This is a genomic window from Enterobacter sp. R-25, from assembly GCF_049913205.1.
Taxonomy (GTDB): domain Bacteria; phylum Pseudomonadota; class Gammaproteobacteria; order Enterobacterales; family Enterobacteriaceae; genus Enterobacter; species Enterobacter ludwigii.
The window spans coordinates 3,844,542-3,958,416 of record NZ_CP183982.1 but is presented as its reverse complement, the minus strand read 5'-3'; the positions used below and the strand labels follow the sequence as shown (position 1 = coordinate 3,958,416).

Annotated in this window: 115 protein-coding genes, 1 tRNA gene and 1 other RNA gene (2 of these 117 only partly in view); 68 read left to right on the top strand and 49 right to left on the bottom strand. The window is 54.8% G+C overall.

The features are described from left to right. Positions 1-143 carry the final stretch of a DUF2884 domain-containing protein gene (locus ACN9MQ_RS18840; protein WP_020883689.1) on the top strand. The gene continues 574 nt to the left of window position 1, outside the view, so 143 of the gene's 717 nt are visible here — the last part of the coding sequence; its start codon lies beyond the left edge, outside the window; its stop codon occupies positions 141-143. Between the two features lie 61 nt (positions 144-204). Here ACN9MQ_RS18840 and ACN9MQ_RS18835 read toward each other — a convergent pair whose 3' ends face one another. The 6 genes from ACN9MQ_RS18835 to ACN9MQ_RS18810 form a co-directional block, all read right to left on the bottom strand. Continuing rightward, entirely contained in the window at positions 205-567 is a 363-nt protein-coding gene (locus ACN9MQ_RS18835; protein WP_032678948.1) for a DUF559 domain-containing protein, read from the bottom strand. 63 nt (positions 568-630) lie between these two features. Beyond that, positions 631-1,773: a radical SAM family heme chaperone HemW gene (gene hemW / locus ACN9MQ_RS18830; protein ID WP_014171573.1), complete on the bottom strand. Its 1,143-nt coding sequence runs from the start codon at positions 1,771-1,773 to the stop codon at positions 631-633. Beyond that, positions 1,766-2,359, bottom strand: a complete 594-nt coding sequence (locus ACN9MQ_RS18825; protein ID WP_138614615.1) for an XTP/dITP diphosphatase — start codon at positions 2,357-2,359, stop codon at positions 1,766-1,768. Before ACN9MQ_RS18825 ends, hemW begins: the two co-directional genes overlap by 8 nt. 3 nt (positions 2,360-2,362) lie before the next feature. Beyond that, the gene (gene yggU / locus ACN9MQ_RS18820; protein ID WP_014885193.1) at positions 2,363-2,659 is read right to left on the bottom strand and encodes a DUF167 family protein YggU; all 297 of its coding nucleotides are present in this window, start codon (positions 2,657-2,659) and stop codon (positions 2,363-2,365) included. Further along, positions 2,656-3,222, bottom strand: a complete 567-nt coding sequence (locus tag ACN9MQ_RS18815) for a YggT family protein (RefSeq protein WP_014171570.1) — start codon at positions 3,220-3,222, stop codon at positions 2,656-2,658. The genes yggU and ACN9MQ_RS18815 overlap by 4 nt, the downstream gene beginning before the upstream one ends. A gap of 21 nt (positions 3,223-3,243) precedes the next feature. Further along, positions 3,244-3,945, bottom strand: a complete 702-nt coding sequence (locus ACN9MQ_RS18810) for a YggS family pyridoxal phosphate-dependent enzyme (RefSeq protein WP_040018849.1) — start codon at positions 3,943-3,945, stop codon at positions 3,244-3,246. Positions 3,946-3,962: 17 nt separating this feature from the next. On the opposite strand from ACN9MQ_RS18810, the gene ACN9MQ_RS18805 reads away from it, so the two are divergent. Then, a complete protein-coding gene (locus ACN9MQ_RS18805; RefSeq protein ID WP_044865461.1) occupies positions 3,963-4,988 on the top strand; it encodes a type IV pilus twitching motility protein PilT in 1,026 nt (341 codons plus the stop codon). Here ACN9MQ_RS18805 and ruvX read toward each other — a convergent pair. The 9 genes from ruvX to ACN9MQ_RS18760 all read right to left on the bottom strand — a co-directional run bounded on the left by ruvX (position 4,954) and on the right by ACN9MQ_RS18760 (position 12,395). Then, the gene (ruvX, locus tag ACN9MQ_RS18800) at positions 4,954-5,370 is read right to left on the bottom strand and encodes a Holliday junction resolvase RuvX (protein WP_014171567.1); all 417 of its coding nucleotides are present in this window, start codon (positions 5,368-5,370) and stop codon (positions 4,954-4,956) included. The two genes, ACN9MQ_RS18805 and ruvX, sit on opposite strands and share 35 nt — an antisense overlap. Further along, the gene (locus tag ACN9MQ_RS18795; protein WP_020883695.1) at positions 5,370-5,930 is read right to left on the bottom strand and encodes a YqgE/AlgH family protein; all 561 of its coding nucleotides are present in this window, start codon (positions 5,928-5,930) and stop codon (positions 5,370-5,372) included. The genes ruvX and ACN9MQ_RS18795 overlap by 1 nt, the downstream gene beginning before the upstream one ends. 86 nt (positions 5,931-6,016) lie before the next feature. Further along, the gene (gshB, locus tag ACN9MQ_RS18790; RefSeq protein ID WP_410395118.1) at positions 6,017-6,964 is read right to left on the bottom strand and encodes a glutathione synthase; all 948 of its coding nucleotides are present in this window, start codon (positions 6,962-6,964) and stop codon (positions 6,017-6,019) included. A gap of 39 nt (positions 6,965-7,003) precedes the next feature. Then, entirely contained in the window at positions 7,004-7,735 is a 732-nt protein-coding gene (gene rsmE, locus ACN9MQ_RS18785) for a 16S rRNA (uracil(1498)-N(3))-methyltransferase (RefSeq protein ID WP_426021159.1), read from the bottom strand. Between the two features lie 52 nt (positions 7,736-7,787). Then, positions 7,788-8,495: a deoxyribonuclease I gene (endA, locus tag ACN9MQ_RS18780; protein ID WP_020883698.1), complete on the bottom strand. Its 708-nt coding sequence runs from the start codon at positions 8,493-8,495 to the stop codon at positions 7,788-7,790. A gap of 94 nt (positions 8,496-8,589) precedes the next feature. Continuing rightward, positions 8,590-9,087: a SprT family zinc-dependent metalloprotease gene (locus tag ACN9MQ_RS18775; RefSeq protein WP_032670169.1), complete on the bottom strand. Its 498-nt coding sequence runs from the start codon at positions 9,085-9,087 to the stop codon at positions 8,590-8,592. A gap of 58 nt (positions 9,088-9,145) precedes the next feature. Continuing rightward, the gene (gene galP, locus ACN9MQ_RS18770) at positions 9,146-10,543 is read right to left on the bottom strand and encodes a galactose/proton symporter (protein ID WP_014171560.1); all 1,398 of its coding nucleotides are present in this window, start codon (positions 10,541-10,543) and stop codon (positions 9,146-9,148) included. A 367-nt stretch (positions 10,544-10,910) separates the two neighbouring features. Next, positions 10,911-12,065 carry a methionine adenosyltransferase gene (metK, locus tag ACN9MQ_RS18765; RefSeq protein WP_014171559.1) on the bottom strand — a complete coding sequence of 385 codons (1,155 nt, stop codon included), beginning with the start codon at positions 12,063-12,065 and terminating at the stop codon, positions 10,911-10,913. A gap of 147 nt (positions 12,066-12,212) precedes the next feature. Further along, a complete protein-coding gene (locus ACN9MQ_RS18760; protein WP_025203262.1) occupies positions 12,213-12,395 on the bottom strand; it encodes a hypothetical protein in 183 nt (60 codons plus the stop codon). A gap of 94 nt (positions 12,396-12,489) precedes the next feature. On the opposite strand from ACN9MQ_RS18760, the gene ACN9MQ_RS18755 reads away from it, so the two are divergent. From ACN9MQ_RS18755 to speB, 4 genes are all read left to right on the top strand, one after another. Continuing rightward, positions 12,490-12,633 (top strand): hypothetical protein, encoded by a 144-nt coding sequence (locus ACN9MQ_RS18755; RefSeq protein WP_419763464.1) that lies wholly within the window; start codon positions 12,490-12,492, stop codon positions 12,631-12,633. 94 nt (positions 12,634-12,727) lie between these two features. Then, a complete protein-coding gene (yqgB, locus tag ACN9MQ_RS18750) occupies positions 12,728-12,859 on the top strand; it encodes an acid stress response protein YqgB (RefSeq protein ID WP_071605459.1) in 132 nt (43 codons plus the stop codon). Between the two features lie 8 nt (positions 12,860-12,867). After that, positions 12,868-14,844, top strand: coding sequence for a biosynthetic arginine decarboxylase (speA, locus tag ACN9MQ_RS18745; protein ID WP_020883700.1), 1,977 nt, complete (start codon positions 12,868-12,870; stop codon positions 14,842-14,844). A 209-nt stretch (positions 14,845-15,053) separates the two neighbouring features. Beyond that, on the top strand, positions 15,054-15,974 hold the full coding sequence (gene speB, locus ACN9MQ_RS18740; RefSeq protein ID WP_014071686.1) for an agmatinase: 921 nt from the start codon (positions 15,054-15,056) through the stop codon (positions 15,972-15,974). 3 nt (positions 15,975-15,977) lie between these two features. On the opposite strand, the gene ACN9MQ_RS18735 is transcribed toward speB, so the two are convergent. Then, positions 15,978-17,189, bottom strand: a complete 1,212-nt coding sequence (locus ACN9MQ_RS18735; protein WP_032678945.1) for an MFS transporter — start codon at positions 17,187-17,189, stop codon at positions 15,978-15,980. Positions 17,190-17,606: 417 nt separating this feature from the next. Between ACN9MQ_RS18735 and ACN9MQ_RS18730 the strand changes: the two genes are divergently transcribed. From ACN9MQ_RS18730 to ACN9MQ_RS18665, 14 genes are all read left to right on the top strand, one after another. Further along, a complete protein-coding gene (locus ACN9MQ_RS18730; RefSeq protein WP_013098654.1) occupies positions 17,607-17,930 on the top strand; it encodes a Rieske (2Fe-2S) protein in 324 nt (107 codons plus the stop codon). Beyond that, positions 17,927-18,235, top strand: coding sequence for a recombinase-like helix-turn-helix domain-containing protein (locus ACN9MQ_RS18725; RefSeq protein ID WP_014171555.1), 309 nt, complete (start codon positions 17,927-17,929; stop codon positions 18,233-18,235). Before ACN9MQ_RS18730 ends, ACN9MQ_RS18725 begins: the two co-directional genes overlap by 4 nt. 10 nt (positions 18,236-18,245) lie before the next feature. Next, complete coding sequence (locus tag ACN9MQ_RS18720; protein ID WP_020883703.1) at positions 18,246-19,268, top strand: aromatic ring-hydroxylating oxygenase subunit alpha; 1,023 nt, start codon at positions 18,246-18,248, stop codon at positions 19,266-19,268. Continuing rightward, positions 19,268-20,017, top strand: coding sequence for an SDR family oxidoreductase (locus ACN9MQ_RS18715; RefSeq protein WP_049023388.1), 750 nt, complete (start codon positions 19,268-19,270; stop codon positions 20,015-20,017). Before ACN9MQ_RS18720 ends, ACN9MQ_RS18715 begins: the two co-directional genes overlap by 1 nt. Before the next feature lie 12 nt (positions 20,018-20,029). Further along, positions 20,030-20,818 (top strand): IclR family transcriptional regulator, encoded by a 789-nt coding sequence (locus ACN9MQ_RS18710; protein ID WP_020883705.1) that lies wholly within the window; start codon positions 20,030-20,032, stop codon positions 20,816-20,818. 78 nt (positions 20,819-20,896) lie between these two features. After that, complete coding sequence (locus ACN9MQ_RS18705; protein WP_251884629.1) at positions 20,897-21,823, top strand: VOC family protein; 927 nt, start codon at positions 20,897-20,899, stop codon at positions 21,821-21,823. Then, positions 21,820-23,007, top strand: a complete 1,188-nt coding sequence (locus tag ACN9MQ_RS18700; RefSeq protein ID WP_251884628.1) for an NAD(P)/FAD-dependent oxidoreductase — start codon at positions 21,820-21,822, stop codon at positions 23,005-23,007. The genes ACN9MQ_RS18705 and ACN9MQ_RS18700 overlap by 4 nt, the downstream gene beginning before the upstream one ends. Before the next feature lie 25 nt (positions 23,008-23,032). Beyond that, on the top strand, positions 23,033-24,289 hold the full coding sequence (locus ACN9MQ_RS18695) for an MFS transporter (protein ID WP_251884627.1): 1,257 nt from the start codon (positions 23,033-23,035) through the stop codon (positions 24,287-24,289). Between the two features lie 10 nt (positions 24,290-24,299). Continuing rightward, on the top strand, positions 24,300-24,830 hold the full coding sequence (locus tag ACN9MQ_RS18690) for a cupin domain-containing protein (protein WP_014171547.1): 531 nt from the start codon (positions 24,300-24,302) through the stop codon (positions 24,828-24,830). Positions 24,831-24,839: 9 nt separating this feature from the next. After that, positions 24,840-25,610, top strand: a complete 771-nt coding sequence (locus ACN9MQ_RS18685; protein WP_025203266.1) for an alpha/beta fold hydrolase — start codon at positions 24,840-24,842, stop codon at positions 25,608-25,610. Next, positions 25,594-26,388, top strand: a complete 795-nt coding sequence (locus tag ACN9MQ_RS18680) for an SDR family oxidoreductase (RefSeq protein WP_032678938.1) — start codon at positions 25,594-25,596, stop codon at positions 26,386-26,388. The genes ACN9MQ_RS18685 and ACN9MQ_RS18680 overlap by 17 nt, the downstream gene beginning before the upstream one ends. Before the next feature lie 9 nt (positions 26,389-26,397). Further along, positions 26,398-27,168: an aspartate dehydrogenase gene (locus tag ACN9MQ_RS18675; RefSeq protein ID WP_020883712.1), complete on the top strand. Its 771-nt coding sequence runs from the start codon at positions 26,398-26,400 to the stop codon at positions 27,166-27,168. A gap of 9 nt (positions 27,169-27,177) precedes the next feature. Continuing rightward, positions 27,178-28,647 carry an aldehyde dehydrogenase gene (locus ACN9MQ_RS18670; RefSeq protein WP_251884626.1) on the top strand — a complete coding sequence of 490 codons (1,470 nt, stop codon included), beginning with the start codon at positions 27,178-27,180 and terminating at the stop codon, positions 28,645-28,647. A 13-nt stretch (positions 28,648-28,660) separates the two neighbouring features. Further along, positions 28,661-30,301: a thiamine pyrophosphate-binding protein gene (locus tag ACN9MQ_RS18665; RefSeq protein ID WP_148576683.1), complete on the top strand. Its 1,641-nt coding sequence runs from the start codon at positions 28,661-28,663 to the stop codon at positions 30,299-30,301. 59 nt (positions 30,302-30,360) lie between these two features. Here ACN9MQ_RS18665 and ACN9MQ_RS18660 read toward each other — a convergent pair whose 3' ends face one another. Together ACN9MQ_RS18660 and ACN9MQ_RS18655 are read right to left on the bottom strand one after the other, a co-directional pair. Then, positions 30,361-31,629, bottom strand: coding sequence for an OprD family outer membrane porin (locus tag ACN9MQ_RS18660; RefSeq protein WP_020883713.1), 1,269 nt, complete (start codon positions 31,627-31,629; stop codon positions 30,361-30,363). Between the two features lie 220 nt (positions 31,630-31,849). Further along, entirely contained in the window at positions 31,850-32,608 is a 759-nt protein-coding gene (locus tag ACN9MQ_RS18655; RefSeq protein WP_020883714.1) for a M48 family metallopeptidase, read from the bottom strand. A 272-nt stretch (positions 32,609-32,880) separates the two neighbouring features. Between ACN9MQ_RS18655 and tkt the strand changes: the two genes are divergently transcribed. The 7 genes from tkt (at position 32,881) to ACN9MQ_RS18620 (ending at position 41,314) form a co-directional block, all read left to right on the top strand. After that, entirely contained in the window at positions 32,881-34,872 is a 1,992-nt protein-coding gene (gene tkt, locus ACN9MQ_RS18650) for a transketolase (protein WP_020883715.1), read from the top strand. Positions 34,873-35,254: 382 nt separating this feature from the next. Further along, a complete protein-coding gene (epd, locus tag ACN9MQ_RS18645; RefSeq protein WP_014171537.1) occupies positions 35,255-36,274 on the top strand; it encodes an erythrose-4-phosphate dehydrogenase in 1,020 nt (339 codons plus the stop codon). 49 nt (positions 36,275-36,323) lie between these two features. Continuing rightward, complete coding sequence (pgk, locus tag ACN9MQ_RS18640) at positions 36,324-37,487, top strand: phosphoglycerate kinase (protein WP_020883716.1); 1,164 nt, start codon at positions 36,324-36,326, stop codon at positions 37,485-37,487. 91 nt (positions 37,488-37,578) lie between these two features. Then, a complete protein-coding gene (fbaA, locus tag ACN9MQ_RS18635) occupies positions 37,579-38,658 on the top strand; it encodes a class II fructose-bisphosphate aldolase (protein WP_014171535.1) in 1,080 nt (359 codons plus the stop codon). Between the two features lie 187 nt (positions 38,659-38,845). After that, entirely contained in the window at positions 38,846-39,700 is an 855-nt protein-coding gene (mscS, locus tag ACN9MQ_RS18630) for a small-conductance mechanosensitive channel MscS (RefSeq protein WP_014171534.1), read from the top strand. A gap of 146 nt (positions 39,701-39,846) precedes the next feature. Beyond that, positions 39,847-40,482 (top strand): arginine exporter ArgO, encoded by a 636-nt coding sequence (gene argO / locus ACN9MQ_RS18625; RefSeq protein ID WP_014171533.1) that lies wholly within the window; start codon positions 39,847-39,849, stop codon positions 40,480-40,482. Between the two features lie 91 nt (positions 40,483-40,573). Then, positions 40,574-41,314 (top strand): oxidative stress defense protein, encoded by a 741-nt coding sequence (locus tag ACN9MQ_RS18620; RefSeq protein WP_025203272.1) that lies wholly within the window; start codon positions 40,574-40,576, stop codon positions 41,312-41,314. 47 nt (positions 41,315-41,361) lie between these two features. Here the strand turns inward: ACN9MQ_RS18620 and argP are convergent, their stop codons facing one another. Next, positions 41,362-42,255 carry a DNA-binding transcriptional regulator ArgP gene (gene argP / locus ACN9MQ_RS18615; RefSeq protein WP_008499727.1) on the bottom strand — a complete coding sequence of 298 codons (894 nt, stop codon included), beginning with the start codon at positions 42,253-42,255 and terminating at the stop codon, positions 41,362-41,364. 127 nt (positions 42,256-42,382) lie between these two features. Between argP and rpiA the strand changes: the two genes are divergently transcribed. Further along, positions 42,383-43,042, top strand: a complete 660-nt coding sequence (rpiA, locus tag ACN9MQ_RS18610; RefSeq protein WP_014171530.1) for a ribose-5-phosphate isomerase RpiA — start codon at positions 42,383-42,385, stop codon at positions 43,040-43,042. 272 nt (positions 43,043-43,314) lie between these two features. Further along, complete coding sequence (gene serA / locus ACN9MQ_RS18605) at positions 43,315-44,547, top strand: phosphoglycerate dehydrogenase (RefSeq protein WP_014171529.1); 1,233 nt, start codon at positions 43,315-43,317, stop codon at positions 44,545-44,547. A 45-nt stretch (positions 44,548-44,592) separates the two neighbouring features. Here serA and ACN9MQ_RS18600 read toward each other — a convergent pair whose 3' ends face one another. The 3 genes from ACN9MQ_RS18600 to zapA form a co-directional block, all read right to left on the bottom strand. Further along, the gene (locus ACN9MQ_RS18600) at positions 44,593-45,189 is read right to left on the bottom strand and encodes a 5-formyltetrahydrofolate cyclo-ligase (RefSeq protein ID WP_047356720.1); all 597 of its coding nucleotides are present in this window, start codon (positions 45,187-45,189) and stop codon (positions 44,593-44,595) included. A gap of 25 nt (positions 45,190-45,214) precedes the next feature. After that, positions 45,215-45,398, bottom strand: a non-coding RNA gene (gene ssrS / locus ACN9MQ_RS18595) — 6S RNA. Positions 45,399-45,439: 41 nt separating this feature from the next. Continuing rightward, on the bottom strand, positions 45,440-45,769 hold the full coding sequence (gene zapA / locus ACN9MQ_RS18590; RefSeq protein WP_006811891.1) for a cell division protein ZapA: 330 nt from the start codon (positions 45,767-45,769) through the stop codon (positions 45,440-45,442). Positions 45,770-45,937: 168 nt separating this feature from the next. On the opposite strand from zapA, the gene ACN9MQ_RS18585 reads away from it, so the two are divergent. The 8 genes from ACN9MQ_RS18585 to ACN9MQ_RS18550 all read left to right on the top strand — a co-directional run bounded on the left by ACN9MQ_RS18585 (position 45,938) and on the right by ACN9MQ_RS18550 (position 56,006). Continuing rightward, a complete protein-coding gene (locus ACN9MQ_RS18585; RefSeq protein WP_025203274.1) occupies positions 45,938-46,516 on the top strand; it encodes a YecA family protein in 579 nt (192 codons plus the stop codon). A 31-nt stretch (positions 46,517-46,547) separates the two neighbouring features. Then, positions 46,548-47,861, top strand: coding sequence for a Xaa-Pro aminopeptidase (pepP, locus tag ACN9MQ_RS18580; RefSeq protein ID WP_284942735.1), 1,314 nt, complete (start codon positions 46,548-46,550; stop codon positions 47,859-47,861). Continuing rightward, positions 47,858-49,036 (top strand): 2-octaprenyl-6-methoxyphenyl hydroxylase, encoded by a 1,179-nt coding sequence (gene ubiH / locus ACN9MQ_RS18575; protein ID WP_032678928.1) that lies wholly within the window; start codon positions 47,858-47,860, stop codon positions 49,034-49,036. The genes pepP and ubiH overlap by 4 nt, the downstream gene beginning before the upstream one ends. A 12-nt stretch (positions 49,037-49,048) precedes the next feature. Next, complete coding sequence (gene ubiI, locus ACN9MQ_RS18570; protein WP_032680331.1) at positions 49,049-50,251, top strand: FAD-dependent 2-octaprenylphenol hydroxylase; 1,203 nt, start codon at positions 49,049-49,051, stop codon at positions 50,249-50,251. A 430-nt stretch (positions 50,252-50,681) separates the two neighbouring features. Next, positions 50,682-51,776: a glycine cleavage system aminomethyltransferase GcvT gene (gcvT, locus tag ACN9MQ_RS18565; protein ID WP_020883724.1), complete on the top strand. Its 1,095-nt coding sequence runs from the start codon at positions 50,682-50,684 to the stop codon at positions 51,774-51,776. Between the two features lie 23 nt (positions 51,777-51,799). Next, complete coding sequence (gene gcvH, locus ACN9MQ_RS18560) at positions 51,800-52,189, top strand: glycine cleavage system protein GcvH (protein ID WP_014171522.1); 390 nt, start codon at positions 51,800-51,802, stop codon at positions 52,187-52,189. A gap of 125 nt (positions 52,190-52,314) precedes the next feature. After that, positions 52,315-55,188, top strand: a complete 2,874-nt coding sequence (gene gcvP, locus ACN9MQ_RS18555) for an aminomethyl-transferring glycine dehydrogenase (protein WP_020883726.1) — start codon at positions 52,315-52,317, stop codon at positions 55,186-55,188. Positions 55,189-55,262: 74 nt separating this feature from the next. Then, the gene (locus ACN9MQ_RS18550; protein WP_014171520.1) at positions 55,263-56,006 is read left to right on the top strand and encodes an SDR family oxidoreductase; all 744 of its coding nucleotides are present in this window, start codon (positions 55,263-55,265) and stop codon (positions 56,004-56,006) included. Positions 56,007-56,042: 36 nt separating this feature from the next. Here the strand turns inward: ACN9MQ_RS18550 and bglA are convergent, their stop codons facing one another. Then, positions 56,043-57,476, bottom strand: coding sequence for a 6-phospho-beta-glucosidase BglA (gene bglA / locus ACN9MQ_RS18545; RefSeq protein WP_020883728.1), 1,434 nt, complete (start codon positions 57,474-57,476; stop codon positions 56,043-56,045). 116 nt (positions 57,477-57,592) lie between these two features. Next, positions 57,593-58,324 carry a MurR/RpiR family transcriptional regulator gene (locus ACN9MQ_RS18540; RefSeq protein ID WP_020883729.1) on the bottom strand — a complete coding sequence of 244 codons (732 nt, stop codon included), beginning with the start codon at positions 58,322-58,324 and terminating at the stop codon, positions 57,593-57,595. A 266-nt stretch (positions 58,325-58,590) separates the two neighbouring features. On the opposite strand from ACN9MQ_RS18540, the gene trhA reads away from it, so the two are divergent. After that, on the top strand, positions 58,591-59,250 hold the full coding sequence (gene trhA / locus ACN9MQ_RS18535) for a PAQR family membrane homeostasis protein TrhA (protein ID WP_014171517.1): 660 nt from the start codon (positions 58,591-58,593) through the stop codon (positions 59,248-59,250). A 109-nt stretch (positions 59,251-59,359) separates the two neighbouring features. Here the strand turns inward: trhA and ygfZ are convergent, their stop codons facing one another. Next, positions 59,360-60,340: a tRNA-modifying protein YgfZ gene (ygfZ, locus tag ACN9MQ_RS18530; RefSeq protein ID WP_020883730.1), complete on the bottom strand. Its 981-nt coding sequence runs from the start codon at positions 60,338-60,340 to the stop codon at positions 59,360-59,362. Between the two features lie 294 nt (positions 60,341-60,634). On the opposite strand from ygfZ, the gene sdhE reads away from it, so the two are divergent. Together sdhE and ACN9MQ_RS18520 are read left to right on the top strand one after the other, a co-directional pair. Further along, the gene (gene sdhE / locus ACN9MQ_RS18525) at positions 60,635-60,901 is read left to right on the top strand and encodes an FAD assembly factor SdhE (RefSeq protein ID WP_003863437.1); all 267 of its coding nucleotides are present in this window, start codon (positions 60,635-60,637) and stop codon (positions 60,899-60,901) included. Then, positions 60,882-61,292 (top strand): protein YgfX, encoded by a 411-nt coding sequence (locus ACN9MQ_RS18520; RefSeq protein WP_014171514.1) that lies wholly within the window; start codon positions 60,882-60,884, stop codon positions 61,290-61,292. Before sdhE ends, ACN9MQ_RS18520 begins: the two co-directional genes overlap by 20 nt. Before the next feature lie 6 nt (positions 61,293-61,298). Here the strand turns inward: ACN9MQ_RS18520 and fldB are convergent, their stop codons facing one another. After that, positions 61,299-61,820, bottom strand: a complete 522-nt coding sequence (fldB, locus tag ACN9MQ_RS18515) for a flavodoxin FldB (protein WP_014171513.1) — start codon at positions 61,818-61,820, stop codon at positions 61,299-61,301. Between the two features lie 101 nt (positions 61,821-61,921). Between fldB and xerD the strand changes: the two genes are divergently transcribed. From xerD to lysS, 5 genes are all read left to right on the top strand, one after another. Further along, the gene (gene xerD / locus ACN9MQ_RS18510) at positions 61,922-62,818 is read left to right on the top strand and encodes a site-specific tyrosine recombinase XerD (protein ID WP_014171511.1); all 897 of its coding nucleotides are present in this window, start codon (positions 61,922-61,924) and stop codon (positions 62,816-62,818) included. A gap of 23 nt (positions 62,819-62,841) precedes the next feature. Further along, positions 62,842-63,555, top strand: coding sequence for a bifunctional protein-disulfide isomerase/oxidoreductase DsbC (gene dsbC, locus ACN9MQ_RS18505; protein ID WP_020883731.1), 714 nt, complete (start codon positions 62,842-62,844; stop codon positions 63,553-63,555). 5 nt (positions 63,556-63,560) lie between these two features. Beyond that, entirely contained in the window at positions 63,561-65,294 is a 1,734-nt protein-coding gene (gene recJ / locus ACN9MQ_RS18500; protein WP_113656427.1) for a single-stranded-DNA-specific exonuclease RecJ, read from the top strand. 90 nt (positions 65,295-65,384) lie between these two features. Next, a protein-coding gene (prfB, locus tag ACN9MQ_RS18495) for a peptide chain release factor 2 (protein WP_104440355.1) occupies positions 65,385-66,483 on the top strand; the annotation gives its coding sequence in 2 pieces (ribosomal slippage) (positions 65,385-65,459 and positions 65,461-66,483; 1,098 coding nt in all). Between the two features lie 9 nt (positions 66,484-66,492). Continuing rightward, entirely contained in the window at positions 66,493-68,010 is a 1,518-nt protein-coding gene (gene lysS / locus ACN9MQ_RS18490) for a lysine--tRNA ligase (RefSeq protein ID WP_025203283.1), read from the top strand. A gap of 39 nt (positions 68,011-68,049) precedes the next feature. On the opposite strand, the gene idi is transcribed toward lysS, so the two are convergent. Further along, a complete protein-coding gene (gene idi, locus ACN9MQ_RS18485) occupies positions 68,050-68,592 on the bottom strand; it encodes an isopentenyl-diphosphate Delta-isomerase (protein WP_050737266.1) in 543 nt (180 codons plus the stop codon). Between the two features lie 162 nt (positions 68,593-68,754). On the opposite strand from idi, the gene actS reads away from it, so the two are divergent. From actS to ACN9MQ_RS18455, 6 genes are all read left to right on the top strand, one after another. Then, a complete protein-coding gene (gene actS, locus ACN9MQ_RS18480; RefSeq protein ID WP_014171504.1) occupies positions 68,755-69,495 on the top strand; it encodes an amidase activator ActS in 741 nt (246 codons plus the stop codon). An 80-nt stretch (positions 69,496-69,575) separates the two neighbouring features. Next, positions 69,576-69,649, top strand: a tRNA-Gly gene (locus ACN9MQ_RS18475). Positions 69,650-70,026: 377 nt separating this feature from the next. Next, complete coding sequence (locus ACN9MQ_RS18470; protein ID WP_279256420.1) at positions 70,027-70,260, top strand: hypothetical protein; 234 nt, start codon at positions 70,027-70,029, stop codon at positions 70,258-70,260. 1,337 nt (positions 70,261-71,597) lie between these two features. Then, complete coding sequence (locus ACN9MQ_RS18465) at positions 71,598-71,765, top strand: hypothetical protein (protein WP_410396613.1); 168 nt, start codon at positions 71,598-71,600, stop codon at positions 71,763-71,765. Positions 71,766-71,771: 6 nt separating this feature from the next. After that, on the top strand, positions 71,772-72,170 hold the full coding sequence (locus tag ACN9MQ_RS18460; protein ID WP_426024722.1) for a hypothetical protein: 399 nt from the start codon (positions 71,772-71,774) through the stop codon (positions 72,168-72,170). A 33-nt stretch (positions 72,171-72,203) separates the two neighbouring features. Continuing rightward, on the top strand, positions 72,204-72,767 hold the full coding sequence (locus tag ACN9MQ_RS18455) for a hypothetical protein (RefSeq protein ID WP_426021160.1): 564 nt from the start codon (positions 72,204-72,206) through the stop codon (positions 72,765-72,767). Positions 72,768-73,303: 536 nt separating this feature from the next. Here ACN9MQ_RS18455 and ACN9MQ_RS18450 read toward each other — a convergent pair. The 6 genes from ACN9MQ_RS18450 to ACN9MQ_RS18425 all read right to left on the bottom strand — a co-directional run bounded on the left by ACN9MQ_RS18450 (position 73,304) and on the right by ACN9MQ_RS18425 (position 77,550). Continuing rightward, positions 73,304-73,516 (bottom strand): hypothetical protein, encoded by a 213-nt coding sequence (locus ACN9MQ_RS18450; RefSeq protein ID WP_080765218.1) that lies wholly within the window; start codon positions 73,514-73,516, stop codon positions 73,304-73,306. Between the two features lie 69 nt (positions 73,517-73,585). Beyond that, positions 73,586-74,545 carry a LacI family DNA-binding transcriptional regulator gene (locus ACN9MQ_RS18445; protein WP_025203317.1) on the bottom strand — a complete coding sequence of 320 codons (960 nt, stop codon included), beginning with the start codon at positions 74,543-74,545 and terminating at the stop codon, positions 73,586-73,588. A gap of 77 nt (positions 74,546-74,622) precedes the next feature. Further along, positions 74,623-75,528, bottom strand: a complete 906-nt coding sequence (locus tag ACN9MQ_RS18440) for an ROK family protein (RefSeq protein WP_426021161.1) — start codon at positions 75,526-75,528, stop codon at positions 74,623-74,625. A 41-nt stretch (positions 75,529-75,569) separates the two neighbouring features. Continuing rightward, complete coding sequence (locus ACN9MQ_RS18435; protein ID WP_020883743.1) at positions 75,570-75,878, bottom strand: PTS lactose/cellobiose transporter subunit IIA; 309 nt, start codon at positions 75,876-75,878, stop codon at positions 75,570-75,572. Between the two features lie 23 nt (positions 75,879-75,901). Beyond that, a complete protein-coding gene (locus ACN9MQ_RS18430) occupies positions 75,902-77,224 on the bottom strand; it encodes a PTS sugar transporter subunit IIC (protein WP_014171498.1) in 1,323 nt (440 codons plus the stop codon). 14 nt (positions 77,225-77,238) lie between these two features. Further along, on the bottom strand, positions 77,239-77,550 hold the full coding sequence (locus ACN9MQ_RS18425) for a PTS sugar transporter subunit IIB (RefSeq protein WP_014171497.1): 312 nt from the start codon (positions 77,548-77,550) through the stop codon (positions 77,239-77,241). A 169-nt stretch (positions 77,551-77,719) separates the two neighbouring features. Here ACN9MQ_RS18425 and ACN9MQ_RS18420 point away from each other — a divergent pair, with 169 nt between their 5' ends. From ACN9MQ_RS18420 to manA, 5 genes are all read left to right on the top strand, one after another. Further along, entirely contained in the window at positions 77,720-78,991 is a 1,272-nt protein-coding gene (locus tag ACN9MQ_RS18420) for a PTS sugar transporter subunit IIC (RefSeq protein ID WP_426262666.1), read from the top strand. Positions 78,992-79,199: 208 nt separating this feature from the next. Then, a complete protein-coding gene (locus tag ACN9MQ_RS18415; protein WP_025203318.1) occupies positions 79,200-80,537 on the top strand; it encodes a maltoporin in 1,338 nt (445 codons plus the stop codon). A gap of 11 nt (positions 80,538-80,548) precedes the next feature. Next, on the top strand, positions 80,549-82,744 hold the full coding sequence (locus ACN9MQ_RS18410; protein WP_410377332.1) for a CBM35 domain-containing protein: 2,196 nt from the start codon (positions 80,549-80,551) through the stop codon (positions 82,742-82,744). A 51-nt stretch (positions 82,745-82,795) separates the two neighbouring features. Then, positions 82,796-84,214 (top strand): glycoside hydrolase family 1 protein, encoded by a 1,419-nt coding sequence (locus tag ACN9MQ_RS18405; RefSeq protein ID WP_032678911.1) that lies wholly within the window; start codon positions 82,796-82,798, stop codon positions 84,212-84,214. Next, a complete protein-coding gene (manA, locus tag ACN9MQ_RS18400; RefSeq protein WP_426262665.1) occupies positions 84,211-85,377 on the top strand; it encodes a mannose-6-phosphate isomerase, class I in 1,167 nt (388 codons plus the stop codon). Before ACN9MQ_RS18405 ends, manA begins: the two co-directional genes overlap by 4 nt. Positions 85,378-85,454: 77 nt before the next feature. Here manA and ACN9MQ_RS18395 read toward each other — a convergent pair whose 3' ends face one another. The 5 genes from ACN9MQ_RS18395 to ACN9MQ_RS18375 form a co-directional block, all read right to left on the bottom strand. Further along, positions 85,455-86,525 carry an ABC transporter ATP-binding protein gene (locus ACN9MQ_RS18395; RefSeq protein ID WP_020883751.1) on the bottom strand — a complete coding sequence of 357 codons (1,071 nt, stop codon included), beginning with the start codon at positions 86,523-86,525 and terminating at the stop codon, positions 85,455-85,457. Beyond that, a complete protein-coding gene (locus tag ACN9MQ_RS18390) occupies positions 86,518-88,287 on the bottom strand; it encodes an ABC transporter permease (protein ID WP_014171489.1) in 1,770 nt (589 codons plus the stop codon). Before ACN9MQ_RS18390 ends, ACN9MQ_RS18395 begins: the two co-directional genes overlap by 8 nt. Positions 88,288-88,365: 78 nt before the next feature. Further along, positions 88,366-89,454: an ABC transporter substrate-binding protein gene (locus tag ACN9MQ_RS18385; RefSeq protein WP_020883753.1), complete on the bottom strand. Its 1,089-nt coding sequence runs from the start codon at positions 89,452-89,454 to the stop codon at positions 88,366-88,368. A 168-nt stretch (positions 89,455-89,622) separates the two neighbouring features. After that, positions 89,623-90,324, bottom strand: coding sequence for a response regulator (locus ACN9MQ_RS18380; RefSeq protein ID WP_079231701.1), 702 nt, complete (start codon positions 90,322-90,324; stop codon positions 89,623-89,625). 3 nt (positions 90,325-90,327) lie between these two features. Next, positions 90,328-91,965 (bottom strand): ATP-binding protein, encoded by a 1,638-nt coding sequence (locus tag ACN9MQ_RS18375; protein WP_044857530.1) that lies wholly within the window; start codon positions 91,963-91,965, stop codon positions 90,328-90,330. A gap of 178 nt (positions 91,966-92,143) precedes the next feature. Here ACN9MQ_RS18375 and yjdI point away from each other — a divergent pair, with 178 nt between their 5' ends. Next, positions 92,144-92,374 carry a 4Fe-4S mono-cluster protein YjdI gene (gene yjdI, locus ACN9MQ_RS18370; protein WP_020883756.1) on the top strand — a complete coding sequence of 77 codons (231 nt, stop codon included), beginning with the start codon at positions 92,144-92,146 and terminating at the stop codon, positions 92,372-92,374. Between the two features lie 10 nt (positions 92,375-92,384). Next, positions 92,385-92,657 (top strand): GNAT family N-acetyltransferase, encoded by a 273-nt coding sequence (locus tag ACN9MQ_RS18365; protein ID WP_014171484.1) that lies wholly within the window; start codon positions 92,385-92,387, stop codon positions 92,655-92,657. Between the two features lie 28 nt (positions 92,658-92,685). Here ACN9MQ_RS18365 and ACN9MQ_RS18360 read toward each other — a convergent pair whose 3' ends face one another. After that, on the bottom strand, positions 92,686-93,297 hold the full coding sequence (locus tag ACN9MQ_RS18360) for a LysE family translocator (RefSeq protein ID WP_032680350.1): 612 nt from the start codon (positions 93,295-93,297) through the stop codon (positions 92,686-92,688). Positions 93,298-93,413: 116 nt separating this feature from the next. Between ACN9MQ_RS18360 and ACN9MQ_RS18355 the strand changes: the two genes are divergently transcribed. Next, positions 93,414-93,887: an Lrp/AsnC family transcriptional regulator gene (locus ACN9MQ_RS18355; RefSeq protein ID WP_175416317.1), complete on the top strand. Its 474-nt coding sequence runs from the start codon at positions 93,414-93,416 to the stop codon at positions 93,885-93,887. A 31-nt stretch (positions 93,888-93,918) separates the two neighbouring features. On the opposite strand, the gene ACN9MQ_RS18350 is transcribed toward ACN9MQ_RS18355, so the two are convergent. Further along, positions 93,919-95,148, bottom strand: coding sequence for an amino acid permease (locus ACN9MQ_RS18350; protein ID WP_032678908.1), 1,230 nt, complete (start codon positions 95,146-95,148; stop codon positions 93,919-93,921). 118 nt (positions 95,149-95,266) lie between these two features. Beyond that, entirely contained in the window at positions 95,267-95,728 is a 462-nt protein-coding gene (locus tag ACN9MQ_RS18345; protein WP_014171480.1) for a multidrug/biocide efflux PACE transporter, read from the bottom strand. Between the two features lie 103 nt (positions 95,729-95,831). Here ACN9MQ_RS18345 and ACN9MQ_RS18340 point away from each other — a divergent pair, with 103 nt between their 5' ends. The 3 genes from ACN9MQ_RS18340 to ACN9MQ_RS18330 all read left to right on the top strand — a co-directional run bounded on the left by ACN9MQ_RS18340 (position 95,832) and on the right by ACN9MQ_RS18330 (position 98,971). Beyond that, positions 95,832-96,698: a LysR family transcriptional regulator gene (locus ACN9MQ_RS18340; RefSeq protein ID WP_025203325.1), complete on the top strand. Its 867-nt coding sequence runs from the start codon at positions 95,832-95,834 to the stop codon at positions 96,696-96,698. A gap of 93 nt (positions 96,699-96,791) precedes the next feature. After that, positions 96,792-97,970, top strand: coding sequence for an acetyl-CoA C-acetyltransferase (locus tag ACN9MQ_RS18335; protein WP_020883759.1), 1,179 nt, complete (start codon positions 96,792-96,794; stop codon positions 97,968-97,970). A 317-nt stretch (positions 97,971-98,287) separates the two neighbouring features. Continuing rightward, a complete protein-coding gene (locus ACN9MQ_RS18330; protein ID WP_014171477.1) occupies positions 98,288-98,971 on the top strand; it encodes a porin in 684 nt (227 codons plus the stop codon). Between the two features lie 152 nt (positions 98,972-99,123). On the opposite strand, the gene ACN9MQ_RS18325 is transcribed toward ACN9MQ_RS18330, so the two are convergent. Next, positions 99,124-100,299, bottom strand: a complete 1,176-nt coding sequence (locus ACN9MQ_RS18325) for an oligogalacturonate lyase family protein (protein WP_040018881.1) — start codon at positions 100,297-100,299, stop codon at positions 99,124-99,126. A 298-nt stretch (positions 100,300-100,597) separates the two neighbouring features. Here ACN9MQ_RS18325 and kduI point away from each other — a divergent pair, with 298 nt between their 5' ends. From kduI to araE, 3 genes are all read left to right on the top strand, one after another. Then, positions 100,598-101,434 (top strand): 5-dehydro-4-deoxy-D-glucuronate isomerase, encoded by an 837-nt coding sequence (gene kduI / locus ACN9MQ_RS18320; protein ID WP_049023257.1) that lies wholly within the window; start codon positions 100,598-100,600, stop codon positions 101,432-101,434. Positions 101,435-101,497: 63 nt separating this feature from the next. After that, the gene (gene kduD / locus ACN9MQ_RS18315; RefSeq protein ID WP_014171473.1) at positions 101,498-102,259 is read left to right on the top strand and encodes a 2-dehydro-3-deoxy-D-gluconate 5-dehydrogenase KduD; all 762 of its coding nucleotides are present in this window, start codon (positions 101,498-101,500) and stop codon (positions 102,257-102,259) included. Between the two features lie 313 nt (positions 102,260-102,572). Continuing rightward, a complete protein-coding gene (araE, locus tag ACN9MQ_RS18310) occupies positions 102,573-103,988 on the top strand; it encodes an arabinose-proton symporter AraE (protein WP_032680358.1) in 1,416 nt (471 codons plus the stop codon). Positions 103,989-104,025: 37 nt separating this feature from the next. On the opposite strand, the gene ACN9MQ_RS18305 is transcribed toward araE, so the two are convergent. From ACN9MQ_RS18305 to ACN9MQ_RS18290, 4 genes are read right to left on the bottom strand one after another with little or no spacing between them, the layout of a single operon-like run. Then, on the bottom strand, positions 104,026-105,312 hold the full coding sequence (locus ACN9MQ_RS18305) for an ABC transporter substrate-binding protein (RefSeq protein ID WP_086532911.1): 1,287 nt from the start codon (positions 105,310-105,312) through the stop codon (positions 104,026-104,028). 14 nt (positions 105,313-105,326) lie between these two features. Continuing rightward, positions 105,327-106,454, bottom strand: a complete 1,128-nt coding sequence (locus tag ACN9MQ_RS18300) for an ABC transporter ATP-binding protein (RefSeq protein ID WP_047956053.1) — start codon at positions 106,452-106,454, stop codon at positions 105,327-105,329. Positions 106,455-106,466: 12 nt separating this feature from the next. Further along, the gene (locus ACN9MQ_RS18295) at positions 106,467-107,369 is read right to left on the bottom strand and encodes a carbohydrate ABC transporter permease (protein WP_025203331.1); all 903 of its coding nucleotides are present in this window, start codon (positions 107,367-107,369) and stop codon (positions 106,467-106,469) included. Continuing rightward, entirely contained in the window at positions 107,362-108,252 is an 891-nt protein-coding gene (locus ACN9MQ_RS18290) for a carbohydrate ABC transporter permease (protein ID WP_014171468.1), read from the bottom strand. Before ACN9MQ_RS18290 ends, ACN9MQ_RS18295 begins: the two co-directional genes overlap by 8 nt. Positions 108,253-108,793: 541 nt before the next feature. On the opposite strand from ACN9MQ_RS18290, the gene wzz(fepE) reads away from it, so the two are divergent. After that, the gene (wzz(fepE), locus tag ACN9MQ_RS18285) at positions 108,794-109,918 is read left to right on the top strand and encodes an LPS O-antigen length regulator Wzz(fepE) (RefSeq protein ID WP_032670189.1); all 1,125 of its coding nucleotides are present in this window, start codon (positions 108,794-108,796) and stop codon (positions 109,916-109,918) included. Positions 109,919-109,958: 40 nt separating this feature from the next. Here wzz(fepE) and ACN9MQ_RS18280 read toward each other — a convergent pair whose 3' ends face one another. Beyond that, positions 109,959-110,282, bottom strand: coding sequence for a cupin domain-containing protein (locus tag ACN9MQ_RS18280; protein WP_020883766.1), 324 nt, complete (start codon positions 110,280-110,282; stop codon positions 109,959-109,961). Between the two features lie 136 nt (positions 110,283-110,418). Here ACN9MQ_RS18280 and ACN9MQ_RS18275 point away from each other — a divergent pair, with 136 nt between their 5' ends. Then, positions 110,419-111,111, top strand: coding sequence for an aspartate/glutamate racemase (locus ACN9MQ_RS18275; RefSeq protein ID WP_025203333.1), 693 nt, complete (start codon positions 110,419-110,421; stop codon positions 111,109-111,111). Here ACN9MQ_RS18275 and ACN9MQ_RS18270 read toward each other — a convergent pair. Next, positions 111,106-112,029, bottom strand: a complete 924-nt coding sequence (locus ACN9MQ_RS18270; protein ID WP_063156815.1) for a LysR family transcriptional regulator — start codon at positions 112,027-112,029, stop codon at positions 111,106-111,108. The genes ACN9MQ_RS18275 and ACN9MQ_RS18270 overlap by 6 nt on opposite strands. Positions 112,030-112,151: 122 nt before the next feature. Here ACN9MQ_RS18270 and lysA point away from each other — a divergent pair, with 122 nt between their 5' ends. Beyond that, positions 112,152-113,414, top strand: a complete 1,263-nt coding sequence (lysA, locus tag ACN9MQ_RS18265; RefSeq protein ID WP_185791303.1) for a diaminopimelate decarboxylase — start codon at positions 112,152-112,154, stop codon at positions 113,412-113,414. Here lysA and ACN9MQ_RS18260 read toward each other — a convergent pair. Beyond that, positions 113,384-113,875, bottom strand: the 3' end of a protein-coding gene (locus ACN9MQ_RS18260) for a LacI family DNA-binding transcriptional regulator (RefSeq protein ID WP_032678896.1). Its footprint extends 546 nt past the window's final position; only the last 492 of its 1,038 coding nucleotides appear in the window; the start codon falls outside the window, past its right edge; its stop codon occupies positions 113,384-113,386. The two genes, lysA and ACN9MQ_RS18260, sit on opposite strands and share 31 nt — an antisense overlap.

The following is a 113,875-nucleotide window of genomic DNA, read 5'->3' as shown; positions in this document are numbered from 1 at the left end:
GTAGCCTGGGTGGGCTGCAGACCTCGATTCAGAACGAGTGGAAGAACCAGGAAGACGATTTCCAGCAGTTCGGCAAAGACGTCTGTAAACGCGTGGTGTCGCTGGAAGATAGCCGTAAGGCGCTCGTGGGAACGCTGAAGTAATTTCCCCTCACCCTAACCCTCTCCCCAAAGGGGCGAGGGGATGGTTTGCTCCCTTTCCCTTTTAGAGAGAGGGCCGGGGTGAGGGTTGCAGCATTTGCAGTGTTTCAAGGATCTTTTCTAACACCGCTTCTTCGTTATTACAGAGTTCGTTGTTCCAAAATCGAATGACATACCAGCCTTTCTCGTTAAGCCAGCACGTTCTTTGACGATCGTATTCCTGCTTTTCATCAAGTTGCCCGCCATCCAGTTCAATAGCCAGATGAGCCGCACAGCAGGTGAAATGCAGAATGTAGTGATCTACAGGATGTGGTCGACGAAATTTATAATTTTCGAAGCGGCGGCTGCGCAGTAGATACCAAAGCCGTCTTTCTTCTTTTGTCAGCTCCCGTCTGAGCTGTTTTGCATCAGTACGAGTAATATCCATCCCCACACTCTGCCAGCCTTTCCCTCAGCCGGCAGAATGGGGTGCAAAATCCTGAATCAGCCTTCAGGAATCTTCTGCGAGGAACAACTCAAGCAGGGAGTTTAAAAACAGTTTGCCGTGCTCGGTGATCTGCCAGTAATCCTCACACTCGGTGAGATATCCCTGCGCCAGCGCCTCGTCAATCTGCGGACGAATCGTGGCTTCCGGCAATCCGGTATAACGCGCAAACTCCGCACGTGGTGCGGGTTCCAACAAGCGGAAGCGGTTCATAAAGAACTCAAACGGTTTATCCGCCGCCTCAACATCATGCTGACGTTCAAGGTAGCGGCCTTCCATGTAACCACGCGGATGACGCGTTTTGGCGGTACGCAGGATGCGCCCGTCAGGGAAGGTTACTTTACCGTGTGCGCCACAGCCAATCCCCAGATAATCACCAAAGCGCCAGTAGTTCAGGTTGTGCTGACACTGGTAACCCGGCTTCGCGTATGCGGAGGTTTCGTATTGCTGATACCCTGCCGCGGTCAAAAGCTGATGACCTTGCTCAAAGATATCCCACAGGGCGTCATCATCCGGCAGCACCGGCGGACGGGAACCAAACAGCGTGTTTGGCTCAATAGTCAGCTGATACCAGGAGAGATGCGGTGGGTTAAGCGCGATCGCCTGACGCAGATCGTCCAGCGCTTCCTCCAGCGACTGGTCCGGCAGGCCGTGCATCAAATCCAGGTTAAAGCTGCGCAGGCCTAAGCCAGTGGCCAGGTTTGCCGCGCGCTTTGCCTCTTCCGGGCCGTGAATGCGTCCCAGACGTTTCAGCTTCGGCTCGCTAAAGCTCTGGACACCGATCGAGATGCGGTTTACGCCTGCACGTTGATAATCGACAAAACGGTCGGCTTCAACGGTGCCGGGGTTGGCTTCCATTGTTATTTCAGCATCCGCGGCCAGGTTCAGGCGCGCACGCACGCCGTCCAGCAGCGTTTGCATCGCCGGGCCAGAAAGCAGGCTCGGCGTACCGCCACCAATGAAAATGGTCTTAACTTCACGTCCCTGTGCGTAAGGTACATCGGCATCCAGGTCGGCCAGCAGATGCGCAACGTAGTCATCATGCGGCACTTCACCTTTCAGCGCGTGCGAGTTGAAATCGCAGTACGGGCATTTCTGCACGCACCACGGGATGTGAATATAAAGACTCAGAGGTGGCAAATTAGCCATTACGCAGTGCTTCCAGTAACAGTTTCAGGGCGCGTCCACGGTGGGAAATCGCGCTTTTCTCTTCGCGGGACAGTTCCGCAGCGGTTTTGCCCTCAGACGGGACAAAGAAAATCGGGTCGTAGCCAAAGCCACCACTGCCTGCCGCTTCACGGGTAATCACCCCCGGCCAGCTGCCGTGGCAGACGACTGGCGTAGGGTCTTCGGCATGACGCAGATAGACCAGTACGCAGTGGAACTGAGCCTGGCGTTTATCATCTGGCACGTCTTTCAACGCGACAAGCAGCTTTTCCAGATTCTGCTGGTCGGTGGCATCGACGCCTGAATAGCGTGCGGAGTAGATACCCGGCGCACCGCCAAGGGCATCTACCGCCAGACCGGAGTCGTCGGCAATCGCGGGCAAACCGGTAATCTGTGCGGCATGGCGCGCTTTCAGGATCGCGTTTTCGATAAACGTCAGCCCTGTCTCTTCGGCGGACTCCACACCCAGTTCGGTCTGTGCAACGACATCCAGTCCAAAATCATTTAATAGCGAGGCCAGCTCGCGCACTTTACCGGCGTTACCGGTAGCGAGAACAACTTTCTGCATGGTTTAATCCTGCTCTGTCAGCGCCGCGACTTCCGTCGGGATAGATTGCGGGTTGAGAATTTTTACCTGTTTATGCCGCCCAAGTTCACCTTTCTCGATGATCACCTGGCTTTTGGCGACACGAAACTGTTTTGCCAGATATTTGGTCAGATGCGCATTCGCCTGGCCATCAACCGGTGGGGCAGTGATGGCGACTTTTAGCTCGTCGCCATGCAGTCCAACAATACTGTCACGGCTGGCTTTCGGCTGAATATACAGCCGTAAAACCAGCCCGTCAGCGCAGGTGCTCACTGCACTCATAGCGCCATCCACAGCCCCGGCAGCAGCATGTCGCCCGTGGACTGTAACAGCTCAGCGATCCCCATATTCACGACGTACAGCAGCAGAACCAGGATCATCGGAGAGAAATCGATGCCGCCCATAGACGGAAGCAGGTTACGGATTGGACGCAGAAGCGGTTCAGCCAGCTGAATTAACGCGTACTCCACCGGACTACGGCCCTGGCTTACCCAGCTCATGATCGCCATGACCAGCAGCACCCAGAAGATCAGCAGACCGACGGTTTTTATCAGAATCAGTACGGCGGCAATCCAGATTATCGGCTGGAAGGTGATAACCATAAACAGCACAATCGCTTTGATCACGCTCAGAATAAACGCGACCAGCAGAGAAGCACTGTCAATGGGGCCCATCGCCGGAATGACGCGACGCAGCGGTCCTACGATAGGTTGCGTGATTTTCACGACAAACTGCGAGAACGGATTGTAAAAATCACAGCGGGCCCACTGCATCCAGACGCGCAGTAACAGCGCCATCGTATACAGCTCAATGACCGTTGAAAGCAGGAAAGTCAACGTCTTCATGGCGTTCCTCAGGTTTCCTTATTATTGGGTGTAATCGCGCGCACCGAAAATTGCTGTGCCGATGCGCACCATAGTGCTGCCTGCCGCGATGGCGGCTTCCATATCATCCGACATGCCCAGAGAAAGCGTGTCTACCGTTTCATAGCGCCCTTTAAGCGCCTCAAATGCTACAGCCATTTGCTGTGCCACGGCAAACTGCCTTTCATAACTTGACTCCGGTGCAGGGATGGCCATTAACCCGCGCAAGGTTAAGCGCGGCAGTGCCGCGACATCTGCTGCCAGCGCATCCAGTTCTTCCAGTGCAATACCGGACTTGCTGTTTTCGTCACTGATGTTGACCTGAATCAGCACATTCAGCGGCGGTAACGCTTCAGGGCGCTGGTCGTTCAGGCGCGAAGCAATACGCAAACGGTCAATGGTATGGCACCAGTCGAAATGTTCAGCGACCAGACGGCTTTTGTTCGACTGCAAGGGGCCAATAAAGTGCCATTGCAGATCCGTCTTCCCCTGTTCCTGGAAGAAGCGAATTTTATCCACGCCCTCCTGCACGTAGTTTTCACCAAACGCATGCTGACCCGCCTCAATCGCATCTGCGATGGCGCTCGCAGGCTTGGTTTTACTCACTGCAAGTAACGTAATTTCTTCTGAAGCACGGCCGCAACGTGTTGCTGCAGCTGAGATTTTGTCCCGGACCTGTGCCAGGTTGTGCGCAATGTCGTTCATTTTCCGAGGAGTATTGTATGGATGTGGAAGAAATTGTGGCCCTTAGTGTAAAGCATAATGTCTCCGATCTACACCTGTGCAGTGATTCGCCACCGCGCTGGCGCAGATCAGGTCGTCTTGAACCCGCGCCGTTTCCGCCTCCCGAAGTCGATACGCTATTAAAAGCGTGGCTCAACGATGAACAGCAGGGAACGTGGTGGGCGAACGGGCAGGTGGATTTTGCCGTTACCCTGGCGGGCAATCAGCGCCTGCGCGGAAGCGCGTTTAAACAGACAAGCGGCGTCTCAATGACGCTGCGGCTGTTGCCCGGGGTCTGCCCGCAACTCTCCGTGTTGGGGGTGCCCCGGGTTGTTCCTGAGCTGTTATCCAGTGACAACGGGCTAATTCTGGTCACCGGGGCAACCGGCAGCGGTAAGTCCACTACGCTGGCAGCGATGGTGGATTTTCTTAATCACCATACTGACGGGCATATTCTGACGCTCGAAGACCCGGTGGAGTTTCTGTACCAGAGCGAACGGTGCCTGATCCAGCAGCGCGAGATTGGCCAACACAGCCCGTCATTTGCCGACGCGCTGCGCGGGGCGTTACGCCAGGATCCTGATGTCATACTGCTGGGTGAGCTGCGCGACAGTGAAACAATCCGCCTCGCGCTGACGGCGGCAGAAACCGGACATCTGGTGCTCGCGACACTGCATACCCGCGGGGCAGCGCAGGCGATTGAGCGGCTGGTCGATACGTTTCCGGCGCAGGAGAAAGATCCGGTGCGCAATCAGCTGGCCGGCAGCCTGCGGGCGGTGCTGGCGCAAAAGCTCCTCCCCGATGCGCAGGGCGGGCGCGTGGCGCTTTATGAGCTGCTGGTGAATACTCCGGCGGCGGCGAATCTCATTCGCGAAGGAAAAACGTGGCAATTGCCCGGTATTATTCAAACCGGCCAGCAGGCGGGGATGCAGAACTTTGACCAGAGCCTGGCTGAAAGACGGGCGCAGGGGCAACTTCAGGCCCCGGCGCTCAATAACCCTGTTCGAAATAGCTTTCGAGAATGATGACAGCAGACGCGGAGTCAACGCTGCCTTTGTTGAGAGCCCTGAAGCCGCCGTGTTCAAAAAGACCTGCACGTGCTTCAACGGTGCTCAGACGCTCGTCGTGGAGCTTCACGGAGACGCCAAAGCGGCCATGGATTTTATTGGCGAACTTACGCGCTCGGGCGGTAAGCGGTTGTTCAGTGCCATCCATGTTCAGCGGTAACCCAACGATGACGTCATCCGGCTGCCACTCTTTTAGCAGGCGCTCAATGAGGTTCCAGTCCGGTGTGCCGTCACTGGCCTTCAGGGCCGTGAGTGGACGTGCGGTACCCGTGATTCGCTGACCCACGGCGACGCCTATGCTTTTGGTGCCAAAATCGAAGGCCAGAAGTGTTCCGCTCATCAGGCATGCCCCGCTACGCCAGGCATAGTCAGGATATCAATGCCGATCAGTTTCGCGGCGTCACGCCAGCGATCGGCAATAGGGGTTTTAAACAGAATGTTCATGTCCGCAGGCGCGGTCAGCCAGGCGTTATCGAGGATCTCTTGCTCAAGCTGGCCTTTCTCCCAGGAGGAGTAGCCCAGGGCCACCAGCACTTCCGACGGCTGCTCAGCGGTACCCAGCGTTTCGAGCACGTCGCGAGAGGTCGTAATGACGGTGTTGTCAGAGATGCGAATACTGGAAGAGAAGACCGGCGGTGTATGCAGGATAAAACCGCGATCCTCTGCGAGTGGCCCGCCCAGCATCACCGGTTTATCAAGCCTGATTTCCGGCAGACGCTCTTCAGCCGAAATTTTCAGCTTGTCCAGAATCCCTTCAACCTGCAGGTTTTCCAGCGGTTTGTTGATGATAATGCCCATCGCGCCGTCTTCATTGTATTCACAAATATAAACCACGGCGCGGCGAAAAATCGGATCCTGGAGAGCAGGCATGGCAATAAGAAAGTGATGCTGTAAATTCATTGTCAGAGGTACTGTTTCCTGGTTTAAAAAGCGACAGCCCCAGTATGCGGACAAACCGGGGTGCTGTCACTAATAGTATTGAAAGGTTATTTCTGTAAACGTTTCTCGATGGCGTCCATCAGCATTCCGGTGATCGAAATCGGGAATTCCGCTTCGATTTCACGAATACAGGTTGGGCTGGTCACGTTCACTTCGGTCAGGCGATCGCCGATGATATCCAGGCCGACAAAAATCAGGCCCTTGGCTTTCAGTGTCGGGCCAACGCGGCGGGCAATTTCCCAGTCGCTTTCACTTAACGGGCGCGGCTCACCGCGGCCACCGGCCGCCAGGTTACCGCGGGTTTCGCCGCCCTGCGGGATACGCGCGAGGCAATACGGCACCGGTTCACCATCCACCACCAGAACGCGTTTATCGCCATCTTTAATGGCCGGGAGGTAGTTTTGTGCCATGCAGTAACGCGTGCCCAGCTCGGTCAGCGTTTCGGCAATCACCCCAATATTCGGGTCGCTCTCTTTCACGCGGAAAATAGATGCGCCACCCATGCCGTCCAGCGGTTTCATGATGATGTCGCTGTGTTTCTGCCAGAACGCTTTCAGCTGTGCCTTGTTGCGGGTCACCAGCGTTTCAGGCGTCAGGTCAGAGAACCATGCGGTGTAGAGCTTCTCGTTACAGTCGCGCAGGCTCTGCGGTTTGTTGACGATCAGCGTTCCTTTCTCTTCCGCGCGCTCAAGGATATAGGTGCAGTAGATGTATTCGGTGTCGAACGGAGGGTCTTTACGCATCAGAATGACATTGAGGTCGGCAAGGGCAATATCCTGCTCGGTGCCGAATTCATACCATTTGTCGTAATTCTGCTCGACGTTAACGATGCGGGTACGTGCGCGGGCTTCACCGTTGATCAGGTAAAGATCGTTCATCTCCATGTAGTGGAGTTCATAGCCGCGACGCTGCGCTTCCAGCAGCATCGCGAAGCTGGAATCTTTCTTGATGTTAATGTTTGCGATGGGATCCATCACGATGCCGAGCTTGATCATTTTCATCTCCGTTAAAAGCCTGAGGGCTCAGGCTTAGCGTTAACCCAGATCGCCAAAACGCACCTGTAGCGCGGTAATGGCTGTGAGTGCCGTTGTCTCAGTACGCAGAACGCGAGGTCCCAACAGAATATCAGTAAACTGATAACGCGCCGTCATGGCAATTTCGCCAGCGGACAAGCCGCCTTCCGGACCAATCAGCAGGCGAACACGTTCAACGGGTAGCGGCAGCGTATTGATGCTGGCGCTGGCGCGTGGATGGAGATTGAGTTTCAGCCCGCTTTCCTCTTCAGCACACCAGTCCTCCAGATCCATCGCCGGGCGGATCTCCGGAATACGGTTGCGGCCACTCTGTTCACAGGCAGCAATGGCAATTTTCTGCCACTGCTGGATCTTTTTATTCAGACGTTCCGCATCCAGTTTAACGCCACAGCGCTCAGAAAAAAGTGGCGTAATGAGGCTTACACCCAGTTCAATGGATTTCTGGATGGTGAATTCCATCTTTTCTCCGCGCGACATCACCTGTCCCAGGTGTATGTGCAGCGGAGATTCACGGTCATCCACTTCGCCGCGCAATATCGTTACATGCACGCTTTTTTTATCAGCACGCGTAATTTCCGCGTCGAAAACCTGATTCGAACCATCAAACAGCTGAATAGCTTGTCCTGCTCCCATGCGCAGTACGCGACCAACATGGTTGGCGGCATCGTCAGAGAGGGCAATTTCGCGGCCGACGGTAATCAGCTCAGGGTGGTAGATGCGAGGAATGCGCATAGTCAGAAATTCCATATGTCATGCGGTGTAAGCGAATTGCCGCTAGTGTAGGTTAGCTCTTTTGCGCCTGGCAAGCCCGCTGGACGTAAGGGTTGTGATTACCCTGAACTTTCGCGATGCGCGCGTCACGCTGGCATTCCCATTCCGTCACCGGATATTGCTTGTCCCATGCGTTGAACAGCTGCGTCTGCTGGCGGGAAAGGTTGAGGTCGTAACGGTCACGCATATAGAAATAGGTGCGGGCGATACTGCCGCGCGCGCGGGCCGGGGGCTCAGCGACTTTCTCTTTAAAATCAACTTTCATGCCGCACTGGCCGTACTGACCCTCTCCGCCGTTCCACTGGCTGTACATAAAGTTGCCGCGATCGCCATTCACCTCGCCAACCGCGGGTTGCAGGTTGTGCATATCGCTTTCCATCTGGCGATAGACCGGATCTTTGGCGCAATTTTTACGACCGCCATCCTGCCAGCACTGACGCTGGTGGCCAAACTGCCATGCCGGTACCACGTGTTCCCACTCGATGCGGCTGGCGCGGTTTTCATTCTTGCGCACTTTATAGCCGCAGGATTCGAGATCAACGATCCCTTTTTTACCCTGCCAGTTAATTTTACAGCCGCAATAAAAATCACCGGGAACATCCGCGTTGACCTTTACGCCTGCCGCTTTTGCCTGGGAGAAACTGTTAATACCGTCGGCCAGAGCCTGGCCGGAGAGTGCTGTCGCCAGAAAGGCGACCGCGAGAGAAAAATTACGGGACATCTTACACTCCGTGTCAAAACGAGCCCGCAACGTAACGAATGTTGTTCCTGTATGCAATCAGTCAGATCAGGAAAGTTCCTGAAAGTTCAGTTGGTTATTCCGCGACCAGCGGTTCACCACATTTGACGCAACGGTAGGTGGCCTCGCCGCGCACCACGCGATTATGACGGCGAACGGTAAGCTGATGCTGCTGACACTGGCAGCGGTAGGGGAAGGTATTGCGGCGTACCGACTCAAGTTCAAACTGATGGGTTCTGCGTGCCGGAACGCCCAGCACGGCTTCCATCATCCACTTCCACTCTTTGCCGTGGGGTGCCACGCGGCCAAAGTGTTTCCATACCAGCAGGTGCGCCAGCTCGTGTGGCACCACTTCCTCAATAAACGCCTGCTGATTTTCCAGCATCAGCACCGGGTTCAGGCGGATCTCATAGGATTCGAGCCACGCCGTGCCCGCCGCCGTGCCACGTTGTTGGTAGACGAGTTTCGGCTCAGGGTAATTCCGGCCGAGTTTCAGGTTGGCCTGGGCGAGTTTTTCCCGCAGGCTGCGCATAACGGCTTGCTGAAGGGCGATGGGGAGACGGGGTGCTTTCATAGGGGCAGAGCATAAAGCGCGAAGCGGGGAGGTGCAAGAGGCACCTCCCGCCAGAGAATTAGTCGTGTGCGCCAATCTCGCGCAGTGGACGACCTTTCATCAGGTTACGTTCAATATGTTCCAGTGACACGTGTTTGGTTTCAGGAACCAGCCACAGCGTCAGAACAATAAAGAAGATGTTCAGGCCGGAGTAGACCCAGAAGGTGTTCGCGTTGCCCAGCGTATTGAGCATGGTCAGGAACGTCGCACCCACAATCATGTTGGCAATCCAGTTGGTCGCGGTGGAGCAGGTGATACCGAAATCACGCCCTTTCAGCGGCTGGATTTCAGAGCACAGCACCCAAATCAGCGGACCGGCGCTCATCGCAAACCCGACGATAAACATCAGCAGCATGCCCACTGCGAAATACTGGGCGGTTGGAGAGTGAATCCCCACGTGCATCATCGTGCCGAGAACACCCATACCGGCGGCCATCACCAGGAAGCCCAGCGTCAGGGTTGGCTTACGGCCCCAGCGGTCCACCAGACCGATAGCGATAAAGGTCGCCAGAACGTTGGTCAACCCAACGATGACGGTCCCCCACATCTGCTCGGTGGTATTGGTATACCCCGCCAGTTCAAAGATTTTTGGCGCGTAGTACATGATGACGTTCATCCCGGTGAACTGCTGCATCACCTGCAGGAGCACGCCCAGGAATACCGCACGACGGAAGTTGCTGTTCTCTTTAAACAGCGCCCAGCCTGACTGTTTTACCTTCAGGCTCTCGCGGATCTCTTCCAGTTCGTTTTTGGCTTCCGCGCTGGTATCGCGCAGTCGCAGCAGCACGCGCTCGGCATCGACGAAACGACGCTTCGCTGCAAACCAGCGTGGGCTGTCCGGCAGGAAGAAAACGCCAATCAGCAGCAGAATGGCAGGGATAATGATCACGCCAAGCATCCAGCGCCATGCGCCGCTGTAGCTGAACGCGGTATCGGAAAGGTAAGCTCCGAGGATGCCGATGGTGATCATCAGCTGGTACATCGAAATCATACTGCCACGGATTTTCTCGGGTGCGATTTCAGAGAGATAGAGTGGGGCTGTATACGACGCGACACCCACGGCCAGGCCAAGCAGCACGCGAGAAAGCAGCAATACCTCAACGTTTGGAGCCGCTGCTGAGAAGAGCGAACCTGCAACAAACAGGATTGCACCGATCATCAGGCTCTTTTTGCGTCCCAGCCTGAAAGAGAGCCAGCCGCTGCCCACGGCACCCACGGCCGCACCAAACATCATGGAACTTACTACCCACTCCTGGGTGTGAGCGCTTATCTGGAACTCTTCAGTGATAAAGGGTAACGCACCGGCAATCACGCCAATGTCCAGGCCAAAAAGTAATCCTGCCAGGGCGGCGAGGAAGCAGACGAAAAATGTCATCGCCTTATTGGACGTACGCCCCTGTTTTTTATTGTCAGGCATTATGCCCTCCAGTTGGGTTATCAGTTTTATCGATGTTAAGGGTAAGTGAGCAACCCGTATAAATATGTGAGATAAATCACATTGGTGTAATCGGTTACACTGGTGTGCAACCGTAAATAAAATTAAAGCTTTGAAAATATAGAGGTAAATTAGTTGATGCGCATCGCGTTTGAATGAATTTCAGACTTAACTGAAAGGAAATGTAACAGCATAAGACATGCGATCATGCAAAGAGATTATTCTGAAAGCGAGGTATATCGGGTGGGGTGTAATCGGTTTCACGCAAAGCGCAATGTCAGGCTCTCTGGCTGACAAAAGCAAAAGGCCAGCACGGGGCTGGCCTTTTTTAACATTCGCTGTCAGTCGATTATTTCAGACCGGCAGCTTCACGCAGCAGAGCGGCTTTGTCGGTTTTTTCCCATGGGAAATGTTCACGACCAAAGTGACCGTATGCAGCGGTTTCTTTGTAGATTGGGTGCAGCAGATCCAGCATCTGAATCAGACCGTATGGGCGCAGGTCGAAGAACTCGCGCACCAGCAGCGTCAGTTGCTCGGATGGCACTTTCTCGGTACCAAAGGTTTCAACCATGATGGAGGTCGGTTCAGCCACGCCGATAGCGTAGGAAACCTGAATCTCACAGCGGTCAGCCAGGCCAGCAGCAACGATGTTTTTCGCAACATAACGCGCAGCGTACGCAGCAGAACGGTCAACTTTAGACGGGTCTTTACCGGAGAAGGCACCGCCACCGTGACGCGCCATGCCGCCGTAGGTATCAACGATGATTTTACGGCCGGTCAGACCGCAGTCACCCATTGGGCCGCCGATTACAAAGCGTCCGGTTGGGTTGATGAAGTATTTGGTTGCGGAGCTCAGCCATTCAGTTGGCAGAACCGGCTTGATGATCTCTTCCATCACTGCTTCCTGCAGGGATTTCTGGTCGATCTCTTCGGAATGCTGAGTAGACAGAACGACCGCGTCAATACCGACGATTTTGCCGTCGTCGTACTGGAAGGTCACCTGGCTTTTCGCATCAGGACGCAGCCACGGCAGGGTGCCATTCTTGCGCACTTCAGCCTGACGCTGCACCAGACGGTGTGCGTAGGTCACTGGCGCTGGCATCAGCACGTCAGTTTCGTTGGTTGCATAACCAAACATCAGGCCCTGGTCGCCCGCGCCCTGTTCCAGCGGATCGGCACGGTCAACGCCCTGGTTGATGTCCGGAGACTGTTTGCCAATTGCGCTCAGTACCGCACAAGAGTTGGCATCAAAGCCCATATCAGAATGGACATAACCGATCTCACGAACCGTGTTACGGGTGATCTCTTCGATATCCACCCATGCGCTGGTGGTGATCTCACCGCCAACCAGAACCATGCCGGTTTTGACGTAGGTTTCACACGCGACGCGCGCTTTTGGATCCTGCGTCAGGATCGCATCCAGCACCGCATCGGAGATTTGGTCAGCAATTTTATCTGGATGTCCTTCTGATACGGACTCGGACGTAAACAGGTGTTTTGCCATGTTTTATTTCACCTAAAAGGAATTTGTTTAGCTCAAGCTGCTGTGTGGAATAGCCAAAGGAGATAATTCTACCAAGGCCTGCAGGTTAATGACACTGGCAGTCTGAGTGTTAATCAGTATGGATGGATTAACATCTGGATGGCTATTTTAGGTCAGTTCTTCGCCCGATTTCCAGTTTTTTTTGACTAACCTCTCACTGAGTTGAATTCGCTGCTGGAAATTTTTCCTGACGGCGCTGGCAACCCGCGCATTTATCTTTTGCAATTTACCCCTGTTCTCGGTATAAAACGCGGCGCGCGGCTCATACCAATAAGCGCTCGATGAACTCATCGTGTCGCCACTTCCAGCCGGGTTAAGCAGTGAACTTTTAGCTTTGGCTTGTGGTCCGTTTCAGCAGGAGCGGCCGTGGAGGTGATTCGAGATAATGAACCAGTGTTTTCCGCTAATTCAGCGCAGCCGTTCTGGCGCGTATTTGATTCCCGCAACCCGCATTTCTAATCTGCAAACCTGCCGATGTTATACCCATCTCGGGGCTTCTCAGGATTCCAGGGCCGGTCACGCTTTGTGAAAACTGAACAAGGGCGCTCTTGTTAAGACAAGAGTTTTCTCGTGGTTTCGCCGAACGTTGTCATAATTAAGTTCGGACACGTGTTTACAATGATATGAATATGAAACCGGTCGCACGGTCTGGTTTTCAGCATAGTCTGCTGGGAAATGGATCCGTTTATGGGTTGTTATCGCCGTATAACGCTGCGATAGTAGTCAACTGTTTTACACTTAATACAAAGAGTTGAGGTTCGCTATGTCTGACGACATGTCTTCGCTTTCGCCTTCGTCAGCGGGCGAACAGGGTGTACTACGTTCCATGCAGGAGGTTGCGATGAGCTCCCAGGAAGCCAGCAAGATGCTGCGCACTTACAATATTGCCTGGTGGGGCAATAACTACTACGACGTCAACGAACTGGGCCATATCAGCGTTTGCCCGGATCCTGACGTTCCTGAAGCGCGCGTGGATCTCGCCAAACTGGTGAAAGCACGCGAGGCGCAGGGCCAGCGTTTGCCTGCACTGTTCTGCTTCCCGCAGATCCTGCAACATCGTCTGCGTTCCATTAACGCCGCGTTTAAACGCGCGCGTGAATCTTACGGCTATAAAGGCGATTACTTCCTGGTTTACCCTATCAAGGTGAACCAGCACCGCCGCGTGATTGAATCCCTGATCCACTCCGGTGAACCGCTGGGCCTGGAAGCGGGTTCCAAAGCGGAGCTGATGGCCGTGCTGGCACATGCTGGCATGACCCGTTCGGTGATCGTCTGCAACGGTTATAAAGACCGTGAATACATTCGTCTGGCGCTGATTGGCGAAAAGATGGGCCACAAAGTCTATCTGGTTATCGAGAAGATGACAGAGATCGCTATCGTGCTGGAAGAGGCAGAGCGTCTGAACGTTATCCCGCGTCTGGGCGTGCGTGCGCGTCTGGCGTCGCAGGGTTCCGGTAAGTGGCAGTCCTCAGGCGGCGAAAAATCCAAATTTGGTCTCGCGGCGACCCAGGTTCTGCAGCTGGTTGAGATTCTGCGTGAGCGTGGTCGTCTGGACAGCATTCAGCTGTTGCACTTCCACCTCGGCTCGCAGATGGCCAACATTCGCGACATCGCCACCGGCGTACGCGAATCAGCACGTTTTTACGTTGAGCTGCACAAGCTTGGCGTAAACATTCAGTGCTTCGACGTGGGCGGTGGTCTGGGCGTGGATTATGAAGGTACCCGCTCGCAGTCCGACTGTTCCGTGAACTACGGCCTGAACGAATATGCCAATAACATCATCTGGGCGATTGGCGATGCCTGTGAAGAGCACGGCCTGCCGCACCCAACGGTGATCACCGAGTCTGGTCGCGCGGTTACCGCACACCATACCGTGCTGGTATCGAACATTATCGGCGTTGAACGCAGTGAAATTTCCGAGGTAACCCCACCGGCTGAGGACGCGCCTCGTGCGCTGCAAAGCATGTGGGAAACCTGGCAGGAGATGCACGAGCCGGGTACCCGCCGTTCGCTGCGCGAGTGGCTGCACGACAGCCAGATGGATCTGCATGATATTCATGTGGGGTATTCATCGGGCACGTTCAGCCTGCAGGAACGCGCATGGGCTGAGCAGCTTTATCTGAACATGTGCCACGACGTACAGCAGCAGCTGGACCCGAGCAACCGTGCTCACCGTCCGATTATTGACGAACTGCAGGAGCGCATGGCGGACAAAATGTACGTCAACTTCTCACTGTTCCAGTCGATGCCGGATGCCTGGGGTATCGATCAGCTGTTCCCGGTTCTGCCGCTGGAAGGGCTGAACCACGCCCCGGAACGTCGTGCGGTGCTGCTGGACATCACCTGCGACTCCGACGGTGCTATCGATCACTACGTCGACGGCGACGGTATCGCGACCACGATGCCTATGCCAGAGTACGATCCTGAGAACCCGCCGATGCTGGGCTTCTTCATGGTCGGTGCTTATCAGGAGATCCTCGGCAACATGCATAACCTGTTCGGTGATACCGAAGCGGTTGACGTGTTTGTCTTCCCTGACGGCAGCGTGGAAGTTGAGCTGTCCGACGAGGGGGACACCGTGGCGGATATGCTCGAATACGTTCAGCTGGATCCGAAAAAGCTGCTGACCCAGTTCCGTGACCAGGTGAAGAATACCGGTCTGGACGACGCGCTGCAGCAGCAGTTCCTGGAAGAGTTTGAAGCGGGTCTTTACGGATACACCTATCTGGAAGACGAGTAAGTAAACCTGCCTCTCTCTGTTGGAGAGGGGCGGCGTGAGGGCAAGGGGCAATACCCTCGCCTATACTCACTTGAACCCGTATGAATTAGCGGCGATAATTCGCTCCAATAAGCGATTTACGAATCAATCCCTTCCTCGTCGGGTTTAACGACGCGGAGGGGATTTTTTTTCATCTGTTTTTAATGTATCGACTTTAAAGAGGTCAGGACATGAGCACTTTAGGCCATCAGTACGATAACTCTCTGGTATCTAACGCGTTTGGTTTTTTACGTCTCCCGATGAACTTCCAGCCGTACGACAGTGACGCTGACTGGGTGATCACCGGCGTGCCGTTTGATATGGCCACGTCAGGCCGTGCTGGTGGCCGTCATGGTCCGGCAGCTATTCGTCAGGTCTCCACTAACCTGGCCTGGGAGCACAACCGCTTCCCGTGGAACTTCGACATGCGCGAGCGCCTGAACGTGGTTGACTGCGGTGACCTGGTGTACGCCTTTGGCGACGCGCGCGAGATGAGTGAAAAACTGCAGGCCCATGCCGAAAAACTGCTGGCTGCCGGTAAACGCATGCTCTCCTTCGGGGGTGACCACTTCGTCACGCTGCCGCTGCTGCGTGCTCACGCGAAGCACTTCGGTAAGATGGCGCTGGTGCATTTTGATGCCCATACCGACACCTACGCGAACGGCTGTGAATTCGACCATGGCACCATGTTCTTCACCGCGCCAAACGAAGGTCTGATCGATCCAAACCACTCTGTGCAGATCGGTATCCGTACCGAGTTTGATAAAGACAACGGCTTCACCGTGCTGGATGCCGGCCAGGTGAACGATCGCGGCGTGGATGACATCATCGCTCAGGTAAAACAGATTGTCGGCGATATGCCGGTTTACCTGACCTTCGATATCGACTGCCTGGATCCGGCGTTTGCCCCGGGCACCGGCACGCCGGTGATCGGCGGCCTGACCTCTGACCGCGCCATCAAACTGGTGCGCGGCCTGAAGGATCTGAACATCGTGGGTATGGACGTGGTGGAAGTGGCTCCGGCTTACGACCAGTCAGAGATCACTGCTCTGGCAGCGGCCACCCTCGCGCTGGAAATGCTCTACATCCAGGCCGCGAAAAAAGGCGAATAAGCCTTACGCCCGGATTGCTGCTGCGCGACGCATGCGCAGCAGCAACATGCCTCCTGCCAGCAGGGTGATAACCTGCGAGACGACCAGCACCGAAAACCCTGAGCTGACTGAACCCACCGATTTCATGACCATCCCCATCAGCAGCGGAATAAACGCCGCGCAAATATTCCCAATCCCGTTGATGATCCCGTAGGCACTGCCAACGGCTTCCCGCGCCGCATGATGCTGGATAACCGCCGGAATGGCTGCCCCCTGAAGTCCCCAGAAAATATTGGCAGAGAGCATAAACAGCGCCAGCCAACCGGGCTGGTGGCTCAGCATCAGCATGACGACGGAACTCGCCGTTAAGATCCCGCCCACCACAAACAGCAGCGGTGCCTGGTCCGGGCGCATTTTGTCGAGCAGCACACCGCCCAGAAACTTTGAGCCAAGACTCAGCAGGAAGGGGATAGCCGCGAGAAAGCCGGTCGCGTGCAGGGAGAAGTGGTGTTCATCGCGCAGCCAGGCCGGAAGCCAGGCGCTGCTGCCCCAGAGATAACTCAGCGTGGCAATTTCAACCAGCAGGATCCAGCCCAGAAGCGGCGTCTGCCAGGCAAGCGTAAAGGTCTGCACAAACCCGGACGTCCGGCGCTTGTCGGTATGTTGAGGGGCCGGCAGGAAACGCCAGATTAACCCCCCACCCAGCGCCAGATTGATCGCCGCGAGGGCATAAAATGAGCCCGCCCAGCCAAGGTGTGCCATCAGCCAGGTGATCAGCGGAAAGCCTACAGCCAGCCCCAGTGAAACGCCCAGCGCGGTAACGGCGTTGGGCTTGCCAATCTCTCCGGCGCTAAAGTTATCGCTGATAAAGCGTGTTTTCAGTGAAAAGAGTGGGCCTTCGGCAATGCCTAAAATCAGGCGGGCGATGAGCATGCCCATCAGCGACCCCAGCAGTGGCGAGATGGCGCAAACCACGGCCCATATCGCAATGCTGGTTAACAATCCCTGTCGGTAATGTAATTTGCTTTCGATAACTGGGGTCAATAGTAAAGCGGAAAAACCATAACCCAGCAAAAAGCAGGTCATGAGCATTCCTTGTAACATTCTGTTTTCATTTAGCTGAAAATGTTCGGCAAATTCAGGGTTTAAAATCATCACCGAGATATTTACGCGGTCAACGTAGGAAATAATAATGAGCACCAGAAGTGCCAACGTGCCTTGCCATCTTGCCGTCATTTAATCCGCCTTAATCGTGCTGTCTGTTTATATTTTTTATGAACGTTATTGTCACGTAACTAAAATGATTCACCTGTGAAACTCATTGTTTTAATAAGATAAATTAAATTAAAGTTTCACAGGTGAAACGCCAGAGGTATGTGCGCAGATAATTTTTAAGGAATAAAAAGAAAAGAAGTCAATCTCTATTTTAAAAAATAAAAGATCATCAAAAAAATGTATTCATTCACGCCTGAATAATGAAAATTTCATATCGCTGCATTTTTTCGTGATCGCTTGCACACTTAGCTAATTAAATCTCGTCCGATTAACAAATTCGTCACATTCGCGCTTGACGAAACATTCATCGCTTTTATATTGACCGTATTAAATAAGAAACAGAGTTTCATATATGAAACAAAAGCCTGGAGGATCGTGATGAGCTGGATAGGCGTATGTGACGCAGAACAAGTACAGGAAGATTTCCCTTTTAGCGGTAACGTCGAGGGGAAAGAGATCGGCGTTTATTTGATTGATGGCGAATATTACGCGCTGGAAGACGTATGCCCGCACGCTTACGCGCTGCTGAGTCAGGGTTTCGTCGAGGACGGTAAAGTGGAATGTCCGCTGCATGAGGCGGTTTTCGATGTCAAAACCGGCCAGTGCCTGCACGGCCCCGGCGGACGTAACCTCAATCGTTACCCGGTTCGGGTATTTGAAAACCAGATCCAGATTACCTTCGTCGAGGAGACAGTGGCATGAGCGAAAGTCTGAACTTCAACCCGGCGCTGCCGGAAAGCCGTCAGTTTACCCCTCCGGCTGAGGGCGGTAACGGCGCCATCCATAAGCCCGGTGATTACCAGAACCTGATCTGGCAGACCCGCAGCCGCGTACCGGAAAACTGGGAAATCACGCTTATCTCCACGCTGGAAGACCTTTTCGAACAGGGCGCTGAAACCGTGCCGGAACTGGTCAACGGGCTGAACGCGGTACGTATGCACGATCAGCAGGGCGAGCCATGGAGCGATGCCAGCTTCCAGGCTTTCTTACAGGTTAACGGCTACTGAGGGCAATGCGATGACGACTACCGTACAAAACTATCTTGATAAAGGTCTGCGCGGCCTCTGGTACCCGGTGCTGGCCAGCTGGGAAGTTCAGTCTGCGCCCGTGGGGATCACCCGTCTGGGCGAACAGATTGTGGTCTGGCGCAACAAGGATGGCCAGGTGCAGGCGCTGGAAGATCGCTGTCCGCACCGTGGCGCGCGTCTGTCGATGGGCTGGAATCTGGGCGATCGTATCGCCTGCTGGTATCACGGCGTGGAAGTGGCGGGCAACGGCGAAGTGAAGGATGTGCCTGCGGTGGACAAATGTCCGCTGGTCGGCCAGCAATGTGTGCGCAGCTACAACGTGCAGGAAGTGCACGGGGCCATCTTCCTTTGGTTTGGCGTTACCGCCGATCAGCAACCCGACGAACTGAGCTTCCCGGACGAACTGGCTGACACCGACGCCTACAGCAATTTTCTCTGCACCGCCGCGTGGAAATGCAATTACCAGTACGCACTGGAAAACGTGATGGACCCGATGCACGGCACCTATCTGCACTCTTCGTCGCACTCTATGGCGGAAGGGGATCGCAAAGCGGATATGGTTCTGCAGCCGACGAAAACCGGGTTTATCTTCGAGAAAAAAGGCCAGAGCGGCGTCAACTTCGACTGGGTTGAACTGGGCAACAGCGGCACCTACTGGATGCGTTTGTCCATTCCTTATAAGAAGCGTTTCGGGCCGGGCGGTCACTTCTTCATTGTTGGCATGGTGGTGCCGGAAGATAACGATAACTGCCGCGTCTTCTTCTGGCGTATCCGCCGCGTGCAGGGCTGGCAGCGCGATATGTGGCGTTTCATGTACCGTAACCGTCTGGAAAAACTGCACTGGGAAGTCCTTGAGCAGGACCGCGTGGTGCTGGAGAGCATGGCGCCAGATGCACGGGAACATGAATACCTTTACCAGCATGATGTGGGCCTCTCGCGCCTGCGCCGCATGATGCAAAAAGCGGCGAAAGAGCAGCTGGCGGCGCGTGAAGCTCAGCAGGGAGCCGCCTGATGAATGGGCTGCTGAACGGGAAACGCATCGTGGTAACCGGTGCCGCGCGTGGGCTGGGCTTTCATTTCGCGAAAGCCTGCGCAGAGCAGGGCGCGGCGGTGGTGATGTGCGACATCCTTCAGGGTGAGCTGGCTGAAAGCGCGCATGGCTTAAGTGAGAAGGGCTACGCGATTGAATCACACGTTATCGATTTGGCCGATCCGCTCTCCATTTCGCGGGTGTTCAGCGCCATTGGCAAACAGGGACCGATCGACGGTCTGGTCAATAACGCGGCGATGGCGACCGGGGTCGGCGGCAAGGACATGCTTGATTACGATCCGGATCTGTGGGACCGGGTGATGAGCGTTAACGTTAAAGGCACCTGGCTGGTTACCCGGGATGCGGTACCGCTGCTGCGCGAAGGGGCAGCCATTGTCAATGTGGCTTCCGATACCGCGCTGTGGGGCGCGCCGCGTCTGATGGCCTACGTGGCCAGCAAGGGCGCCGTGATTGCCATGACCCGTTCAATGGCGCGCGAGCTGGGTGAAAAACGCATTCGTATTAACGCCATCGCCCCGGGTTTAACCCGCGTCGAAGCGACGGAATATGTTCCTGCAGAGCGGCATCAGCTTTACGAAAACGGCCGGGCGCTCACCGGGGCGCAGCAGCCGGAAGACGTCACCGGCAGCGTGGTCTGGCTGTTAAGCGATCTGTCGCGGTTTATCACCGGCCAGCTGATTCCGGTCAACGGCGGTTTTGTCTTTAACTGAGGTAAAGCAACTATGGCAAGCGATCACGAAGTGAAGTACCTGGTGCCGGGGCTGGAGCGAGGCTTACAGCTGCTGCTGGCCTTTGGCGAGCAGCACCGTGAACTGACCTTTGCCGAGCTGCACAGGCTGGTCGATATGCCGAAAGCCACCGCCTACCGCGTGGTACAAACGCTGGAATACATGGGTTTTCTGGAGCGCAACACGCGAACCAATACCTTCTCACTTGGCATGAACGTCCTGCGTCTGGGCTTTGAATACATCGCCTCACTGGATGTGGCGCAGGTCGGTCAGCCGGTCATCGAGCAGCTGCGTGACGTCAGCCAGTGCAGCAGTCATCTGGCGATCCGCGACGGGCGCGACATCATCTATATCGCCCGCGTCAGCGCCGCCGGTTCTCGCATCAATCAGGTGAGCATTGGTACCCGTTTGCCGGTGCACTGCACGTCGCTGGGACGCATGCTGCTGACTGATATTTCGCGAGCCGATTTCGAACAGCTGTTCCCGCACGAGCGTCTGCCGGGCAACACGCCGGGCCAGATCCACGACCGTGAAGCGTTGTGGCAGATGGTGCAGCAGGACAAAGCACGCGGCTATGTGATCGGCGAATCCTTCTTCCGTCATGGCATCTCCTCCATCGTTTATCCGGTGTATGACCGCAGCGGAAGGGTGGCAGCCGTGGTGAGCATTCTGGTGCCTTCGGAGGAGATCCCGCAGACCGATCGCGAGCGCCTGCAAAACGATGTCCGCATGGCGGCGGATAAAATTTCTGGCTTCTTAGGGTATTTGTCACAGGCCAGTTAAATCATCAGGTTAACGCCAGGCGCTTCATTGCGTCGGGCATGTTTTACGCCCAATCTGGGCCAGACGAGGCAACGAACGATGTGTATAACCGGAATTGAAAAGCTGGAATTTGGCGTCGAAAACCTGACGCACTGCGCCAAATTTATGCGTGATTTTGGCCTGACGGGCGATGCCAGCGGCCAGCGTTTTACTACCCTGAGCGGCGCGCGCGTGGAGCTTAATCCTGTCGACAGCCCTGACCTGCCGCCAGCGTTTGAAGCAGGAAATACGTTGCGCCGGATGACCTGGGCAGTCGCCACCCGGGACGATCTGGAGGCGCTGCGCCCGAAGCTTGAGAAGCAGCCCGGTTTTCGTGAGGTGGGCGACGCGCTGGAGTGCCGCGATCCGAACGGCATGACCCTGCGCGTACAGGTCAGCCATCAGGTGCCGGTGGAGCTGAACGTCGAGCCGATTAACCAGTGGGGCGATGCCCGCCGTATCGACACGCCAAGCCCGGTCTACGATCGTGCCCAGCCTATTAACGTGGGCCACGTGGTGTTCTTCGTGGAGGAGCTGGCGGCGGTGGAGACGTTCTACCGTGAGGTGCTTGGGTTCCAGGTGTCTGACTGCTACATCAACCGTGCGGTGTTCCTGCGCTGTGGCGTGCGCGGCGGGCATCACAACCTGTTCCTTCTTCAGCTGCCTCACCGTAAGCGGGGGCTGAACCACGTGGCCTTTACCGTACGCGACATTCACGAGGTGATCGGTGGTGGGATAGCGATGAACAAAAACGCCTGGAGCACCTTTATTGGCCCGGGGCGTCATCCGGTCTCCTCGGCCTATTTCTGGTACGTCAACAGCCCAACCGGCGGGGCGTTTGAATACTACACCAACGATGATTACCTCACCGAAAACTGGCAGCCGCGCGAGCTGGAACATTCGCTGGTGTCATTCACCGAGTGGGCGGTAGAGGGTGGGATTGACCACGACACGCGCCGTCAGCAGAAAAAGCCGGAGGCGGTATGACCTCGCGCATTGTCATTATTGGCGGCGGTCAGGCAGGTGGCTGGGCGGCGAAAACCCTGCGTGACGAAGGCTTCGACGGCGAGATTTGCGTCGTGGCGGAAGAGGCGTGGGATTTCTACGAACGCCCGCCGCTGTCCAAGGCTGCGTTACTGGAGCCGGACGCGCCGCTACCGCGTCTCTTTCCTGAAGCGGCGCAACAGGCATTGAACCTGACATGGTGCCGGCCGGTGCGCGCGGAATCTCTCGATCGTCACGCGAAAACGGTGCGCTTAAGCAACGGTGACTACCTTAGTTACAACATTCTTTTAATCGCTACCGGTGGTCGGGCGCGTCTGCCGGGCGATGCATGGGCGGCCCACCCGCAGGTCTATACCCTGCGCCACTGGCAGGACGCACAGTGGCTGAAGGCGCGCCTGGCAGAGAGTCAAAACCTGGCGATTATCGGCGGAGGCTGGATTGGCCTGGAGATTGCGGCCTCCGCGCGTAAATGTGGAGTCGCCGTGACGCTGTTTGAGCAGCAGCCCGCGCTGTGCATGCGTTCGGTGAGCGCCGAGGTATCGCAGCAGCTGGAAACACTTCACCGCGAACAGGGCGTGGATATCCGCACCGGCTGCGGAGCGCTGGAGCTGGAAGATAACAATGGTCTGCCGGTCATTCACTGTGACGGCAAGCGTGAAACCTTTGATGCCGTGGTCGTCGGGATCGGTGTTGATCTCAATCTGGAGCTGGCGCGCGATGCGGGTCTGCAGACTGAGCGCGGGATCGTGGTGGACGCTCAGGGGCGAACGTCGGATCCGTTTATTTTTGCTGCCGGTGATGTGGCTCAGCACCATCATTATGGGCTGTGCATTCAGTCGTGGGCCTTTGCCCAGAATCAGGCGGTTGCCACGGCAAAGGCGATGCTCAATCCCGATGCCCCCGGCTATGACGACGCGCCGTGGCTGTGGTCGGATCAATACCAGCACAACATTCAGATCCTCGGTATTCCGCAGGCCGGCTGCACAACCCTTGCCCGGGATAATGCGCTGTTTTTCTCACTGGATGAAAACGGACGGCTGACCCAGCTGGTGGCGTTCAACGATGCGCGTACCGTCAAGCTGGCGAAGCGCTGGATGGCTGCCGGAAGGGATCTGTCCGATGTGCCGCTGGCTGACCCGACTTTTTCACTGATGTCATTGCGATAGCTAACCCGCACCCGTAGGGGGAGACATGACCACATTTGAGACTAACACCGCGCCGGTTGAGGCAAGCGGTGAGGGCACCCGCACGCCCGAAAAAGCGGTGCGCTGGGCCATTCCGCTGTCATTGCTGGCCTGCGTACTGCTGGCATTTTTCGACAAAATCAGCATTGCGGCGCTCTTTTCCGACAGCCATTTCCAGCAGGCGATGGGCATTGATTTTGACACCACGCGCCTCGGCATTCTGATGAGCGCCTTCCTGCTGAGCTACGGCTTCTCATCGGTCTTTTTAAGCGGACTGGGGGACAAGATTGCGCCGCTTCGCCTGCTCACCGGCATGATGGTGGTGTGGTGCGTGCTGATGGTGGCCATGGGGTTTACCCATAACTACACGGTCATGATCGTCCTGCGCATTTTGCTGGGCGTGGCAGAAGGGCCGCTGTTTCCACTGGCGTTTGCCATTGTGCGGCATAACTTCCCGCAGCATCTGCAGGCGCGAGCGACCATGTTGTGGCTGCTGGGTACCCCGGTAGGCGCGGCGGTTGGCTTCCCTCTTTCTATCTGGCTGCTGAATGCCTTCGGCTGGCAGAGCACCTTCTTTGTGATGGCGATGCTCACCGTGCCGGTGCTGGTGTTCGTGCGCATCGGTCTGCGCGGGATCCGTCTGGGTGCCAAACCGGCTGCGGATCGCGAATCACAGGATGAACGACGTGCCGCGCGGCGCGAGCTGTTTGTCAGCCCGCACTTCTGGATTATCTGCATCTTTAACATCGCGTTTCTCACCTACCTGTGGGGAATCAACGGCTGGCTGCCGGGTTACCTGATTAAAGGTAAAGGCATTCATCTTGAACACGCGGGCTGGCTGTCGTCGATGCCGTTTATCGCCATGCTGGCGGGTGAGGTGATTGGCGCATGGCTTTCTGACCGGGTCGATAAACGCGCGGTGGCCTGCTTTATCTCGATGGCTGGCGCGGGGTTAGGCCTGACGGCGGTCATGCATCTTGATACCCCGCTGGCCGTTATCGCGGCGATGAGCTTTAGCACCTTTATGTGGGGCACCGGTGCGCCGAACATTTTCGCACTGCTGGCGAAGGCTACCCATCCCCGGGTGAGCGCGACGGCGGGCGGTATTTTCAACGGGCTGGGAAACTTTGCGGGCGCGCTGTCGCCGGCGGTGATGGGCGCGTTGATCGCCTTCACCCACAGCATGGATTCCGGGCTGATTTTTCTGGCGGTGATGGCGGCGGTGGGCTGCGTCCTGTTACTGCCGCTGCTGAGACGTTACTGAGGAGAGTGTCATGACTGATTCAACCGTAACTGCAAAACCAGGCATTAAACCTGACCATCTGACCATGGAAGAGTGGGTCGAGTCGCGCATTGCGCGCTTTGAAGGGCGTAAATATGACTGGAACGCGCTGAAGTTCCAGGCCGATTTCGATCCTAAATACCGCCGTGCGCAGATGCGCTACATCGGTACCGGGGCGACGGGCGTGGCAAGCGATACCAATACCGTGCCGGCTGAGCACTTTACCTTCTCCACCATGGTGCTGCCGTCGAAGTGCGAGGGACCATTGCATCTGCATGACGACGTGGAAGAGGTGTTCTTCATGCTTAAAGGGCAGATCACGCTGATGATCCAGGACGGCGATCACTACACCGAAACCGTGCTGCGCGAACGCGATCTGATCTCCGTTCCGCCGGGCATCTATCGCGGTCTGTTCAATCATGGTGAAGAAGAGGCGCTGATGTGCGTGATGCTCGGCACCAACAAGCCGGAAATCCCGACCTATCCGGCCGATCACCCGCTGTCGAAAGTGAAGCGGAACTAAGGGGGCGCGATGACGGGCTTTCGTGAACAGGGAAGCGGCATCCCGCTGATGCTGCTCCACGGCATCAGCTCCGGCGCTGCCTCCTGGCATAAACAGATGGCGCTGAACGGTTTTCGCGTGCTGGCGTGGGACATGCCCGGTTATGGCGAAAGCCCGATGCTGGCGGTTGAGCGCGCCAACGCGGGGGATTACGCCGACGCGCTGGCGGCCATGCTGGACCGCGCGGGCGTCTGGCAGGTCGTTCTGGTCGGGCATTCGCTGGGGGCCCTGGTGGCAAGCGCCTTTGCGGCGAAGTATCCCGAACGCGTGCTGCATCTGGTCCTGGCCGATGCCGCGCAGGGTTACGGCCAGGCCGAGCCGGCGCAGCGCGAGCAGGTCTGGCGTAACCGGGAGCAGCAGATGGCGCTTGGGGGCGAGATCCTGGCGCAAACCCGGGCCGCTAAATTATTACGTCCGGGCGCGCGTGAGGACGATATTGCCACCGTTGCGGCGGGCATGCGCAAACTGCGCCCGGAAGGCTACCTCGCTGCCGCATGGATGCTGGCACATGACGATATTCACGGCTGGCTGAAGCGTTACGCCGGTGACTTTGAAGTCTGGTGCGGCGAGCAGGACGCCATTACCCAGCCTGAGCTGGTTCAGGGGCTGGCGCTACGTTACGGCATGCCGTTTACCGCGATTCCCCTGGCCGGGCACGCCAGCTATCTCGATAACGACGCGTTTTTTAATCAACAGCTTTTACGTATCAACGAAGAGGTGCGCGATGAATGCACAAATTGACGGGCGCGTAGCGGTAGTCACCGGCGGTTCTTCTGGCATTGGTTTTGAAACACTGCGCTTGCTGCTGGGCGAGGGGGCAAAAGTGGCGTTCTGTGGCCGCGACCCGGACCGGCTTGCCAGCGCGCATGCGTCGCTGCAAAACGAATTCCCTGATGGCGAGATTTTCTCTCACCGCTGCGACGTGCTGGATGCAGACCAGGTTCAGACCTTTGCCCAGGCCGTTAAATCCCGCTTTGGCGGGACAGACTTGCTGATTAATAACGCCGGACAGGGGTATGTGGCGCACTTCAATGACACCCCGCGCGAGGCCTGGCTGCATGAAGCCGAACTGAAACTGTTTGGGGTGATTAACCCCGTACAGGCTTTTCAGCTGCAGCTGGAGCAATCGGATATTGCCTCCATTACCTGCGTGAATTCGCTGCTGGCGCTGCAGCCAGAGGAACACATGATTGCCACCTCCGCAGCACGTGCCGCGCTGCTCAACATGACGCTCACGCTCTCGAAAGAGCTGGTGAGTAAGGGCATCCGCGTGAATTCCATTTTGCTTGGCATGGTGGAATCCGGCCAGTGGCGGCGTCGCTTTGAGAACCGGGCGGATAAAAGTCAGAGCTGGCCGCAGTGGACCGCGGATATCGCCCGCAAACGCGGCATTCCGATGGCGCGTCTCGGTAAGCCGCAGGAGCCTGCGCAGGCTCTGCTGTTCCTCGCGTCGCCGCTGGCTTCGTTTACCACCGGTGCGGCGCTGGACGTTTCCGGCGGCTTCTGCCGTCATCTGTAAGGACACATCATGAAAAAAATCATGTTAATCGGCTACGGTGCCATGGCGCAGGCGGTCATTGAGCGTCTGCCCGAGCAGGTTGCCATCGGCTGGATCGTGGCGCGCGAGACGCATCATGCCGCGATTCGCCAGCAGTTTGGCGATGCGGTGGTGGCACTGACCTCGCCCGCATTATGTACGGATACTCCCGATCTGGTGCTGGAATGTGCCAGCCAGCAGGCGGTGGCGCAGTACGGGGAAGCGATTTTACGCCGTGGATGGCATCTGGCGGTGATCTCCACCGGCGCGCTGGCAGACAGCGCGCTGGAACAGCGTCTGCTTAACGCAGGCGGAAAGCTGACCCTGCTCTCCGGGGCGGTGGCGGGCATTGATGGCCTGGCGGCGGCAAAAGAGGGCGGGCTTGAGAAGGTGACCTACCAGTCGCGTAAAAGCCCGGCCAGCTGGCGCGGCAGCTATGCCGAGCAGCTTATCGATCTTAACGCCGTGTCCGAGGCGCAGATCTTCTTTGAAGGCAGCGCACGCGAAGCGGCACGACTGTTTCCGGCCAACGCCAACGTGGCGGCGACCGTGGCACTTGGCGGCGTGGGGATGGATGATACCCGTGTGCAACTGATGGTTGACCCGGCCACTCAACGCAATACCCACACGCTGCACGTCGAAGGGATGTTTGGCGAGTTCCATCTGGAGCTGAGCGGGCTACCGCTTGCCAGCAACCCCAAAACCTCCACCCTGGCGGCACTCAGCGCGGTTCGCGCCTGCCGTGAACTGACGCAGCGCTGAGGAGCGACGATGGACGATCTTAACATTTTCATTGGCGGCAACTGGCGGCGCGGCGGCGGTAACCTGATGCAGAGCCATTTCCCGGCAGACGGTGCGGTGAACGCCACGCTCCACGCGGCAAGCCTGGACGATCTGCAGGAGGCTATCGACGCCGGAGAGCGCGCGTGGCGCGATCCTGCCTGGCGTAACAGCCTGCCGCATGCGCGTGCGAAGATCCTGCATAAGGTGGCGGATCTGATCGAATCCCGCGTCGATGAACTGGCCCGCATGCAGAGTCGCGACAACGGTAAACCGCTGGCGGAAGCGCAGGGGCTGGTGATGAGCGCGGCAGGCACGGCGCGTTATTTTGCCGCCGCCTGCGAGCTGCTGGAAGGTGAACTGCCGACACCACGCCAGCCTGATGTGCTTACCCTCAGCCGATATGAACCGCTCGGCGTGGTGGCGGCTATCACGCCCTGGAATTCCCCCATTGCCAGCGAAATGCAGAAAGTGGCGCCGGCCATTGCTGCCGGTAACGCGGTGGTTCTCAAACCAGCCGAAGCCACCCCGCTGATGGCGCTGGAGCTGGCGCGTATTTTTGAACAGGCAGGCTTACCCGCCGGGCTGCTGAGCGTGCTGCCGGGCAAAGGCTCGGTGATTGGCGATGCGCTGGCGCGTCACCCGAAAGTGCGAAAAATCTCCTTTACCGGTGGCACCACCACGGGCCGTCATCTGGCGCACGTGGCGGCGGAAAAATTGATCCCGGCCTCGCTGGAACTGGGCGGTAAATCCCCGACCATCGTGCTGGAAGATGCCGACGTTGAGCTGGCTGCGCGCGGGATTTGCTACGGCATTTTCAGCTCTGCAGGTCAGGCCTGCATTGCCGGTTCGCGACTCTTTATCCATGAGCGCCTTTACGCCCCGCTGATGGCAAGGCTGCTCGAATTAACGCGCGGCCTGCGGGTCGGGCATCCCTTTACCGACGGCACCCATGTGGGGCCGCTGATTAACGATGCGCACCGCCAGAGCGTGCAGGCTTACGTTGAACTGGCAAAGCGTGAAGGGGGCCGCGTGCTGTGTGGCGGGGAGAGTCCTGCCGATCCACTGCTGGCAAACGGCAGTTACTTCCAGCCCACCATCATCGAAGGCCTGACCAACAGCGCGCGCGCCTGTCAGGAGGAGATCTTCGGCCCGGTGCTGGTGGCGATGCCCTTTAGCGATGAAGCCGCGTTGATCCGTGAGGCGAATGACTCCGTTTATGGCCTTGCCGCCGGGATCTGGACGCGGGATACCGGGCGCGCCCTGCGCCTGAGCGAGCAGCTTGAAGCGGGCACGGTGTGGATAAACACCTACAAAGTGTTTGCGATTTCGACCCCGTTCGGGGGCTTTAAAGAGAGCGGTCTGGGCCGCGAAAAGGGCATTCAGGGGCTGAAAGCCTGGATGCAGCAAAAGAGCATTTATCTGGCGACGGGTAACAGCGTCAGCCACTGGTGCGACTGAGAAAGGGTGAGTAATGAGCGAAATGATAACCGTCGGCGACGCCATCGCCAGAACGCTGGAGCAGTATCAGGTTGAGGCCATCTACGGCGTCATCTCCATCCACAATTTACCCATCGCCGATGCGGTAGGGCAGCGCGGGAATATTCGCTTTGTGCCCGCACGTGGCGAAGCGGGGTCGGTCACCATGGCCGATGCCCACGGCCGTTTTTCCGGGCTCGGTGTGGCGCTGACCAGTACCGGCGCCGGGGCGGGTAACGCCGTCGGCGCGCTGGTGGAAGCCATGAATGCCTGCACGCCGCTGCTGCACATCACCGGTCAGGTGGAAAAAGCCTGGCTGGATGCTGACACCGGCTTTATCCACGAAACCCGCGACCAGCTGACCTTCCTGAAGGCCAGCTCAAAACGGGCATACCGCATCAGCAACGCAAACCAGGCGATAGCGATCCTTCACAAGGCCATTCAGGAGGCGCAAACTCCGCCGTGCGGGCCGGTCTCCGTGGAGATCCCGATTGATATTCAGGGGGCGAAAATCCCCGTGTCGCTGATCACCGCTCCGGTGAAACCGACGTCGGTTTCCGCGGTTGATACGGCAGTGGTCGACACGCTGTGGGCGCAGCTTAAACAGGCCAGACAGCCGCTGCTGTGGCTGGGGGGCGGAGCGCTTGGTAGCGCTGATGCGGTAAAAAAACTGGCGGATGCGGGAGTGACGGTTATCTCCAGCACCCACGCACGCGGCGTGCTGCCGGACAGCCATCGCGCCAGCCTGCGGGCGTTTCATAACTCGCCGTCAGTTGAGGCGTTGATCGCCCAGTGCGACTTTACGCTGGTCGCCGGCTCACGCCTGCGCAGCAACGAAACCCGCTCGTGGACGCTTGAATTACCGCATCCCCGCGTCCAGATTGATATCGACCCCGCGGCGGCGAGCCGCAACTATCTGATGGACACAACCCTTGTGGCGGACTGCGCGGCGCTGTTAACCGCGCTGGCGGCTAAAGCGCAGGGGCGTGAATGGGGCGACGCACAGTGGGATACACAGGTGCAGCATGCGCTGGCGAAAGCCGTTGCGGGACTGCGTGAGCAGTGCGGTGCTTATGCGAAGCTCAACGACGCCATTGAGAACGCGCTGCCGCAAGATGGCCTGCTGGTTCGTGATATCACCGTTTCCGGAAGTCTGTGGGGGAGCCGTTTGTTCCGCGCCAACGGACCGCTGATGAACATTCACTCGCTGGCAGGCGCCATCGGCATGGGGCTACCGATGGCGATTGGCACGGCGATTGCCAACCCGCAACGCAAAGTGGTGGGGCTGGTGGGCGATGGTGGCGTAAGCCTGAATCTGGGCGAGATGGCAACGCTGGCGCAGGAAAAGGCCAACGTGACGCTGCTGGTGATGAACGACGGCGGTTACGGCGTCATGCGCGGCATTCAGGACAAGTATTTCGGCGGGCGTCAGTATTATAACGAGCTGCATACCCCGGACTTTACGCAGCTGGCGCATGCGATGGGGTTACAGGCGTGGAGCGTCGAACGGGCGGAGGATTTTGACGCGGTGATGACCGAAGCGCTTGCCATGCCAGGACCGTCGGTAGTGGAAGTGCGGATGGGACAGATTGGCGCGCTGAAATTTGCCGGGCCGCCGCAGAAGACGTTGTACTAAGCGTGTTTACCCTCACTCCAGCCCTCTCCCTTAGGGAGAAGGGCGGGTGAGGGGCTTAATCAGAACACGTTAAACGGGTATTCCACGTACGCGCGGATCTCATCCCCGCCCACGTTATAGTCGCTGGCGTTGCTGGACACGCGCAGGACGGAGTAACGGAGTTTCAGTTTCAGATCTTTAGCCGGGCCGTCCTGCACCTGATACTGGATCTGGTTAAACCACTCATGCTCTTTACCGTTGCTGGTTTCAGAGGTCTTGATGTTGTCGCCACGCACGTAAGCAGTGGTCCAGCTCAGGCCCGGTAAGCCCAGACCGCCGAAGTCCAGCGCGTAAGAAGCCTGCCATGAGCGCTCGTCTTCGCCGTTGAAATCAGACCAGTAGGAGTTCGCCAGCCAGATGGTATTGCCGCCGTCACCTACGCCACCCTGATCGCGATAGCTGCCATAGTGATAGCCGGTGCTGCCGCTGCTCTGCTGATACGCCACCTTGAAGGTATGAATATCCCAGATGTAGCTTGCCGCCAGGCTCCAGATGCTATTGCTGCGTCCGGTATCAAGGCTGTCTGCGTAGCGCTGATCCAGGCGTGAGTTATAGCCGTTGAAATCGAGCACCAGCTGTTGCCCGGTGCTGAACGGCTGTTTGAAGTTCATTCCCAGGTACTGCTTGTTCATCACCTCTTCCACATGAGAGGCATACAGCGCACCGCTGAACTGGTCGTTGAACTGGTAGCTCGCACCGCCGAAGGAGAGGCTCTTCAGGCCACTGTCGTGGCGGTCGTCACTTTTGCGCTGCTCATCGGTGAAGTAACCGGCGTTCACTTCCAGACCCGCGATCTCTTTTGAGGTCAGCATGGTGCCGGTAAAGCTTTCAAACAGCAGACGGGAATTGTCGGCATTAACAATCGGTAATTCCGGACGCTGGTTACCGTAGCTCAGCACGGTATTGGAAATACGCATTTTTGCTGTGGCGCCAAATTTCGCCAGATCGGATTTAGCCCGGCCATCGTCTTCCTGTTTAAAGAAGTCAATGCCGCCCGCGCCGCTCTTTCCACGACCGCCGTCCAGACGCACGCCATACTGGGCAATGCCGTCCACACCAAAGCCAACCAGCCCTTCGGTATAGCCGGATTCAAACGTGGCAACGATACCCTGACCCCATTCGGCTTTGTCCTGCTGGCCCTGATGATAATCACGACTGATATACGCATTGCGTAAAAACAGATCTAAATGGCTGTCGTCAACAAACCCTTTGCTGTCGGATTGCTGGCTTGCAACGGCGGGTAATGCGGCGAATAAACTTAACGCAATTAATGATAATTCTTTTTTCACGGAGGGAACGTCTCTGTCTTAATATTGTAAATTGAATTACTGCGAGTTCGATAATTACCCGAATGGTAAATGATTGCAATAATTATGTGACGAGACGTTTCAGAGCAATAAGCCAGTGTTTGCGCGGCTTAGAAAGGTACTCAAGCGCTATTACCGATATGTGCGGTTAAATTAACAATTCATGCGAAATAAAAAGGAGGCAAATATGCCTCCTTTCGAATTATTTAATTCCGTCTGCGGCCATACGGTCGCGAATATGCTGTGCGCGCTCTTCTGACGCCGGGTGGTCATCAAACATAGAGCTCTGGCGACCGGCTTCCAGTTTGGCCAGTTTTTCGAAGCTGGTGGCTAAACCTGATGGATTAATGCCGCGTTTGCGCAACAGATCGTAGGAGTAGTCATCCGCTTCGGATTCCTGACGCTGCGAGAACTGAGAGTTAACCAGCTTTTCACCCACATCGCCAAGCTGCGACTGTGACAGGCTGCCGACGATACCGCCCGTAGACGCCGCCGCGGCGCGGATGGCGTTAGTGCCTAACGCAACCTGCATGCCTTTCTTCACGTGGCCAAGTGCAACGTGGCCCATTTCATGGCCGATAACCGCTTCAACTTCGTTGTCGGTCATCATATCCATCAGCCCGCTGTAAACGCGGATGCAGCCGTTCGCCATCGCGAAGGCGTTTACATCTTTGGCCATGTACACCTTATAGTTCACCGGCTGGCCATTAATGTTATCACCCAGCGCGGAGGCTATCTTATTCAGACGCTGCGTGTAGGTACTATTGGCCGGGGCAAGCGTGGCTTTTCCGTCCATATCTTTACAGGCCTGGTCGCTCAGCGCTTTAACCTGTGCGTCGCTCAGGGAGTAGGCCTGAAAGGCTTCTGCGCCTGAGGACATCAGGCCGTTAGAATCCATATTCTGACAGCCGCTCAGCAGGAGCGTTGTACCCAGGGCCAGCACTATTGCACGCATTTTCATGATGTCGCTTCCGTACTCGTTAATCTGAATAAAATCTGAAAAGTGCACCGGCAACGAAGCCGGGGTCGGGCTAAGTATAAGGAATATCTACGGGGCCGGGCGAGCAGATTGCGCAACATGCGAGCATGATCCAGAGATTTCTTAAGCTGCAAAAGAATGCTCCATGTACATGACATGCCGCTTGGGTTACATTGTTGGCACTTTTTTCCGGCGTAGCCCAAAACGCGCTGTCGTCAAGGGCATGGCCTTTAACAGTCCGATCTGGAGTTAAAATGTCCTCACGTAAAGAGCTTGCTAATGCTATTCGTGCGCTGAGCATGGACGCAGTACAGAAAGCCAAATCCGGCCACCCGGGCGCCCCTATGGGGATGGCTGATATCGCCGAAGTCCTGTGGCGCGATTTCCTGAACCACAACCCGCAGAACCCTTCCTGGGCTGACCGCGACCGTTTCGTGCTGTCTAATGGCCACGGCTCAATGCTGATCTATAGCCTGCTGCACCTCACTGGCTACGATCTGCCAATTGAAGAGCTGAAAAACTTCCGCCAGCTGCACTCCAAAACGCCAGGTCACCCGGAAGTGGGTTACACCGCAGGTGTAGAAACCACCACCGGTCCGCTGGGTCAGGGTATTGCTAACGCGGTGGGTATGGCGATTGCCGAGAAAACCCTGGCCGCGCAGTTCAACCGTCCAGGCCATGACATTGTTGACCACTTCACCTACGCATTCATGGGCGACGGCTGCATGATGGAAGGCATTTCTCACGAAGTGTGCTCCCTGGCAGGTACCCTGAAGCTGGGCAAACTGGTTGCGTTCTATGACGACAACGGCATCTCCATCGACGGTCACGTTGAAGGCTGGTTCACTGACGACACCGCGAAGCGTTTCGAAGCTTACGGCTGGCACGTTGTGCGTGGCGTTGACGGTCACGATGCTGACTCGATTAAACGTGCAGTAGAAGAAGCGCGCGCTGTGACGGACAAGCCGTCACTGCTGATGTGCAAAACCATCATTGGTTTCGGTTCTCCGAACAAAGCGGGTACCCACGATTCCCACGGTGCGCCACTGGGCGACGCGGAAATCGCACTGACGCGCGAAGCGCTGGGCTGGAAATATCCTGCTTTCGAAATCCCATCTGAAATTTACGCGCAGTGGGATGCTAAAGAAGTGGGTCAGGCGAAAGAATCCGCATGGAACGAGAAGTTCGCTGCCTATGCGAAAGCCTTCCCACAGGAAGCGGCTGAATTTACCCGTCGTATGAAGGGTGACATGCCGTCTGACTTCGACGCCAAAGCGAACGAGTTCATTGCTAAACTGCAGGCGAACCCATCCAAAATCGCCAGCCGTAAAGCCTCTCAGAATGCGATTGAAGCGTTCGGTCCGCTGCTGCCAGAATTCCTGGGCGGCTCCGCTGACCTGGCGCCATCTAACCTGACAATCTGGTCTGGTTCTAAAGCAATCAACGAAGACACTGCCGGTAACTACATCCACTACGGTGTGCGTGAATTCGGTATGACCGCGATTGCGAACGGTATCTCCCTGCACGGTGGTTTCCTGCCGTACACCTCTACCTTCCTGATGTTTGTCGAGTACGCGCGTAACGCCGTGCGTATGGCTGCGCTGATGAAACAGCGTCAGGTGATGGTCTACACCCACGACTCCATCGGTCTGGGCGAAGATGGTCCAACTCACCAGCCGGTAGAGCAGGTGGCTTCCCTGCGCGTGACGCCAAACATGAGCACATGGCGTCCATGTGACCAGGTTGAGTCCGCCGTGGCGTGGAAATACGGTGTTGAGCGTCAGGACGGCCCAACCGCACTGATCCTCTCCCGTCAGAACCTGGCACAGCAGGAGCGTACTCCAGAGCAGCTGGCGAACATCGCCCGTGGTGGTTACGTGCTGAAAGATTGCGCGGGTCAGCCAGAGCTGATCTTCATCGCGACCGGTTCTGAAGTTGAGCTGGCTGTTGCCGCATGGGAAAAACTGTCTGCCGAAGGCGTTAAAGCGCGCGTGGTTTCCATGCCGTCTACCGATGCGTTCGACAAGCAGGATGCCGCCTACCGCGAATCCGTACTGCCTAAAGCCGTTACCGCGCGCGTGGCAGTAGAAGCGGGTATCGCTGACTACTGGTTCAAATATGTGGGCCTGAACGGCGCAATCGTCGGCATGACCACCTTTGGTGAATCTGCTCCGGCAGAGCTGCTGTTCGAAGAGTTCGGCTTCACCGTTGAAAACGTTGTCGCGAAAGCAAAAGAACTGCTGTAATTGTTTGTAGGGGAGGGGCGCGAGCCCCTGTCCGTGCTCTCGCTGAGAAGAGGGCGCAAACACCCTAAACGGTAACCTTTGGGTTACCGTTTTGTTTTTTTCACGCTATCCGCCTTATATGTCCACTATTCCTCAAACATGTAACGTTCCTGTGAATTATTCCATCCAAAATGTGACGCAAGTCATATAGCGCGCTTATTGCTCTGGACAGACATTCCTTTTATTCCCTGATTCGCTTATTCTAGCTGAAGCGTTTCAGTCGATTAAATGTTCGACAATTGACCAATCAATCGCAGTTTGTGACAGCAAGGATTCCCCTTCGGGCGTAGCTGGATTACTCTTTCAGCCACCTCAAACTCAGGGATAGCTTTGCAGGAGATCTATGACCGTACGCGTAGCGATTAATGGCTTCGGTCGCATCGGGCGTAACGTGGTTCGTGCTTTATATGAATCCGGGCGTCGGGCGGAAATAACCGTGGTGGCTATCAACGAACTGGCGGATGCTGCGGGCATGGCGCATTTGTTGAAATATGACACCAGCCACGGACGCTTTGCCTGGGATGTTCGCCAGGAAAGAGATCAGCTGTTTGTCGGCGACGATGCCATCCGCGTGCTGCATGAGAGCAGTATTGCCGGGCTACCGTGGCGTGAACTGGGTGTGGATATCGTACTTGACTGTACTGGCGTATACGGTAACCGCGAGCATGGCGAAGCGCATCTGACAGCAGGTGCGAAAAAAGTCCTGTTTTCCCATCCTGGCAGTAACGACCTCGACGCGACCGTCGTATTTGGCGTGAATCAGCATGAGCTGCAAGCCGAACACCGCATTGTTTCCAACGCCTCCTGCACCACCAACTGCATTATTCCGGTCATCAAACTGTTAGACGATGCGTATGGCATTGAATCCGGCACCGTAACCACGATTCATTCAGCGATGCACGATCAGCAGGTGATTGACGCCTACCACCCGGACTTACGACGCACGCGAGCCGCGAGCCAGTCAATCATTCCGGTGGACACAAAACTGGCGGCAGGTATCACCCGTTTTTTCCCGCAGTTTAACGATCGTTTTGAAGCAATTGCCGTACGTGTACCGACGATTAACGTCACCGCAATTGACCTGAGCGTGACGGTGAAAAAACCGGTAAAAGCCTGTGAAGTCAACCTGTTGCTGCAAAAAGCGGCACAGGGGGCATTTCATGGTATAGTTGACTATACGGAATTACCGTTGGTCTCAGTAGATTTTAACCACGACCCGCACAGCGCCATTGTCGATGGCACTCAAACGCGCGTCAGTGGCGCACACCTTATCAAGACGCTGGTCTGGTGTGATAACGAATGGGGCTTTGCTAACCGAATGCTCGACACCACGTTAGCAATGGCCGCTCAAGGTTTCAGGTAAGACGCATCGTGCGTCTGCAAAACTTTAAGAATCAACGAGAGGATTCACCATGTCTGTAATTAAGATGACCGATCTGGATCTGGCTGGTAAACGCGTTTTCATCCGTGCTGATCTGAACGTACCGGTTAAAGATGGCAAAGTGACCAGCGACGCGCGTATCCGTGCATCTCTGCCAACCATCGAACTGGCTCTGAAGCAGGGCGCTAAAGTGATGGTGACCTCCCACCTGGGTCGTCCAACTGAAGGCGAGTACAATGAAGAGTTCTCTCTGCTGCCAGTTGTTAATTACCTGAAAGACAAACTGTCCAACCCGGTTCGCCTGGTAAAAGATTACCTGGACGGCGTAGACATCGCTGCCGGTGAACTGGTTGTTCTGGAAAACGTTCGCTTCAACAAAGGCGAAAAGAAAGACGACGAAGCGCTGTCCAAAAAATACGCTGCACTGTGTGACGTATTCGTGATGGACGCCTTCGGTACTGCTCACCGTGCGCAGGCTTCAACCCACGGTATCGGTAAATTCGCAGACGTTGCGTGTGCCGGTCCTCTGCTGGCTGCTGAGCTGGACGCACTGGGTAAAGCGCTGAAAGAACCTGCTCGTCCAATGGTTGCAATCGTTGGTGGTTCTAAAGTTTCTACCAAACTGACCGTACTGGATTCCCTGTCTAAAATCGCTGACCAGCTGATCGTTGGTGGTGGTATCGCGAACACCTTCGTGGCGGCACAAGGCCATAACGTCGGTAAATCCCTGTACGAAGCGGATCTGGTTGACGAAGCAAAACGTCTGCTGACTACCTGCGATATCCCGGTTCCAACGGATGTTCGCGTCGCGACTGAGTTCTCTGAAACAGCGGCTGCGACCCTGAAATCTGTTAACGACATCAAAGATGATGAGCAGATTCTGGACCTGGGCGACGTTTCTGCACAGAAACTGGCTGAAATCCTGAAAAACGCAAAAACTATCCTGTGGAATGGTCCTGTTGGCGTGTTCGAATTCCCGAACTTCCGCAAAGGTACTGAAATCGTTGCTAACGCTATCGCAGACAGCGAAGCGTTCTCTATCGCAGGCGGCGGTGATACGCTGGCAGCAATCGACCTGTTCGGTATTTCTGACAAGATCTCCTACATCTCCACTGGTGGCGGCGCATTCCTCGAGTTCGTGGAAGGCAAAGTACTGCCAGCAGTAGCAATGCTCGAAGAGCGCGCTAAGAAGTAAGCCATTCAAGGGCAGGGAAACCTGCCCAATTTTCAGCGCGCTTTAAGAGCTCGCACCTTTTCTAACGGCCGAAGATACAGGACTAAGCAACATGTCTAAAATTTTTGATTTCGTAAAACCTGGCGTGATCACTGGTGATGACGTTCAGAAAGTGTTCCAGGTAGCTAAAGAAAACAACTTCGCTCTGCCAGCAGTTAACTGCGTTGGTACCGACTCCATTAACGCCGTACTGGAAGCTGCTGCAAAAGTTAAAGCACCGGTTATCGTTCAGTTCTCTAACGGTGGCGCAGCATTCATCGCTGGTAAAGGCGTGAAAACTGACGTTCCTCAGGGCGCGGCAATCCTGGGCGCAATCTCTGGTGCGCACCATGTACACCAGATGGCTGAACACTACGGTGTTCCGGTTATCCTGCACACTGACCACTGCGCGAAGAAACTGCTGCCGTGGATCGACGGTCTGCTGGACGCGGGTGAAAAACACTTCGCAGCGACCGGTAAGCCACTGTTCTCTTCTCACATGATCGACCTGTCTGAAGAGTCCCTGCACGAAAACATCGAAATCTGCTCTAAGTACCTGGCGCGCATGGCCAAAATGGACATGACCCTGGAAATCGAACTGGGTTGCACCGGTGGTGAAGAAGACGGCGTGGACAACAGCCACATGGACGCTTCTGCACTGTACACCCAGCCAGAAGACGTTGATTACGCTTACACCGAGCTGAGCAAAATCAGCCCACGCTTCACCATCGCAGCGTCCTTCGGTAACGTACACGGCGTTTACAAACCAGGTAACGTGGTTTTGACCCCAACCATCCTGCGTGATTCTCAGGAATACGTTTCTAAGAAACACAACCTGCCGCACAACAGCCTGAACTTCGTCTTCCACGGCGGTTCCGGTTCTTCTGCTCAGGAAATCAAAGACTCCGTAAGCTACGGCGTAGTGAAAATGAACATCGATACCGACACCCAGTGGGCAACATGGGACGGTATCCTGCAGTACTACAAAACGAACGAAGCTTACCTGCAGGGCCAGCTGGGCAACCCGAAAGGCGAAGACCAGCCGAACAAGAAATACTACGATCCACGTGTATGGCTGCGTGCTGCGCAGACTTCCATGGTGGCGCGTCTGGAGCAGGCTTTCAAAGAACTGAACGCGGTTGACGTTCTGTAATTTAAGCTGCTCATAGCATCAGAAGGCCCGCGAATGCGGGCCTTTTTTTATGCTTTTTCAATGGTCTGCCCGGCCCGTTTATGTGATCTGTTTGGCAAAACCGGTCCTTTTTGTTTACCCTTTACTGACCTGCCTGTCTCCATGGGGGATGGATTTTGTGTTTTTGGGATAACAAAAGGAAGACTAAATGGAACAACTCGATGTTGTAGACAGCATCAATAATGCCGGTAACTGGCTGGTGCGCAACCAGGCGCTGCTGCTGAGCTATGCCGTTAACATCGTCGCGGCGATTGCCATCATCATCGTCGGGATGATCGTGGCGCGTATCGTATCAAACGCCGTAAACCGCGTGATGCTGGCGCGTCACATTGACGCCACTGTGGCTGACTTCCTCTCTGCACTGGTGCGCTACGGTATTATTGCCTTTACGCTGATTGCTGCACTGGGGCGTGTTGGCGTACAGACTGCCTCGGTGATTGCTGTTCTCGGTGCCGCCGGTCTGGCCATTGGTCTGGCACTGCAGGGGTCGCTCTCGAACCTGGCTGCGGGTGTGTTGCTGGTAACCTTCCGTCCGTTCCGCTCTGGCGAGTACGTTGACCTGGGCGGTATTGCCGGCACCGTACTGCAGGTGCAGATTTTCTCAACCACCCTGCGAACTGTTGATGGCCGTATCGTGGTGGTACCGAACGGGAAAATTATCGCGGGCAACATCATTAACTTCTCCCGCGAGCCGGTGCGTCGTAACGAGCTGATTATCAGCGTGGCGTATGATTCTGATATCGATCAGGTGAAATCGCTGATCGCCAATATCATTGCCTCCGACGATCGTATTCTGAAAGATAAAGAGCAGACCGTTCGCCTGAACGAGTTGGGGGCATCGTCCATCAACTTTGTTGTGCGCATCTGGAGCAAAAGCAGCGATCTGCAAAACGTTTACTGGGATGTTCTGGAACGTATCAAACGTGATTTTGATGCCAACGGGATCAGCTTCCCGTATCCACAGATGGACGTGAACCTTAAACGCGAGAAAGAAGCCGAGTAATCCTCTTCCTCAGGAGGCCCGGTGAGCGGCAACGCCACCGGGCCTTTTTATTAGCAATACTAATCACCAATTAATATTATCAATTTCCTCTAATAAGATTCTCGCAGTATAGTCAGCTCCCAGGACAACTTGCTGAGAATTTATTCATGTTATCTTATTATTTTCAAGGTCTTGCATTAGGTGCGGCCATGATCCTTCCCCTTGGCCCGCAGAACGCGTTCGTGATGAACCAGGGCATTCGCCGTCAGTATCATCTCATGATTGCCCTGCTGTGCGCGGTGAGCGATTTGCTGCTGATCTGCGCCGGAATCTTTGGCGGCAGTGCGCTGCTGATGCAGTCTCCCTGGCTTCTGGCGCTGGTGACCTGGGGTGGGGTAGCGTTCCTGCTGTGGTATGGGTTTGGGGCGCTGAAAACGGCAATGAGCAGCAATCTCGAACTGGCGAGCGCCGAGGTCATGAAGCAGGGCCGCTGGAAGATTATCGTCACCATGCTGGCGGTCACCTGGCTCAACCCGCACGTTTATCTGGATACCTTTGTGGTGCTGGGCAGCCTGGGTGGGCAGCTCGACGTTGAGCCAAAACGCTGGTTTGCCCTGGGTACCGTCAGCGCCTCATTCCTGTGGTTCTTCGGTCTCGCGATTCTGGCGGCATGGCTGGCCCCGCGTCTGCGTACCGCTAAAGCCCAGCGGATCATCAACACGCTGGTGGGCGTGGTAATGTGGTTTATCGCCTTTCAGCTGGCAAAAGAGGGGATTCATCATGTTCAGGAATTGCTCAACTAAGCGTTGTCTTATGGACAACTGAGCGTGAGCCGCTAAGCTTGCTGGCATGCGCCCTGTTGTTGGGCACTCTTCGCAACATGGAGGAATGACAGTGAAGTTTAAAGTGATGGCCCTGGCGGCATTAGTGAGTTTAGGTGCGGTGTCGGTGCAGGCAAGTGAATTGCCTGATGGCCCGCACATCGTCACTTCAGGCACCGCAAGCGTGGATGCGGTACCCGATGTTGCAACGCTGGCAATTGAAGTGAACGTGGCCGCGAAAGATGCCGCTTCTGCCAAGAAGCAGGCTGACGATCGTGTTGCGCAATATCTCTCTTTCCTGGAGCAGAACGGTGTCGCTAAAAAAGACATCAGCTCTGCCAACCTGCGTACCCAGCCTGATTACGACTACCAGAACGGTAAAAGCATCCTGAAAGGTTACCGTGCCGTGCGCACCGTTGAAGTAACCGTGCGTCAGCTCGATAAACTGAACTCGTTGCTGGATGGCGCGCTGAAAGCGGGTCTGAACGAAATTCGTTCCGTCTCACTGGGCGTTGCGCAACCGGAAAAATACAAAGACCAGGCGCGTAAAGCTGCCATTGATGATGCAATCCATCAGGCGCAACAGCTGGCGTCCGGGTTCAACAGTAAGCTCGGTCCGGTATACAGCGTGCGTTACCATGTCTCAAATTATCAGCCAAGCCCGATGGTACGGATGATGAAGGCCGACGCGGCGCCGGTGTCTGCTCAGGAAACTTATGAGCAGCCGACGATTCAGTTCGACGATCAGGTTGATGTGGTATTCCAGCTGCAGCCGACCCAAAGTCAGCAGACTGAGCCGGCAAAAGCGCAGTAATCTGTCTTCACAATTCCCCTCTCCCGTCAGGAGAGGGGAATTGTTCCTTAATCCTGTCTCAACACCTTATGCCCATACGCCAGCAGCGCGTCGGTGACGTTGCGCATCATGCGGCTTTCTGGCGCAAAACGGTGCCAGTAGAGCATCCGGCGCTGATACAGCCCCGGCGTTAAGTCAATCAGCTCACCGCTTTTCAACTCTTTCTCTATCTGCAGGTGCGGGATCATACAGCAGGTGGTGCCCTGACGTGCGAGCTGCACAAACGCTTCAGACGAGTTCACGATATGACATGGCACGCTGCCCGGCGGCAGATCGAAGTTTTGCTGCAGGAAGGCCTGATGCATATCGTCCAGATGGTCGAACGCCACCGCAGGGGCTTTCAGCAGCGCGGCGCGGGTGACGCCGTTTGGGAAGTAGCGCTCGGCAAACGCTTTTGAGCCGACAAACAGGTAGTCCAGTGCGCCCAGCTGATCGACAAGACAGCTCGGCAGCGCCTGAGGCTGGATACTGACCGCCCCAACCACTTCACCGCGTCGCAGGCGCTCCTGCGTACGGGTTTCATCTTCAACCTGCAGATTCAGGCGAATCGGGGAGTCCGCTAACACCGGCGCAAGGGCCGGCAACAGCCAGGTTGCCAGACTGTCGGCGTTCACCGCCAGCGAGAGCAGCAGCGGCGTTGAGCCGGTCTGTTCGTCGCCCAGCCACTCATCTTCGAGCAGTTCAACCTGGCGCAGCAGGGCGAGGAGCTTTTGCCCTTGCTCCGTTGGACGCGGTGGAACAGTACGTACCAGCAGAGGCTGCCCGAACATGTTTTCCAGCTGCTTGATGCGTTGTGATACGGCGGACTGAGTGATACAAAGCTTTTGCGCTGCGCGCTCAAAACCGCGTTCACGAATAACTGCATCAAGTGCCTGTAGTGTTCTGTAGTCCGGACGTTTCATTGCTCTGGCTGACTCCTTAATTTTGCTTAATCTGCACTATGACACAATTTTCCCTTCGTGGCAGACGAAATCCATCCGACGTGTTCTATAATGCGGCCTACGTTTTCACACCACAGGCTAAACGATCATGACGCAGGATGAACTGAAAAAAGCAGTAGGATGGGCCGCTCTCCAGTATGTGCAACCGGGTACCATTGTCGGTGTTGGTACGGGCTCGACGGCGGCACACTTTATCGATGCGCTGGGCACGATGAAAGGGCAGATCGAGGGCGCAGTTTCCAGCTCCGACGCTTCCACGGAAAAGCTGAAAAGCCTTGGCATCACCGTTTTCGATCTGAATGAAGTTGACCGTCTTGGCATCTACGTTGATGGCGCGGATGAAATCAACGGCCATATGCAGATGATCAAAGGCGGCGGTGCGGCGCTGACGCGTGAAAAAATCATCGCCTCCGTGGCGGATAAATTCATCTGTATCGCCGATGCGTCAAAACAGGTTGATATCCTGGGTAAATTCCCGCTGCCGGTAGAAGTGATCCCAATGGCGCGTAGCGCTGTGGCGCGTGAACTGGTGAGACTGGGTGGACGCCCGGAATATCGTCAGGGCGTCATCACTGACAACGGCAACGTGATCCTCGACGTTCACGGTCTGGAAATTCTCGACGCCATTGCGCTGGAAAATGCCATTAACGGTATTCCAGGCGTAGTGACTGTAGGGTTATTCGCCAACCGTGGCGCGGATGTCGCGCTGATCGGCACGGCAGATGGCGTGCAAACCATCGTAAAATGATCTGATGGGGGGAGACCTCCCCCCGCTAAAAAAAATTTGAAAAGCTAAATTCGGTGACTTGTGTCACGCTTTTTACCTCTCGTTTGCCGATCCTGCCGCATTCGCAAATTTCTACAGCATTTTCCTCTGTCATTTTGCTCTGTATGACTTTTCTTCAGAGTGCCGACGCAAACGTTCATATTGCTGCAATAGTTTTTTTTGATATGTTGGCTACAGCGGATTTAAATCCAGCACAACATCAGTTCAGACAAAAACAGGGTCGGGTAAGGTAAATGGCAAAGGTATCACTGGAGAAAGACAAGATTAAATTCCTGCTGGTTGAGGGCGTGCATCAGAAAGCGCTTGATAGCCTTCGTGCAGCAGGTTACACCAACATCGAATTTCACAAAGGCGCGCTGGACACCGAAGAGCTGAAAGCGTCCATCCGTGATGCCCATTTCATTGGCCTGCGATCCCGTACCCAACTGACTGAAGACGTGATTGCCGCGGCGGAAAAGTTGGTTGCCATCGGCTGTTTCTGCATCGGTACCAACCAGGTTGATCTGAATGCCGCCGCAAAACGCGGTGTGCCTGTCTTTAACGCCCCGTTCTCCAACACCCGTTCCGTGGCGGAGTTAGTGATTGGCGAGCTGCTGCTGTTGCTGCGTGGTATTCCGGAAGCTAACGCCAAAGCGCACCGCGGCGTGTGGAACAAACTGGCTGCGGGTTCATACGAAGCCCGTGGTAAAAAACTCGGTATCATCGGCTATGGCCACATCGGTACTCAGCTGGGGATCCTGGCTGAATCCCTGGGGATGCATGTCTATTTTTATGATATCGAAAGCAAACTGCCGCTGGGCAACGCCACTCAGGTTCAACACCTCTCTGACCTGCTGAACATGAGCGACGTGGTCAGCCTGCACGTGCCGGAAAATGCGTCGACGAAAAACATGATGGGTGCTGAGGAACTGGCGCTGATGAAGCCGGGGTCACTGCTGATCAACGCTGCGCGCGGTACGGTTGTCGATATTCCGGCGCTGTGCGATGCGCTGAAGCGTAAGCATCTGGCGGGGGCGGCAATTGACGTCTTCCCGACTGAGCCTGCTACCAACAGCGATCCGTTCACCTCTCCGCTGTGCGAATTCGACAACGTGATCCTGACGCCGCACATCGGCGGCTCGACGCAGGAAGCGCAGGAAAATATCGGTCTGGAAGTCGCGGGCAAGCTGAGCAAATACTCCGACAACGGTTCTACGCTCTCTGCCGTGAACTTCCCGGAAGTGTCTCTGCCGTTGCACGGTGGCCGTCGTCTGCTGCACATCCATGAAAACCGTCCGGGTGTGCTGACTGCGATCAACCAGATCTTTGCCGAGCAGAGCGTCAACATTGCCGCACAGTATCTGCAAACGAACTCTCAGATGGGTTACGTGGTGATTGATATTGAAGCGGACGAAGATGTAGCGGAAAAAGCGCTGCAGAGCATGAAGGCTATTCCGGGTACCATTCGCGCCCGTCTGCTGTACTGATTCTGTTTCTGTGAGTATAAAGCCGGGTCGCTACCCGGCTTTATTTTACCAGCGCCAGGTTTTGCCCGGCGTCACTACCGCAGGCAGCGGAATATCCCACTTCTCTATCGGCAAGGCTTCCACGCCCTGACAGTCATGTGCGTACCCCACAGGCTGTAAATGATACTGCTGCCAGTTTTGCAGTGTCCTGTCATAAAAACCGCCACCCATCCCTAAGCGCTGACCCTGCTCATCAAATGCAACCAGCGGCGTGATCAGTACATCCAGTTCTGAGAGGGGGAGGACGTCGCGGACGTCGAGTTTTGGTTCGGTGATTTTCAGACGATTCACCACCAGTTCGCTGTGCGGATGGTAGTGTAAAAACAGCAGATTTCCCTGGCTAAACGGATGCAGCACCGGCAGGTACACTCTTTTCCCGGCGCGCCACAGTTGTTCTATCAGCGGTTGAGTATCCAGCTCGCCATCAAACGAGAGGAACAGGGCGACGGTACGCGCCATCACAACAGGGGGATAGGCCATCATACGGGCTGCGCCTTGCTGGGCAAACTGTGCTTGCTGTTCGGGAGTTAACGCACGACGGCGTTGACGCATGAGCTGACGGATGTCCTGGCGTGAGGAAGAGACTTCAGGGAGTTGGGTCATGGTAGTCGGTAGAAGAAAAAGAGAGGGAATCTCCGAGATGCCGCCGCAGGCTGTAACCCTTGAACCCTTGGTTCAAGGTGAATGTGTCGTCATAGTTTTAAGGCTTCTCGGACGAACCGAGCATGCTCACCAACCATGGAGCGCCACATTCTTGTGGTATGAAATATCGGCTCAGGGGACTGGCCCGCTTGCGAACATCTCAGAGAAATTTTGTCTTCACAGTTACTCTACCATAGTCAACTGAGAAGTGTTATTCAAACTTTGGTCCCGGTCTTTCGGGATTGCGACCTTGATCAAGCAATGCCTGTTCAATGGTCTGCTGGAGCATTTTAATGCGCTGCTCCATGCTTGCCGCGTAATCGCGGGTCTTCGCTTTTTCCTGAGTCAGTTCATAACTGATGTTCAACGCGGCGATGAAAACCAGCTGCTCAGTATTTGTGACTCTAGTGCGTTCTTTGAGATCTTGCAACCGCTGATTCAAATCGTCCGCAGCCTGATTCAAGGCATCCCTTTGTTCAGGCGGACAATTCACTCGCAGTGAACGGCCAAAAATCTGGAGATCGACGGGTTGTGCAGACATGCCACCTTCCTGCTGATTGACTGCGCTGCCTTCGCTTACTGCCCCGGGGGCTGCGAAGGGGCGACACTATAGCTACCCTGATGTGAAGATACAAGCCCTTTTCTGGTATCACCAGGGTCCAAAGTGGTAGCATATCATGAATATTCCTCCCAACGATGACGAATGCGCATGTCTATACAGAACGAAATGCCTGGTTACAAGGATTTAAACCAGTTACTGAACCAGCAGGGAGTCGGTTTAACCTCTGCGGAAATGCACGGTCTGATCAGTGGCATGCTGTGCGGCGGAAACAGCGACAGCTCATGGCAGCCGCTGATCCACGACCTGACGAACGAAGGGCTGGCGTTTGGTCACGAGCTGGCGGAAGCCGTGCGTAAAATGCACTCCGCGATCAGCGATTCGCTGGAAGACGATGGCTTCCTTTTTCAGCTTTATCTGCCTGAAGGCGATGACGTCAGCGTCTTCGATCGTGCCGATGCGCTCGCAGGTTGGGTCAACCACTACCTGTTGGGGCTGGGCGTCACGCAGCCGAAACTCGATAAAGTGACCGGCGAAGCGGGTGAGGCGATCGACGATCTGCGTAACATTGCGCAGTTGGGCTACGATGAAGACGAAGACCAGGAAGAGCTGGAAATGTCTCTCGAAGAGATCATCGAATACGTTCGCGTTGCTGCTTTGCTGTGCCACGACCACTTTACGCGTTCGCAGCCGACCGCGCCGGAAGTCCGCAAGCCAACCTTACATTAAGAAAAATAACGCACAGGAGGGTGTCATGGTTATCTCAAATCAAGAGTATTCGCGCCGTCGTCAGGCGCTGCTGGCCAATATGCAGCCGGGCAGCGCCGCGCTGATTTTTGCTGCGCCAGAAGTGACGCGCAGCGCCGACAGCGAATACCCCTATCGCCAGAGCAGCGATTTCTGGTACTACACCGGCTTCAACGAGCCGGAAGCGGTACTGGTGCTGATTAAGAGTAATGACACCCACAACCACAGCGTGATTTTTAACCGCGTACGCGATCTCACTGCCGAAATCTGGTTCGGCCGCCGCTTAGGGCAAGAGGCTGCGCCAGAGAAGCTGGGGGTGGATCGGGCGCTGGCATTCAGTGAAATCAACCAGCAGCTCTATCAACTGCTCAATGGCCTGGATGTGCTTTACCACGCGCAGGGCGAGTATGCGTATGCCGATGAGATTGTCTTTACCGCTCTGGATAAGCTGCGCAAAGGTTCGAGGCAGAATCTGTCCGCGCCAGCCACCCTGACGGACTGGCGTCCGGTGGTGCATGAGATGCGTCTGTTCAAATCCCCGGAAGAGCTGGACGTGATGCGCCGCGCGGGTGAAATCAGTGCGCTGGCACACACCCGTGCCATGGAGAAATGCCGCCCGGGAATGTTTGAATACCAGCTGGAAGGGGAGATTCATCACGAATTTAACCGCCACGGCGCGCGTTATCCTTCTTACAACACCATTGTCGGTGGCGGTGAAAACGGCTGCATTCTGCACTACACCGAAAACGAAAGTGCGCTGCGCGACGGCGATCTGGTGCTGATTGACGCCGGATGCGAATTCCAGGGGTATGCGGGCGATATTACCCGTACGTTCCCGGTGAACGGTAAATTCACCCCCGCACAGCGCGCGGTGTATGACATCGTCCTCGAATCGCTCGAGACGGCGCTCAGGCTGTACCGTCCAGGCACGTCCATTCAGGAAGTGACCGGCGAAGTGGTGCGCATCATGATCACCGGTCTGGTGAAGCTCGGTATCCTGAAAGGCGACGTGGATACCCTGATTACCGAGAACGCGCATCGTCCGTACTTTATGCACGGCCTGAGCCACTGGCTGGGGCTGGATGTGCATGACGTGGGAGCATACGGTGCCGATCGTTCCCGCGTGCTGGAGCCAGGCATGGTATTAACCGTTGAGCCGGGGCTGTATATCGCGCCGGATGCCGACGTGCCGGAAGCATACCGCGGGATTGGCATTCGTATCGAAGACGACATCGTCATTACCGAAACCGGCAACGAAAACCTGACCGCCAGCGTCGTGAAAAATGCTGACGATATCGAGGCGCTGATGGCAGCGGCACGCGTATGAGCGTGATTATCGTTGGCGGCGGGATGACCGGAGCCACGCTGGCACTGGCCATCTCGCATTTTACGCAGGGAAAACTGCCGGTGCATCTGGTGGAGGCCGTTGCGCCAGAGGCCTCTGATCACCCCGGTTTTGATGCCCGCGCCATTGCACTGGCGCAGGGTACCTGTCAGCAACTCTCACGCATTGGCATCTGGCAGGCGATAGCCGACTGCGCGACGGCGATTAACACCGTTCACGTCAGCGATCGCGGTCATGCCGGTTTCGTTACCCTGGATGCGCATGATTACCGTATAGATGCGCTGGGCCGGGTCGTGGAGCTGCACGACGTCGGGTTACGCCTGTTCCGCCTGCTTAAGGATGCGCCAGGCGTGACTCTGCATTGCCCGGCGCGTGTGGCCAGTTTTAGCCGCAGTGACGCGTCGGTCAACGTGGTGCTGGATAACGGTACCGTCCTTGAAGGCCAGCTTCTGGTAGCGGCAAACGGTTCGCGCTCTTCGCTCGGCACGCAGTGCGGCGTGGAGTGGCGACAACAGCCCTACGGGCAGGTGGCCGTCATTGCTAACGTTTCGACAGCGGGCGCTCACAACGGCCGCGCTTTTGAGCGTTTCACCCAGCATGGCCCGCTGGCGATGCTGCCTATGTCCCACGATCGCAGTTCGTTGGTGTGGTGCCATCCGCAGGACAACGCGGCTGAGATACAGACCTGGTCTGACGAACGTTTTTGTACCGAGCTGCAAAAAGCCTTTGGCTGGCGGCTGGGACGTATTACCCACGCGGGAAAGCGGAGCGTATACCCGTTGTCGCTGACCACCGCCTCGCAGTCTATCTCCCATCGCATGGCGCTGGTCGGCAATGCCGCGCAGACATTGCATCCCATCGCCGGGCAGGGGTTTAACCTCGGGCTTCGCGACGTGATGAGCCTGGCAGAAACGCTTTCACAGGCGTGGAGCGAGCAAAAAGACTGTGGTGCCTGGTCGGTGCTTAGCCATTACCAGAAGCGACGCCGGGCAGATAAAGAGGCGACGATTGGTGTGACGGATGGTCTGGTGCACCTGTTTGCCAATCGCTGGGCACCCCTGGTTGCAGGCCGCAATCTTGGGCTAATGGCGATGGAATTATTCATTCCGGCACGTGACGTGCTGGCGCAGCGGACTCTTGGTTGGGTCGCGCGTTAAGGAGTTATCACCGTGCAAAATGTTGATGTCGCCATCGTTGGCGGCGGAATGGTAGGACTGGCGCTGGCCTGTGGTTTACAGGGCAGCGGCCTGCGCGTTGCGGTACTGGAGCAAAACGTGCCTCAGCCTGTCGCGCAGGACGCGCCGCCGGAACTGCGCGTCTCGGCAATCAATGCGGCCAGTGAAAAGTTGCTGACGCACCTTGGCGTCTGGTCAGAGATCGTGGCGCAGCGTGCCAGCTGTTATCACGGCATGGAAGTGTGGGACAAAGACAGCTTTGGTCATATCGCGTTTGATGATGAAAGCATGGGCTACAGCCATCTGGGACACATCATCGAAAATGCCGTTATCCACCATGCTCTGTGGCAAAAAGCGCAGTCCTGCAGCGATGTCACGCTGCTGGCACCGGCGCAAATCCAGCAGGTCGCCTGGGGAGAAAACGACGCCTTTATCACCCTGCAAAGCGGTGACATGCTGACCGCGCGACTGGTTGTGGGCGCTGACGGTGCCAACTCCTGGCTGCGTAACAAGGCGGATATTCCGCTGACGTTCTGGGACTATCGCCATCATGCTCTGGTGGCAACGATTCGCACTGAAGAGCCGCACGGTGGGGTGGCGCGCCAAATCTTCCACAATGACGGCATTCTGGCATTCCTGCCGTTGAGCGATCCGCACCTGTGTTCGATTGTCTGGTCTCTGGTTCCTGATAAAGCGCAACAGATGCAGGAGGCGACTCCCGAGGCGTTTAACCAGGCGCTGTGCGTCGCGTTTGATAACCGTCTTGGGCTATGCACCCTTGAGAGCGAGCGGCTGGTGTTCCCGTTAACCGGACGCTATGCGCGTCAGTTTGCGGCGCACCGTCTGGCGCTGGTGGGTGACGCGGCGCATACGATCCATCCGCTGGCCGGGCAGGGCGTGAACCTTGGCTTTATGGACGCGGCAGAGCTGGTTGAAGAGTTGCGTCGCCTGCATCGCGAAGGCAAAGATATCGGCCAGCATCTCTATCTGCGTCGCTACGAACGCAGCCGTAAGCACAGTGCAGCGGTGATGCTGGCAGGCATGCAGGGTTTCCGTGAGCTGTTTGCCGGCGCGAATCCAGCGAAAAAACTGCTGCGCGACCTCGGCCTTAAACTTGCCGATACCCTTCCGGGCGTAAAACCTCAACTTCTTCGCCAGGCGATGGGTCTTAACGACCTGCCGGACTGGCTGCGCTAATATAGACCCCCGTCACACTTTGTTTTCCCGGCCTCTGCGCCGGGGAAATTCGCTCGTTTGAAATAATCTAATTTCACCGCATTTTTCGCATTAGAAAATCTAATCTTACTATTTTTTTGTTACGGAAATTCCGCCCGTTTTTCCGCATGAAATATCACCATCTGCTAAATCCTGTTAGAGCAATGTTAATTTTATGCGGGTTTAATCGCAGTTTGCCAGTGAATAACTCTGTAAGCTTTTTCGTGTTTTTAGGTCATAAGCTAATGTGATGACCCGTTTTACCTTATGGTTAATCGCCGGTTTCGGTGGTAAGTTCAGGTAAAAGAGAACGTTTGCGTCGGGGTCCAGAAAGCGATCGCGGCGCCGGGTTTCGTGGCACTGTTCAGGTGTGCGAAACGCAAGACAGCCCTGCTTATTCAACGAGGAAAAGATGGCTCAACAGACTCCTTTGTACGAACAACACGTGTTATGCGGCGCACGCATGGTGGACTTCCATGGCTGGATGATGCCGCTGCACTACGGCTCGCAGATTGATGAGCACCACGCGGTGCGCACCGATGCCGGTATGTTCGACGTGTCACACATGACGATTGTCGACCTGCATGGCAGCCGCACCCGGGAGTTTTTACGTTATCTGCTGGCAAACGACGTCGCCAAACTGAAGACGCCAGGCAAAGCGCTCTACACCGGCATGCTGAATGCCTCCGGCGGCGTAATTGATGACCTCATCGTCTATTACTTCTCTGAAGATTTCTTCCGCCTCGTTGTAAACTCCGCCACCCGCGAAAAAGACCTCTCCTGGATTACCCAACACGCTGAACCTTACGCCATCGACATCACCGTCCGCGATGATCTGTCGCTGATCGCCGTACAGGGGCCGAACGCGCAGTCTAAAGCCGCCTCTCTGTTCAGCGATGAGCAGCGTAAAGCCACCGACGGCATGAAGCCGTTCTTCGGCGTACAGGCGGGCGATCTGTTTATCGCGACCACCGGCTACACCGGTGAAGCGGGCTATGAAATTGCCATGCCGAATGAGAAAGCCGCCGATTTCTGGCGTGCGCTGGTGGAAGCTGGCGTTAAGCCGGCAGGTCTGGGCGCGCGCGATACGCTGCGTCTGGAAGCCGGTATGAACCTCTACGGGCAAGAGATGGATGAAGGCGTGTCACCGCTGGCGGCCAACATGGGCTGGACCATCGCCTGGGAACCGGCTGACCGTGAGTTTATTGGCCGTGAAGCGCTGGAAATGCAGCGTGAAAAGGGCACTGAACAACTGGTAGGCCTAGTGATGACCGAGAAAGGCGTGCTGCGCGGCGAGCTGCCGGTGCGTTTTACAGATGCTGACGGCAACCCGCGTGAAGGCGTGATCACCAGCGGTACCTTCTCCCCGACGCTGGGCTACAGTATTGCACTGGCGCGTGTTCCGGCGGGCATTGGCGAAACGGCAGTGGTGCAAATCCGCAACCGTGAAATGCCGGTCAACGTGACCAAACCGATTTTTGTTCGCGCCGGTAAGCCGGTCGCCTAATCATTTTTATCAGGAGAACTTCAATGAGCAATGTGCCAGCAGAACTGAAATACAGCAAAGAACACGAGTGGCTGCGCAAAGAGGCGGACGGCACTTACACCGTAGGGATCACCGAGCATGCGCAGGAACTGCTGGGCGACATGGTGTTTGTTGACCTGCCTGAAGTCGGCGCATCCGTGGAAGCAGGCGATGACTGCGCCGTGGCCGAGTCCGTAAAAGCGGCTTCTGATATCTACGCCCCGGTAAGCGGTGAAATTGTTGCCGTGAACGACGCCCTGAGCGACTCCCCGGAGCTGGTGAACAGCGAGCCTTATGAAGGCGGCTGGATCTTCAAGATCAAAGCCAGCGACGAATCGCAGGTCGCCGCGCTGCTGGATGCCACCGCGTACGAAGCGCTGTTAGAAAACGAGTAAGCCTTAACCCTCTCCCCTTTGGGAGGAGGGTAGGGTGAGGGGAACCGACGACACCCTCACCCCAGCCCTCTCCCTCCGGGAGAGGGAGAAAACACATTCACTGCACGTTTCAGGAACCATCGCTCATGACACAGACTTTAAGCCAGCTTGAAAACCGTGGCGCCTTCATTGAACGTCACATTGGGCCGGATGCTCAGCAACAGCAGGAGATGCTGAAGACAGTTGGCGCGGATTCATTAAATGCACTGATCGGCCAGATTGTGCCAAAAGACATCCAGCTTGCCACGCCGCCTCAGGTGGGTGAAGCCACCACTGAATTCGCCGCTCTGGCGGAGCTGAAGGCGATTGCCGGCCTGAACAAGCGCTATAAGTCTTACATTGGCATGGGCTACACCAACGTGCAGTTACCCCCGGTTATTCTGCGTAATATGCTGGAAAACCCGGGCTGGTACACCGCCTACACCCCGTATCAGCCAGAAGTTTCTCAGGGCCGTCTGGAAGCGCTGCTGAACTTCCAGCAGGTTACGCTGGATTTGACCGGCCTGGATATCGCGTCCGCTTCACTGCTGGATGAAGCCACCGCCGCCGCCGAAGCAATGGCAATGGCGAAGCGCGTGAGCAAACTGAAAAATGCCAACCGCTTCTTCGTGGCAGCGGACGTGCATCCGCAAACGCTTGATGTGGTTCGTACCCGTGCCGAAACCTTTGGTTTTGACGTGATTGTCGACGACGCCGACAAAGTCCTCGATCATCAGGATGTGTTTGGCGTGCTGCTGCAACAGGTCGGCACCACCGGTGACGTTCACGACTACAGCGCACTGATTGCTGAGCTGAAAGCCCGCAAAGTGGTTGTCAGCGTCGCGGCTGATTTTATGGCGCTGGTCCTGCTGACGGCTCCAGGTAAACAGGGCGCGGACATTGTTTTCGGTTCTGCACAACGCTTTGGTGTCCCGATGGGCTACGGTGGCCCACATGCGGCGTTCTTTGCCGCAAAAGATGAATTCAAACGCTCCATGCCTGGCCGTATCATCGGCGTATCAAAAGATGCCGCCGGTAACACCGCGCTGCGCATGGCAATGCAGACTCGCGAGCAGCATATTCGTCGTGAGAAAGCGAACTCCAACATCTGTACCTCGCAGGTCCTGCTGGCCAATATCGCCAGCCTGTACGCTGTCTTCCACGGTCCGGTTGGCCTGAAACGCATTGCCAGCCGTATTCACCGTCTGGCGGATATTCTGGCCTGTGGTCTGCAGCAGAAAGGCCTGAAACTGCGCCACGCCCATTACTTTGACACGCTGTGCGTTGAAGTGGCTGACAAAGCCGCGGTGCTGGCTCGTGCTGACGCGGCAGAGATCAACCTGCGTAGCGACATCCATAACGCGGTAGGCATTACCCTGGATGAAAGCACTACCCGCGAAGATATCGTTAACCTGTTTAACGTCTTGCTGGGCGATGCACACGGCCTGGATATTGATACGCTCGATAAAGATGTCGCGCTCGACAGCCGCTCTATCCAGGAAAGCATGCTGCGTGATGATGCGATCCTGACTCACCCGGTGTTCAATCGCTACCACAGCGAAACCGAGATGATGCGCTATATGCACTCTCTGGAGCGCAAAGACCTGGCGCTGAACCAGGCGATGATCCCGCTGGGCTCCTGCACCATGAAGCTGAACGCTGCGGCAGAGATGATCCCAATCACCTGGCCTGAATTTTCCGAGCTGCACCCGTTCTGCCCACCAGAGCAGGCGGAAGGTTACCATCTGATGATCAACCAGCTCTCCGACTGGCTGGTGAAGCTGACCGGTTACGATGCACTCTGCATGCAGCCAAACTCCGGGGCGCAGGGGGAATACGCGGGCCTGCTGGCAATTCGTCACTATCACGAAAGCCGCAATGAAGGGCATCGCGATATCTGCCTGATCCCAAGTTCTGCGCATGGCACCAACCCGGCGTCTGCCCAGATGGCGGGTATGGAAGTGGTGGTAGTGGCCTGCGACAAGAACGGCAACATTGACCTGGCCGATCTGCGTGCGAAAGCCGAGCAGGCGGGCGAAAAACTCTCCTGCATCATGGTGACCTACCCGTCCACCCACGGTGTGTACGAAGAGACCATCCGTGAAGTGTGTGAAGTGGTCCATCAGTTCGGCGGTCAGGTTTATCTCGACGGTGCGAACATGAACGCACAGGTTGGCATTACCTCTCCGGGCTTTATCGGCGCGGATGTGTCGCACCTGAACCTGCATAAAACCTTCTGTATTCCACACGGCGGTGGTGGTCCGGGTATGGGCCCAATCGGTGTGAAAGCACACCTGGCGCCGTTTGTCCCAGGCCACAGCGTAGTGCAGATTGAAGGCATGTTGACCCGTCAGGGCGCGGTCTCTGCGGCACCGTTCGGTAGCGCCTCAATCCTGCCCATCAGCTGGATGTATATCCGCATGATGGGCGCGGAAGGGCTGAAGCAGGCAAGCCAGGTGGCTATCCTCAATGCTAACTACATCGCAACGCGTCTGAAAGAAGCGTATCCGGTGCTCTACACGGGCCGTGATGGTCGCGTGGCGCACGAGTGCATCCTCGATATCCGTCCTTTGAAAGAAGAGACCGGTATCAGCGAGCTGGATATTGCTAAGCGTCTGATTGACTACGGATTCCATGCGCCAACCATGTCGTTCCCGGTGGCGGGTACGCTGATGGTTGAACCCACCGAGTCTGAAAGCAAAGTTGAGCTGGACCGCTTTATTGACGCGATGCTGGCTATCCGCACTGAAATCGACCGCGTGAAAGCCGGTGAGTGGACGCTGGCTGATAACCCGCTGGTTAACGCACCGCACACCCAGAATGAGCTGGTCTCCGGGTGGGAGCACGGTTATACCCGTGAGCAGGCGGTGTTCCCGGCTGGCATAGCAAACAAATACTGGCCGACCGTGAAACGTCTCGATGACGTCTACGGTGACCGTAATCTGTTCTGCTCTTGTGTGCCAATGAGCGAATACCAGTAATCGTTCCGCGGTTATAATGTGTACAGGCCGGGTCAGCGTTAACGCTACCCGGCTTTTTTTATAAGGAGACATAGATGGCAATTGCACTGGTCACCGGCGCCAGCCGCGGTATTGGTAAAGCTACCGCGCTGCAGCTGGCGCGCGAAGGCTACACCGTGGCGGTGAACTATCACCACAACATTAAAGCCGCGACGGATGTGATCACGATGATTACCGACGCGGGGGGTAACGCGTTTGCCGTGCGTGCAGATATCAGTGATGAAGCTCAGGTGCTGGCAATGTTCGACAGTATCGATCGTGAAGCCGGACCGCTTACCGCACTGGTGAACAACGCCGGGATCCTGTTTGAACAATCCACGATTGAACACCTCTCTGCTGAACGGATCAACCGCGTGTTAGCCACGAACGTGACCGGTTATTTCCTCTGCTGCCGCGAAGCGGTAAAACGCATGTCGTTCAGACATGGTGGCAAAGGCGGCGCGATCGTGAACGTGTCATCCGCGGCATCGCGCCTCGGTGCTCCGGGTGAATATGTGGATTACGCCGCGTCCAAAGGTGCTGTCGATTCGTTGACGACGGGATTATCGCTGGAAGTGGCAGCGCAAGGGATCCGCGTAAACTGCGTGCGTCCCGGGCTGATTTACACCGAGATTCATGCATCTGGCGGTGAGCCGGGCCGGGTGGATAGGGTCAAATCCATGCTGCCTATGCAGCGTGGCGGTCAGCCGGAAGAGGTGGCGCAGGCGATTGTCTGGCTGCTGAGCGAGAAAGCCTCGTATGTGACGGGAAGTTTTATTGAACTGGCGGGTGGGAAATAAACGTCTCCTCTCCCCATCGGGGAGAGGAGAAAAGCGTTAAAGCGTCTCGCCGTTGCTGGCAATCACGTCTTTGTACCAGTTAAAGCTCTTTTTCCGCGAGCGTGACATATCGCCGGTACCGTCGTCGTGCTTGTTCACATAAATAAAGCCGTAGCGCTTACTGTACTGGCCGGTAGTGAACGACACGCAGTCGATGCAGCCCCACGGGGTATAACCCATCAGATCCACACCATCATACGTGACGGCTTTCATCATCTCTTCCACGTGCGCACGCAGGTAGTCGATGCGGTAGTCATCATTGATGCTGCCGTCTTCTTCTACTTTGTCGTAGGCGCCAAAGCCGTTTTCCACGATAAACAGCGGTTTCTGATAACGCTCGTACAATTCGCACAGGGAATAGCGCAGACCCACCGGGTCAATCTGCCAGCCCCAGTCAGAGGCTTTCACATGCGGGTTCGGTACGCTGCCTTCAAAGCCTGAGATAGCATCGCCAGTACCGCCTTCCGCTTTCACGGCGTTGGTCATGTAATAGCTGAAGCCCAGATAGTCACAGGTGCCTTCACGCAGGATCTCCTCGTCACCCGCTTCCATATGGATGGTGAAGCCACGGCGTTCCCATTCATTAAGCACATAGGATGGGTAGTAACCGCGCAGCTGGACATCGGTAAAGACATAGCGTTCACGCATGGATTCCTGTGCAAACATCACGTCCTCTGGTTTACAGGAGAACGGGTAGAGCGCCACCATTGCCAGCATACAGCCGACTTTCATTTCCGGGTTAATGCGACGCGCCGCTTTCACCGCCAGCGCGCTGGCAACGAACTGGTGGTGCAGCACCTGGTACATGGTCTCTTCCGGATTGTCATGCTCGGTATAAACCACGCCTGAGCAGCAGTAGCCAAACAGCGGCGCACGCCAGTTACGCTGGTTGTTGATCTCGTTAAAGGTCATCCAGTATTTGACCTTATTTTTGTAGCGCTCAAACACCACTTCCGCGAAGCGCACAAAGAAATCCACCACTTTACGGTTGGTCCAGCCGCCGTACTCCTGCACCAGGTGCAGCGGCATTTCGAAGTGGGAGAGGGTAATGACCGGTTCAATATTGTATTTCAGCAGCTCATCGAACATGTCGTCGTAGAACTTCAGGCCTTCTTCATTCGGCTGTGTTTCATCCCCTTTCGGGAAGATACGCGTCCAGGCGATAGAGGTGCGGAAACATTTGAAGCCCATCTCAGCAAACAGTTTGATGTCTTCTTTGTAATGGCCATGGAAGTCGATAGCTTCGTGGTTCGGATAGTATTTCCCCGGCACGACTTCCTGCGTGATTTCGCGCGGCACGCCGTGCGCACCGCCCGTTAAGACATCGCAGATGCTCGGCCCTTTACCGCCTTTGTTCCAGCCGCCTTCAACCTGGTGAGCGGCCACTGCGCCGCCCCATAAAAAGTCTTTTGGTAGGGTAAGTTTTTTCATCGCTGCTATTCTCAGTAAATGACATATTGCGTTCGAGTCTAGCAAAGCGGAATTAAATGTCACGATATAACAATTCGCTGAAAATGTAATTTGTCACATCGAAAAAACAGGGTGTTTTATTCTGTCAGTTTCTTCGCCAGTTTCCGGCCAAGCGATTCGAGAATATAGATGACGGGTATTTGTGTGGTGATATCGTACACGCCGCCTATCCGCATCTGAGGGACATGCCAGGAGAGGTTAAAGTCCGCGAGCTTTGCCAGGCGCGAGTGCTCGTGGCTGGTAATGGAGAGCACTTTGCAGCGATGCAGGCTAAACTGGCTGGCAAAGCGCAGGATCTCTTCGGTTTCACCGGATACTGACAGCACAATCGCCAGTGCGTTTTTAGCCATATCATTGGTGACCGGGAAATAAGGATCGTCGATGTGGTTACTGAATTTACCGATATTCGAAAAGAAGCGTGCGCCATATTTTGCCAGCGAGCCAGACGTGCCCGCGCCGACAAATATAATACGTTCGGAAGATAAAATAATATCGACCGCCTCATCTAATAAAGCATCGAACTCTTCGTTATTAACGCCTTTAAAGAAGCTGATAATTTCACTGGCACCAAAATTTGCCTGCTGAGGTTCGTTCTGCTCTAAATAGAGCTTAAAGCGCACGCGGAATTCAGAGTAGCCTTCGCAGTTGAGTTTGCGGCAAAAGCGCAGGATAGTGGTCGTTGAGACGCCAGCCGCATCCGCCAGCTCGCGGATGGTCATGTACATGACTTTGTCACGATTTTTAATGACATAGTTGTAGACCATCATTTCCAGATTATTGAGACTGGCAATGGCTGCGTGGGTGAACATACTCACAATGGCGAAACTCTCATTCAGACATCATTTATCCATCATAACATGCAGCAAGTCGGCAGGATCCAATTTTATGCCCTTGATTCTTAATGATTAAATTTTAATGTGAACAAATGTTAGGTGAATAATTTGTTTATGTACATGATTTATAGATAAAAATTATGTTTGTGAAATTATTTTAGCTAACAGGTGTTCACTGGAATCATTCTCAGTTAGCATAGACAGGTGATGAATATTCATCGTTAGTTTTCCCGGAGTTTTGTATGGTGAGCAGACCATTAATTGCACAGGGATATTCGCTGGCTGAGGAAATAGCCAACAGTATTAGCCACGGTATTGGCCTGGTTTTTGGGATTGTCGGTTTAGTGTTATTGCTGGTGCAGGCGGTGGATACGAATGCCAGCGCAATGGCCATCACCAGCTACAGTCTGTATGGCGGGAGTATGATCCTGCTGTTCCTGGCGTCGACGCTGTACCACGCTATCCCGCATCAACGGGCCAAGATCTGGCTCAAGAAATTCGACCACTGCGCTATCTATCTTCTTATTGCAGGGACCTACACGCCTTTCCTGCTGGTGGGTCTTAACTCGCCGCTGTCGCGTGGCCTGATGATTGTTATCTGGAGCCTGGCGCTGCTGGGGATCCTGTTTAAGCTGACCATTGCGCACCGGTTTAAGGTGCTGTCGCTGGTGACCTATCTCACGATGGGCTGGCTTTCGCTGATTGTGGTTTATCAACTGGCGATCAAGCTGGCGGTAGGGGGCGTGACGCTTCTGGCCGTTGGGGGCATCGTCTACTCGCTGGGCGTCATTTTCTATGTCTGCAAGCGTATCCCGTACAATCATGCTATCTGGCATGGGTTTGTGCTGGGCGGTAGCGTGTGCCACTTTTTAGCGATTTATCTCTATGTGGGGCAGGTTTAATTTCAGAACGTTGATCTTCTTGCCTCCGCCCTCTCTTCGTGAGAGTAAGCAAAAAAAACGGTAACCGTCAGGTTACCGTTTTTTTATCTCGTCGCCGGGCAATGACGCCTTACTCTTCCAGCGAATACGGCAGTGGCTCAATGCTCAGTGTATTAGCATCGTCACGCACGCGGAACACGCTGTCGGCTTCCATATCGTTGTTCATGACGGCCTGCACCAGAAGGCGGCCATCATCCAGTTGAACTGCGGCTAACACCGTGCCGGTACGGCGCCAGTTCTCGCCCATCTTCAGCTCTAAATCTTCACCAGCGTCAGGCACGCGGCTGGCGTGGCCCGCCAGGGTCCACAGTGCGCGTTTGTTGGCTCCGCGGAATTTGGCGCGTGCCACCATCTCCTGGCCGGTATAGCACCCTTTCTTAAAGCTAATGCCACCCAGCGCCTGCAGGTTGGTGGCCTGAGGAATGAACTGCCCGCTGTTTGCGGCGTCAATCACCGGCAGACCGGCTTCAATGTTCAGCGCCAGCCACTGTTGGCTGTTATTAAACTGGGCTTCACCACGCAGCGCCTCGGTGACGCGTTCGGCGGTCGCGGTATCCGTGACTAACAGAAAGCGTTCCGCCGGGTGTTCAAACCACAGAATAGACGTTGCGCCTTCGCTGACGACCTGTTTCTGGGCATCCGGGAGTTCACTGAACAGATTTTTCAGCGCCGCACGGGCCTGGAAGCCTGCCACGCCCAGCAGAACGTGTTCATCATCCGCGGCGATAGTGACTTTTGAGAAGACCGCGTATTTTTTCAGCTCGGTGAGCTGCGCGTCCCGCAGGCTGCGGCGCTCAATAAAGGCAAAACCCTCCTGACGACGGAACAGGCGCAGGTTGCTCCACATCTTCCCTTTTGGATCGCAGTGTGCGACCAGCAGATGCTGATGTTCGTCCATCTGGCTGACGTCGGCGGTTACCTGGCCCTGCAGGTATTTTTCGCTGTCTGCACCGGTGAGTGTCGCCAGCGCCCAGTCATCAAGAGTAATAAGCGTCAGCGGCAGACGCGCAGAGGCGGCGGGCTGGCGAGGAGAAAATGGTGTAAAAGCCATAACGATATCCTGAATTGCTTAACGCTTTGATAATGCCTAATGGTAAAAGAGCCTGCTGGCATTGCAAGCGCTTTCAACAGGCCATTTGTGCCATAACCCGGTTATGCGTAGCGCCACGCAAAATAGTGTAATCCGCTGTCTTTATAGGGTTTATTGTGGAAGCGCGCTCGTGGTTCGCAATATTCCAGTAAAGAAACGGTCAAAAACACGTTACACTAGCTGGTGTCCCCGCAGAGAAATCAAGAACACTGGACGGGGTGCCGACTGTGCCAAACGTAATGCAGGAAACAGAACATGGATATTAACAACAAGGCCCGTATTCACTGGGCGTGCCGTCGCGGCATGCGTGAACTTGATATTTCCATCATGCCTTTCTTCGAATATGAGTATGACAGCTTAAGCGATGATGATAAGCGTCTGTTTGTTCGCCTGCTTGAGTCTGACGATCCTGATTTATTTAACTGGCTGATGAATCACGGCAAACCCGCCGACACCGAGTTGCAACGGATGGTGCAATTAATTCAAACACGGAATCAGGAACGTGGTCCTGTGGCAATCTGACCTTCGCGTCTCGTGGCGCTCGCAGTGGATGTCGTTGTTGCTCCACGGCCTGGTCGCGGCCTTTGTGTTACTGATGCCGTGGCCGCTTAGCTATACGCCTCTGTGGCTGCTGTTGCTGTCGTTTGTGGTGTTTGACAGCGTGCGCAGCCAGCGCCGCATTCATGCCCGTCAGGGGGAGATCAAATTACTGATGGATTCCCGCCTGCGCTGGCAGGGAAAAGAGTGGGAAATTCTCGGTATGCCCTGGATGATCGCTTCCGGCATGATGCTGCGGCTACGTAGCGTGGACAGCGGGCGTCGCCAGCATCTGTGGCTGGCCGCGGACAGTATGGATAGCGCTGAGTGGCGGGACCTGCGTCGGATGTTATTACAGCAGCTGACGCAGGAGTAATTCGCGTTAGCTAAACTGTTCTGCCATTTCGCCCAGAATCTGCTCACACCAGCTTTGCAGGCGCTCATCGCTGAGATCGTACTGGTTGGTTTCATCCAGTGCCAGCCCGACAAACAGCTGCCCATCGGCAATAATCGGTTTCTTACTGGTGAACTCGTACCCTTCGGTTGGCCAGTAACCGATAAACGTGACGCCCTTCGGTGCCAGTTTGTCGTGCAGCATGCCGAGTGCGTCCAGGAACCACTCACCGTAACCCAGCTGATCTCCCATGCCGTACATGGCAATGATTTTGCCGTCGAGGTTAAGCGTATCAAGCTGGTCCCAGATGGCTTCCCAGTCTTCCTGTATTTCGCCGAAATCCCAGGTCGGGATGCCGAGGATCAGCACGTCGTACTGCTCCATCAGCGTAAGCGCGTCATCTTTCAGGTTATGCAACGTCACCAGTTCCGGGCCAATGATGTCCCGAATTTTCTCTGCCGCCATTTCGGTGTAGCAGGTGCTGGAACCATAGAACAGACCAATATTCATCGTGTGACTATCTCAATTCTTGCTTTGACTTTGCGCGTAGTGTACCAGAAACCGGTAGCAATCAGGCATAATGGCCTGACTGCAGAATCAAAGGGGCTGATGTGGAAAAGGATCTCGCACTCATCGAACAGTTTCTCGATGCACTGTGGCTGGAGAAGAACCTGGCCGAGAATACGCTCAGTGCCTACCGGCGCGATCTCACCATGCTGGTGGAGTGGCTGGCGCACCGCGGGCTGTCGCTGGCGAACGCACAAAGCGACGACCTGCAGGCGCTGCTGGGCGAGCGGATGGAAGGGGGCTACAAGGCCACCAGTTCCGCACGTTTGCTCAGCGCAATGCGTCGGCTGTTCCAGCACCTCAACCGTGAGAAAATTCGCGAAGACGATCCCAGCGCGCTCCTGGCCTCCCCGAAACTCCCGCAGCGGCTGCCGAAAGATCTCAGCGAAGCACAAGTTGAGAGATTATTACAGTCACCCGCAGTTGACCTGCCGCTGGAGTTACGCGATAAAGCCATGCTTGAGCTATTGTATGCTACCGGTTTGCGTGTTTCTGAACTGGTCGGCCTGACGATGAGCGACATTAGCCTTCGTCAGGGCGTGGTTCGCGTAATCGGTAAAGGAAACAAGGAAAGGCTGGTGCCGCTGGGTGAAGAGGCGGTGTACTGGCTGGAAACGTATCTGGAGCACGGTCGTCCATGGTTGCTTAATGGCGCTTCAATCGACGTCTTGTTCCCCAGCCAGCGCGCACAACAGATGACGCGGCAAACGTTCTGGCATCGCATCAAACATTACGCCACACTGGCGGGTATCGACAGTGAAAAGCTTTCGCCACACGTTTTGCGTCATGCCTTTGCGACGCATCTGCTGAACCACGGCGCCGATCTGCGCGTGGTGCAGATGCTGCTGGGACACAGCGATCTTTCCACGACCCAAATTTATACCCATGTCGCGACGGAACGGCTGCGGCAGCTACACCAACAGCACCACCCACGAGCGTGAGTGCCGACGAATTAGGATCTTATATGAAAAAGTCTTTCGCGCTGTTCACCCTGCTGGCAGCCTCATTTACTGGTTTTGCCCATGCGGATGACGCCGCTATCAAACAGTCTCTGGCGAAGCTAGGCGTCACCAGCAGTGATATCCAGTCTGCACCGGTTGCCGGCATGAAAACGGTTCTGACGAACAGCGGCGTGCTGTACGTGACCGAAGACGGAAAACACATTATTCAGGGGCCAATGTACGACGTGAGCGGTGCACAGCCGGTCAACGTAACCAACCAGCTGCTGATGAAAAACCTGAACGCGCTCGAAAAAGAGATGATCGTTTATAAAGCGGCGCAGGAAAAACACGTCATTACCGTCTTCACCGACATCACCTGTGGCTACTGCCATAAGCTCCATGAAGAGATGAAAGATTACAACGCGCTGGGGATCACCGTGCGTTATCTGGCCTTCCCGCGCGCGGGCGTTGAGAGCAAGCCAGAGCAGGATATGAAAGCTATCTGGTGTGCGAAAGACCGCAACAAAGCCTTTGATGACGCGATGAATGGCAAAGGCGTGCAGCCTGCATCCTGCGACATTGATATCGCTAACCACTACGCGCTGGGTGTGCAGTTTGGCGTGAACGGTACGCCAGCGATTGTCCTGAGCAACGGCTATGTTGTTCCGGGTTATCAGGGACCTAAAGAGATGAAAGAGTTCCTCGACGCGCACCAGAAACAATTTGGTGGTAAATAATTCGCGTGAAAGCCCCAATAAAACTGCGCCGCCGCGAGGCGGTTGAACTTGCTGATTTGCCTGACGACCTCCCGCCGCTGCTAAAGCGGCTTTACGCCAGCCGTGGCGTGCGTACCGCTGCCGACCTTGAGCGCAGCGTTAAAGGGATGTTGCCATGGCAGCAGTTAAACGGCATCGAAAAAGCCACAGAAATACTCTACAACGCGCTGTGTGAAGGTACGCGCATTGTGGTGGTGGGGGATTTTGATGCTGATGGCGCAACCAGTACCGCGCTGAGCGTGCTGAGCCTGCGCGCGCTGGGCTGCGACAACGTGACATATCTGGTGCCGAACCGGTTTGAAGATGGTTACGGCCTCAGCCCGGAAGTGGTCGATCAGGCCCATGCCCGCGGTGCACAGCTGATCCTGACCGTAGACAACGGGATCTCTTCCCATGCGGGCGTCGATCATGCGCATCAGCTGGGGATCCCGGTGCTGGTTACCGATCACCACCTGCCGGGTGAAACGCTGCCTGCCGCGGAAGCGATCATCAACCCGAACCTGCGCGACTGCGATTTCCCGTCGAAATCACTCGCAGGCGTCGGCGTGGCATTTTATCTGATGCTGGCGTTACGCACGCTGCTGCGTGATAAGGGCTGGTTCGACGCCCGCGGTATTGCCGTGCCGAACCTGGCCGAGTATCTCGACCTGGTCGCACTGGGGACCGTCGCAGACGTGGTGCCGCTCGATACCAATAACCGTATTCTGACCTGGCAGGGCTTAAGCCGCATCCGGGCGGGCAAATGCCGTCCCGGTATCAAAGCGCTGCTTGAGATTGCTAACCGCGATCCGCTCAAGCTGGCGGCAAGCGATCTGGGCTTCGCCCTGGGGCCTCGCCTGAACGCGGCCGGCAGACTGGACGACATGTCCGTTGGCGTCGCGTTGCTGCTGTGCGACAACATTGGTGAAGCGCGCGTGCTGGCTAATGAGCTGGACGCCCTGAACCAGACCCGTAAAGAAATTGAACAGGGAATGCAGGTTGAAGCGCTGACCCTGTGCGAAAAACTGGAACGCAGCGGCGATACGCTGCCGGGCGGCCTGGCGATGTATCACCCTGAGTGGCATCAGGGCGTGGTGGGCATTCTGGCTTCGCGTATTAAAGAGCGTTTCCACCGCCCGGTCATTGCGTTTGCACCAGCTGGTGATGGCACCCTCAAAGGCTCCGGGCGTTCGATTCAGGGGCTGCACATGCGCGATGCGCTGGAGCGTCTGGATACCCTCTACCCGGGTTTGATGCTCAAGTTCGGCGGCCATGCCATGGCGGCAGGTTTGTCGCTGGAAGAGGCGAAGTTCGACGAGTTCCAGCGTCTGTTCGGCGAGCTGGTCACCGACTGGATTGACCCGGCCCTGCTGCAGGGCGAAGTGGTTTCCGACGGCGAACTCACGCCGGTTGAGATGACGATGGAAGTGGCACAGATGCTCCGGGATGCAGGGCCGTGGGGGCAGATGTTCCCGGAACCCCTGTTCGATGGCCGCTTCCGTCTGCTGCAACAGCGCATTGTTGGTGAGCGCCATCTGAAAGTGATGGTCGAGCCTGTAGGCGGTGGCCCGCTGCTGGACGGTATTGCCTTTAACGTCGATACCGCTGTCTGGCCGGACAACGGCGTGCGCGAAGTTGAGCTGGCTTACAAACTGGATATAAACGAGTTCCGCGGTAACCGCACCCTTCAGATCATCATCGACAATATCTGGCCAATTTAGCGGCAGTAATCTCTATAAAAAAGGGCGTGGATTCGGTACAATCCCGCTCTTATCACCGCATTTTGACAAGTCCATAAAAGAAAACAGACCATGTTTGAAATTAATCCGGTAAAAAACCGTATTCAGGACCTCACGGAGCGCTCTGACGTTCTTAGGGGGTATCTTTGACTACGATGCCAAGAAAGAGCGTCTTGAAGAAGTAAACGCCGAGCTGGAACAGCCGGACGTCTGGAACGAACCTGAACGCGCGCAGGCGCTGGGTAAAGAGCGTTCCTCTCTCGAAGCTATCGTAGATACGCTGGATCAAATGGCTCAGGGGCTGGAAGATGTTTCCGGTTTACTGGAGCTGGCCGTCGAAGCTGACGACGAAGAAACCTTTAACGAAGCCGTGGCTGAACTCGACGTGCTCGAAGAGAAGCTGGCACAGCTTGAATTCCGTCGCATGTTCTCCGGTGAATACGATAACGCTGACTGCTATCTCGATATTCAGGCAGGTTCTGGCGGTACCGAAGCCCAGGACTGGGCCAGCATGCTGATGCGCATGTATCTGCGCTGGGCGGAAGCCCGCGGCTTCAAAACCGAAATCATCGAAGAGTCTGAAGGTGAAGTGGCCGGTATTAAATCTGTCACCATCAAGATTATTGGCGATTACGCCTACGGCTGGCTGCGTACCGAGACGGGGGTTCACCGCCTGGTGCGTAAGAGCCCGTTCGACTCCGGCGGCCGTCGTCACACCTCCTTCAGCTCCGCGTTTGTCTATCCGGAAGTTGACGAAGATATCGATATCGACATCAACCCGGCGGATCTGCGTATCGACGTTTACCGCGCATCCGGCGCGGGTGGTCAGCACGTTAACCGTACGGAATCTGCGGTGCGTATCACCCACATTCCAACCGGGCTGGTGACGCAATGCCAGAACGACCGCTCCCAGCATAAGAACAAAGACCAGGCCATGAAGCAGATGAAAGCGAAGCTTTATGAGCTGGAGATGCAGAAGAAAAATGCTGAGAAACAGGCGATGGAAGATAACAAATCTGACATCGGTTGGGGCAGCCAGATCCGTTCTTACGTCCTTGATGACTCCCGCATCAAAGACCTGCGTACCGGGGTTGAAACCCGTAACACGCAGGCGGTGCTGGACGGCAGCCTGGACCAATTTATCGAAGCAAGTTTGAAAGCAGGGTTATGAGGAACCAACATGTCTGAACAACAAGCACAGGGCGCTGACGCGGTAGTCGATCTTAATAACGAACTGAAAACCCGCCGCGAGAAGCTGGCAGCACTGCGCGAGCAGGGCGTGCCGTTCCCGAACGATTTTCGTCGTGACCATACCTCAGACCAACTGCACGCTGACTTCGACGGTAAAGAGAACGAAGAGCTGGAAGCGCTGAACATTGAAGTGGCCGTTGCTGGCCGCATGATGACCCGTCGTATCATGGGTAAAGCCTCCTTCGTGACGCTGCAGGACGTTGGCGGCCGTATTCAGCTGTACGTCTCCCGTGACGACCTGCCGGAAGGCATCTACAACGAGCAGTTCAAGAAGTGGGACCTGGGCGATATCCTGGGGGCGAAAGGTAAGCTGTTCAAAACCAAGACCGGTGAGCTGTCTATCCACTGCACCGAACTGCGTCTGCTGACCAAAGCCCTGCGCCCGCTGCCGGACAAATTCCATGGCCTGCAGGATCAGGAAGCGCGCTACCGTCAGCGTTACCTGGATCTCATCTCCAACGATGAATCCCGTAAGACCTTCAAGATTCGCTCTCAGATCATGGCCGGTATCCGCCAGTTCATGGTTAACCGCGACTTTATGGAAGTGGAAACCCCAATGATGCAGGTGATCCCGGGCGGCGCGTCTGCACGCCCGTTCATCACCCATCACAACGCCCTCGATCTGGACATGTACCTGCGTATCGCGCCGGAACTGTACCTGAAGCGTCTGGTCGTCGGTGGTTTTGACCGCGTGTTCGAAATCAACCGTAACTTCCGTAATGAAGGCATCTCCGTGCGTCATAACCCAGAGTTCACCATGATGGAACTCTATATGGCGTATGCGGATTATAAAGATTTGATCGAGCTGACCGAATCACTGTTCCGTACCCTGGCGCAGGACATTCTGGGCACCACTAAAGTGCCTTACGGTGAAGAAGTCTTCGACTTCGGCAAGCCGTTTGAAAAACTGACCATGCGCGAAGCGATCATGAAATACCGTCCAGAAACCAACATGGCCGATCTGGATAACTTCGACTCTGCGAAAGCGATCGCGGAAAGCATCGGTATCAACGTTGAGAAGAGCTGGGGTCTGGGCCGTATCGTGACCGAGATCTTCGAAGAAGTGGCCGAAGCGCACCTGATTCAGCCGACCTTCATCACCGAATACCCGGCAGAAGTTTCTCCGCTGGCACGTCGTAATGATGTGAACCCGGAAATCACTGACCGCTTTGAGTTCTTCATCGGTGGCCGCGAAATCGGCAACGGCTTTAGCGAGCTGAACGATGCAGAAGATCAGGCTCAGCGCTTCCAGGATCAGGTTAACGCGAAAGCGGCGGGCGATGACGAAGCGATGTTCTTCGACGAAGACTATGTGACTGCGCTGGAGCACGGTCTGCCACCAACCGCAGGTCTGGGGATTGGTATCGACCGTATGGTTATGCTGTTCACTAACAGCCACACCATCCGTGATGTGATCCTGTTCCCGGCGATGCGCCCGGTGAAGTAAGCCGTTAAGACAGTAAAAAAAGCCCCGAAAGGGGCTTTTTTATTGCGCCGCGAAGGCCCTGAGCGCGTCGCGGGCGACCGTCGCTTCCTGTACCATCCACGGGCTAAAGCTCCAGGGGGCAGCGTCCAGTGCGCGGAACAACGCTTCCAGTTCGACCCATTCATACTCCATCACTTCATCGTGATTAATATGCAGTTCGCTGGTGACGCGTGCTGCGAATACCGGGCAAATCTCATTCTCCACGATCCCCGAAGGATCGGCTTCACGGTAACGGAATTCAGCGGCGATGGGGGTGATATTGGTGATCTCCGCGCCAACCTCAAAGCGGCAACGGCGGATGATAGCCTGTTCCGTCTTTTCACCAGACTGAGGATGTCCGCAAACGGAGTTGGTCCAGACGCCTGGCCAGGCTTTTTTGCTTAAGGCGCGTCGGGTAACAAGACACTCACCTCTGGCGTTAAAAAGCCACGATGAGAAAGCCAGGTGCAGCGGGGTGTGGGCGGTGTGCGCGGCGTACTTTTCCTGAGTGCCAATCACCATTCCCTGGTCATTTACCAAAATAACGTGTTCTTGAATACTCATTGATGCTCCAGTGCCAACGATGCGGATGGCTCTGCACCATCAGCAGCTGCATTATACTGCATTCCTCCATGCGCCGTTTGCTCTCAAGAGCGGAAAAGGGCTGACCCATATCAGTCTGGGCTGGTATCATAGTGCGCCATTCACGCTGACCGAGGATCTGTTTTGTTTGCAGGAAGCCTGACGAGAAATCCCATTACCGCCGTTTTTTGTCTGACGCTGACGCTATTACTGGCAGGCTGTTCAGGAAGCAAGTCGTCGGATATGGGCAGCTATTCCGGTGCGGTTTATACCGTTAAGCGCGGGGATACGCTGTATCGGATTTCGCGCGCAACGGGGACCAGCGTGAAGGATCTGGCGCGTCTGAATAACATCTCTCCACCCTACACCATCGAGGTGGGGCAGAAACTGAAGGTTAACGGTGGCGCGTCTTCAACGAAGAAATCCTCTAAAGGCAAAACAGCTAAAGTGACGCCGTCTTACGCGGTGCCGCAGTCTTCATGGCCTCCGGTCGGCCAGCGTTGCTGGGTCTGGCCTGCCAGCGGCAAGGTCGTGTTGCCTTACTCCTTGTCTGAGGGGGGCAATAAAGGCATTGATATCGCTGCTGCGCGCGGCACGCCAGTCTATGCATCAGGGGCAGGGAAGGTGGTCTACGTCGGCAACCAGCTGCGCGGTTACGGTAACCTGATCATGATTAAGCATGGGGAAGATTACATCACTGCCTATGCCCACAACGATACGATGCTGGTGAACAACGGGCAGAATGTGAAGGCTGGGCAGAAGATTGCCACCATGGGCAGTACCGGCACGGACTCGGTGAAGTTACACTTCCAGATCCGCTATCGCGCTACAGCCATCGATCCGCAGCGTTATCTTCCGGCACCAGGCAGTAAGCCAAAGTGCTAAGTGATTATATAATCGCCATTTAGTTGCAAAGAGGCTTGTATGAAGAGGCGTAAGGTCTATAATGCCTTACGCACCTCAAAGCGGGCGTAGTTCAATGGTAGAACGAGAGCTTCCCAAGCTCTATACGAGGGTTCGATTCCCTTCGCCCGCTCCAGTCTATCCCTTTCTGAAGAAGCCCTTTAAATCCTTCTCTATCAGCAAATTAAATAGTTACCTGTTTTAGTCGCCTATGGGTTCTATCATTATGATCCGTCCCTGGTGGTAACTGTCACGCTAAGTTAGACGGTGAGATGACAGGATAACTCAGCGTTGGCGGCAGTTGCATCCTCACACCGCGGTAGTAAAACGTGAAAAAAACCTATCCTGGCATTGTTATGACATCGACAGACTGATCACTCGCATTAAAGCCCGATATACAGGCTCTTCCAGCGCTTCGACAGATATACGAGCACCCTGATAAGGTGTGATCCTTCTGACAATATGATGAAGTCGCTACGCTCTGCTTGTTGCTTGTACCGCTAACGGGGCTTTATGGCTGCTATTGTCCAAAATCTGTTAGTTGCGCATTTTATGCACCCTGGATACCCTGAGATTAATCCTATTAACTCAAGGGTGAGCATGGCTAGCGGGAAGAGACAGAACCAAAAGGAATCACCTGAAGAAGAGTTGGATCGCTTGCTGGATGATCTTGAACTCACACAGGAGCAACGAGAGTTTATAGAATCCATGCGGCAAAATAACGGGAATAAAAACAACGAGGAGTAGTGTTTATGGCGGGGATCTGTGAAGGGGGCAGCCGTAGCTGCTAATCTTCATCTTTCTAAACAAAATGGGCTAAACTCTTTATTTGAGCTTTCTTCAAATACGCATCAGGCCTATTATAGAGTAAATTCTCCGCATACTTATTTATCCAATGCTCATTCGATTAATCCTATAAGCGGAAATTTTTTAACTTAGATCGTTAAGCATATTGCAAGAGGCGAGAGTAAGCAGAATTAAAAAGCCTCTCGAAAAGAGAAATGGGTGATAAATTATGTTATCTGAGAGCATAAAGTTATTGAGTTAATCTCGGCGTTGGTAGTGTTATGATATAACTCAAGGGTACAGTGATGCTTTTCTTTCTATATGAGTCGACATTTCTTCTGATTTTTCTCAATTTTATTTGCACATCAAGAACGGTTGTACTTTTTATATCAGAAATCAATAAATTTATTAGATTAGTTGGTTTGTTATAAACTCCTCGTGCCAACTTGATCTTAAAAGACCGCATTAAATATTAAAAATATCGAAAGAATATACCCCTATGGATGGAGTGCAAAGTGAGAGTGGGTGTTTTTTATAACAAACAACGGAGAGGGTTTGTGTATCAATGTAGGAGATGACCCCTACAGGGCGAATTAAAACTTCAATGGAGAGAATTTAATTATTTTGTTGAGTGTTTTTTGATTTTAATTAATGAATAATAATGCGCTGGGGAATATTAATTTCCCAGATTTTTTTAAATCTATATATTCATATATATTTCATTAAATACGTGCCTACTCCTTTGCCAGAAAATTATCGCCGGTGAGCTGTGGACGTCAGAGTGTAACCGGGAAGTGTACTTCATTCTCGTCAGCAGGGGATTGCCTGTATGAATCAGCAAGGTGAACGGCGTTTGCCGCGCAACAGAACGAAAACTAACATTCATTACAATTTGAGTTATCTACTGCAGCATTATATAAAACAGGCTCGATGACTAAATCTTCCCTTTTCCGACCACTCCGTCAATAACTATCTCTTCTGCCTCTTTACCGGACCATTCATTGCCGCACAAATTCAGGGATCAGGACAACCGGATGCCGGTCATGCATATCTACCAGACCTTGAGCTATGCCTCCTTACGCGTAAAATCGTCACCACGGCGAATGGCATCACCGAAACGCACTTCCTGTGGCGGGGCTACCGCCTGTTGCAGGAGGTGCAGGAAACCAGGGGTTCAGCACTTATGTTTATAACCCGAATGAATCCTGTAGCCCGCCGGCTGGGATGATCATCTTCGTGACCAGAGCAGCGGTGAGATTTACTGGTTCAGTACCGATTTGAATGGTGCGCAACTGGAGGTGACCGATGCGCGTGGCGAGGTACGCTGGAGCGGCCAGTATTGCAGTTTTGGCGAAGTCCGCTATCAGACTGCAAGGGCTACAAAGCTTGTTCAGCGCACGGTGATTCCGCATCAGCCGTTTCGCTATGCTGGAAAGTATGCTGACGGTGAAACGGCAGCACTATAACCTGTTCTGTTACTACCCTTTGCGCGCAGTCGGGCGACAGCAATAAGCCGTGCATGGGGAGAAGAAAGAGAACTGGTTGCAGCTGGAGGAGGAAGCCGGGACTGGACGGCCGCTGAACGCGAAGTAATACTAAGTCCAAAAAATAATCGCCAATTATCGTCGGTTATGTCCGAAATGGGCTATACAGGCCATCATATCAATAGTGTGAAAGGGAACGGTGTTTTAGGAGGAAAATGGCAAGGCGATCCAAGGAATATTGTATTTCTCCTGAATGCTAATCATCCAAGCGGCTATGATGAACATTTACATGGTTTGCAAGGTCACCGAGGAAGTTATGACACTCCAGGTAAAGGACGATTGATAGACCGTAACCTGACCCGTAAGAATTTAAAGAGCTGTCAATAATATCAGTGAATGTGATAAATATGAGGTGTGATTATGAGTGAAATTGAAGAGTCATTAAAAAAATTTGTTGCTATTTGCAATAAATATTCACTGTCCGGGAGTTTCAATATCGTTAATGACATTGACAACGTTTTCCCCTCCAACTTACCTCGCTCGGCAGAGTTGGATTATTTATATGGAAAAAATAATCCTGAGAAGTTAAAAGTAGAAACAGGTTTTACGCCAATTAAATTTTATTCAGTCAGTGAACTTGCAAAAGCTCAAAGTGGTTATGAATACTTACCAGATAATTATCTTGTAATTGGCGATGATTTAGGTGGAGGTAAGCCTATAATTGCTGTTGTAGATGAAGGTAATACCTCTATTTATGTGTCTTATGACGTAGTTGAACCGTTTAAAATAGCTGGCAATCTCTCTGGCTTTTTACTTTCTCTAACAGAGCTCATTGATTTGGTATATGGTTATTACGATATTTTTGATATAGCAGATGATAATGATGAAGTAAAAAAAAATTTTATGGATGAGTTAAAGGTAAGGGTTGTTCCATTTATCGGAGATGAAAATTTCAATGCATTTTATGATTATTTTTATGGATGAATCTCTGTGTTTCCTTTGATGGGGGATGTGGGGGTATAATTATACGGGTCGTCTTGTAGGTGGTCCGCCTGATTATTTTTGATCTATAATACGATGCTTGATATTATTTTCTTGGAAAAATTATATTATTCCACGTCAGATGAAAGGTCATGAGCTAGTCAGCAAGTTACAGTTGAGTTGATAAGAAAATTTGACCCAGCCTGCGTGTGAATAACTGCACCCACTTTGCCTTCATCCCCATCTCCAGCGCTAATCGGGAGTTAGCCAATTCTACTACATCAATATCCGATTAGTCTCGCTTGATATCTACTGTAAGGACATTTCCCTTCGTAAATGCAAGCCTCATGCCGGTGCTAATTATTACTGGTACCTTTTCCGTATAGCTGCGATCGGTATATTGGGGGAAATATTCACGTTAAGAGCAAAAGACCGGTTCATTAATGAAGATGTAAATGTTTGCCGGTCAAATGACTTAGAAAGTGAAATAGGAACGGTATTTTGCTCCGCCCCCCAAAAAAACAGCATCCTATCTGCAATCAGGACTGTTTTGCCGCTTTACTCTGTGGGCAATCGTTGCCGCCCTGCATCACAACTTTTTCACTGCGCGAAGCATCGCCATACACGCATAACGTACCTTCATCGGTATGAATTTGCTCTTTCAGCGGCAGGGACGTTTCCTGAGCGATGGCATAGCAGGAGAGCGCCGGGAAAAGGGTGAGGGCACTTATGAACAGAAAGGTTTTCATCATCTCGCTCCAGAACAGGGATAACGTTTATTGTGTTATCACACCCTTAAGCCGGCAATCGCTGCGTACCCGCTAGCTTTTTTCCATCACCGACTGGCGAGGTGTGAGTTTACCAATCACGGGGGAGAGCTCTGACGTGCGAACAGGTCGGCCATCCACCAGGCTTTTAATGCGCTCAACACACTGAGTGAGCAACTGATCCATTGGCCACGAGATACAGGTCAGCTGTGGATAGAGCTGGGTTGCCAGAGGCGAATCTTCCAGACTCAGCAGCGATACTTCCTGCGGAACGGAAATGCCAAATTCCCGGAACAGACGCATCGCTTCAGCGGCATAGGCATCACGTTTAACCACAATGGCGGAAAACTTGCTCAGGCTGTTGATAAGCGTCAGCAGCGCCTGTTCAACATCTTCATTCGCCGTTAACACCAGCTGGCGATTAAACGGCAAAGAGTAGTTTTGCAGGACGTTGCGATAGCCTTCCACCATCTTTTTACTGTTGTCATCGTGTTCGCTGTCAATCACCAGTGCGATATTGCGATGGCCCTTGCCCGTCATGTAACGACAGGCGCTTTCCGTCGCAAAGGCAAAGTCATATCCCTGAGGTTTCGCATCCACCACGGGACGATCGAAGGAGATAACATTCTCTGCGCTACCGGCCGCAACCGGCCCAAAGACTACGACAGCAACGCACTGGCGCTGAAGATCATCGACGGTGACAGCCTGCTCAACAGGATCGTTTACGTACTCTACGATGAGCGTTTTATTCAACGCTTTCATGGCGCGGGAGAGCGCAGGCAGCAAACGTGCTCCGCTGCTTTCATCCTTCGCAGAGAGAACCAGACCAACGTAGCTTGATGACTGACTTGCCAGGTTTTGCGCGGCAAAGCTTGGGCGATAATTAAGCTCTTCTACGGCGCGCAGCACGGCTTCACGGCTCTCTTCGCGCACGCCGCGCGTCCCCGTCAACACGCGTGAGACGGTTGCTCGTGAGACATTGGCTAATCGTGATACATCGTCAATCGTTGGCATAGCATTTTCTGCGTGGTGGGTTTTGGTTATCTTAACATAACCCACCTTAAGAATCTTAGCGCCCCCCACAGGCGGTTTCACGTCTGCGCGGCGTGCAAACCCGGTAGCCACGCCGCGCCACGCACGCCACTGGCGTCGCCGTAACGGGCCGGGACGATACGGGTACGGCAGCTTTCCGAGAAGATGTAGGGCCTGATGGCGGCCGGAAGTTCGTCGTACAGCTGGCTGACATTTGATAACCCACCGCCCAACACAATAACCTGCGGATCAAGAATATTGATCACCGAGGCCAGACTGCGTGCAAAGGCGTCGATAAAGTGGCACCAATGGGCCCGCGCGGTCAGGTCTCCCTGTGCCGCCGCTTCAATGATGGCCTGCGCGCTCAGTTCGCTGGGATAACGGCGGGCAAAGCCGGTGCCAGAGATAAAGGTTTCGATACAGTTATGTTTCCCGCAATAGCAGGACTGCGCCGGACCATCCGTCTCGGGGGCATAGCCAGGCAACGGGTTATGTCCCCATTCGCCAGCGATGGCGTTTGGCCCCTGAAGCAGACGCTTATGTACCGCCACGCCACCGCCGCATCCGGTACCGACAATTACGCCAAAGACGGTATCTGCTTCCGCGCCTGCGCCATCAACCGCTTCAGACAGCGTGAAGCAGTCCGCGTCATTGGCTATCCACACGGGCTGATTGAGCTGATTTGCTAAATCATGCTTCAGGTCGTGACCGTTGAGCACCAGGCAGTTGCAGTTTTTAATCAGCCCGCTTTGTGGGTCGATGGCCCCCGGCAGGCCAATACCGATACTGAATGGCACCTCACTTACCGCGCGCGCTTCGCCGATAAACGCCAGCAGATGGTGCATAAAGGCGTCATAACTCTCTTTTTGCGTCGGACGACGCTCACGCCAAAGGCATTCGCCCTGAGGCGAAAGCAGGACGGCTTCCATTTTTGTGCCGCCAATATCGAGTCCAAGATAGTGCATACGTTCCTCGAAAAGGAGAGGCCAGCGCCTCTCCTGAATGGTTATGCCTGACGAGTGCGGTACAGCTCGATCAGCTCCGTCACCAGTTCTTTCGCCAGAATCGAGGTCATCAAATGATCCTGAGCGTGCACCATCACCAGCGTCATTTTGGTTTTGCCTTCCCCTTCGTCAGCTTCGATCAGTTGGGTTTGTACCAGATGCGCTTCACGGGCGAAGTGCGCCGCCTCTTTCATTCGCGCGTCGGCTGAGGCAAAGTCACCTTTTTTTGCGAAGCCAAGCGCTTCGTAGCAGAGACTGCGTGACTGACCGGCATTGATAATAATGCCCATGACCTGTTCTTCTAATTCCATCCGTAACCTCTGTGTTTTTACTATCAGGCGGACTGTGCCGCTTCTTCAGATTGTTCAACCGCATTTTCATGCTCTTGTTCCAGCAGCTGCTTCTCGTACGCTTTGAGGAACGGGAAGTACATGGCCGCTGAGGTCACCATGCACAGCAGGCAGAGGATCACCGGGCTAAAGCTCCAGTTGGCCGCCCAGGATGCGCCGATAGGGGCAGGCGTTGTCCACGGTGTCATCGAGACCACGCGACTGACCAGATCGAAATCAAGGGCAAAGTAGGCGAGGGTGGCATTGACCATCGGAACCAGCACGAACGGCAGGAAAAAGAGCGGATTCATGATGATAGGGGCACCGAATAAAATCGGTTCGTTGATATTAAACATCCCCGGTACCACGCCCATACGCCCAATGGTACGCAGATGCACTGCTTTGCTGCGCAGCAACAGTAACGCCAGCGGCAGCGTGGAGCCGACCCCGCCAATCAGCAGGTAGTGATCCCAGAATCCCTGAACGTAAATGTGCGGGATCGCCTGACCGGCAGCCATTGCTGCCTGGTTAACCGACAAGTTCGCCATCCAGAACGGGTTCATAATTCCGGTGACAATCAGCGCGCCGTGGATGCCCGCAAACCACAGAACCTGGCACACCAACACCGAGAGCAGAATGGCAGGCAGCGTATCGGAGGCGGCAACCAGCGGTTTCACCAGCGACATAATCGCTTCCGGAATAATCATGCCGAGCTGAGCCTCAATGAAGAGGTTGAGCGGGTGCAGAGTGACAACAATTGCCAGCACCGGGATCAGAATTTCGAACGAACGCGCAACGCCCGTAGGCACTTCTGGTGGCAGGCGGATGGTAATATTGTGACGCTTCAGGAAGGCATACAGCTCGGTAGAGTAGATAGCCACCAGAATGGCCGTGAAGATCCCTTGCCCGGAGAAATAGGCGGTAGAAATCTGCCCGTCTTTTAACGGCGCAGCTACCAGCAGAAATGCCATCAGCGACAGCATGCCGGCGGTAAGGGCATCCAGATCGTGATGTTTGGCCAGGCTCGCGGCGATCCCGACTGAAATGAAGATCGTCATGATCCCCATGCTGAAGTTGAACGGCAGCATCAGGGCTTCACGGTGATCCAACGAGAATTGCAGCCATGCCCGGGCGAAACCCCAGGACGTGTCGGGTGAGAAGGGCGGGAAAATAAACACCAGCATAAAGGAACCGACGATCATGAACGGCAGGGCGGTGATAAAGCCGTCACGAATCGAGGTCACATACTTCTGCTGCCCGACGGCGCCTGCCATCGGGGTAATTTTCTGTTCAATGACCTGGATAAGTTTCGCGTACAGAGAGCTCATGGGTTTTCCCTTCGTTATTTGTTATCTATCAGGGAGAGGGCGAAATCGAGAACGGCGCCCCCTTTTTGCATGCCGTAATCCATCATGTTGATAGGCTCAACACGGATCCCGTATTTATCAGCTTGTTTCTGAAGATCGCTTTGCATGTACTTCACCTGCGGTCCAAGCAGCACCACCTGATAGTGACCGACCTGCTCGGCGAATTCGGCCACGCCAAACGCTTTGATCTCCGCTTCCAGGCCACGCTTTTGCGCTTCGTCGACCATTTTTTTCACCAGCAGGCTGGTGGACATCCCGGCAGAACAACACAACATGATTTTTTTCATAACGTCTCCTTTGAACTTATGGCTGGAATATAGTCATCATGGAACAAAACGGAAAGCGCTTTCCGTTGGTGGATAAGGTAATTGTGACCGCGATCACCTGAGGGAATCTTTCACTTTGTCCGGATGTGCGAGATCATCGCGGCTATTCACGAACTATTAAGGTCGAGTTATGAACATTCATTTGATGAATGTTGCTGTGGATTTGATTGAGCAACGTCTCACGCCAGCAGCCAATATAATCACCAGAAATCAACATATTACCGCGATGCGGGACGGCTTTTCCCTCGCCATGCCTTTTGTGATTGTGGGAAGCCTGATGGTGCCGCTGCTGTTTCCACCGTTCGCCATTTCAAGTGCATCGCGCCTCGGGCACGTCTATCTGCTGCTGCGTCCGATGCTGTTGCCAACCTTTGAGCTGACGCTCGGACTGGTGGCGCTGATTGTCGCGTTTGGTGCCAGCGCCAGTCTGGCCAAGCAGTATCAACTGCCGGAACGGCTGTGTGGACTCACCGGCTGCCTCTCCTTTTTGCTGTTCATTGGCTTTCGGGATAACGGTGCAACGAATATTTTTCTGGGCGGGATGGGGCTTTTTACTGCGCTCATTTCAAGCGCTTACTCTATTGAAATAATAAGGTTTTTCTACAAAAGAGGGTGGTGCATTCGTCTGCCGGAGGAGGTACCGGTGATGACGCGAAATGGTTTCCAGCTGCTGATGCCGCTGCTGGTGATCATGCTCTCCATTAGCGTAATGAATGCCGTGATACTGCAGACGACCGGACAAATTTTGCCGCAGCTGATTGGCGAGGCGTTACGCCCGCTTATCGTGGCATCTGATACCCTTACGGCGGTGCTTATCTCCTTGTTTCTGTGTAATCTTTTATGGTTCGTCGGTATTCATGGCGCCCTGATCATTACGGGCATCATGAACCCGTTCTGGCTCACCTATCTGTTTGAAAACCAGCGGGCCCTGGCCGCCGGGGAAGCCGTGCTGCCCCATATTTATCTGCAGGGATTCTGGGATTTTTATCTGCTGATTGGCGGTATCGGCTCTACGCTGCCGCTGGTCTTTATGGCGATGCGAAGCCGATCCCGGCAGTTGAAGAGCGTCGGGAAAATTGGCCTTCTGCCGTCGCTGTTCAACATTAACGAGCCGATATTGTTTGGTTTTCCCGTCATCATGAACCCGGTTTTTTTACTGCCCTTTGTGTTTGTACCACTGATAAATGCCTGTATAGCCTGGTATTTAACCCAGCTTGGCGTGCTCGACAGAGCCGTCGCCATGCTGCCCTGGTCTATGCCTTCACCGCTGGGCGCAGCCTGGTCGGCGAACGGCAGCTGGAAAAATATGTGCATGTGCCTGTTCGCCTTTTTCAATGCATGGATGCTCTATCGCCCCTTCTTCAAGGTTCATGAACGCCAGTTGATGCAGCTGGAAAAATAATCCCCGCCTCCCTGCTTCTGCCCGTTCCTGATGGGCAGAAGATTATTTCGTGACATTCTTCACAAAAATTTTCTCTTTGATCTTAAATTTGTGATTCAATCCGGCAAACATGGAAAGCGCTTTCCGTTTGTGGATGTACATTTCCAGATTTGATCCTTACATTTCCCCTGCACGTTTAACCGTGAAAATAAAAATTCAAAGGGAACCTATGCAAACGTTAATGAAATCAATACCTCTGTCCTTGATTGCTCTTACTGTCATCAGCGGTTATGCCAGCGCCGATGAGAAATATGATTTCGCCCTCCACGGCTATTTACGCTCGGGTATTCTTGCCAATAGCGATGGCAACCGGGTCGATTCGGTGGGGCTGATGCCTGACGGGAAATGGCGTCTGGGTAACGAAGAAGATACCAAAATTGAGCTGATCCCGACGGTAACGCTGAAGTCGGATTCAGGCGCAGTCGCACGTATTCAGGCCAACCTGACGCACCAGACCAAATGTACCGCCGACTGGAACTGTACTGACGATGATGGCAAAGAGACCCAGTTCCGCGAAGGGTTTGCTGAATTAACGAATCTCGATTTTGCCCCGGACATGACCTTCTGGGCCGGTAAACGCTACAGCAGCTCCAACCTTTCCAGCCACCAGTTCGACTGGGAGTACATTCAGTACAACGGAACCGGGGGCGGGTTCGATAACCTGGACTTAGGCTTCGCGCGCTTTGATGCGGGTGTGTATGCCTTCTCGACCACCGACGAAGCCAAAGCTTATCCGGTAGATCTGGGGGATCAGGGCTATCCGGACGACTATTCGCTTAACCTGTGGTTTAAAAAGATTGGCGGCACCGGGCTCGACGTCGAACTTATCGGCCACCACATGAACCGCAATGAAAACCATCCTACCTCGGCTGAGAAGGGATACGGCGTGACGGCGCTGTACAACTTTGACAGCTTCTACGGCCTGACTAACGGGTACTCCCGCATCGCTTTCCAGTATGGCAAAGGCCTGGCCGCCGCAGATTCGCTGGGTAAAAACGGCTGGGGCTGGGCAAACCTTGAGGATACGCAATCCTGGCGCGTCGTGCTGGACAGCATGGCCAACCTGGGTGACGTGGAAGTATCGACCTTTGCGTTTTATCAGAAAGACAAAAACTACCGCTGGTGGACCAACGACGATGACGGCTGGGGACGGTCCATGTGGGTAGCGGGTATCCGTCCGTATCATCAGATAACCAAAAACTTCGCCATGCAATATGAGGTGGGCTACGAATATCTGGATGATAAAAACTACATGGGCGTAAACGGTAAAGGGAAAGGTGGCCTGACCAAGGTGACCATTGCGCCGACCCTGACCTTTGATTCAGGTTTCTGGAGCCGTCCGCAGCTGCGCTTCTTTGCCACCTACGCAAAATGGGATAAAGGCGTCTCGGATGCGATGGACAGAAATTACGACTGGAGCACTGGCACCCTGAGTCCGGGGGGATATTCACGTAGCGGCGATACCGATACGCTGAATTTTGGTGTGCAGGCTGAAGTCTGGTTCTGAGGAGAAAAGAGATGGCTTTCCCGATTCGAAAACTGCTTCTCGTCTCCTTACTCTCCGCGCTGGGAAGCGCGGGGGCTCTGGCGGCTGAGCAATCCCATTTTGAACACTTTATTACTCGCGATGGCGCAGCGTTAAAAGATGGCGATCGCGTTTTTCGCTTCGCCGGGATCCACGCCCCGGAGTTGCATCGTATAGAAGATGACGCGCGCGGAACCTGTAAGGCCGATCCGCGCGGCTGGGGGCAATACTTTAGATGGCCGACTGCTGAAGAGCAGGAGAACTGGATCAAAGCGCTGGTGCAAACCGGTGCTAAAGCACAGCGCGTATATGTGCTTTCCGTGCAGCAGGAAAATGATGCTGCCTGCGGACGTGAGACACATATTCTGGCACCGGCAACGCCGGACGGCATGCCGCGGCTGAATGAAACGGCCATGAAAGTGTATGACAACATGATTGCCGAGGCGGATAAGCAGGGGCTGCGCCTGATTCTGCCGTTTATTGACCACTGGTGGTGGTGGGGGGGACGCGAACAGCTGGCCGCGTTTTATCATGAAAAGCCGGAAGATTTTTATCGAACTGACAGTAAAACCTACCGTGCTTATCAGGATGTGATCCGTCAGGTGATTACCCGTACCAACACCATTACGGGACGCCATTATTACGATGAAAAGGCGATCATGGCCTGGGAAACGGGTAATGAGCTGGAAAACACCAATGCTGATTTCCTGCAGAAAACGTCGGCCTGGATCCGCAAGTGGGCGCCTCATCAGCTTGTCGTCGATGGTACCTATAAAAAGGTGAATGATTTCGCGCTCAACGATCCGAACGTCGACATCATCAGTAACCACTATTACACCAACGCCGAGAACAACCACCCCGAGCAGGTTCGTAAAGATCTGGAGGCGATTGGCGGCAAAAAGGTCTATCTGGTTGGCGAATTTGGTCTGCTCGATCAAAAAGAGCTTAACACTATCATGCAGGCCATTGTGCATACCGAGGTCAATGGCGCGCAGGCGGCGGGGGGCTTTATCTGGGGCTTCCGTGGTCATCGCCATGATGGTGGTTTTTACTGGCACAAAGAGTTTACCGGGCACTACAGCTACCACCTGCCTGGCTTCCCGGTCGAGGGTAAAGCAAACCAGGAGATGGAGGTCGTCAATCTGGTGCGAACCGCCTCGGCGCAAATGGCGGGGCTGAGCCAGGCGCCGGCTCTGCCGGTCCCGGAAGCGCCTAAGCTGCGCGAGAGCAACTCACCGTTTGCCATTAACTGGATGGGATCCCCCGTCGGGCGTTATTACGATGTGGAGAGAGCGACTCAGCCACACGGCCCGTGGACCCGCGTTGGTCAGGATATCTCTGACGGCAAAAATGAGTGGGATCCGGCAAAAATGGATCTCTTCCGTGATGACTATCGCAGCCTGACGCTGGGCCAGACTTACTACTACCGGGTGATCGCAAAGAACGAAAGCGGTCAGTCTGCGCCTTCAAACGTGATTCGCCTTGAGCATACGCAGAAAAACCTGCCGCCGGTCATCACTCTGCAGGAGGCGCTCTCTACCACCGTGGATAAAGGCGTTCAGCTCACCGCGGCCTGGCAGGATGACAATCTGCCGGAGCCGAAGGTCAGCGTGGCATGGCATCACGAAGGCAAGGATAACGTCCACTTTTGTGACAGCACCAAAGCGGAAACCCGTGCCTGGTTCTCGGCTCCCGGTGACTATGCGTTGACCTTTACCGCTGACGATGGACTGCTGAAAAGCAGCAAGACGGTAAACGTTAGCGTGAAGGCCGCGGCGGGACCCGTGCCGGCGGACTACTGTCATTTTGGCGGCGGAACGCTGGACGTCAGCAAGGGGAAACTGAACATCACCAAGAGCGATAAAGATACGTTAGCGATTGGTGAAGACGGTTTCCTTGGCCCTTTTGCCAATGACGGAGACAGCGTGACCTGGCAGGTTAACGCTCCCTGGGACGGTAAGTTTGCCCTGCACGTGAAATTTAACGGCAAATGGGGGAGTAAGAAAAACTCGTTCATTGTGAACGGCGGAACGCCGGTGAGCATTGAATTCCCGCAAACGGATGAGAAAGGCCAGACGATGATCGTACCGGTCACGCTCAGGGCAGGGGACAACACCATTAGCTTTGGCAAGTTCTCTGGCGACTGGGGATATATGTTCATCAAATCAATTGAAGTCACTGCAGAGTAGTTATTTGGCTGCCCTGTTCGGGGCAGCCCTTTTTTTCATTCAGGAGGCGTTATGAACCGGTATCAATTCCCGGAAGGTTTTTTTTGGGGCGCAGCGGCATCAGGTCCGCAGACGGAAGGCATAGCCAATAAGCCGCACCGTTCTGTCTGGGACAGCTGGTTTGCCGAACAACCGGAGCGTTTTTTTCAGCAGATTGGTCCGCAGCACGTTTGTGAAACCTACAGTAAATATAAAGAAGACGTAGCCCTGATGAAGCAAACGGGGTTTAACTCGTTTCGAACCTCTATTCAGTGGTCGCGTCTGATCGATGATTTCAAAACCGGACAGCCAAACCGCGACGCCGTCCGCTTCTATAACGATTACTTCGATGAAATGATTGCCAACGGCATCGAGCCCATCATCAATCTTTACCATTTTGATATGCCCGAGGCGCTGCAAAAAGCATATGGCGGATTTGAGTCATCCTACGTAACCGAGCTTTTTGCCCGCTTCGCCCGCACCGCATTCGAGCTGTTTGGCCATAAGGTGAAATACTGGATAACCTTTAATGAGCCGATCGTGCCGGTGGAAGGCGGTTATTTATATGACTTCCATTATCCGTGTAAAAAAGATGGCAAACTGGCGGCTCAGGTCGCCTTTAATATTATGCTGGCGCACGCCAGGGCGGTGAATGTCTACCGTGAAATGGGCTTGCCGGGTGAGATTGGTGTCGTGCTCAACCTCACGCCTTCTTATACCCGCAGCGACAGCGAGGCCGATAAAAAAGCGGCCTGGTATGCCGACCTGCTGTTTAACCGTAGCTTCCTCGACCCGCTGGTTAAACATGAATTCCCCAAAGAACTGTGCGAAATCTTAACCGCAAACGGCTGCTTACCAGAGGTTTCACGGCAGGATGTGGAGACGATCCTGCAGTCGAGAATTGATTTTCTGGGGGTGAATTATTATGTGCCAAGAAGGGTGAAAGCGCGGGAAAGCGTTTACGCGCTCGATTACTTCACGCCGGAAGTCTATTTCGAAAATTATATTGATCCTCAGGGACGGTTTAACCCTTATCGCGACAATAACGAGATCCACCCGGAAGCTATCTATGACATTGCCTGCAATATTCGCGATAACTACGGCAACATCAAATGGTATCTGGCGGAAATTGGCATCGCGATGGATCTGCAGTCCGAAGGGCCGGTGCAGGCCGATGGCGTAATAGATGACACCTTCCGTATCGCTTTAATGGAGGAGCATCTGGCTCAGCTGCATCGTGGTATCGCTGACGGCGCCAACTGTTTTGGTGTTCATCAGTGGACCTTCATTGATAACTGGTCCTGGATCAACAGCTTCAAGCGGCGATATGGCTTCTGGCGTCTGGATTTAGCCACCGGGGAGCGACAAATCAAACGTAACGCATTGTGGTTTGCGCAGCTGGCGGCTGAAAATGGCTTCACCCCTGGCGAATGTGAAAAGGATACGCAATGAGTCAGCCTTTTTACCGGATGCGTAACGGCATCAAAAATTACGCCTGGGGCAGTCGCGTAGCGCTTAATCATCTTTTTGGCCTGCTCAACCCTGACGATCAACCCCAGGCCGAGGTCTGGATGGGAAGCCACCCCGCAGGCTGCTCGGAGATTGAAACCGATACAGGGTTACGCTCTTTACAGGACCTTATTTCACAGAGGCCGGCAGAGATGTTAGGCGCGTGCGCGGGAGAAACTGCGGGGCAGTTGCCTTACCTGCTGAAGTTGCTGTCAGCGGAGTGCGCACTGTCGCTGCAGGTACATCCCAATAAGCGCCAGGCAGAAGACGGGTTCGCCCGTCAGGGCAACCTGCCCGGAGAGGATTACACCGATGCGAACCATAAGCCCGAGCTGGTTTTTGCCCTGACGCCTTTTATGGCCATGAACGGCTTCCGGCCGTATCAGGAGATTGCTAATCACTTTTTGCGCCTGGATGCCCCGGCCCTGACGTCCGCGCTGTCGCTGTTTCGCAACAACCTGCATGCTGAAGGGCTTAAGGCCTTTTTTACGCGTCTGATGGCGCTTGAGCCGGCGGAAAAAGAGGGCGTGCTGACGTGTCTGGAAGCGCGACTTGCATGCGGGGTGTTTGCTCCGGTAGCGCCCTTTATCGAACGGCTACTGCGAGACTACCCGGGGGACATCGGGGCTCTGGCCCCGCTGTATCTGCACTGCATTACGCTTGCGCCGGGTGAGGCGATGTTCCTGCGCGCCGGTACGCTACATGCTTATGTGAATGGTACGGCAGTTGAGGTCATGGCCAGTTCTGACAACGTGCTGCGTGCGGGCTTAACCCCCAAGAACATCAACGTGGCAGAATTGGTGCGCTGTACGGTGTTTGACGAAACCCCAGCCGACCGCCTCAGGATGCATCCGCAGCGGGAAGAGGGGATGCAGCAATACCCGATCCCGGTAACGGATTTTCGCTTTAGCGTCATTGAACATTGCGAGCAGCAAAACATCCGGACAGACCGTGCGCAAATTCTGCTGGTGCTGAAGGGGAGTGCCACGCTCAGCCACGCCGAGGGTGCCACCATGACGCTGAACGCCGGTCAGTCCGCGTTCATCCCGGCGGTCACAACCTTATGGACGTTGACTCAGCACGGGCAGTCTTGCCTGGTAAGCTGATGACGTAAGGCTTTCACTGCCGTGTGCAGGCAGTATGTCGGGCATAAAAAAGGCTGCTTATCGCAGCCTTTTTACATTTAGTTTTTCGGGAAGATCCACACGTGCTTTTCAGGCAGCGAAAGGTGGCAGTGCAGCGGGTCCCGGGCCTCGTGACCATAGGCGCGAATGACAAAATCATCCCCCGGCGTGCGGAACAGGTATTCCCAACGGTCACCGAGATACATGCTGGTCAGTAACGGGAGCGCCAGCTGGTTTTCCCCCGGCCCCTCGACCACCGCCACGCGCTCGACGCGGATCACCGCGGTGGCGTCTTCACCGCTTCGTACCCCTTCACCGGCCTGGCCCCACAGCACCCAGCCTTTGCCTTCGATACGCGCTTTGCCGTCGCGTACTTCCGTTACCTTGCCGTGCAGGCGATTATTGCTGCCCATAAACTCAGCGGTAAACAGCGTTTTCGGCGAGCCGTACATCTCCTGCGGTGTGCCCTGTTGCTCGATTTTACCGTTGTTAAGCAGCAGGATACGGTCGGAAATCGACATCGCCTCATTCTGGTCGTGCGTTACCATCAGCGCGGATAAGCCCAGCTTGATAATCAGTTCACGCAGGAATACGCGAGCCTCTTCGCGCAGCTTGGCGTCGAGGTTAGAGAGCGGTTCATCCAGTAAAATGACCGGCGGGTTGTAGACCAGCGCCCGGCCAATTGCCACGCGCTGCTGTTGTCCACCGGAGAGCTGGTGCGGGTGGCGTTTGCCCAGATGGCCCAGCCCGAGCTGGTCCAGCACGTCCTGTACGCGCTGCTGGATCTCTTTGGCCGGAACCTTGCGCAGCTTGAGCGGATAGGCCACGTTTTCAAAAACGGTTTTGTGCGGCCACAGCGCATACGACTGAAACACCAGGCCCAGGTTACGCTCTTCCGCCGGGATCTCACTGCGCGGCGTGCCGTCATAGACTTTGTTTTTGCCAATGATAATCGAGCCCTGAGTCGGTTTTTCCAGGCCCGCCACCGCACGCAGCAGGGTGGTTTTCCCGCTGCCGGATGGCCCCAGCAGGGACACCACTTCGCCGCGGTTGAGGTTCATGGAGACCCCTTTTAAAACAGGATTGTCACCGTAGGTCAGGTGCAGATCGTTAACCGCTAATTCAATCATGTATTTTGACTCCGAAACGAAGGGCAATGCCCAGACCTACCACCACCAGCAGGATGTTAATAAAAGAGAGCGCCGCCACAATATCAATGGCTCCCGCGGCCCAGAGGGATACCAGCATTGAGCCGATGGTTTCCGTGCCGGGTGAAAGCAGGTACACACCCGTTGAATATTCGCGTTCAAAAATCAGGAACATCAGCAGCCACGAACCGATAAGGCCGTAGCGGGAGAGCGGGATCGTGACATGGCGGGTGATCTGGCCACGCGTAGCCCCCGTACTGCGGGCGGCCTCTTCAAGCTCCGGCGCAACCTGCAGCAGGGTGGACGAGATGAGTCTCAGCCCGTACGCCATCCAGACCACCGTATAGGCCAGCCAGACGCTGAAAATGGTGCTGCGCAGCGAACGTAGCCAGACAATCAGGTTTTCACGCATCCAGTCGCTCCAGGCGAACCCGGAAAGCCAGCCCGATTTCAGCGAGTTATCCAGCCACATCGGCAGGAACAGGAACACCCAGAGAAAGGCCAGACCCGCGAGCAGGCCAGGCACGGCGCGCGGCACCAGGACGCTGTAATCCAGAAAACGCGTGGTATTGTCCGGTTTGCGGTGCATGGCGATACCGACAAACAGGTAGCACGCCACGGCCAGCGCGCCGCCAATGACCCCAATGGACATGGAGTTGACGATGGCGCGCAGCAGGTTCGGCTGCGCCCATATCGTGCGAAAAGTACTCAGGGAAAGCTCGTCCCACAGTGAAACGCCCACGCCCCAGTTTGAGATAAACGCGCGCAATACCACGCCGAGCAGGGGAACGCCGATCGTGACGGTAAGCCAGAAGGCGACCACCGCGCCCGCCACCCAGCGCCATTTACCCAGAGGTAAGGCCCGGGCCTGGGACGCTTTGCCTTTCATGGTCACGAAACGGTTGGCGGTGCGCATCAGGCGACGCTGCAGCATGACCAGCGGAATGGTGATACAGATAAGCACCACCGCAACCGCCGCCATCAGGTGGTAGGAAGGGGTACCAAGCTTATTGGTCAGCTGGTACAGGTAGGTTGCCAGCACCATGTTGCCTTCCGGATCGCCGAGGACCAGCATCAGACCAAACACTTCAAGACCGAGGAAGAACAGCAGAACGATGGCGTACAAAATGGACGGGCGCACCATCGGCAGGCTGACCGAGGTCATCACCTGTAAGGGCGACGCACCCGCGGTACGTGCGGCCTCTTCCACATCGGAACCGACGCTTCGCAGCGCGGACGAAATATAGAGATAGGCATGCGGAACATGCGTCAGGCCAGCAATGACCACGATGCTCGACATGTCGTAGATATTCCACGGTACGAAACCAATCAGCGCCTGCGCCCAGAGGGATAAAAAGCCTACCGGACCGGCGGCTACCACGTAGCCGAATCCCAGCACCATTGGCGACACGAAAACCGGCACGAGGATCAGCGGTTCAATCAGACGGCGGCCGGGCAGGTCGGTACGCACCATCAGAAAGGCCAGCACGCCCCCTAACGGAATGGCGATGATGACCAGCCCGAAAGCGAGAATAAAACCGCTTTTCAGCGCCTTATAGAAATCAGGGTCGGTGAAGATAAAACCAAATGATTCAAGGCTCCACTCTTTTGCCGGTGAAAAGAACGGGGCGGACAAGAAGCTCTGTATCACGATAAACGACAGCGGCGTGTAGATAACCAGGGCGGTTATCAACACGACAATACCGCGCGGCAGGCTTTGCCACTTTCTGCGAAATGTATTCATGGGGTATCCCTGGTGTTGCAGCCCAGCAAAACGAACTCAGGTAACAGGAGCGCGACGGCCCGCGTCGCGCTCAGACGCTTATTTGGCGGCAGCGGTACGCCACTGTTTGATGTACTCCAGGCGTTTTTTCGGCTGCAGATACTCCAGCAGACTTTCATCAACCGGGATAGGTTTCAGCGCATTGCCGAGCACTTTCGTCAGGCCGTCGATATCATTTTTGCCGTCGATATCGTTACGAATGGACGGGATATCCGCCTGGCTTGCCAGAATACTTTGTCCTTTTTCAGACAGGACGTAGTCCAGCCACAGTTTCGCGGCATTGCTGTTTTGCGCCTGCTGGCTGATGAACGACACGCGTGATAACACCAGGGTGTAATCTTTTGGATAGGCGATCCCCAGCGACGGATCGTTCTTCGCGCGCGCTTCCGCGTAGGATCCGAGGATATTAAAACCGATCAGGTTTTCCCCTGATGACACCCTCTCCATCATGGTGCCGGTTGAAGACTGAACGGCTAAGCCCCCTTTGGCGATATCGGCCAGGGTTTTGAAGTAGTTAGGATCGGCCTTGTGATCCTGCACCGAGAGCATAAAGCCCAGACCCGATTTTTCGATGTCGTAGGTGGTGACTTTGCTCTTGAATTTATCCGTCTGGCTGGCAATAAGCTTAGCCAGCGCCGCATGGGAATCAGGCACGTCGCCCGCCGGGATCAGCCGTTTGTTGTAGATAAACACGACGGGCTCATAGGTGGTGCCGTAGGCTTTATCTTTCCAGACCGCCCATTTAGGCAGCTGACTTTGCTCCGGTGATTTGTACTCCATGGCGTAGTCGGTAGCGAGCTTCAGCCCGGTGTCCATGGAGGAGCTCCAGACCACATCGCCGCTTCCGCCACCCGAGGCCTGTTCGCTGATAAAACGGTTGTACAGCTCGGTGCTGTTCATGTCGTTATATTCAACTTTGATGCCCGGATAGGTTTTTTCGAAGCCCTCAATCAGCGGCCCGGCAGCTTTGGTGTCGGTGGTGGAGTAGATCACCACTTTGCCCTCTTTGGTCGCGGCATCGACCATTTTTTGATAGTCAGCAGGGTAGCCCTGCGGCAAAGCAGACAGTGCGGAAGCAGAACACAGTACGGTAGCGGTAATCAGAGAAATTCGGAAAATGTTCGACATTATAGTTAACCTTTTAGTTACATTTGAGGAACTAATTGTCAACATAGCGCATGGCTCCGCGCCGACAATAGGGGGGCGCGGGTTGCGGTTCCGAAGTGTGATTGTCGGCGTCGTTTCAGCAATTAACACCATAAAATCCGCGACGCTTAGCAAACGAACGGTTGCGGATTACGTTTTCTCTGCCGCTTTGCGGTAAAGCCTTCTGGGATGACCGATATTGCCATACAGCATTTCAATGCTGATTAACCCACTTTCCACGCAGTATTCCAGATAACGGCGGCCCGTGGTTTTGCTGATGCCGACGTATTCCACCACCTCTTCCACCGACATTGTTTTTTCGGGGTGTTCCGCAAATAAACGCTTAATACGGTCCAGGGTGTGAGGCTCAATACCCTTTGTGGACGGGGTCTGCGAGGTGTCCGCGGCGGGGAGGTTAAACAGGCGATCCAGCGCATGCTGGTCGACAACCTTCACCTGCTGCACGGTGTGGATGAAACGCATAAAACGCTCCAGCGAGGCGTGCAGACGCTGGAAAAAAACGGGCTTAATCAGGTAGTCAAACGCGCCGCTGCGCATGGCATGGCTACAGGTCTGCATATCGCTGGCTGCGGTGATAAAGATCACCGAGCATTCATAGCTTTTCAGGAGCGGGTTATCGATTAACGCCACGCCTTTACCGTCCGGGAGATAATTGTCCAGCAGTATCAGCCTCGGCTGATACTGGCGTATCAGGTTACACGCCTGCTCAATCGACGCGGCAATGCCCACCACGCGCAAATGGAAATTTTGCTCGATATACTCGCGATGCAGTTCCGCCAGGTGCGGCTCATCCTCAACAATCACAACATCAAGTGCTCGGGTCGTTGTCATGCGTTAGCCCTGTCGAACGGGGAGTGGATTGGGAATAAACACAGAGAATATCGTGCCTTGAGGAGCGTTATCCGTTATCTCAATGCTGCCGCCCGCCTTGTTGATATAGCCTGCCACCAGAAACAGGCCAATACCGTGCTCTGTGCCCACAATGTCGTTCTCGCTTTCCGGCTTGCTGCTGAATCCCTGGCGAAAGAGATGCGGTTTCATCGCCTCATCCACCCCGCAACCCCGATCGGCCACCTCTATCAGCAACTCCTGGTTGCGATCGGAAATGTAAAGCTCTACAGCTGCGGGAACCGGGGCTTTCAGGGTGGCGTCAACGGCGTTATCCAGCAGGTTGCCAATTACCGACACCAGCTCCATTTCCGTGATGCTGGCAGGCATGCGGGTGAGCTGGCAGGCGGGATCAAACTGCAGTTCAACGCCCTTTTCCCGGGCGCTGACATATTTCCCTAGCAGCAATCCGCACAGGGCCGGCGAGACAAAATGGGCTGAGACGAAGTCCAGCACGCGCTGCGCCCCTTCTGACTGTGCCTGGATGTAACGGATCGCCTCGTCATAGTGTTTCATCTGCAGCAACCCCACCAGCGTGGCGGTCCAGTTCAGCTGTTCATGACGCATAATGCGCAGGTTATCCGCATAGCGTTTAATCTGGCTTAGCTGGCTGCTGAGAGTGTTGATATCATTCTTGTCGCGAAAGCTATAAACCCAACCGCTTTCAACACCAGGTTCAACCTCAATCGCCACGCGGTTAACAATCACCTCGCGCTGGTTAAGCACCGCAATCTGGTCGTGGCTGCCGCGGCTAACCGAGGCGTAGCGCTGCGATAAAAAACCGGGGGACGTTTGCAGAACGTCTTCCAGCGGTTTGCCGATAAGCGCTTTCTCACTTTGATGAATATCCAGCATCTCTCTGGCGGCACGGTTAATTAAAATCAGCTGCTTTTCTTCATTGACGGCAAATACCCCTTCATACATTGCTTCCAGCAGCGCGCGTTGCTGTAAGACCAGTTGCGCAATATCTTTTGGCTCAAGGCGGAACATCTGCTTTTTAAGGTTGCGGGTAAACAACCAGGAAAAAATAAACAGTAACAGCAACAGACCCATACCGTATAACCCGGACTGCCAGAGAATACGCGCATTGATATTCGCAATGTACGACGTCAAATAACCGACCGAGACAATCCCAATCACCTGATGCTGCGCATTAAAGATGGGTGCTTTGCTGCGCAGTGAAACCCCAATCCCACCCTTACGCACCGAAATAATCGTTTTACCTTGTAATACCTCCGCATTATCCCCGCCGATCATCGGTAAATTGATGCGTTCCGGTGATTCTGAATGATAGAGATGCTGTTCCCGGGTATCGCCAATGACAATATAACTGGCATCACTTTCGGCCCGTATAGGCTGAATTAAACGGGCGATGGCGGGGATATTTCTGGCCGCGACGTTTTCCGCCAGACCCGGCATCAACGCGATTTCGCTGGCCTGAACCCGGGCGCGCTGGCCGAGATCGTGATGCAATTGCCGGTCAATAAAATGAAACAGGATGGTTCCCAGCAGAACTAACAGCAGGCAGGAGAAGCACACCAGCGCTAAAAAAAGTTTTACCTGAAAAGAGAGTCTGCGTTTCATACGACCTGACGCGGGGAGTCTGATTAGAGCGGTCTGCGCAGACTGACATGAGGAAATGGGGGATGCAATCTGGTGAAAACAGAGTTGTGACCTGGCTTTTCGTTTTGGGGGTTATAGCTATCAGGATCGCGTAAGGCTATGCTTCATCCAGCACCCGAATAATTACAGAGGCAATGTCGTGGATAAAGCGCTACTGGATGCAGGCTACCGGGCCTATACCGGAGAGAAAATTGACGTTTACTTCAACACCGCAATCTGCAAACACTCAGGAAATTGCGTGCGCGGGAGCGCTAAGCTCTTCAACCTGAAACGTAAACCGTGGATTATACCGGATGAAGTGGACGTCGAAACGGTTGTACATGTGATTGATACCTGCCCGAGCGGTGCGCTGAAGTATCGCCAAAAATAAGCGAGGAACCATGGATATTCTGGAAGGCCATAACAAGTTTTACGTCAACGATGCTGACGGTAACCAGGTTGCAGAGATTGTCTTCGTACCGACCGGTGAGCATCTGAGCATTATCGAGCACACCGATGTGGATCCGAGCCTGAAAGGGCAAGGTGTGGGTAAACAGCTGGTGGCAAAAGTGGTCGCGAAGATGCGCGGTGAAAACCGAAAAATTATCCCGCTATGCCCGTTTGCCAAACATGAGTTTGATAATACGCGGGAATATGACGATATTCGGGCGTAGAAACACACCGGCAATGGCCGGTGTTTTTTTATCTGATCTGTTCAAACAGCAGCACCACTGCAATCACTACCATCATTCCCCCTGATGCTCTGCTCACCAGACGCGCGGCCTGCGGGCGTGTGGCCAGGATGGCTTTTGAACCGTATCCCACCAGCAGATAGACCAGCGTACAGGTGATGAGGTGTAGCAAGCCCAGCGCGGACATCTGCATCGCAACCGACCAGCTTCCCTTCGGGTCAGTAAATTGTGGAAGCAGGGCCAGGAACAGCAAAAAAACTTTCGGGTTAAGGCCGCTGATACATAATCCCTTCACCGCCCACTGTTTCCAGTTTGCCGCCGAGGTTGTGGCGCTTTCCGGTGCGCCAGGAGCGCGTAACAGTGAGATACCAAGCCACAGCAAGTAAAGCGCTCCCGCTATCGTCAGCCCGGATAATGCCAGCGGATGTTGCGCCATCATGACGCCCACGCCCGCGACCACAATCAGTGTCGCCAGCAGATGCCCGGACATGAGGCCCATCACTGCGGGTACCACGCGCCGCCCGTGGATGCCGGCGCTAATAGCGTAAGCCCAGTCGGCGCCCGGTGTCATGATGAGCAGGAAAGACACCACCCAAAACCCAGCCACAATACTCATTTCCATCGTCTGTAAAACTCCAGAATTTCACTCGTCAACAGGGAGAAAGCATATCGGTATCCGGACGAAATGAGTTTTCAATGTTATGCTCAAAAGACGGTGAAATTGACAAAATCTTCCACATGGACAGCATCGATCGAAAAATTCTTGCGCAGTTGCAGGCTGATGGCCGTTTATCTCTTACGGAGCTGGCTGAACGGGTGAACCTGAGCCTCTCGCCGTGTCACCGGCGCGTGCGGGCGCTGGAGCAAAGCAGGGCCATTACGGGATACCGGGCCAGTCTCGATCCCGCCAAAATGGGGTTTAACTTTCTGGCGATCGTGTTTGCGACGCTGAAAGAGGGCGACAGAAAGGCGGTGAGCGCATTTGAGGAGGCGGTGGAAGAGATCCCGCAAATTGTGCTGGCGCAGCGTTTATTTGGCGATCCTGATTATCTGATGCACGTCGTGACCCGCGACCTGCCGGCTTTTCAGAAACTCTATGATGAGAAGCTCTCTGCGATGCCCGGCGTTCAGCATCTTCGCTCAACGCTGGTCATGAAAACGGTCGTGCAGGACAGGCCGTTTCCGCTCGACATCTCAGGGCGTGACGAATAACGCGCCCGGCAGAACGCCGGGCGCAGGGCGTTTAGCCTACAAACATCACCGACACGCACAGTACGCCAACGATCAGCGTCAGCAGGTTGCCGACAGATCGGTACGGTTTCAGGGACGGGATCAGGTACGTCGACAGCGTCGGCATGATAAACAGGATCATGGCGATAAGCGGACCGCTGATGGCATAAATCATCGAAATGGCATTCGGATTAATGCAGCACACCGCAAAGGTGATTAACGACACCCCCATGATGGAGATCGCGCGGTTAAAGGCGCGGCTCTTTTTCACGCCCACCTGGTTCAGCGATGACTTCACAATCTCCGTCGCCCCTTCGATCACCCCAAAATAGGTGCCGAGGAACGATTTCGACATGGCGATAATCGCCACAATAATCCCGGAAATCCCCAGCCATGCCGGAGAAGAGGGCATCATCGACAGCGCCGACAGAATGGTTACCCCTTCCTGTTTTGCCGAAACGATATAGGACGGTGGAATAGAGAGCAGGCAGCTGAACACGAAGAACAGCACGCTCAGGCAGATAATCAGGTACGCCACCTTCATGATTTTCTTGCACTTGTCCATGGCGGCGTCGCCAAACTTCTCACGGCGGTCAACGGCAAACGTCGAGATAATCGGCGTATGGCTGAAAGCGAATACCATCACCGGGATCGAAATCCAGACCTGATGCAGCGTATGGCGGTCAAATGCCATCTGGCTTGTGAGCAGCGCGGGTTGCCAGCTTCCGGTCAGATAGAGCGAGACAAACAGAAAGTAGGCGATCAGCGGAAACACCAGGAAGCCCATCACTTTTATGGTGATATGCCGTCCCATCAGGAAGATCAGATTTAACACCAGCACCACGCCAAAACTGACCAGCACGCGAACGGCGGTATCTACCGTCATGTGTTTTGCCAGCTGCTCAGTTAACGAGTTAGTGATGGCCACTGCATAAATCTGCACCACCACGAAGAAGGCGATGAAATAGAGCGTGGTGATCAGGTTGCCTATCTTCCTGCCGTAATAATGGGAAACGGCGCCGGTGATCCCTTCATTGCCTTTTGTTTTCGACGACAGGATGAATTGTGCCAGCGCGCGGTGCGGCCAGTAGGTTAATGGGTAGGCCACAAGGGCAGTGATAAACAGGACGATAGCGCCTGCGGAGCCCAGCTGAATGGGCAAGAACAGCGTTCCTGCGCCCACGGCCGTGCCATAGAGAGCGAAACTCCAGAGAGTCTCATCTTTTGACCAAATTTTCGACATTAGAGCAACGTATCAACTATCAAACCAACAGAATGGAGCGCAATTTACCATAATTATGGGTTGAGAGCGCAGTTGCTTCGAAGGAGTTTGGCCGGAGCGGGCGTCCGGCCAGAGGGAATTAGCCTGCGAGGGCGCGTCGCTGCTGGCGACGTTTAAGGAATTTCTCGCGCAGCGTATCGTAAGCCCAGTTATAGAACATGGTGTACGGCAGGAAGAACAGGAAGAAACCAATTTCCAGTGTGAATGCCTGCAGCAGCGTGACGCCCAGCACCGCGGCGACTATCGACACGCCGATCACAATAAACCCGCACTCGAATCCCAGCGCATGCAGTGCGCGGATTTTTGCCGTGCGTGTGATGCGGTGAACCGGCCAGAAACGGTCGAAGCCGACGTTATAGATAATGTTCCAGAGCATGGCCGTGGTTGCCAGGATAATGGTCAACCCACCCATCTCCACCACGGAACGTTGCATAAGCCACGCCGCCGTCGGGGCGAGGATCGCCGTGGCAATCCCTTCGAAACAGACGGCATGAAAGATCCGCTCCGGCAGTTTACGTTGGAGTGCATCCTGATGTTGCATAGTTTTAGACCTCGTGAATACGCATTTTGGCGTTGATGCGGCCTATTGTTATCGCTAAAGGTGATATATTAAAGATGGTATCCATCGATAAAGTAGATAGTGCATGCGTTATTCACCTGAAGCTCTTACCGCATTCGTTGAGACCGTCGCGGCTGGCTCTTTTTCTGCCGCCGCGCGTCGGTTACGTAAAAGCCAGTCGACCGTGAGCACATCCATCGCCAATCTTGAAGCCGATCTGGGCTTCGATCTGTTTGACCGTTCGGCCCGTCAGCCGGTGTTAACCGCCCAGGGCGAACAGGTGCTGGGTTATGTGCAGGCGATCCTCGCGGCCAGCACGCGGCTTGACGAGCTGGCGGTGTCGTTAACGGCACAAACGGAGGCGCGCCTGACGTTTGTTCTTTCCGATACCCTCAACCCGGACGTGCTGGAAGACCTGATGAACCAGTTCGACCAGCGCTTTCCCCATACCGAATTTGAATGCCTGATTGGCGAGGAAGAGGACGTTATCGATCTGCTGCAGAAGTCGCGTGCGCAGGTTGGTCTCACGGAAGCGCGTGACAGTTATCCGACCGATATTGGTTTTACCCGGTTGCCGATACAGACCCGGATGGCAATCTATGTCGCGACCAACCATCCTCTGGCCGGGCAGCAAGTAATCCAGGCCGATGAGCTGCACGGCTGGCGGGAATTGCGGCTCAGCACCTATCTGGAGCGGGAGGCAACGCTCGCACGCGGACCCGTCTGGTCGGCACCCAACTACCTGTTACTGCTCAGTATGGCGGTGCAGGGATTTGGCTGGTGCGTGCTGCCGTGCGCGCTGGTGGATGAATTTGCCGCCGCGAAATCGCTGGTGCAGCTGAATGTCCCCGGCTGGCCACGGGCGATCGGTATCGATCTGCTCTGGAATAAACGATCCCCGCCCGGCGTTGCCGGAAGCTGGCTGCGGCAGTATCTGCAGGATGCGCGCTAATCCTTGTGATTAAACTCACTATTTTTAAACAATTAAGATAATTGCCAATAACAATCCACTACTATCGTCATGTCATTTAACACAGAGGTTGTGATGAAAGATGTCGTTATAGTGGGTGCGTTGCGTACGGCTATCGGCTGTTTTCAGGGGGCGCTTGCACGCCACTCGGCTGTTGATTTGGGCAGCGTAGTGGTGAAAGCGCTGGTGGAACGCAGCGGGATTGCAGCACATGAAATTGATGAGGTGATCCTGGGACAGGTGCTGACCGCCGGTGCCGGGCAAAACCCTGCCCGTCAGGCGGCGCTCAAGGGTGGCCTGCCCAATACCGTCTCCGCTATCACCATCAACGACGTCTGTGGCTCAGGGTTAAAAGCGCTGCATCTGGCGACGCAGGCCATTCAGTGTGGTGAAGCGGATGTCGTGATTGCCGGCGGACAAGAAAATATGAGCCGGGCACCACACGTGCTGACCGACAGCCGTACCGGCGCGCAGCTGGGCAACAGCCAGTTGCTCGACAGTCTGGTGCATGACGGTCTGTGGGATGCGTTCAATGACTATCATATGGGCGTGACGGCGGAAAATCTGGCACGTGAGTATGGTATCAGCCGCGAGTTGCAGGACGCTTACGCGTTAAGCTCGCAGCAAAAAGCGCGCGCGGCGATTGATGCCGGGCGCTTTCGGGATGAAATCGTCCCGGTCAGCACGCAGCGTCAGAACGGTGAGGTTGCCGTGGTGGATACCGATGAGCAGCCGCGCACCGACGCCAGCGCTGAAGGGCTGGCGAGGCTCAATCCTGCGTTTGAAACTCAGGGCTCAGTGACGGCGGGAAACGCCTCCTCCATTAATGATGGCGCTGCGGCCGTGATGATGATGAGTGAAAGCAAAGCCCTCGAGCTGGATCTGCCCGTTCTGGCCCGCATTAAAGCATTTGCCAGCGTGGGTGTTGATCCTGCGTTAATGGGTATCGCCCCGGTTTATGCTACCCGTCGCTGCCTGGAACGCGCAGGGTGGCAACTCTCTGATGTGGATCTGATTGAAGTCAACGAGGCCTTTGCCGCACAGGCAATCTCGGTTGGTAAAATGCTGGAATGGGATCCCCTGCGGGTGAACGTGAACGGCGGGGCAATCGCACTGGGTCATCCTATCGGCGCGTCCGGTTGTCGAATTCTGGTATCGCTGGTGCATGAAATGAAAAAGCGCAATGCCCGCAAAGGCATTGCGACGCTCTGTATCGGTGGTGGACAAGGTGTCGCCCTCGCCATTGAACGCTAAAATCCCGCCCGCATAAAAGAGCCTCCCTTCAGGAGGTTTTTTTTTACATAACGTATGACGAATTAACCGTTATTAGCACATTCTCACTCTGCTATTGAATAATTACGGCCTTAATTATTATCGTTGTTAACGTCTTAGTGTGATCCCCCTCCGATAATTTCACGTTAATACACCCTGTTTGTTGATGGGTGTCACGTCCATCTTTGCCAAAAAAAATGAAACAAATAATTACGATCTTTGTCACTAAAATAATGTTCTTTAAAAAATAAACTGCAGTTTCATAAATAAGAAACATTATTTCAGTTGAGGGTTTTTTCATGTTTAAGAAATCTCTGGTCCTTACTTCCCTTATCGGTACGTCCTTCATGGCTCAGGCCGTTACCGTCGATCTGCGCCATGAATATATCGACAGTGGTGCCAATGCTGACCGTGTCTCGGTCTCACATCGCTTTGCTAACGGGGTCGGTTTTTCTGTAGAAGCTAAATGGAAATCCGGCGGTGATAAAGCCGACCAGCCGTTTGCGGATGTGGTGGGTAACGGGCATGAAGATCAAATTAGCTGGCGCTGGAAAGCGACTGAGAATATTGCACTGACGCCGGCGTTTACCCTTGAAAGTAACGACAGTCGCACAATATATAAACCGAATCTGCATCTGCAATATAGTTTCGACAACGGCTTCTACGTTGCCGCGCGTTATCGTTATGAATATACCCGCTACCCGTCAAGCTCGAATAAAGATGACGACAAAGTTAACCGTGGTGATGCCTGGGTTGGCTGGGTAATGGGTGACTGGCGTACCGAACTCAATTATGTTTATGCGAAGAGTTCTGAAGGTATGGTTCGTAATAATAACAAAGATTATTCCAACGAATATAACGCCAAGCTGGCGTATAAATGGGATAAAAACTGGGCACCGTATGTTGAAGTGGGTAACATCGGCGTGAAAGACACCGATGAACGCCAGACCCGCCTTCGTTTAGGCGTGGCCTATTCTTTCTGATATCACGTTATTCCGCTGAACATTGCCGGGTAGCGCCAGTGCCTACCCGGCTTTCCCATGCCTGATAAGCGCCACCCAACGGGCAAAAGCCCACTGAAAAAAAAGCCCTCCGAAACGGAGGGCAAGGCCAGTTACAGAAACACAAACTCAAATCATGCATGCAACATTTCAGGTTGCTCAGGAAGTTTCGCGATATAGAGGGCGGGTTGGCCGTCTTTATCGGAACTGAACAGCACCGCTTTCTCATCCGGAGTAAAGGAGGGATGCGGGTGGGTGACCTGGCGGCTATTTGCCACCGTTGCCCAGGAGGTGTCGTGACGGGCAATGCGGAAGTAGCTTTTTTTCGCCACGTCAAAGGCGTACAGATACGGATCGTTATCGATGGTGTAACCGTGCGTATCCTTCACATCAACCGGCGTGCCTGAACCGTCGCCCACCAGCAGGGAGCCGTCAACGTTGCTCATCAGATGGGAACAGGCGGGCATTGGCATGACTGCGTCATTGACGCCCGTATCCGGATTGAAGCTGCAGATGGTGCGGCCCTTTTGGCCCTTCAGATAAGAGACATACACAAGGGCAGAGCCGTTCGGCACCCAGAATTCATGGGTACAGCTTTCGCCTTCCGCATGCGTTTTCACTTTGCGCACGTGCGTACCATCTTCGTTGACCAGCCACATGCGGGCGTCAACCAGGTCGTGCGGCCCTTCATGGCAAAACGCCACCGTGTTGTCATCAAACGGACGATAGATAGGGTGGCCAAGCCAGTTTTTCTCTTCGTGGATTGTGGTGCTTAAACCGGTTTTCAGATCCACCCGCAGCAGTCGACAGTGCGGCCCCTTATGGAAGAAGTCGTGGAAAATTTTCCAGTCGTTGAGCGGCGTCCAGTCACGTCGGGCGATTTCTATCCCAACCAGTTTGGTGCAGTCGCTGTTGGCGACCCAGGTACCGTAACCGACCCAGTCATCAGGGACACGGTACACCTCGCGTTCTACCAGGGTATGGAGATCCACCTCCAGCAGCGTGCGGTCGTTCTTCACATAGTAGAAGGATTTATCATCCGGAGAGAGGAACCCGCCAAAGGTATTATCCCCCGCGCCTTCCGTCAGCTGTACCGCTTCGGCCTTCTGCAGATCCAGCAGGTAGTAGTTCCAGTGACCGTCAAACGCTCCTGCGAACAGCAGGTGGCTGCCATCATTAAAGAAGCACTTCTGGTAGAAGTAGTTGCGGTGACAGGTCACGTCGGGTGGGGTCAGGCGGGTGACTTCCACGCCTGTATCCGGATCGTGGCTGACCGCGTAGTTCAGCTTGACCCGCATACCTTTAGCCATAATGCACTCCTTTGAACGATAAAAGTAGATTAAAAAGTGAGTATTAAATTATCAAAACAATGTTTCATTATGTGTGACTGATGGCGCACTTTGTCTGTTTCATTGGCGAGATTAATGTCTGGCTCTCTTTATCGTGATCCGAACGCCATTTCTGGTATAAACAAACAGAAAAAATGAAACGTTGTTTTAAATGTAATTGAAAACCCCCTTCTCTGGGGCTAGACTGTGCTCATTATGAAAACGGAACGTCGTTTCGTTAATTTTCTGCCTGCGGGCACGATCATTTCTGGAGGTTACGGTGGACGTCAGACAAAGCATCCACAGTGCGCACGCCAAAACGCTGGATACTCAGGGGCTGCGCAATGAGTTTTTAGTCGAGCAGGTGTTCGAGGCCGATAAGTACACCATGGTCTACAGCCATATCGACCGTATTATCGTTGGCGGGATTATGCCGGTGACGCAGACCGTCTCCGTGGGCGGAGAAGTGGGTAAACAGCTTGGTGTGAGCTATTTCCTTGAGCGTCGCGAGCTGGGCGTGATTAACATCGGTGGCCCCGGCACCATTACCGTAGACGGACAGTGCTATGAGATAGGTCATCGCGACGCGTTGTATGTTGGTAAAGGGGCGAAAGAGGTCGTGTTCGCCAGCATCGACAGCGGTAAACCGGCGAAGTTTTACTACAACTGTGCGCCCGCACATACCCCGTATCCCACCAAAAAAGTGACCCCGGCGGATGTCGCCCCGGTGACGTTGGGTGACAACCTCACCAGCAACCGTCGCACCATCAATAAATACTTTGTTCCGGATGTGCTGGAAACCTGCCAGCTCAGCATGGGGCTGACCGAGCTTGCTCCGGGCAACCTGTGGAACACCATGCCGTGCCATACCCACGAGCGCCGTATGGAAGTGTATTTCTACTTCAACATGGACGAGGACGCCTGCGTGTTCCACATGATGGGGCAACCGCAGGAAACGCGCCATATCGTGATGCATAACGAGCAGGCGGTGATTTCGCCGAGCTGGTCTATTCATTCGGGCGTAGGCACGAAAGCGTACACCTTCATCTGGGGTATGGTCGGTGAAAACCAGGTCTTTGATGACATGGACCACGTCGCGGTTAACGAGCTGCGCTAGCCGCAGGCAGTTAAGCATAAACCTGCCTGTTGGTGACAGGCGCTGAAAGATTAAGGAACAAACATGATTCTGGATGCATTTTCTCTGCAGGGTAAAGTGGCTGTGGTGTCCGGTTGTGACACCGGACTGGGCCAGGGTATGGCGTTAGGGCTGGCGGAAGCGGGCTGCGATATCGTCGGGATTAACATTGTTGAACCTACTGAAACCATCGAGCGCGTCACCGCGCTGGGGCGTCGTTTTCTGAGCCTGACCGCCGATCTGCGTAAAATTGACGCCATCCCTGAACTGCTGGATCGCGCGGTGGCGGAATTCGGCCATATCGACATTCTGGTGAACAATGCCGGACTGATTCGCCGTGAAGACGCGATTAATTTCAGCGAGCGCGACTGGGACGACGTGATGAACCTGAACATTAAGAGCGTGTTCTTTATGTCCCAGGCGGCGGCGAAACATTTCATTGCCCAGGGGAAAGGCGGCAAGATCATTAATATCGCCTCTATGCTCTCCTTCCAGGGCGGTATCCGCGTGCCGTCTTATACCGCATCCAAGAGCGCGGTGATGGGCGTTACCCGTCTGCTGGCAAACGAGTGGGCGAAGCACAACATCAACGTCAACGCGATTGCGCCGGGGTACATGGCGACGAATAACACTCAGCAGTTGCGTGCTGACGAACAGCGTAGCGCGGAAATCCTCGACCGTATCCCGGCAGGCCGCTGGGGCCTTCCGGACGATCTCAAGGGACCGATCGTGTTCCTGGCCTCTCCGGCATCCGATTACATCAACGGCTATACCGTGGCGGTCGATGGCGGCTGGCTGGCGCGTTAATTGCGTATTCCGTCTTAAACCTCTGCCGGTGGGTGGAGGTTTTTTTTGCCCAAAAATTGCCATTATCCATATGGCTCAAGACGAAAAATCCATACTAAAAAATCATAAATGATATGCATCACAGTTTTATTGCTTAAAAATTAAATGATTAATAAAAACTGGCGGTATTTCATCGTTAGTTGAAATTGTAATGTCCATCACAGATCGCTATGCCACAGCGAAATAATCCATATCTTCGCGAATTACGGCCTGACACTTTTCCGCGCTATCTCGTAATTTCAGTTAACGAATTTCGCTGTTCAGGCAGGAAAATATGACATCTATAAATGACTCTACCCTTATGCCCGCCGCGTTGCGTGATACCCGACGCATGAATCAGTTTGTCTCCATCGCGGCTGCAGTGGCCGGTTTACTGTTCGGTCTGGATATTGGCGTGATCGCCGGGGCGCTGCCCTTTATCACCGATCACTTTACGTTGAGTAACCGCCTGCAGGAGTGGGTGGTCAGCAGCATGATGCTGGGTGCGGCCATCGGCGCGCTGTTTAACGGCTGGCTTTCGTTCCGCCTCGGGCGAAAATACAGCCTGATGGTGGGGGCGATTCTGTTTGTCGCCGGCTCCATTGGGTCAGCATTTGCCACGAACGTGGAAATGCTGCTGCTCTCCCGCGTGCTGCTCGGCGTGGCGGTGGGGATTGCCTCTTACACTGCGCCGTTGTACCTCTCCGAAATGGCGAGCGAGAACGTGCGCGGCAAGATGATCAGTATGTACCAGCTGATGGTGACGCTGGGCATCGTGCTGGCGTTTCTGTCTGACACTTATTTCAGCTACAGCGGCAACTGGCGTGCGATGCTGGGCGTGCTGGCGCTCCCGGCGCTGGTGCTGATTGTTCTGGTGGTTTTCCTGCCAAACAGTCCGCGCTGGCTGGCGCAAAAGGGCCGTCATGTGGAAGCGGAAGAGGTGCTGCGGATGCTGCGTGATACCTCAGAAAAAGCACGTGAAGAGCTGAACGAGATCCGCGAAAGCCTGAAGCTGAAGCAGGGGGGCTGGGCGCTGTTTAAGATCAACCGCAACGTACGTCGCGCGGTGTTCCTCGGCATGTTGCTGCAGGCGATGCAGCAGTTCACCGGGATGAACATCATCATGTACTACGCGCCACGTATCTTCAAAATGGCGGGGTTCACCACCACGGAACAGCAAATGGTTGCCACGCTGGTGGTGGGGCTGACCTTTATGTTCGCCACCTTTATCGCGGTGTTCACCGTGGATAAAGCCGGACGTAAACCGGCACTCAAGATTGGCTTTAGCGTCATGGCGCTCGGTACGCTGATCCTTGGCTACTGCCTGATGCAGTTTGATAACGGCACGGCCTCAAGCGGTCTTTCCTGGCTCTCTGTTGGCATGACCATGATGTGTATTGCCGGATATGCGATGAGCGCTGCGCCCGTCGTGTGGATCCTGTGTTCCGAAATTCAGCCGCTCAAATGCCGCGACTTTGGTATCACCTGTTCCACGACTACCAACTGGGTGTCGAACATGATCATCGGCGCGACCTTCCTGACGCTGCTGGATTCAATTGGCGCGGCAGGAACCTTCTGGCTCTATACGGTTCTCAACGTCGCGTTTATCGGGGTCACGTTCTGGCTGATCCCTGAAACCAAAGGCGTCACGCTGGAGCATATCGAGCGCAGGCTGATGTCCGGCGAGAAGCTGCGTAATATTGGCGTGTAATCTGTTGCCGGGTGGCGAAGAGGCCACCCGGTTTTCGTTAGCGCATCGCGCGTTTCAGAATACGTTCAGCCTGACGCTGGAAGTCAGCGGCGGTCTCTTCCACGGATTTCTGTCCATAATCGATGTACTGCAGAGAGGTGCCGAACTGGGCCACAATCTGCGGATCGTCAAAGTAAGGTGACACGGAAAGTTTGGCCGGCAGAGACTGCGCCAGACGCAGCCCCGCGACCGACGGATCGCTCTCTTTGATGGTGCCGTCTTCGGTCAGGAACTGCACCGCGGCTTTACTCAGCGGCACGCCACGCTCCAGACCCAGCGTATCCACTCCCTCTTTGCTGTTCAGCAGGAAGTTAATCAGTTTCGCCGCCGCTTCCGGGTTTTTGGTGGATTTACCAATCGAGAGCATCTGCGCCGGTTTGAAGAAAAGGCCCGCATCGGTTGCGCCCGGCAGCATCGGGTAACTGCCCAGCACCAGTTTTGCCGGTGGCTTCAGGTTATCGGAATACTTGTTGATGGTGGAGTTCCACATGTAGGTTCCCGCCCATTCTCCCTGGATCCACGGCTTCATCTCATACATGTTGCTCTTACCAAACGACGCATAGTATTTGGTGTCCGGCATGACGTGGCTATCCACCAGCATTTTGTAGGTCTGGAAGAATTCCACCCACTGCGCTTTGCTGTAGGCGAACTTCTTGGTTTTCTCGTCCACGGCAGGGATGTTGTACTTCTGAATCATGTACGAGTTCAGCAACGCCAGCGTGTCCTGATGCTCCAGCACGACCGGGTAGTACTGCTTGCCGAGTTTACTCTCGAAGGTTTTACCCGCCGCCATTAGCTCGTCCCAGGTTTTCGGGTATGCAATACCGGCTTTTTTCCAGGTCTCGTCGTTGAAGTAGAACACGCGTGCGGTGACGGAGATCGGAATGCCGTTCAGCTTGCCGTTGATGGTGGTGGACTGAAGTTCTTTGGGATCGAACTGGGTCAGGTCGATCACGTCTTTCATTTTGTTCAGGTCGTAGAACCCGTCGCCGGTTTTCGAGAAGATTGGCAGCCAGTTCCAGTTGGTCTGCATCACATCCGGCTCGGTGCCGCCCGCAATTTGAGTGGTCAGGCGGGAGAGGTGCCCATCCCAGCCGGTGTACTCTGCTTTAACGTTGATATCCGGGTTCTGCTTATGGAATTCCTCCAGCGCTTTCAACGTCACCTGATGACGGCCATTACCACCCCACCAGGACATGCGTAATTCGACATCTTGCGCCATCGATGGCAAAGCGGTAAGGCCCAGCGTCGCGGAGATTGCTGCGCTTAAAAGCACTTTTTTCATTTTTATAAACTCCATCAGAGAGAGAGGTTCTGTTCAGTTTTTGCGTCAAAAATATGACATTTATTCATATCAAATCTGAAATACACCTTGCGATGAAGGCCTTTATCAATCATGGGCTTAGCTTCATCGGAAGGAATTCTGGCGGTCAGTTCGTAGTCCGCAACCTTCAGATAGACGAAGAATTCGTGGCCCATGTTTTCCACGCGAACCATTTCGCCACTGCAGCCCCCGTCAACGAATGGTGCGTCGGAGAGGGAAACGAATTCCGGACGTACGCCGTAGTAAATGGCCTGCCCGGCATAAGCGGAGACTTTCTCCTGCATCCCGGCATTCAGCGGCATGGTTTCATTGCCGATGGCGATGTGCAGTTTCCCGGCGCTTTCCACCAGCAGGCTTTGACGAATGTTCATCTCCGGCGCGCCGATAAAGCCTGCCACGAACATGTTTTTCGGCTTGTGGTAGAGGTTGTCAGGGGTATCAACCTGCATGATGTGGCCGAGCTTCATCACGCAGATGCGGTCGCCCATGGTCATCGCTTCGGTCTGGTCGTGGGTGACGTAGACGGTGGTCGCCGGTTTACCGGATTTCTTCAACTGCTTGTGCAGGTCGGAAATACGAATGCGCATTGAGGCGCGTAGTTTGGCGTCGAGGTTTGACAGCGGTTCGTCGAACAGGAATACATCCGGCTTTTTCACAATCGCACGGCCTACCGCCACCCGCTGTGCCTGGCCGCCGGAAAGCTGGCGTGGCAGGCGGTCGAGTAACTCTTCCAGCTCAAGGATTTTGGCCGCTTCGTTGACCTGAGATTCAATCTGATCTTTTGGCAGTTTGCTCAGCTTCAGACCAAAGGCCAGGTTTTCGCGCACCGTCATGTGGGGATAGAGCGCGTAGTTCTGGAACACCATCGCAATCCCGCGCTCTTTCGGCGCGAGGTTGTTCACAATCTTATCGCCGATGCGGACTTCACCCCCGCTGATGGTTTCCAGGCCGGCCAGCATGCGCAGGGTGGTGGATTTGGCGCAGCCGGAGGGGCCAACGATCACCATGAACTCTCCTTCAGCGATTTTCAGGTCAATGGCATGTACCGCTTTAAAGCCGTTGGAGTAGACCTTTTCCAGTTTGTTGAAGATAACTTCAGCCATAATATTTCCCTCTTAACCTTTAATTCCGCTGCTGGTGACGCCCTGGACGAAGTAGCGCTGTGCCAGGAAGAAGACAATGATGGATGGCAGAATGGAGATGCTCGCCATTGCCAGAATTTCGTTCCACGGCGCCCCTTCGGTGACGTCGATGGACATTTTCAGAGCCAGTGCAATCGGGTATTTATCCACGCTGTAGACATAAATAAGCGGCCCGATAAAGTCGTTCATTGACCACATGAACTGGAACAGGGCGACGGAGATAATGGCCGGTTTCAGGATCGGCACCACCACGTACCACAGCACCTGAAGCGAGTTACAGCCGTCAATTTGCGCCGCCTCCTCCATGTCACGCGGCACGCCGCGCAGGAACTGGATAAGCATGAAGACGAAGAACCCCTGGGTGGCGAAGGCCAGCGGCAGGTACAGCGGCATATAGCTGTTGAGCATGCCCATTTCACGGAACATCAGGTACTGCGGGATCAGCAGCACGGTGCTGGGGAGCAGCATGGTGGTGATGAGGGTGGCGAACCAGAATTTCTTCCACGGGATTTCAAAGCGCGCAAAGCCGTACGCCACGATGGTGGAGGAGATAATGGTCAGGATCACTTTCGGGATCACATACTTAAAGGTGTTCAGCATGTAATGGCCGAAGTTGTATTCGGTGCCGGTTTTCCAGCCATTCACAAAACCGTCCCAGGTCGCATGGGCAGGCCACAGGCTGAGAGTGGTGAAAATCTCGTGGTTCGGTTTAAACGACGCCGAGAACATCCACACCAGCGGATAAAGCATCAGCAGGCCGACAAACAGCAGGATCACGTAGCGCACAGCGGCGTTAATTTTCTCTCTGCGCAGCGTGCGGGCGACTTCACGCTCGGCAATCGTCCTCGCCGTGGAAAGTTGTTGGATATCAGCCATTTTTGCCTCCTTTATCGGCGGAGTAGAACACCCAATATTTCGATGACTTAAAGGCGATACCGGCAAAAATGGCCACCACCAGGAACAGGATCCACGCCAGTGCTGCGCCGTAACCCATGTCAAAGTATTTGAACGCGGTGTCGTAGATGTAGAGTGAGAACAGGTAAGTGGAATACGTTGGCCCGCCGCCGGTAATGACATACGGTCCGGTAAATTCCTGGAACGCCTGGGTGGTCTGCATAATGAAGTTGAAGAAAATCACCGGCGTGATCAGCGGCACGGTCACTTTCGTGAACATCTGCCATTTGGATGCCCCATCGATCATCGCCGCTTCATACTGCGACTGCGGAACGTTTTGCAGCGCGGCCAGGAAGATGACCATCGCGGAACCGAACTGCCAGACGCGCAGCAGGGTGACCGACATCAGGGCCAGCGAGGGCTCACCCAGCCAGTTCACCGGGTCAAAACCAAATACGCCAATAAAGCTGTTCAGCAGACCATCAATGGCAAAGAGCGCGCGCCACAAAACAGCAATGGCCACGGAGCTGCCGAGGATCGACGGAATATAGTAGGCGGTACGGAAGAATCCAATACCGCGTAACTTAAAGTTCAGAACAAACGCAATCCCTAATGCAAAGGCGAGCTTCAGGGGGATGGTCAGAAATACATACGCAAACGTCACTCCCATTGATGTCCAGAAGAGCGTGTCTTCCGTAAACATGTAGCGGTAATTTTCAATGCCGTTAAATACCGGCGGGCTCATCAGGTCGTAATCCGTAAAACTCAGGAAAAACGATGAGACGAAGGGGAAAGCCGTAAAGAGTATCAACCCAATGATGTAGGGTGATATCCACGCGAGCCCCAGCAGCTTGTTTTCATTCATACTTACCTACCTGGTAATCAATGGTTTAAAACGGAATCTGCGTCTGTAACAACCTTTCAGGCTGTCGAAACCGAGCCTGAACGGCAATGTTCTGGGTAATACGTGTCACGGTTACTTCATTTAACTTTGTTTTATAAGACTTTTTCCGATTTCATCGTTGAGCGAAACGCCTGGGTTTCAATACGGTAGAACTCGTGTTCCTGGATAATAAAACGCCGTTTTATTTTATATTATTGCTATTTGTTTCTGCGTCATTCGCTTAATAGCGGAAATGTGATCAAAGTCGAAACGGTGTTTCAATAAGGTGATGAGGATGGCATTTTTGCGCTATTTCAGGCGTTCAAAGAAGAGAGAGGAGGGCGGGGCGGAAAGAACCGGATGATTAATAAAGACAATACCGTGGAGAAACTAACTACTAATTCTGATAGCAGGTCTACAGCTGGATCATTCTTTCGTTCAGATAATTCTTACTTTCTTGTATCATCGGACCACTGTAACCAATCAGGCAGAAATGGTCTGCACCCTCAAAAGAAGAATGGCTATGTCAGCAATGGATTTCAAAAAAAATACGGATCTCGACTTCCCCCATTACGCGGCCCCGGCAGTCAGTTCCAAAGAAATTGACCTTCTGGGACTGTTAGAAGTTCTTCTGGCGGCAAAAAAACGTATCGTCGTGATTGCCTTCGCATTCGCACTGGTTGGACTGGCCATCGCGTTCTTACTGCCACAAAAATGGACCAGTAAAGCGGTGATCACACCGGCGGAACAGACGCAGTGGAACCCGCTGCGCCAGATGATGGTCGCCCTGCAGGTGCTCGACGTGGACGTGAAAATTACCCGTCCGGACGTGTTTAACCAGTTTATTAAAAAGTTCCAGTCGCAGTCGTTGCTTGAGGAGTACATGAAATCCTCACCTTACGTGATGGCACAGCTGGAAGGCACTGATGTGGATCCGCTTGAGCTGCATCGTGCGGTGGTCAATATCTCCGAAAAGATGAAAGCGGTAGATAACACCCTGGCAAAAGACGCGGATAAAGCGCCGTACGTCTCGTGGACATTGAGCTTCACCGCGCCGACGGCGGGGGATGCGCAAACGGTTCTTAAAGGTTACGTGGATTACATCTCGCAGATTGTTGAGCAGGAAACCATGGAGAATATCCGTAACCAGATCACCCTAAAAACCAAAGTGGTGGAGCAGCAGCTGGAGCTGGATCGGGTACGTCTGACGAATGTTCACAACACCAATCTGCAGCGTCTTAACTATTCTCTGGAAGTGGCCAACGCGGCGGGCATCAAAAAGCCGGTCTACAGCAACGGTCAGGCGGTTAAAGACGATCCGGATTACTCCGTCGCGCTCGGTGCCGACGGTATCGCGCAAAAACTGCAGATTGAAAAAAATCTCAAGGACATCGCTGAGCTGAACGCGGACTTCCAGAACCGGGAATACTACCTGGCGCAGCTGAAAAAGCTGTCTGTCGAAGACGTCAAACTTGAACCGTTCAAGTATCAGCTCTCTCCATCCATGCCGGTGAAAAAAGACGGTCCGGGCAAAGCCCTGATTGTGATCCTGGCGGGACTGCTGGGCGGGCTGTTTGCCTGTGGCAGCGTATTACTGCGTGAGGCCATGCTCAGCCGCAATCCTCTGGTCGAGCCTGTAACGGAATAAAAAACGCAGACGAGAAGGGCGCTGTCATCAGCGCCCTTTTTTATTTCAAAAAATCCTCACGTACCGGCGTGAAGGTATCCAGCAGCGTGCCGGGTTTAAGACACACGCAGCCGTGCATCACATGTGGCTTTTTGTAGAGGGTATCCCCGGCTGTCACCACATGTTTTTCATCTCCAATCGTGAACTCAAACTCGCCGGACAGCACATAAGTTAACTGTTCGTGAGGATGGTTATGCAGTGGGCCTGTCGCGCCTTGTTCAAAATTCACCTCCACCGCCATCATTTTACCGCCATGGGCAAGAATACGGCGCGTCACGCCGTTCCCCAGATCGTCAAGCGTGGTCTCGTTGTGGAAAATAAACATATCGTCACCCCAGAATGTATTAAAACAATGTTTCATTTAATTTATATCACCATGGGTTAAAAAGAAACGACGTGACAAAGAACTGGAAACACGATCACAAGTTTGCTTCACTGGGATAAACACATAAGGAGGGATGATGAAAACGATCGGCCTGTTAGGGGGGATGAGCTGGGAATCGACAATCCCCTATTACCGCCTGATTAATGAAGGGGTGAAGCAACGTCTGGGGGGCCTGCATTCTGCCAGCCTGCTGCTGCACAGCGTAGATTTCCATGAAATCGAAGCCTGCCAGTCGAGCGGTGAATGGGATAAAGCCGGGGAAATACTGGCCGAGGCCGCGCTGGGGCTGGAGCGTGCGGGAGCAGAGGGGATTTTGCTCTGTACCAACACCATGCATAAAGTCGCGTCCCATATCGAAGCGCGCTGTTCGCTGCCCTTCCTGCACATTGCCGATGCAACCGGGCGGGCCATCACCGCATCCGGGTTACGTCGTGTGGCGCTGCTGGGAACGCGCTACACCATGGAGCAGGATTTTTACCGCGGTCGGTTGAGCAGCCAGTTTGGCATTGAAAGCCTGATCCCGGATGAGGCAGACCGGGCCCGCATCAACCAGATTATCTTTGATGAACTCTGCCTCGGCACCTTTAGCGAATCATCCCGGGCATATTACGTCAGCGTGATTGCAAAACTCGCGCAGCAGGGGGCGGAAGGGGTGATCTTTGGCTGTACGGAAATCGGTTTACTGGTGCCGGTTGAGCAAAGCCCGATTCCGGTCTTCGATACCGCCGCGATTCATGCCGCCGATGCCGTGGAGTTTATGCTGTCATAAATTTTGCCGATCGGATAAGCGAAGCGCCACCTGACGGGCATGGGCTATCAGGTGCTCCGTAAACGCCTCCACCAGTGCTGAGACCGGGCGATGGAGGGGGCGGATCAGGCTCACGGTGAACGGGACTGACAGGCTAAACGGGCGGATCACAATATCGCGCCCGGCGTAATCCAGCGCCGTCAATGGATTCACCACCGAAACGCCCACCCCGGCGCGCACCATGGCGCAAATGGAGGCCGCACTGTGGGTCTCGACCACCATCCTGCGCTTCACCTGATGCTCGGCAAACAGTGAATCCAGCAGCTGCCGGTAGCTGTCGGTTTGTGACAGGCTAATGTAGTTTTCACCGTGAAAATCCGCTGGCGTCAGAATCTGCTTGCGGGCAAGCGGATGCCCGGCTGGCAGCACGCACACCTCATCTAAAGAGAGCAGTTCCGTGCGTTCCGTTCCCGCGGGCGTAGAGAGGGTTTCGGTCAGGCCTAAATCATGGCGCTGTGCGGAGAGCCACTCCTCGAGCAGCGGTGACTCCTGCGGAACAATCGTGAGATTCACCTCCGGATATCGGGCCAGAAAAGGCTGGAGCAGCGTCGGCAAAAAAGACTGTGAAAAGACGGGCAGGCAGACAATCGATAGCTCGCCCTGCCGAAACTCGCGCAGGCTTTCCGCCGCACTGACAATGCGGTCCAGCCCGTACCATGAGCGCTGCACTTCCTCGAACAGGCGCAGCCCCTGTACCGTCGGGTGAAGCCTGCCGCGGGTGCGTTCGAACAGCTTCAGTCCCAGCACTTTCTCGAATCGCGCCAGCTCGCGGCTGACCGTTGGCTGCGAGGTATGGAGCATCTGCGCAGCCTCGGTGAGGTTGCCCGTGGTCATCACGGCGTGAAAAATCTCGATATGGCGTAAATTGACGGCGGGCATAGGTCACCTGAATACAGAGAACTGTCCATATCATTTTTGCATAGACTCGCGATAAAACGATATTTTTTATTCTCTTCCTGCTGTGGCGTAATCATAAAAAAATATCACCCCGGAGAAAGACCATGCCACGCCCGCTTAACCAGACTGATACCGATTTGAATGCCGAAAACCTGCTACGCCTGCCTGCCGAGTTTGGCTGTCCGGTGTGGGTCTACGACGCGCAGATCGTTCGCGAGAAGATTGCTGCCCTGCATCAGTTTGACGTGGTGCGTTTTGCCCAGAAGGCGTGCTCCAATATCCACATTCTGCGTCTGATGCGTGAGCAGGGTGTGAAGGTCGACTCCGTCTCCCTGGGGGAGATTGAGCGCGCGCTGGCGGCCGGGTTTGATCCGAAAACCGATCCTGACGCGATTGTGTTTACCGCCGATGTGATCGACGACGCCACGCTTGCTCGCGTCCATGAGCTACAGGTGCCGGTAAACGCCGGGTCCGTGGATATGCTGGAACAGCTTGGGCAAGTTTCTCCGGGCCACCGCGTCTGGCTGCGCGTGAACCCTGGCTTTGGTCACGGTCATAGCCAAAAAACCAATACCGGCGGCGAAAACAGCAAGCACGGTATCTGGTATGCCGATATGCCCGCTGCCCTGGACGTACTGCAGCGTTACAATCTGAAGCTGGTGGGCATTCATATGCACATCGGCTCCGGCGTGGATTACGCGCACCTTGAGCAGGTTTGTGGCGCAATGGTGCGCCAGGTGATCGAGTTTGGTCAGGATCTGGAGGCGATCTCCGCCGGGGGCGGTCTTTCCATTCCCTACCGTGAAGGGGAAGAGGCGATCGACACCGATCACTATTACGGCCTGTGGAGCGCCGCGCGTGACCAGGTCGCCGCGCATCTTGGTCATGCCGTGAAGCTGGAAATTGAGCCGGGTCGTTTCCTGGTGGCTGAATCCGGGGTGCTGGTGGCGCAGGTTCGCAGCGTGAAAGAGATGGGCTCGCGCCACTTTGTGCTGATTGACGCCGGCTTTAACGATCTGATGCGCCCGTCAATGTACGGCAGCTATCACCACATTTCGGCTCTGGCTGCCGATGGCCGCGATTTAACTCACTCGCCGCGTATCGAGACGGTTGTCGCGGGCCCGCTGTGTGAGTCTGGTGATGTCTTTACCCAGCAGGAAGGGGGGAAAGTGGAAACCCGCGCGCTGCCGGAAGTTAAACCAGGCGACTATCTGGTGCTGCACGATACCGGTGCCTACGGGGCGTCAATGTCCTCAAACTACAACAGCCGCCCGCTGCTGCCAGAAGTGTTGTTTGATAACGGCAAGGCGCGGCTGATCCGCCGCCGCCAGACCATTCAGGAACTGCTGGCGCTGGAACTCGTCTGAGTGAAGTACGGCCCCGTCGTGACCGAGTCGCGTAATACCAGCGTACCGGTGAACGGCGGGATCGCGTCGACCGGTTGGTTTTTTGCCAGCCGGATCGCCTGATCGATAGCCGTAACGATCATATTGTCGATGGGCAGGTAAACCGACGAGAGCGCTGGCTCCAGCCATTTCGCGCATGGGGCATCGTCAAAGCCAAACAGGGAAATATCCTGTGGGATCCGCAGCCCCGCCTGGTGTAGCGCCTTGGACGCACCCAGCGCCATATCATCGTTACAGGCAAACAGAGCGCTAAACGCTATACCGTCGGCAATCAGCTCTTTGCAGAGCTCATATCCTCGCGTCATTCCCGCATCGCCATACTTAATCCGCCGCTCGTCCAGACGAATGCCGTGCTTTTCCAGCGCCTTACGGTAGCCCATTAGCCTCGCTTTCCCGGTTGGCGTGTGGATCGGGACGGTGAT

Coding starts and splice junctions, on each gene's coding strand:
- ACN9MQ_RS18390 (WP_014171489.1), bottom strand. CDS start 88,287: ATGAATACATTTCGCAGAAAGTGGCAAAGCCTGCCGCGCGGTATTGTC.
- ACN9MQ_RS18795 (WP_020883695.1), bottom strand. CDS start 5,930: ATGAATTTACAGCATCACTTTCTTATTGCCATGCCTGCTCTCCAGGAT.
- ygfZ (WP_020883730.1), bottom strand. CDS start 60,340: ATGGCTTTTACACCATTTTCTCCTCGCCAGCCCGCCGCCTCTGCGCGT.
- ACN9MQ_RS18695 (WP_251884627.1), top strand. CDS start 23,033: ATGACCACATTTGAGACTAACACCGCGCCGGTTGAGGCAAGCGGTGAG.
- ACN9MQ_RS18355 (WP_175416317.1), top strand. CDS start 93,414: ATGGACAGCATCGATCGAAAAATTCTTGCGCAGTTGCAGGCTGATGGC.
- ACN9MQ_RS18705 (WP_251884629.1), top strand. CDS start 20,897: ATGTGTATAACCGGAATTGAAAAGCTGGAATTTGGCGTCGAAAACCTG.
- ACN9MQ_RS18685 (WP_025203266.1), top strand. CDS start 24,840: ATGACGGGCTTTCGTGAACAGGGAAGCGGCATCCCGCTGATGCTGCTC.
- ACN9MQ_RS18805 (WP_044865461.1), top strand. CDS start 3,963: ATGGATGTGGAAGAAATTGTGGCCCTTAGTGTAAAGCATAATGTCTCC.
- ACN9MQ_RS18335 (WP_020883759.1), top strand. CDS start 96,792: ATGAAAGATGTCGTTATAGTGGGTGCGTTGCGTACGGCTATCGGCTGT.
- ACN9MQ_RS18290 (WP_014171468.1), bottom strand. CDS start 108,252: ATGAATGAAAACAAGCTGCTGGGGCTCGCGTGGATATCACCCTACATC.
- fldB (WP_014171513.1), bottom strand. CDS start 61,820: ATGAATATTGGTCTGTTCTATGGTTCCAGCACCTGCTACACCGAAATG.
- ACN9MQ_RS18455 (WP_426021160.1), top strand. CDS start 72,204: ATGAGTGAAATTGAAGAGTCATTAAAAAAATTTGTTGCTATTTGCAAT.
- manA (WP_426262665.1), top strand. CDS start 84,211: ATGAGTCAGCCTTTTTACCGGATGCGTAACGGCATCAAAAATTACGCC.
- hemW (WP_014171573.1), bottom strand. CDS start 1,773: ATGGCTAATTTGCCACCTCTGAGTCTTTATATTCACATCCCGTGGTGC.
- gshB (WP_410395118.1), bottom strand. CDS start 6,964: ATGATCAAGCTCGGCATCGTGATGGATCCCATCGCAAACATTAACATC.
- gcvP (WP_020883726.1), top strand. CDS start 52,315: ATGACACAGACTTTAAGCCAGCTTGAAAACCGTGGCGCCTTCATTGAA.
- ACN9MQ_RS18330 (WP_014171477.1), top strand. CDS start 98,288: ATGTTTAAGAAATCTCTGGTCCTTACTTCCCTTATCGGTACGTCCTTC.
- ACN9MQ_RS18435 (WP_020883743.1), bottom strand. CDS start 75,878: ATGGAATTAGAAGAACAGGTCATGGGCATTATTATCAATGCCGGTCAG.
- ACN9MQ_RS18815 (WP_014171570.1), bottom strand. CDS start 3,222: ATGAAGACGTTGACTTTCCTGCTTTCAACGGTCATTGAGCTGTATACG.
- ACN9MQ_RS18675 (WP_020883712.1), top strand. CDS start 26,398: ATGAAAAAAATCATGTTAATCGGCTACGGTGCCATGGCGCAGGCGGTC.
- ACN9MQ_RS18600 (WP_047356720.1), bottom strand. CDS start 45,189: ATGACCCAACTCCCTGAAGTCTCTTCCTCACGCCAGGACATCCGTCAG.
- fbaA (WP_014171535.1), top strand. CDS start 37,579: ATGTCTAAAATTTTTGATTTCGTAAAACCTGGCGTGATCACTGGTGAT.
- ACN9MQ_RS18810 (WP_040018849.1), bottom strand. CDS start 3,945: ATGAACGACATTGCGCACAACCTGGCACAGGTCCGGGACAAAATCTCA.
- ACN9MQ_RS18420 (WP_426262666.1), top strand. CDS start 77,720: ATGAACATTCATTTGATGAATGTTGCTGTGGATTTGATTGAGCAACGT.
- tkt (WP_020883715.1), top strand. CDS start 32,881: ATGTCCTCACGTAAAGAGCTTGCTAATGCTATTCGTGCGCTGAGCATG.
- ACN9MQ_RS18275 (WP_025203333.1), top strand. CDS start 110,419: ATGAAAACGATCGGCCTGTTAGGGGGGATGAGCTGGGAATCGACAATC.
- serA (WP_014171529.1), top strand. CDS start 43,315: ATGGCAAAGGTATCACTGGAGAAAGACAAGATTAAATTCCTGCTGGTT.
- ACN9MQ_RS18305 (WP_086532911.1), bottom strand. CDS start 105,312: ATGAAAAAAGTGCTTTTAAGCGCAGCAATCTCCGCGACGCTGGGCCTT.
- ACN9MQ_RS18775 (WP_032670169.1), bottom strand. CDS start 9,087: ATGAAAGCACCCCGTCTCCCCATCGCCCTTCAGCAAGCCGTTATGCGC.
- ACN9MQ_RS18300 (WP_047956053.1), bottom strand. CDS start 106,454: ATGGCTGAAGTTATCTTCAACAAACTGGAAAAGGTCTACTCCAACGGC.
- ACN9MQ_RS18445 (WP_025203317.1), bottom strand. CDS start 74,545: ATGCCAACGATTGACGATGTATCACGATTAGCCAATGTCTCACGAGCA.
- ACN9MQ_RS18395 (WP_020883751.1), bottom strand. CDS start 86,525: ATGATTGAATTAGCGGTTAACGATCTGCACCTGACCTACGGTGACAAT.
- ACN9MQ_RS18430 (WP_014171498.1), bottom strand. CDS start 77,224: ATGAGCTCTCTGTACGCGAAACTTATCCAGGTCATTGAACAGAAAATT.
- pgk (WP_020883716.1), top strand. CDS start 36,324: ATGTCTGTAATTAAGATGACCGATCTGGATCTGGCTGGTAAACGCGTT.
- dsbC (WP_020883731.1), top strand. CDS start 62,842: ATGAAAAAGTCTTTCGCGCTGTTCACCCTGCTGGCAGCCTCATTTACT.
- ACN9MQ_RS18350 (WP_032678908.1), bottom strand. CDS start 95,148: ATGTCGAAAATTTGGTCAAAAGATGAGACTCTCTGGAGTTTCGCTCTC.
- speA (WP_020883700.1), top strand. CDS start 12,868: ATGTCTGACGACATGTCTTCGCTTTCGCCTTCGTCAGCGGGCGAACAG.
- ACN9MQ_RS18725 (WP_014171555.1), top strand. CDS start 17,927: ATGAGCGAAAGTCTGAACTTCAACCCGGCGCTGCCGGAAAGCCGTCAG.
- ACN9MQ_RS18550 (WP_014171520.1), top strand. CDS start 55,263: ATGGCAATTGCACTGGTCACCGGCGCCAGCCGCGGTATTGGTAAAGCT.
- lysA (WP_185791303.1), top strand. CDS start 112,152: ATGCCACGCCCGCTTAACCAGACTGATACCGATTTGAATGCCGAAAAC.
- idi (WP_050737266.1), bottom strand. CDS start 68,592: ATGAGTATTCAAGAACACGTTATTTTGGTAAATGACCAGGGAATGGTG.
- argP (WP_008499727.1), bottom strand. CDS start 42,255: ATGAAACGTCCGGACTACAGAACACTACAGGCACTTGATGCAGTTATT.
- galP (WP_014171560.1), bottom strand. CDS start 10,543: ATGCCTGACAATAAAAAACAGGGGCGTACGTCCAATAAGGCGATGACA.
- ACN9MQ_RS18680 (WP_032678938.1), top strand. CDS start 25,594: ATGAATGCACAAATTGACGGGCGCGTAGCGGTAGTCACCGGCGGTTCT.
- ACN9MQ_RS18720 (WP_020883703.1), top strand. CDS start 18,246: ATGACGACTACCGTACAAAACTATCTTGATAAAGGTCTGCGCGGCCTC.
- argO (WP_014171533.1), top strand. CDS start 39,847: ATGTTATCTTATTATTTTCAAGGTCTTGCATTAGGTGCGGCCATGATC.
- ACN9MQ_RS18755 (WP_419763464.1), top strand. CDS start 12,490: ATGAACCAGTGTTTTCCGCTAATTCAGCGCAGCCGTTCTGGCGCGTAT.
- ACN9MQ_RS18380 (WP_079231701.1), bottom strand. CDS start 90,324: ATGACAACGACCCGAGCACTTGATGTTGTGATTGTTGAGGATGAGCCG.
- zapA (WP_006811891.1), bottom strand. CDS start 45,769: ATGTCTGCACAACCCGTCGATCTCCAGATTTTTGGCCGTTCACTGCGA.
- ACN9MQ_RS18715 (WP_049023388.1), top strand. CDS start 19,268: ATGAATGGGCTGCTGAACGGGAAACGCATCGTGGTAACCGGTGCCGCG.
- speB (WP_014071686.1), top strand. CDS start 15,054: ATGAGCACTTTAGGCCATCAGTACGATAACTCTCTGGTATCTAACGCG.
- sdhE (WP_003863437.1), top strand. CDS start 60,635: ATGGATATTAACAACAAGGCCCGTATTCACTGGGCGTGCCGTCGCGGC.
- ACN9MQ_RS18405 (WP_032678911.1), top strand. CDS start 82,796: ATGAACCGGTATCAATTCCCGGAAGGTTTTTTTTGGGGCGCAGCGGCA.
- rsmE (WP_426021159.1), bottom strand. CDS start 7,735: ATGCGCATTCCTCGCATCTACCACCCTGAGCTGATTACCGTCGGCCGC.
- ACN9MQ_RS18730 (WP_013098654.1), top strand. CDS start 17,607: ATGAGCTGGATAGGCGTATGTGACGCAGAACAAGTACAGGAAGATTTC.
- ACN9MQ_RS18385 (WP_020883753.1), bottom strand. CDS start 89,454: ATGTCGAACATTTTCCGAATTTCTCTGATTACCGCTACCGTACTGTGT.
- ACN9MQ_RS18665 (WP_148576683.1), top strand. CDS start 28,661: ATGAGCGAAATGATAACCGTCGGCGACGCCATCGCCAGAACGCTGGAG.
- ACN9MQ_RS18760 (WP_025203262.1), bottom strand. CDS start 12,395: ATGAGTTCATCGAGCGCTTATTGGTATGAGCCGCGCGCCGCGTTTTAT.
- ACN9MQ_RS18835 (WP_032678948.1), bottom strand. CDS start 567: ATGGATATTACTCGTACTGATGCAAAACAGCTCAGACGGGAGCTGACA.
- ACN9MQ_RS18670 (WP_251884626.1), top strand. CDS start 27,178: ATGGACGATCTTAACATTTTCATTGGCGGCAACTGGCGGCGCGGCGGC.
- mscS (WP_014171534.1), top strand. CDS start 38,846: ATGGAACAACTCGATGTTGTAGACAGCATCAATAATGCCGGTAACTGG.
- kduD (WP_014171473.1), top strand. CDS start 101,498: ATGATTCTGGATGCATTTTCTCTGCAGGGTAAAGTGGCTGTGGTGTCC.
- gcvT (WP_020883724.1), top strand. CDS start 50,682: ATGGCTCAACAGACTCCTTTGTACGAACAACACGTGTTATGCGGCGCA.
- bglA (WP_020883728.1), bottom strand. CDS start 57,476: ATGAAAAAACTTACCCTACCAAAAGACTTTTTATGGGGCGGCGCAGTG.
- ACN9MQ_RS18450 (WP_080765218.1), bottom strand. CDS start 73,516: ATGATGAAAACCTTTCTGTTCATAAGTGCCCTCACCCTTTTCCCGGCG.
- ACN9MQ_RS18470 (WP_279256420.1), top strand. CDS start 70,027: ATGGCTGCTATTGTCCAAAATCTGTTAGTTGCGCATTTTATGCACCCT.
- ACN9MQ_RS18365 (WP_014171484.1), top strand. CDS start 92,385: ATGGATATTCTGGAAGGCCATAACAAGTTTTACGTCAACGATGCTGAC.
- ACN9MQ_RS18345 (WP_014171480.1), bottom strand. CDS start 95,728: ATGCAACATCAGGATGCACTCCAACGTAAACTGCCGGAGCGGATCTTT.
- yqgB (WP_071605459.1), top strand. CDS start 12,728: ATGAATATGAAACCGGTCGCACGGTCTGGTTTTCAGCATAGTCTGCTG.
- ACN9MQ_RS18295 (WP_025203331.1), bottom strand. CDS start 107,369: ATGGCTGATATCCAACAACTTTCCACGGCGAGGACGATTGCCGAGCGT.
- ACN9MQ_RS18360 (WP_032680350.1), bottom strand. CDS start 93,297: ATGGAAATGAGTATTGTGGCTGGGTTTTGGGTGGTGTCTTTCCTGCTC.
- ACN9MQ_RS18425 (WP_014171497.1), bottom strand. CDS start 77,550: ATGAAAAAAATCATGTTGTGTTGTTCTGCCGGGATGTCCACCAGCCTG.
- ACN9MQ_RS18690 (WP_014171547.1), top strand. CDS start 24,300: ATGACTGATTCAACCGTAACTGCAAAACCAGGCATTAAACCTGACCAT.
- lysS (WP_025203283.1), top strand. CDS start 66,493: ATGTCTGAACAACAAGCACAGGGCGCTGACGCGGTAGTCGATCTTAAT.
- ACN9MQ_RS18655 (WP_020883714.1), bottom strand. CDS start 32,608: ATGAAAATGCGTGCAATAGTGCTGGCCCTGGGTACAACGCTCCTGCTG.
- araE (WP_032680358.1), top strand. CDS start 102,573: ATGACATCTATAAATGACTCTACCCTTATGCCCGCCGCGTTGCGTGAT.
- yggU (WP_014885193.1), bottom strand. CDS start 2,659: ATGAGTGCAGTGAGCACCTGCGCTGACGGGCTGGTTTTACGGCTGTAT.
- ACN9MQ_RS18735 (WP_032678945.1), bottom strand. CDS start 17,189: ATGACGGCAAGATGGCAAGGCACGTTGGCACTTCTGGTGCTCATTATT.
- ACN9MQ_RS18340 (WP_025203325.1), top strand. CDS start 95,832: ATGCGTTATTCACCTGAAGCTCTTACCGCATTCGTTGAGACCGTCGCG.
- ACN9MQ_RS18540 (WP_020883729.1), bottom strand. CDS start 58,324: ATGTTCACCCACGCAGCCATTGCCAGTCTCAATAATCTGGAAATGATG.
- ACN9MQ_RS18440 (WP_426021161.1), bottom strand. CDS start 75,528: ATGCACTATCTTGGACTCGATATTGGCGGCACAAAAATGGAAGCCGTC.
- gcvH (WP_014171522.1), top strand. CDS start 51,800: ATGAGCAATGTGCCAGCAGAACTGAAATACAGCAAAGAACACGAGTGG.
- metK (WP_014171559.1), bottom strand. CDS start 12,065: ATGGCAAAACACCTGTTTACGTCCGAGTCCGTATCAGAAGGACATCCA.
- ACN9MQ_RS18825 (WP_138614615.1), bottom strand. CDS start 2,359: ATGCAGAAAGTTGTTCTCGCTACCGGTAACGCCGGTAAAGTGCGCGAG.
- epd (WP_014171537.1), top strand. CDS start 35,255: ATGACCGTACGCGTAGCGATTAATGGCTTCGGTCGCATCGGGCGTAAC.
- rpiA (WP_014171530.1), top strand. CDS start 42,383: ATGACGCAGGATGAACTGAAAAAAGCAGTAGGATGGGCCGCTCTCCAG.
- ACN9MQ_RS18410 (WP_410377332.1), top strand. CDS start 80,549: ATGGCTTTCCCGATTCGAAAACTGCTTCTCGTCTCCTTACTCTCCGCG.
- endA (WP_020883698.1), bottom strand. CDS start 8,495: ATGTCCCGTAATTTTTCTCTCGCGGTCGCCTTTCTGGCGACAGCACTC.
- ACN9MQ_RS18585 (WP_025203274.1), top strand. CDS start 45,938: ATGTCTATACAGAACGAAATGCCTGGTTACAAGGATTTAAACCAGTTA.
- ubiH (WP_032678928.1), top strand. CDS start 47,858: ATGAGCGTGATTATCGTTGGCGGCGGGATGACCGGAGCCACGCTGGCA.
- ACN9MQ_RS18270 (WP_063156815.1), bottom strand. CDS start 112,029: ATGCCCGCCGTCAATTTACGCCATATCGAGATTTTTCACGCCGTGATG.
- ACN9MQ_RS18375 (WP_044857530.1), bottom strand. CDS start 91,965: ATGAAACGCAGACTCTCTTTTCAGGTAAAACTTTTTTTAGCGCTGGTG.
- ACN9MQ_RS18415 (WP_025203318.1), top strand. CDS start 79,200: ATGCAAACGTTAATGAAATCAATACCTCTGTCCTTGATTGCTCTTACT.
- ACN9MQ_RS18710 (WP_020883705.1), top strand. CDS start 20,030: ATGGCAAGCGATCACGAAGTGAAGTACCTGGTGCCGGGGCTGGAGCGA.
- ACN9MQ_RS18700 (WP_251884628.1), top strand. CDS start 21,820: ATGACCTCGCGCATTGTCATTATTGGCGGCGGTCAGGCAGGTGGCTGG.
- ACN9MQ_RS18325 (WP_040018881.1), bottom strand. CDS start 100,299: ATGGCTAAAGGTATGCGGGTCAAGCTGAACTACGCGGTCAGCCACGAT.
- trhA (WP_014171517.1), top strand. CDS start 58,591: ATGGTGAGCAGACCATTAATTGCACAGGGATATTCGCTGGCTGAGGAA.
- ruvX (WP_014171567.1), bottom strand. CDS start 5,370: ATGAGCGGAACACTTCTGGCCTTCGATTTTGGCACCAAAAGCATAGGC.
- ACN9MQ_RS18280 (WP_020883766.1), bottom strand. CDS start 110,282: ATGTTTATTTTCCACAACGAGACCACGCTTGACGATCTGGGGAACGGC.